Annotated in this window: 93 protein-coding genes, 1 tRNA gene and 1 riboswitch (2 of these 95 only partly in view); of the genes, 15 read left to right on the top strand and 79 right to left on the bottom strand. The window is 57.5% G+C overall.

What is annotated here, in order from left to right; translation table 11 throughout:
• The 19 genes from OL236_RS05240 to OL236_RS05330 form a co-directional block, all read right to left on the bottom strand.
• A protein-coding gene (locus OL236_RS05240; RefSeq protein WP_265071596.1) for a histidine phosphatase family protein crosses the window boundary here: on the bottom strand, window positions 1-179 show its start. Its footprint begins 451 nt before the window's first position; the window shows 179 of its 630 coding nt (coding positions 1-179); its start codon is at window positions 177-179; the stop codon falls past the left edge of the window.
• Window positions 176-1339: a threonine-phosphate decarboxylase CobD gene (gene cobD, locus OL236_RS05245; RefSeq protein ID WP_265071597.1), complete on the bottom strand. Its 1164-nt coding sequence runs from the start codon at window positions 1337-1339 to the stop codon at window positions 176-178. The genes OL236_RS05240 and cobD overlap by 4 nt, the downstream gene beginning before the upstream one ends.
• Window positions 1340-1431: 92 nt before the next feature.
• Entirely contained in the window at window positions 1432-2259 is an 828-nt protein-coding gene (locus tag OL236_RS05250) for an adenosylcobinamide-GDP ribazoletransferase (RefSeq protein ID WP_265071598.1), read from the bottom strand.
• Window positions 2260-2288: 29 nt separating this feature from the next.
• Entirely contained in the window at window positions 2289-3254 is a 966-nt protein-coding gene (gene cbiB, locus OL236_RS05255) for an adenosylcobinamide-phosphate synthase CbiB (protein ID WP_265071599.1), read from the bottom strand.
• Window positions 3248-4783 (bottom strand): cobyric acid synthase, encoded by a 1536-nt coding sequence (locus tag OL236_RS05260; protein WP_265071600.1) that lies wholly within the window; start codon window positions 4781-4783, stop codon window positions 3248-3250. The genes cbiB and OL236_RS05260 overlap by 7 nt, the downstream gene beginning before the upstream one ends.
• 260 nt (window positions 4784-5043) lie before the next feature.
• The gene (gene cobU, locus OL236_RS05265; RefSeq protein ID WP_265071601.1) at window positions 5044-5601 is read right to left on the bottom strand and encodes a bifunctional adenosylcobinamide kinase/adenosylcobinamide-phosphate guanylyltransferase; all 558 of its coding nucleotides are present in this window, start codon (window positions 5599-5601) and stop codon (window positions 5044-5046) included.
• Window positions 5594-7000 carry a cobyrinate a,c-diamide synthase gene (locus tag OL236_RS05270; protein ID WP_265071602.1) on the bottom strand — a complete coding sequence of 469 codons (1407 nt, stop codon included), beginning with the start codon at window positions 6998-7000 and terminating at the stop codon, window positions 5594-5596. The genes cobU and OL236_RS05270 overlap by 8 nt, the downstream gene beginning before the upstream one ends.
• 12 nt (window positions 7001-7012) lie before the next feature.
• Complete coding sequence (locus OL236_RS05275; RefSeq protein ID WP_265071603.1) at window positions 7013-7645, bottom strand: precorrin-8X methylmutase; 633 nt, start codon at window positions 7643-7645, stop codon at window positions 7013-7015.
• Window positions 7646-7654: 9 nt separating this feature from the next.
• The gene (cobK, locus tag OL236_RS05280) at window positions 7655-8419 is read right to left on the bottom strand and encodes a precorrin-6A reductase (RefSeq protein ID WP_265071604.1); all 765 of its coding nucleotides are present in this window, start codon (window positions 8417-8419) and stop codon (window positions 7655-7657) included.
• Window positions 8416-9156 carry a precorrin-3B C(17)-methyltransferase gene (gene cobJ, locus OL236_RS05285; protein ID WP_006193062.1) on the bottom strand — a complete coding sequence of 247 codons (741 nt, stop codon included), beginning with the start codon at window positions 9154-9156 and terminating at the stop codon, window positions 8416-8418. Before cobJ ends, cobK begins: the two co-directional genes overlap by 4 nt.
• Complete coding sequence (locus tag OL236_RS05290) at window positions 9144-10196, bottom strand: cobalt-precorrin 5A hydrolase (RefSeq protein ID WP_265071605.1); 1053 nt, start codon at window positions 10194-10196, stop codon at window positions 9144-9146. The genes cobJ and OL236_RS05290 overlap by 13 nt, the downstream gene beginning before the upstream one ends.
• Complete coding sequence (cobM, locus tag OL236_RS05295; protein WP_264919120.1) at window positions 10193-10951, bottom strand: precorrin-4 C(11)-methyltransferase; 759 nt, start codon at window positions 10949-10951, stop codon at window positions 10193-10195. The genes OL236_RS05290 and cobM overlap by 4 nt, the downstream gene beginning before the upstream one ends.
• Before the next feature lie 13 nt (window positions 10952-10964).
• Window positions 10965-11552 (bottom strand): precorrin-6Y C5,15-methyltransferase (decarboxylating) subunit CbiT, encoded by a 588-nt coding sequence (gene cbiT / locus OL236_RS05300; RefSeq protein ID WP_265071606.1) that lies wholly within the window; start codon window positions 11550-11552, stop codon window positions 10965-10967.
• Window positions 11549-12175, bottom strand: coding sequence for a precorrin-6y C5,15-methyltransferase (decarboxylating) subunit CbiE (gene cbiE / locus OL236_RS05305; RefSeq protein WP_013740726.1), 627 nt, complete (start codon window positions 12173-12175; stop codon window positions 11549-11551). Before cbiE ends, cbiT begins: the two co-directional genes overlap by 4 nt.
• Window positions 12157-13260, bottom strand: a complete 1104-nt coding sequence (cbiD, locus tag OL236_RS05310) for a cobalt-precorrin-5B (C(1))-methyltransferase CbiD (protein ID WP_265071607.1) — start codon at window positions 13258-13260, stop codon at window positions 12157-12159. The genes cbiE and cbiD overlap by 19 nt, the downstream gene beginning before the upstream one ends.
• A gap of 167 nt (window positions 13261-13427) precedes the next feature.
• Complete coding sequence (locus tag OL236_RS05315) at window positions 13428-13997, bottom strand: peptide-methionine (S)-S-oxide reductase (RefSeq protein ID WP_009646231.1); 570 nt, start codon at window positions 13995-13997, stop codon at window positions 13428-13430.
• 3 nt (window positions 13998-14000) lie between these two features.
• Entirely contained in the window at window positions 14001-15185 is a 1185-nt protein-coding gene (gene meaB, locus OL236_RS05320; RefSeq protein WP_006193052.1) for a methylmalonyl Co-A mutase-associated GTPase MeaB, read from the bottom strand.
• A gap of 5 nt (window positions 15186-15190) precedes the next feature.
• Window positions 15191-17386, bottom strand: a complete 2196-nt coding sequence (gene scpA, locus OL236_RS05325; RefSeq protein WP_265071608.1) for a methylmalonyl-CoA mutase — start codon at window positions 17384-17386, stop codon at window positions 15191-15193.
• On the bottom strand, window positions 17386-19584 hold the full coding sequence (locus OL236_RS05330; protein ID WP_265071609.1) for an acyl-CoA mutase large subunit family protein: 2199 nt from the start codon (window positions 19582-19584) through the stop codon (window positions 17386-17388). Before OL236_RS05330 ends, scpA begins: the two co-directional genes overlap by 1 nt.
• Window positions 19585-19816: 232 nt before the next feature.
• A riboswitch (cobalamin riboswitch) is annotated at window positions 19817-19991 on the bottom strand.
• Window positions 19992-20130: 139 nt separating this feature from the next.
• Here OL236_RS05330 and OL236_RS05335 point away from each other — a divergent pair.
• A complete protein-coding gene (locus OL236_RS05335; protein WP_006193048.1) occupies window positions 20131-20394 on the top strand; it encodes a hypothetical protein in 264 nt (87 codons plus the stop codon).
• A gap of 55 nt (window positions 20395-20449) precedes the next feature.
• Here the strand turns inward: OL236_RS05335 and OL236_RS05340 are convergent, their stop codons facing one another.
• Complete coding sequence (locus OL236_RS05340) at window positions 20450-22336, bottom strand: glutamine synthetase (RefSeq protein WP_265071610.1); 1887 nt, start codon at window positions 22334-22336, stop codon at window positions 20450-20452.
• 260 nt (window positions 22337-22596) lie between these two features.
• On the opposite strand from OL236_RS05340, the gene hypF reads away from it, so the two are divergent.
• From hypF to OL236_RS05360, 4 genes are all read left to right on the top strand, one after another.
• A complete protein-coding gene (hypF, locus tag OL236_RS05345) occupies window positions 22597-24960 on the top strand; it encodes a carbamoyltransferase HypF (protein WP_265071611.1) in 2364 nt (787 codons plus the stop codon).
• A 28-nt stretch (window positions 24961-24988) separates the two neighbouring features.
• On the top strand, window positions 24989-26188 hold the full coding sequence (hydF, locus tag OL236_RS05350) for a [FeFe] hydrogenase H-cluster maturation GTPase HydF (protein ID WP_265071612.1): 1200 nt from the start codon (window positions 24989-24991) through the stop codon (window positions 26186-26188).
• Between the two features lie 455 nt (window positions 26189-26643).
• Window positions 26644-27252, top strand: a complete 609-nt coding sequence (locus tag OL236_RS05355; RefSeq protein WP_265071790.1) for a methyl-accepting chemotaxis protein — start codon at window positions 26644-26646, stop codon at window positions 27250-27252.
• Window positions 27253-27355: 103 nt separating this feature from the next.
• On the top strand, window positions 27356-28210 hold the full coding sequence (locus OL236_RS05360; RefSeq protein ID WP_265071613.1) for a methyl-accepting chemotaxis protein: 855 nt from the start codon (window positions 27356-27358) through the stop codon (window positions 28208-28210).
• 57 nt (window positions 28211-28267) lie between these two features.
• On the opposite strand, the gene OL236_RS05365 is transcribed toward OL236_RS05360, so the two are convergent.
• The 4 genes from OL236_RS05365 to murI are packed head-to-tail and all read right to left on the bottom strand — an operon-like array spanning window position 28268 to window position 30533.
• Window positions 28268-28579, bottom strand: coding sequence for an AzlD domain-containing protein (locus OL236_RS05365; RefSeq protein WP_265071614.1), 312 nt, complete (start codon window positions 28577-28579; stop codon window positions 28268-28270).
• Window positions 28569-29321 carry an AzlC family ABC transporter permease gene (locus OL236_RS05370; protein WP_265071615.1) on the bottom strand — a complete coding sequence of 251 codons (753 nt, stop codon included), beginning with the start codon at window positions 29319-29321 and terminating at the stop codon, window positions 28569-28571. The genes OL236_RS05365 and OL236_RS05370 overlap by 11 nt, the downstream gene beginning before the upstream one ends.
• A complete protein-coding gene (locus OL236_RS05375) occupies window positions 29318-29710 on the bottom strand; it encodes a thioesterase family protein (RefSeq protein WP_265071616.1) in 393 nt (130 codons plus the stop codon). The genes OL236_RS05370 and OL236_RS05375 overlap by 4 nt, the downstream gene beginning before the upstream one ends.
• A 34-nt stretch (window positions 29711-29744) precedes the next feature.
• Window positions 29745-30533 carry a glutamate racemase gene (gene murI, locus OL236_RS05380; protein ID WP_265071791.1) on the bottom strand — a complete coding sequence of 263 codons (789 nt, stop codon included), beginning with the start codon at window positions 30531-30533 and terminating at the stop codon, window positions 29745-29747.
• 226 nt (window positions 30534-30759) lie between these two features.
• Here murI and OL236_RS05385 point away from each other — a divergent pair, with 226 nt between their 5' ends.
• A complete protein-coding gene (locus OL236_RS05385; protein ID WP_265071617.1) occupies window positions 30760-31890 on the top strand; it encodes an acyltransferase in 1131 nt (376 codons plus the stop codon).
• 24 nt (window positions 31891-31914) lie between these two features.
• On the opposite strand, the gene pepD is transcribed toward OL236_RS05385, so the two are convergent.
• The 13 genes from pepD to pheS all read right to left on the bottom strand — a co-directional run bounded on the left by pepD (window position 31915) and on the right by pheS (window position 49112).
• Complete coding sequence (pepD, locus tag OL236_RS05390) at window positions 31915-33363, bottom strand: beta-Ala-His dipeptidase (RefSeq protein WP_265071618.1); 1449 nt, start codon at window positions 33361-33363, stop codon at window positions 31915-31917.
• A 110-nt stretch (window positions 33364-33473) separates the two neighbouring features.
• A complete protein-coding gene (locus OL236_RS05395) occupies window positions 33474-34034 on the bottom strand; it encodes a cell division protein SepF (protein WP_265071619.1) in 561 nt (186 codons plus the stop codon).
• Window positions 34035-34234: 200 nt separating this feature from the next.
• Window positions 34235-36052, bottom strand: a complete 1818-nt coding sequence (typA, locus tag OL236_RS05400; protein ID WP_006193030.1) for a translational GTPase TypA — start codon at window positions 36050-36052, stop codon at window positions 34235-34237.
• A 123-nt stretch (window positions 36053-36175) separates the two neighbouring features.
• Window positions 36176-37099 (bottom strand): signal recognition particle-docking protein FtsY, encoded by a 924-nt coding sequence (gene ftsY, locus OL236_RS05405; protein ID WP_265071620.1) that lies wholly within the window; start codon window positions 37097-37099, stop codon window positions 36176-36178.
• 28 nt (window positions 37100-37127) lie between these two features.
• On the bottom strand, window positions 37128-40673 hold the full coding sequence (gene smc, locus OL236_RS05410) for a chromosome segregation protein SMC (protein ID WP_265071621.1): 3546 nt from the start codon (window positions 40671-40673) through the stop codon (window positions 37128-37130).
• Between the two features lie 34 nt (window positions 40674-40707).
• On the bottom strand, window positions 40708-41613 hold the full coding sequence (locus OL236_RS05415) for a LysR family transcriptional regulator (protein WP_264919106.1): 906 nt from the start codon (window positions 41611-41613) through the stop codon (window positions 40708-40710).
• A gap of 110 nt (window positions 41614-41723) precedes the next feature.
• The gene (locus tag OL236_RS05420; protein ID WP_009646216.1) at window positions 41724-42506 is read right to left on the bottom strand and encodes an ABC transporter ATP-binding protein; all 783 of its coding nucleotides are present in this window, start codon (window positions 42504-42506) and stop codon (window positions 41724-41726) included.
• Window positions 42506-43516: a FecCD family ABC transporter permease gene (locus OL236_RS05425; protein WP_265071622.1), complete on the bottom strand. Its 1011-nt coding sequence runs from the start codon at window positions 43514-43516 to the stop codon at window positions 42506-42508. The genes OL236_RS05420 and OL236_RS05425 overlap by 1 nt, the downstream gene beginning before the upstream one ends.
• Window positions 43513-44469 (bottom strand): ABC transporter substrate-binding protein, encoded by a 957-nt coding sequence (locus OL236_RS05430; protein ID WP_265071623.1) that lies wholly within the window; start codon window positions 44467-44469, stop codon window positions 43513-43515. Before OL236_RS05430 ends, OL236_RS05425 begins: the two co-directional genes overlap by 4 nt.
• A 14-nt stretch (window positions 44470-44483) precedes the next feature.
• Window positions 44484-45185, bottom strand: a complete 702-nt coding sequence (gene cobI, locus OL236_RS05435; RefSeq protein WP_264919604.1) for a precorrin-2 C(20)-methyltransferase — start codon at window positions 45183-45185, stop codon at window positions 44484-44486.
• A gap of 180 nt (window positions 45186-45365) precedes the next feature.
• Window positions 45366-45614 carry a cell division protein ZapA gene (locus tag OL236_RS05440; protein ID WP_009646223.1) on the bottom strand — a complete coding sequence of 83 codons (249 nt, stop codon included), beginning with the start codon at window positions 45612-45614 and terminating at the stop codon, window positions 45366-45368.
• Between the two features lie 19 nt (window positions 45615-45633).
• Complete coding sequence (pheT, locus tag OL236_RS05445) at window positions 45634-48066, bottom strand: phenylalanine--tRNA ligase subunit beta (protein ID WP_265071624.1); 2433 nt, start codon at window positions 48064-48066, stop codon at window positions 45634-45636.
• Between the two features lie 17 nt (window positions 48067-48083).
• Window positions 48084-49112, bottom strand: a complete 1029-nt coding sequence (gene pheS, locus OL236_RS05450) for a phenylalanine--tRNA ligase subunit alpha (RefSeq protein WP_265071625.1) — start codon at window positions 49110-49112, stop codon at window positions 48084-48086.
• Window positions 49113-49370: 258 nt separating this feature from the next.
• On the opposite strand from pheS, the gene OL236_RS05455 reads away from it, so the two are divergent.
• Window positions 49371-51320 carry a peptidase U32 family protein gene (locus OL236_RS05455; RefSeq protein ID WP_265071626.1) on the top strand — a complete coding sequence of 650 codons (1950 nt, stop codon included), beginning with the start codon at window positions 49371-49373 and terminating at the stop codon, window positions 51318-51320.
• A 113-nt stretch (window positions 51321-51433) separates the two neighbouring features.
• Window positions 51434-52672 (top strand): aspartate aminotransferase family protein, encoded by a 1239-nt coding sequence (locus OL236_RS05460; RefSeq protein ID WP_265071792.1) that lies wholly within the window; start codon window positions 51434-51436, stop codon window positions 52670-52672.
• Between the two features lie 73 nt (window positions 52673-52745).
• On the opposite strand, the gene rpoC is transcribed toward OL236_RS05460, so the two are convergent.
• The 9 genes from rpoC to OL236_RS05505 all read right to left on the bottom strand — a co-directional run bounded on the left by rpoC (window position 52746) and on the right by OL236_RS05505 (window position 66087).
• A complete protein-coding gene (rpoC, locus tag OL236_RS05465) occupies window positions 52746-56801 on the bottom strand; it encodes a DNA-directed RNA polymerase subunit beta' (RefSeq protein WP_232208240.1) in 4056 nt (1351 codons plus the stop codon).
• Window positions 56802-56845: 44 nt separating this feature from the next.
• A complete protein-coding gene (gene rpoB / locus OL236_RS05470; protein WP_265071627.1) occupies window positions 56846-60583 on the bottom strand; it encodes a DNA-directed RNA polymerase subunit beta in 3738 nt (1245 codons plus the stop codon).
• Between the two features lie 329 nt (window positions 60584-60912).
• Window positions 60913-61350 (bottom strand): UPF0158 family protein, encoded by a 438-nt coding sequence (locus tag OL236_RS05475; RefSeq protein WP_265071628.1) that lies wholly within the window; start codon window positions 61348-61350, stop codon window positions 60913-60915.
• Between the two features lie 15 nt (window positions 61351-61365).
• Window positions 61366-62253: a prephenate dehydrogenase gene (locus OL236_RS05480; RefSeq protein ID WP_009646179.1), complete on the bottom strand. Its 888-nt coding sequence runs from the start codon at window positions 62251-62253 to the stop codon at window positions 61366-61368.
• Window positions 62250-63263 carry a 3-deoxy-7-phosphoheptulonate synthase gene (aroF, locus tag OL236_RS05485; RefSeq protein ID WP_265071629.1) on the bottom strand — a complete coding sequence of 338 codons (1014 nt, stop codon included), beginning with the start codon at window positions 63261-63263 and terminating at the stop codon, window positions 62250-62252. The genes OL236_RS05480 and aroF overlap by 4 nt, the downstream gene beginning before the upstream one ends.
• Before the next feature lie 19 nt (window positions 63264-63282).
• Window positions 63283-63756 carry an N-acetyltransferase gene (locus tag OL236_RS05490; protein WP_265071630.1) on the bottom strand — a complete coding sequence of 158 codons (474 nt, stop codon included), beginning with the start codon at window positions 63754-63756 and terminating at the stop codon, window positions 63283-63285.
• A 21-nt stretch (window positions 63757-63777) separates the two neighbouring features.
• The gene (gene nth, locus OL236_RS05495; RefSeq protein ID WP_265071631.1) at window positions 63778-64407 is read right to left on the bottom strand and encodes an endonuclease III; all 630 of its coding nucleotides are present in this window, start codon (window positions 64405-64407) and stop codon (window positions 63778-63780) included.
• Window positions 64408-64414: 7 nt separating this feature from the next.
• On the bottom strand, window positions 64415-65776 hold the full coding sequence (locus OL236_RS05500; protein WP_265071632.1) for a PFL family protein: 1362 nt from the start codon (window positions 65774-65776) through the stop codon (window positions 64415-64417).
• A gap of 41 nt (window positions 65777-65817) precedes the next feature.
• The gene (locus OL236_RS05505; RefSeq protein WP_006190881.1) at window positions 65818-66087 is read right to left on the bottom strand and encodes an ACT domain-containing protein; all 270 of its coding nucleotides are present in this window, start codon (window positions 66085-66087) and stop codon (window positions 65818-65820) included.
• Between the two features lie 172 nt (window positions 66088-66259).
• Here OL236_RS05505 and dat point away from each other — a divergent pair, with 172 nt between their 5' ends.
• From dat to OL236_RS05520, 3 genes are all read left to right on the top strand, one after another.
• The gene (dat, locus tag OL236_RS05510; protein WP_265071633.1) at window positions 66260-67162 is read left to right on the top strand and encodes a D-amino-acid transaminase; all 903 of its coding nucleotides are present in this window, start codon (window positions 66260-66262) and stop codon (window positions 67160-67162) included.
• Between the two features lie 187 nt (window positions 67163-67349).
• The gene (locus OL236_RS05515) at window positions 67350-68744 is read left to right on the top strand and encodes a pyruvate carboxylase subunit B (protein WP_265071634.1); all 1395 of its coding nucleotides are present in this window, start codon (window positions 67350-67352) and stop codon (window positions 68742-68744) included.
• A 206-nt stretch (window positions 68745-68950) separates the two neighbouring features.
• Window positions 68951-69027 (top strand) — tRNA-Pro (locus OL236_RS05520).
• A 343-nt stretch (window positions 69028-69370) separates the two neighbouring features.
• Here the strand turns inward: OL236_RS05520 and ilvB are convergent.
• The 27 genes from ilvB to OL236_RS05655 form a co-directional block, all read right to left on the bottom strand.
• Window positions 69371-71032, bottom strand: coding sequence for a biosynthetic-type acetolactate synthase large subunit (gene ilvB, locus OL236_RS05525; protein ID WP_265071635.1), 1662 nt, complete (start codon window positions 71030-71032; stop codon window positions 69371-69373).
• A gap of 27 nt (window positions 71033-71059) precedes the next feature.
• Window positions 71060-72127 carry a 3-isopropylmalate dehydrogenase gene (leuB, locus tag OL236_RS05530; protein WP_009646210.1) on the bottom strand — a complete coding sequence of 356 codons (1068 nt, stop codon included), beginning with the start codon at window positions 72125-72127 and terminating at the stop codon, window positions 71060-71062.
• Window positions 72127-72621, bottom strand: coding sequence for a 3-isopropylmalate dehydratase small subunit (locus OL236_RS05535; RefSeq protein ID WP_006192243.1), 495 nt, complete (start codon window positions 72619-72621; stop codon window positions 72127-72129). The genes leuB and OL236_RS05535 overlap by 1 nt, the downstream gene beginning before the upstream one ends.
• 1 nt (window position 72622) lies before the next feature.
• Complete coding sequence (gene leuC / locus OL236_RS05540) at window positions 72623-73885, bottom strand: 3-isopropylmalate dehydratase large subunit (protein WP_265071636.1); 1263 nt, start codon at window positions 73883-73885, stop codon at window positions 72623-72625.
• Between the two features lie 101 nt (window positions 73886-73986).
• On the bottom strand, window positions 73987-75000 hold the full coding sequence (gene ilvC / locus OL236_RS05545; protein ID WP_265071637.1) for a ketol-acid reductoisomerase: 1014 nt from the start codon (window positions 74998-75000) through the stop codon (window positions 73987-73989).
• Window positions 74981-75511: an acetolactate synthase small subunit gene (gene ilvN / locus OL236_RS05550; protein ID WP_006192239.1), complete on the bottom strand. Its 531-nt coding sequence runs from the start codon at window positions 75509-75511 to the stop codon at window positions 74981-74983. The genes ilvC and ilvN overlap by 20 nt, the downstream gene beginning before the upstream one ends.
• An 85-nt stretch (window positions 75512-75596) precedes the next feature.
• Window positions 75597-77675, bottom strand: coding sequence for an elongation factor G (gene fusA, locus OL236_RS05555; protein WP_265071638.1), 2079 nt, complete (start codon window positions 77673-77675; stop codon window positions 75597-75599).
• 151 nt (window positions 77676-77826) lie between these two features.
• A complete protein-coding gene (locus OL236_RS05560) occupies window positions 77827-78327 on the bottom strand; it encodes a cob(I)yrinic acid a,c-diamide adenosyltransferase (protein WP_265071793.1) in 501 nt (166 codons plus the stop codon).
• A gap of 51 nt (window positions 78328-78378) precedes the next feature.
• Window positions 78379-78798, bottom strand: coding sequence for a nucleoside-diphosphate kinase (ndk, locus tag OL236_RS05565; protein WP_013740821.1), 420 nt, complete (start codon window positions 78796-78798; stop codon window positions 78379-78381).
• A gap of 14 nt (window positions 78799-78812) precedes the next feature.
• Entirely contained in the window at window positions 78813-79352 is a 540-nt protein-coding gene (locus OL236_RS05570) for a gamma carbonic anhydrase family protein (RefSeq protein WP_265071639.1), read from the bottom strand.
• Window positions 79353-79494: 142 nt separating this feature from the next.
• Window positions 79495-80721 carry an HD domain-containing protein gene (locus OL236_RS05575; RefSeq protein ID WP_265071640.1) on the bottom strand — a complete coding sequence of 409 codons (1227 nt, stop codon included), beginning with the start codon at window positions 80719-80721 and terminating at the stop codon, window positions 79495-79497.
• A gap of 34 nt (window positions 80722-80755) precedes the next feature.
• Window positions 80756-81679, bottom strand: a complete 924-nt coding sequence (gene thrB, locus OL236_RS05580) for a homoserine kinase (RefSeq protein WP_265071641.1) — start codon at window positions 81677-81679, stop codon at window positions 80756-80758.
• Window positions 81673-82995 (bottom strand): homoserine dehydrogenase, encoded by a 1323-nt coding sequence (locus OL236_RS05585; protein WP_265071642.1) that lies wholly within the window; start codon window positions 82993-82995, stop codon window positions 81673-81675. The genes thrB and OL236_RS05585 overlap by 7 nt, the downstream gene beginning before the upstream one ends.
• Window positions 82992-83465, bottom strand: a complete 474-nt coding sequence (locus OL236_RS05590) for an ACT domain-containing protein (protein WP_006192226.1) — start codon at window positions 83463-83465, stop codon at window positions 82992-82994. Before OL236_RS05590 ends, OL236_RS05585 begins: the two co-directional genes overlap by 4 nt.
• Before the next feature lie 111 nt (window positions 83466-83576).
• The gene (gene plsY / locus OL236_RS05595; protein ID WP_265071643.1) at window positions 83577-84167 is read right to left on the bottom strand and encodes a glycerol-3-phosphate 1-O-acyltransferase PlsY; all 591 of its coding nucleotides are present in this window, start codon (window positions 84165-84167) and stop codon (window positions 83577-83579) included.
• A complete protein-coding gene (gene der, locus OL236_RS05600) occupies window positions 84164-85492 on the bottom strand; it encodes a ribosome biogenesis GTPase Der (RefSeq protein WP_265071644.1) in 1329 nt (442 codons plus the stop codon). The genes plsY and der overlap by 4 nt, the downstream gene beginning before the upstream one ends.
• Complete coding sequence (locus OL236_RS05605) at window positions 85489-86901, bottom strand: DUF512 domain-containing protein (protein WP_265071645.1); 1413 nt, start codon at window positions 86899-86901, stop codon at window positions 85489-85491. Before OL236_RS05605 ends, der begins: the two co-directional genes overlap by 4 nt.
• A gap of 110 nt (window positions 86902-87011) precedes the next feature.
• A complete protein-coding gene (rpsA, locus tag OL236_RS05610; RefSeq protein WP_198003329.1) occupies window positions 87012-88133 on the bottom strand; it encodes a 30S ribosomal protein S1 in 1122 nt (373 codons plus the stop codon).
• Window positions 88130-88960, bottom strand: a complete 831-nt coding sequence (gene ispH, locus OL236_RS05615; RefSeq protein WP_265071646.1) for a 4-hydroxy-3-methylbut-2-enyl diphosphate reductase — start codon at window positions 88958-88960, stop codon at window positions 88130-88132. The genes rpsA and ispH overlap by 4 nt, the downstream gene beginning before the upstream one ends.
• 83 nt (window positions 88961-89043) lie before the next feature.
• The gene (locus OL236_RS05620; RefSeq protein WP_265071647.1) at window positions 89044-89649 is read right to left on the bottom strand and encodes a lysophospholipid acyltransferase family protein; all 606 of its coding nucleotides are present in this window, start codon (window positions 89647-89649) and stop codon (window positions 89044-89046) included.
• Window positions 89646-90311: a (d)CMP kinase gene (gene cmk / locus OL236_RS05625; RefSeq protein ID WP_265071648.1), complete on the bottom strand. Its 666-nt coding sequence runs from the start codon at window positions 90309-90311 to the stop codon at window positions 89646-89648. The genes OL236_RS05620 and cmk overlap by 4 nt, the downstream gene beginning before the upstream one ends.
• Window positions 90308-91624 carry a 3-phosphoshikimate 1-carboxyvinyltransferase gene (gene aroA, locus OL236_RS05630; protein WP_265071649.1) on the bottom strand — a complete coding sequence of 439 codons (1317 nt, stop codon included), beginning with the start codon at window positions 91622-91624 and terminating at the stop codon, window positions 90308-90310. The genes cmk and aroA overlap by 4 nt, the downstream gene beginning before the upstream one ends.
• A 28-nt stretch (window positions 91625-91652) precedes the next feature.
• Window positions 91653-92915 (bottom strand): NAD(P)/FAD-dependent oxidoreductase, encoded by a 1263-nt coding sequence (locus tag OL236_RS05635; protein WP_265071650.1) that lies wholly within the window; start codon window positions 92913-92915, stop codon window positions 91653-91655.
• Window positions 92912-93640, bottom strand: a complete 729-nt coding sequence (locus OL236_RS05640) for a pseudouridine synthase (protein WP_009646192.1) — start codon at window positions 93638-93640, stop codon at window positions 92912-92914. Before OL236_RS05640 ends, OL236_RS05635 begins: the two co-directional genes overlap by 4 nt.
• Window positions 93641-93692: 52 nt before the next feature.
• On the bottom strand, window positions 93693-93884 hold the full coding sequence (locus tag OL236_RS05645; RefSeq protein WP_006192211.1) for a hypothetical protein: 192 nt from the start codon (window positions 93882-93884) through the stop codon (window positions 93693-93695).
• Window positions 93885-93904: 20 nt separating this feature from the next.
• On the bottom strand, window positions 93905-97300 hold the full coding sequence (locus OL236_RS05650) for a DNA polymerase III subunit alpha (RefSeq protein ID WP_265071651.1): 3396 nt from the start codon (window positions 97298-97300) through the stop codon (window positions 93905-93907).
• A gap of 66 nt (window positions 97301-97366) precedes the next feature.
• On the bottom strand, window positions 97367-98161 hold the full coding sequence (locus tag OL236_RS05655; RefSeq protein WP_265071652.1) for a 5'-methylthioadenosine/S-adenosylhomocysteine nucleosidase: 795 nt from the start codon (window positions 98159-98161) through the stop codon (window positions 97367-97369).
• Window positions 98162-98297: 136 nt separating this feature from the next.
• On the opposite strand from OL236_RS05655, the gene speD reads away from it, so the two are divergent.
• Entirely contained in the window at window positions 98298-98765 is a 468-nt protein-coding gene (gene speD / locus OL236_RS05660) for an adenosylmethionine decarboxylase (protein WP_009646234.1), read from the top strand.
• Window positions 98766-98802: 37 nt separating this feature from the next.
• Here the strand turns inward: speD and OL236_RS05665 are convergent, their stop codons facing one another.
• From OL236_RS05665 to OL236_RS05680, 4 genes are read right to left on the bottom strand one after another with little or no spacing between them, the layout of a single operon-like run.
• Window positions 98803-100341: a tetratricopeptide repeat protein gene (locus OL236_RS05665; protein ID WP_265071653.1), complete on the bottom strand. Its 1539-nt coding sequence runs from the start codon at window positions 100339-100341 to the stop codon at window positions 98803-98805.
• 18 nt (window positions 100342-100359) lie between these two features.
• The gene (locus OL236_RS05670; protein ID WP_009646184.1) at window positions 100360-101655 is read right to left on the bottom strand and encodes a DUF445 family protein; all 1296 of its coding nucleotides are present in this window, start codon (window positions 101653-101655) and stop codon (window positions 100360-100362) included.
• A complete protein-coding gene (locus OL236_RS05675) occupies window positions 101655-102896 on the bottom strand; it encodes a DUF445 domain-containing protein (RefSeq protein ID WP_265071654.1) in 1242 nt (413 codons plus the stop codon). Before OL236_RS05675 ends, OL236_RS05670 begins: the two co-directional genes overlap by 1 nt.
• Window positions 102897-102913: 17 nt before the next feature.
• Window positions 102914-107167: an acyl-CoA dehydratase activase-related protein gene (locus OL236_RS05680; RefSeq protein ID WP_265071655.1), complete on the bottom strand. Its 4254-nt coding sequence runs from the start codon at window positions 107165-107167 to the stop codon at window positions 102914-102916.
• Between the two features lie 364 nt (window positions 107168-107531).
• Between OL236_RS05680 and OL236_RS05685 the strand changes: the two genes are divergently transcribed.
• The 3 genes from OL236_RS05685 to OL236_RS05695 are packed head-to-tail and all read left to right on the top strand — an operon-like array spanning window position 107532 to window position 110209.
• Window positions 107532-108485, top strand: coding sequence for a magnesium transporter CorA family protein (locus OL236_RS05685; protein ID WP_009646203.1), 954 nt, complete (start codon window positions 107532-107534; stop codon window positions 108483-108485).
• A gap of 21 nt (window positions 108486-108506) precedes the next feature.
• Complete coding sequence (locus OL236_RS05690; protein ID WP_006190798.1) at window positions 108507-108737, top strand: hypothetical protein; 231 nt, start codon at window positions 108507-108509, stop codon at window positions 108735-108737.
• 11 nt (window positions 108738-108748) lie between these two features.
• On the top strand, window positions 108749-110209 hold the full coding sequence (locus OL236_RS05695) for an MATE family efflux transporter (protein WP_265071656.1): 1461 nt from the start codon (window positions 108749-108751) through the stop codon (window positions 110207-110209).
• 100 nt (window positions 110210-110309) lie between these two features.
• Here OL236_RS05695 and addA read toward each other — a convergent pair whose 3' ends face one another.
• Complete coding sequence (gene addA, locus OL236_RS05700) at window positions 110310-114065, bottom strand: helicase-exonuclease AddAB subunit AddA (RefSeq protein WP_265071657.1); 3756 nt, start codon at window positions 114063-114065, stop codon at window positions 110310-110312.
• A protein-coding gene (gene addB, locus OL236_RS05705) for a helicase-exonuclease AddAB subunit AddB (protein WP_265071658.1) crosses the window boundary here: on the bottom strand, window positions 114062-115343 show its end. 2153 nt of this gene lie beyond the right edge of the window; 1282 of the gene's 3435 nt are visible here — the last part of the coding sequence; its start codon lies beyond the right edge, outside the window; the stop codon is at window positions 114062-114064. Before addB ends, addA begins: the two co-directional genes overlap by 4 nt.

Below are 115343 nucleotides of genomic sequence, written 5' to 3' on the forward strand. Positions count from 1 at the left end.
GCGGCACGCTGCAAGTCACTAGAATAGATGGCGTCGATCTTCTCTGCGGGAAAATGCCTGGCGAGGCATTCAGCCTGTTTCACACCCTTTTCTGCCAAGGCAATATCAGAATGTCCTTGAAACCGACCGCCGGAATTCCACTCGGTCAATCCATGTCGAACAAGATAAATCTTCGTCATACTGCATCCCATTCCTTCCAAACTTCATGCATGGCTTCGAGCAATCGTTCATTATCTGCGCGAGAACGTACAGCTGCACGCAAGTAGGCCCCATCCAACCCCGAATAATTGCTGCAATCGCGCAGCAAGATTCCTCTCTCTCGCAAAGCCATAATAAGATGTCGTAAAAACTCCTTTCCCTGCTGCAAATAGAAAAGAATAAAATTCACGGAGGGTGCAAAGACCTCAATCCCTGGCAATTTTGCAAGTTCTGCAGCAAGAAACTGTTTTTCTCTGCGGACAAAAGATCGTACCGCTTCATGGTAGACCGTGTCGGAAAGAGCGGCAACACCTGCTGCTTGAGCAAGGAAATTCACATTCCAAACATCTTTGCCACTTTCCAACCGTCGGCAAAGATTCGGTTCAGCAATGCCGAAGCCCAGCCGTAATCCCGGCAGGGCAAAGAACTTCGTCATGGACTGGACGACGAAGAGATGCGGATATTCGTTCGTCAGATGGCGCGAAGTATATTCCTCTCCATCTTCACGAAAATCCAAGAAGGATTCATCCATCACGACGTATGTGCCTCGCTCCTCTGCTTTTTCCAGCAGCACACACAATTCTTTTCGCTCCCAGAGACGTCCCGTCGGATTGTTTGGACTGCAAAGCAGAATGACGTCTTCCTTCGAAAACTGCTGCACCGCCGCTTCCAAATCAAGAGAAAACCCATGCTTTTTCAACAGCGGAAGATATATGACCTTCACACCTGCGGCACGCGCCGCCCTTTCATATTCGCTGAAGGACGGGACGGGCAGGAGCAGGCGCTTCGGGCGCACGATATAGAAGAAGCAGTAAAAGAGTTCCGCTGCGCCGTTGCCGAGCACGATTTTTTTCTGCGGCACATCATAAAAAGAAGCGATCGCCGTCTTCAAGGCACGCGCCTCAGGATCAGGATAATTGACGATGCCATCAACATGGGAAAAAATGGCTTCCCGCACACGAGGTGACAGGCCGAGAGGATTGATATTTGCACTGAAATCCAGCCACGCTCCGCCAGTCGGGCATTTCTCATAGACATTGCCCCCATGTTCATATTTTTGCAGAACCTCGTCCTCCCTTCTCTCATGTAAGAACCGCGTACAATATCCACAAAGTGGACGTTTGCGCGTATAGTTTTTCAAAGACAACAGAAACCCGATGTACTTTTCCTTCTACAACGGGTTCCCTTCTTCCTGCATGGAGCAGAAAGAAAGCCGAACATCTTTATATTACACTAGCAGCTAACCGAAGAAAACACCAAAAAGCTCAAAAGCACAAGCGTTTCCGTCAATGTCGTAATCGCGCCATAGACATCTCCGGTCAAGCCGCCGAGATGACGCGTCGCATAGCTTGCAAAAAAAATCGTAAAGAGAAGCGCAGCAAATATGACCGCCGTCATGGAAAGAACCCACGAGGACAGTCCCGCAGCGTCCAAAGGAATGATGCCGAAAAAACATGCTGCGACACCTGGAAAAAACACGAGGATAAGCGTATAAAAAAAAGCTCCGTAAAGGACGGACTTCGTGCCGCCATCTTTGAATGCCTTGCCCATACCCACAGGACGTGCATAGGGAAAGGCGGAAATGGCGACGACCATCATCAGACGTGAAACAATGGGCATGGCGAACAGAGCTGGAAAAAGCCATGCGCTTTGCAGCAGGTCAAGCAGGATCGACCAGTCGAAAATCATCAACAGGACGAAGGCAAAAACACCGTTCGCCCCCACGCGGCTGTCCTTCATGATTTCCAACATGCGCTCGCGAGAGCGTCCCGAAAACAGTCCGTCCATCGTGTCCATGAAGCCGTCGCAATGAAGCCCGCCCGTCAGGAGAATCGGCAGTATCAGCAAGATTGACGCAACGACATGATGCGGCAAAAGAATGCCGTTTTGCGGCAAAAAACTCAACAGCAGTGCGGCAAAGGCCGCATAAAGGATGCCGAGCACCAAGCCGATCAGCGGAAAATAACGCACGCTGTCGGCAAAATCCTTCTCACACCAATCCTTTTGCTCCACGATCGAAATGCGCGTGAGAAACTGCAGACCGATGAAAAACGCACGCAAAAAAACACCCCCAGTGCTTCACGTCTACACTAAAAAAGCATCCCCCTCTGCTGCCAAAGAAGGAACCCGCCATACGTCAAGAGCAGAAAAAGAATCGTGACCGTATACATGAGGCGCACGGTCTTCTGTATGTCATCGGCTTCAATTTCACGCCGCGCCTCTCCCATATAGGCGCGAAAATGCGGCTCGCCGAAGTAGTAGTTGTTGCCACCCAAGCGTATGCCGAGTGCACCCGCCGTAGGCGCTTCGGCGTGCCCCCCGTTCGGGCTTGGGTGCTTCGCCGCATCGCGATGCAGCATGCGCCAAGCGCCGCGCCCGTCGAAGCCCAGGAAAAAGGCCGCGAGCACGAAAAGAACACCCGCAATGCGCGCGGGAATGTAATTGAGCACATCGTCGAGACGCGCCGCCACCCTGCCAAAGTACAAATACTTCGCGTTCTTGTAGCCGAGCATCGAATCCATAGTATTCGCCGCGCGATAGAGCACAGCGAACGGCAGCCCGCCGATCAGATAGAAAAAGAGCGGTGCAAGAACGCCGTCAACCGTGTTTTCCGCCACGGTCTCGATCGCGGCGCGCGACACTTCCGGCACGCTGAGCTTTTCCGTGTCACGCCCCACGATCCAGCCGACTTTTCTGCGCGCTTCCGGCAGATCGCCCGCCTTCAGGAGGGCGCGTATCTCCATGCCTGCCGCCGCAAGGCTCTTCGGCGAGATCATGAAGGCGAGCAGCAACGCTTCCAGCACCATGCCCACATGCGGCAAGGGGATAAGCCCCAAAAGCCGCAGGATGCACCATGCAGCCTCGTAACAAACGACGAGCACGATGAGGGCGAGCATGCCGCCGCAGAGCAGTTTCTTCTCATTCGTATCTTCGGGACGATAAAAGCAATGCTCCAGCCAAGCGATAAGATTTCCCATCAATACGACGGGATGGAAGCGCGAACGCGGATCGCCGAGAATGCAGTCGATGAAGAACGCAAGGACAGCCGTCAGCATCCGACCTTCTCCCCCATGATTTCGCGCAGCTTATCCATATCGAGATGCGCACGCACGACGGCAGCAAGGCGGTCATAGCTCTCCTCCTTCTCGCGGTAGCGATTGCGCGTCACAGCGAGCGCAGGAAGCCCTTTCTTTTCGCGCAAGGCATTGAGAATCGCACGGCGCAGTCCATCGTGATCGAAAAATCCATGGATGTATGTACCAAAGATGTTTTCTTCTTCATTTACCGTACCTTCCGCAGCGTCACAAACTTCGCCGCGTCTCTCTTTCACGCAGAGCGGATGACTGTCCCTATCGCACAGGAACTCCGTCGTTCCCATATGAATTTCATAGCCCTTGATATCATCGACAGAAATCCGCTTGCCAAGAAACGGAAAATCCCTAGCCGAAGCTACGACCTGCGAAGTCAACTTGTTTTCATGAAATGTCGTCTGCAGACCAAGAAGCCCCAGCCCATCCGTACTGTCAAAAGAAGATTCCGTATGGTGCGGATCCAATATGCGCTTGCCAAGCATCTGGTAGCCGCCGCATATACCGATGACGGCCGTTCCCTTTTCGTGCGCCTCGCGAATCTTCGAGGCAAGTCCCGTTTTTTCGAGCCAACGCATGTCCTCCGACGTATTCTTGCTGCCCGGCAACAGAATCAAGTCGGGCGTACCGAGAGCCGCCGCTTCATGCACATAGCGTAGCGCCACGTCCGGCTCGCTTTCCAAACTGTCAAAATCCGTGAAGTTGGAAATCTTCGGCGTACGGATGACAGCAAGGTTGAGGTCCTTCTCTTCCGCCCTTTCTGCCTTATCCTCCAAGGATACGGAATCTTCGTCGTCAATGCCCATTTCCTCGATATGCGGGATGACGCCGAGCACAGGCTTGCCCGTCTTTTTCTCCAAAAATTCGACAGCAGGCGTAAAGAGCGAGATGTCGCCGCGAAACTTGTTGACGACAAGCCCCTTGACGAGCGCTCTTTCATCCTCTTCCAAAAGCTCCAAAGTGCCGACGAGCGAAGCGAGCGCACCGCCGCGATCGACATCGGCAATGAGCAGAACGGGCGCATTCAGATACTTCGCCACGCGCATGTTGACGATGTCGTTCGCCTTGAGATTGACCTCGGCAGGGCTTCCCGCGCCCTCGATGACGACGGTTTCGTACTCCGCATCGAGACGCGCCAATGCTTCTTTGACCACCAAAAACGCTTTGAGCGAATAGCCTTGGTGGTACTCCTTCGCTGTCATATTGCCGACAGGCTTTCCCATGAGCACGACCTGCGAGCAGGAGTTTCCTGTCGGCTTCAGCAAGACGGGATTCATGTCGACGAACGGCTCAAGTCCCGCAGCTTCCGCCTGGGCGACCTGCGCACGCCCCATCTCCAAGCCATCTTTCGTGACGTAGGAATTGAGCGCCATGTTCTGCGCTTTGAAGGGGACGACGCGCCGCCCCTCCTGCCGAAAGATGCGGCAGAGCGCCGTCGTCAGGATGCTCTTTCCAACATGCGAGCTTGTCCCCATCATCATGATGTAGTTCGCCAAAAGCCATTCCTCCTGTCAAGCGATGCAGTATGCTATTCCTGTAGTATATTTTACTAGGAAAGTCCAAGAGGCCAAGCCGAAGGCGCAGGCCGATTGAGCAACTTTCCTTAAGGGCGACGCACAATGTCCACAAAGTGGACGTTTGTGCGTGTAGTTTACTAGGAAAGTCCAAGAGGCCAAGCCGAAGGCGCAGGCTGATTGGGCAACTTTCCTTAAGGGCGGCGCACAATGTCCACAAAGTGGACGTTTGTGCGTGTAGTTTACCACGACACTGCCAATTTCTTGAAATCGACGGCAATGCCGCAGGAAACGACGTACACCTCATCTGCGGCACGCGCCGTCAGCTGGTTGGCAATGCCTGTGATGTCGCGATACTCGCGTGCAAGATGATTTTCCGGCACGATGCCCGCGCCGACCTCGTTCGTCACGAAAATCGTCGTACCGTCCTGCTCCTTTGCAGCTTCGAGCAGGAGACTGATTTTCTCACGTATAAGTTCATAATTTGCCGCAGAGTCGCGGACATTCTCCAAAGCGCACAGCAGATTGCTGATGTAGAGCGTCAGGCAGTCGAAGAGGATCATATCGTGCGCCCTTCCTGCCTCCTCAATGGCAAGATGCGCGTTCTCGGGCGCTTCCCATGTATGCCAGTCCCTAGGGCGCCGCTCACGGTGCAGTTTGACGCGAAATGCCATCTCCTCGTCATAGACGCCCGCCGTCGCAATGTAGGCAACCTTCTTTCCGAAACGCGCCGCGTACTGCTCGGCAAAACGGCTCTTGCCGCTTCGTGCACCGCCCGTGACGAGGACGATCTTACCCATGCATCTTCCTCCTCTCCCTGCTCGCTCGGCAAGCCTCAACGAAAGCCTCAGCCGCCTCAGGGCAGCCTGCAAAGTGCAGGTGCAGATAAGAGCCGAGAACCGCCCCCTTGGCATAGCCTGCCGCATAGTGCGCGCCGTTCCTCATGCGCGTAAAAATAAAGGCCCTCGCCGCATCCGCTTTTTCCCCCGGCAATTCCGTCGAGAAATGAAACTCGTGACCGTGCAGTTTCCTGCCTCGCGGTCCGAGAACCGTATCGCTGCAAAGCTCCGCCTCAACGTAGCCGACCATCTGCAGTTTGCGGTTCATCTGCACGACAGCAGGAACGATTCCCGTCATCGCATGTTCTTTTCCCTCGAAGTCCACGAGTTTTTCCATCAAGTACATATAGCCGCCGCATTCGGCATAAATGGGCACACCTGCTGCCGCCGCCTCAGCGAGAGAACGGCGCATCGACACATTCGTCGTCAGTTCCTCGGCAAACATCTCAGGAAAGCCCCCGCCTAGGAGAACGCCCGCCGCCTCAGGCAGAGCCGTATCATGCAGCGGGCTGAAAAAGACGAGTTCCGCGCCAAAGGATTCCAACACATCAAGACTCTCGGGATAATAAAAGGAAAAGGCCTCATCGTGCGCGACGGCAAGGCGCACCTTGGACGGCTGTCGCTCTGCATTTTCCCTTGCAGAAAAAAGCAACTCCTCCGTCGAGGCCAATGGCGCGGCCGCTTCTGCAATCCTTCTGAGCGCCGCAAGATCGACCGAATGCGCCGCCGCCTCGCCCATCTTCTTTACAACATCGCGCTCTTCGTTCTCCTCGGCAGGCAGAAGGCCTAAGTGACGCTCCGGCATCTTCAGCGATTCGTCGCGTCGCATAGCCCCTAAGACAGGCATGTCAATCTTCGCCATCGCCTCGCGTATCATCGCCTCATGCGTATCCGAGCCCAGACGGTTCAAGAGAACGCCCGCGAGGTTGACCTCACGATCATAACTGCGGAAACCAAGCGCGATCGCCGCTGCCGATGCGCCCATCGACTTCGCATCGAGAACGAGCAGCACGGGCGCGTCGAGCAATTTGGCGATTTCTGCCGTGGAACTCACGCCCTTCCTGCCGCCGTCATAAAGCCCCATGACGCCTTCGATAACGGCAAGATCCGCACCTTTGGCCGTGCGTGCAAAAATCTCCTTGAGACGTTCAGCCGGCATAAGCCATGTGTCGAGATTGTGCGCGGGCAGCCCACTCGCAAGCGCGTGATAGCCGGGGTCGATGTAGTCAGGGCCTACCTTGTACGACTGCACGCGCAGCCCCTGCGCACGCAGTGCGGCGAGGATGCCCGTCACGAGCGTCGTCTTGCCCGAGCCGCTCTGCGTCGCGGCGATGACAATGCGCGGTATCTTCTCTTCCATGGCAAAATCTCCTCAGCGCGTATTGTCTATGAGATACATGACAGCATTGACGACGGACGCCGCGATCGGGCTGCCGCCCTTCGTGCCTTCCACCGTGATGTACGGCACTTTTTCGTTCTTCGCCAAAAGTTCCTTGGAATCCGCCGCCCCGACGAAACCGACGGGGATGCCGACGATGGCCGCCGGACGTATGCCTTCCTCCTCGACCATGCGCAATACCTCGAAGAGCGCCGTCGGCGCGTTGCCGATGGCGATGATCGCACCATCGAGAGCCTTGCCGAAGGAACGCATGGCAGCCATTGAGCGCGTGATGCCCTGCGCCTTTGCTTCGGCGGCAATCTTCTCATCTGCTACGAGGCAATGCACCTCACCGCCGAAGGATGCCAGTTTCTTCTTATTGATGCCCGTGCGCACCATCTCGACGTCCGTATAGATGTGCGCCCCTTTCTTGAGCGCCTGCTGCATCGCCTCGATTGCCTGCGGATGAACGCGGATCACCTTCGCATAGTCGACATCGCCCGACGCATGAATCATGCGCGAATACACCTTGATTTCCGCTTCGGAAAGTTTATACTCGGCCAGATACGGTGCGATGATCTCCATGCTGCGGTTCTCGATTTCCATCGGCTGTTTGATAAAATCCATGCTGTAACCTCACTTCTCTGCTTTATGAACAAACGCCAAGACCTCTTCAAAAGTCTGCGCCATATTGTCGTAGGCGATGCGCGGCCGTTCGACGATGACGAGCGGCAGGCCGAGATTCATTGCCGCCGCAAATTTCGTATCGGCGCCGCCGACCGTGCCGCCGTTCTTCGTGACGACGACATCCGCCTCATACTTCTTGTAAAGCTCCTCGTTGAGCGCTTCGGAAAATGGTCCCTGCAAGGCGACGATATGGCTCGGGCGAAAGCCGAGCGCCGTACATTCCTCGATGACTTCGGGGGCGGGCAGGACGCGTGCCGTCAGCACACATTTTTTCAGTGCGGGCGCTTCTGTAAACGCCTTGAGGTTGTGACTGCCCGTCGTAAGAAAGATGTTCCGTCCCAAATCCGCCGCAACTTCCGCCGCTTCCTCGTAGTCTGCGACGTAATGCGCCTTTTCATAATCGAGCGGCGCACTCTGTCTCTCATAGCGGATATACGGGATGCCGCACGCGCGGCAGGCGCGCATGGCATTTTCGGAGATATTCGCCGCATAAGGATGGCTTGCATCGACGAAGACAGTGACGCCATGCGCACGGCAATACTCCGCCAGTGCTGCTTCATCGAGCGGACGATCGTTGATGACGATGCCCGGATAGCGCGACAAAAGCTCCTCACCGTAGCGGCTCACGACCGATGCCGTGACACTCTGCCCCTTTTCGAGCAAAAAACCTGCAAGCTCCCTGCCGTCCTGCGTGCCTGCTGCCACGAAAATCATACTTCGTAGCCCCGCGGCGTGATCATGTAGCCTTCCTTCACATAGGTGCGGCTGTTGCCGATGATGACGAGCGAGAACATGTCGATCGTTTCCTTCGTGAAGTTCTCAAGCGTCGAAATCGTCTTGCTCTCCGCTTCACGCGCCGCATGGTTCACAATGCCGACAGGCGTATCTGCCGCACGGCAGGCAAGGAATATCTCGCGGATCTCCTCGATGTTCTGCACGCGCTTCTTGCTCTTGGGATTGTAGAGCGCGACAACGAAATCAGCTTCTGCCGCCGCCTTGGCACGCTTCTTGATGAGTTCCCACGGCGTCAGGAGATCGCTGAGACTGATGACGGCAAAGTCATGCATGAGCGGTGCGCCCAAGATCGAAGCCGCCGCATTGACCGCCGAGATGCCGGCGATGACGCCGCCGAACTCGGGGCGATCGCTCGCTTCGCGCTGCAAGAGAAGTTCCAAGACGAGTCCCGCCATGCCGTAGACGCCGGAATCGCCGCTCGAAACGACGACGGTATCTCTTCCCTTCGCCGCCGTTTCCACCGCCATGCGGCAGCGGTCGATCTCCTGCATCATGCCTGTGCCGATGACCTCGCGCTCACCGATGAGGTCTTTGATGAGCTTGATGTACGTCGTATATCCTGCGACGACTGCCGCTTCCTCAATCGCCCGCTTCGCACGCGGCGTCATATCCTCCAAACTTCCGGGACCGATGCCCACCACTGTTATTTTTCCCATACAAGTGCCACCGTCACTTTCTCAAATCTCGTCTTGGCAAGGGCAAGCCGTCCTGCGGGGACGCTCGCGAGCGCTGCAGCTTCCGCGACGTTGCCGATGCCGATATTTTTCTTGACAAAAGGAGACTCAGAAAGCCCATAGGCGTCGATTGTCTCCTGCATCTTTTCGTTGGAATGGAAGCGAATATCACGCTTGAGTTTCGCGCTCAAAGCAAGAAGCCCAGCCTCGTCCGCCTTCGCCTCTGTACTCGCGAGAAGCGATACATCTGCGATGCTGCGCCCGATCTTCGTGAGGGTCACTTCCAATGCCACCCGTATCTCCGACATCTCCGTGCCGCGTCTGCAGCCGATGCCGGCAACGAGACGGCGCGGCACGAGGCAGATCACATCTTCTCGCCGCACACTTTCATCCGCCGTGATGAAGGCCGTCAAGCCTTCCTTCGGCGGAAGTTCCCGTCCGAACAGCGCCGTCAACCCCATATCGTCAAGCCGCTTCTTGTAAAAGCTCGCACGCGCGAGATTCTCATCAATTACATAGCGAATCGACTCATCGTCAAGCACGGCGCTGTTGAATCGCTTGATCTGCTCCTTCGGCGAGGGGCGCAGCGCAAGGCGCGCGGCGGCGACATCGACGGCAAGCTTCTTCTGCACGTCCGTTGCCGTCGTGATGACGGGATCTGCGCCGAGCGACGCCGCAAGCTCGCGCGTCAGTTCATTCGCGCCGCCAATGTGACCCGAAAGCAGACTGATGACATGCTGCGCCTCCTCATCGAGCACGAGGACGGCCGGATCTTCCAGCTTGCTCTTCAAAGAACCCGCAATCATGCGCACGGCAATTCCCGTCGCCATGATGAAAACAAGCGCATCATACTGACGAAACGCCGCCTCAACCTGCGGCGCGAGGCGCTTATAAACGCGTACTTCCGCCGGCATTTCCTGCCCTGCCTTGACGAAGATGTCGACGCTCGCATCGAGTGATGCGCGAACGCGAAGAGCCGTCTTCGTGCCGCGCGGCGTCGCCGTAAAAACCGCGCATCTCATTTGCTTGCTTCGCGGAACATGTGGCTGAACTCCGGCGCGTAGAGGCGCGAAAGCTCATAGTCCGCGCCGAGGCAGCGGCTGACGACGATCATCGCCGTGCGGTCGATGCCCTTGTCGGCAATTTCCGCCACGATGGTTTCCAATGTCGCGCGCACGATCTTCTGCTCGGGCCACGAGGCGCGCTGCACGATGGCGATCGGCGTATCAGGCGCGTAGCCGCCCTCGATAAGCTCCTTCACGACATCCGCGAGCATCGTGATGCTGAGGAAGATGCACATCGTCGCCTGATGTGCGGCAAGCGAGCGCAGCTTCTCCCGCTCGGGCACGGGCGTACGCCCCTCGTTGCGCGTGATGATGACCGTCTGCGAGATGCCGGGAAGCGTATACTCCTGCTTCAAAGCGGCAGCCGTCGCGAGGAAGGAGCTGACGCCCGGCACGACCTCGAAATCAATATCCTTCTTCTTGAGTGCGTCCATCTGTTCCTGAATTGCGCCGTAGATGCTCGGATCGCCCGTATGAAGGCGCACGACCATGAGATCTTTCGCCACGGCTTTCTCTATCGTCTCAATGACCTCGGGGAGCGTCATAGAGGCGGAATCGTGAATCTCCGCTCCCTCCTTGGCAAAGCCCAAAAGGGCGGGATTGACGAGCGAACCCGCATAGATGATGACATCGGCTTTTTGCAGCAGCTTCTGCCCTTTGACCGTGATGAGCTCGGGATCGCCTGCGCCCGCGCCGACAATGTATACCTGCATGTTCTTCCTCCTGTTACACGTTTGCCTTATGGCAGGAAATGATGTAGACGGGGTTGATCGCCTCCGCCATATCGTAAGGACCGACCTTCTTCAAGCGATTGACCTGCACCTGGACGGTATCATAGAGATAGCCGCTCTTCTTTCGCATGTAGGCGAGTGAACTCGCGAGCGTCTGTACCGTGATGCAGTTGATGACGATGAAGCCGCCGGGTTTCAATCGTTTGTCGAGAAATTCAAGGATCTCTTCCAGATGGCTTCCCGTGCCGCCGATGATTGCCGCATCAAGCCGTTCGGGCAGCTGCTCCAGTCCCGCCGGCGCCTCGCTCTCGATGATCGTGATGTTCTCGATGCCAAATTTCGCCGCATTCTGACGGATGAGTTCGATCGCTTCTTTTTTGCGCTCCACGGCGTAGACATGACCCGCCTTCGCCAGAAGCGCCGCCTCGATGGAAAGCGACCCCGTGCCGGCGCCGATATCACAAACGATATCATTTTTTCCGATCTTCGCCCCCGCCAGTGTCAGGATGCGGATCTCCTTCTTCGTCATCGGCACTTTGCCGCGGATGAATTCTTCGTCTTCGATGCCTAAAAAATGTTTCATGCCTTCACCACCAAAACACCATGAGAGATTTCCGCTGCAGACGCCGCCTCAGCAAGTGTCGTATGAATGATTTCCTCATCTTCATAAGACAGCCGTGAGCATATATGAAGCTCTGCAGAAGACGGCCAGCCAAGCTCCATAAGGCGCTGTGCAATCGTGCGCGAATTGTTCGATCGATCTGTCAAAAGCCCGAGCAGGGCGCCCTCCTTGTAAGCAATCTCTTTCGCCTGCGGCACGCGTCCGTGGAAGGACGCAAGTCTCGCCTCATGCCAAGGCAGAGCAAGGCGCGCAAATGCCATCTGCAGGGAACTTACGCCGGGGATGACAACGAGCGCCTGTGGCGGGAACTCACGCCGCAGAGCATCGAGCAGCGAATAATAGCCGGGATCGCCTGAAACCATGACGACGACGTGCGTCTTTTGAATCTTCTCCCGAATGAACGAAAGGACGGCGTCTATATCGCCGCGAATCGTCATCGTCTCCTGCCCTTGCCTGGCGAAATCCGCCAGGGCGCGGCTGCCGCCGACGAGCACCTCCGCGCCCTCGATGGCAGCGCGTGCCGCCGGCAGGACAAAATCTGGATTTCCCGGTCCGATGCCTGCCACTACGATTCTATGTTCCAATGAAAATCCCTGCCTATCTCTCTTGCTGTATCATCCATGCCCAAGAGCTCCCCCTTCAGCGTCGTCATCGCCGTACCCACGCGCAGATCTTGGAATACATACCGCTCGGCACGAGCCGAAGCACGCGCGCAAAGAATGCCATAAACCCGCTCCAAACCGTATTCGGCAAAAAGCGGCAAGGCCTCTTCCGTCGTCGTCGCCGCAAGGATGCGGCGCACCGCTTCCTGCGGCAGGCCTTCTGCCGCCGCGTAGGCAGCGAGCGCTTCCAAGCGGCCGTCCGCTATGCGGTTGTGCGTATAAAAGACACCTGCCGCAACCTTCGAGAGCTTGCCGATATGACCGAAAAGCAGCACGCGCTTGAGCTTCCTTTCCACCGCACGCTCCAACATGAAGCCGATGAAGTTGCTCGTCTGCACGACAGCCTCGCGCGGCAGGCCGAAGCGCGCCGCCGCATTCTCGCCCATCTTGCCCGGCACGAAGATCTGCGTGTCGAAGCCTGCTGCAAGAGCCACATCCATCTGCGGTACGAGGGAGTTTTTGAAGCCTTCCTCCGACATAGGACGCAGGACGCCCGTCGTGCCGATGACGGAAATGCCGCCGACGATGCCGAGGATCGGATTCAGCGTGCGTTTTGCAAGTTCCTCGCCTGCGGGAATCGAAATCGTGACGTCCGCACTGCCGTCCTTGCCGAGGATTTCCTCGATGACGTTGCGAATCAGCTGGCGAGGCCCCGGATTGATCGACGGCTCGCCCGGCGGCACGGAAAGCCCTGGCTTCGTGACCGTGCCAATGCCGCGCCCCGCATGGAAATGAACGCCGCTCCCCTCAGGGCGAACGACGACTTCCGTAAAGACGGAAACGCCATTCGTGATGTCTGGATCATCTCCTGAGAACTTCACGACCTCGGCGCGCGCTCCCGACGGCGTGCGGATGACTTCTTGAATCGGAATGTGAAGCGGCGTGCCGTCGAGCGCCATGATCGTCACTTTCTCGCAATACTCTCCGTCAAGAAACAGGAGCGCCGCCTTCGTCCCAGCCGCCGCACAGGCTCCTGTCGTGTAGCCGCTTCGCATCTCCTTCGCCATCGCACTCACTCCTCCACACTACAATGCTTTTATTGTACAAGGAAACTTCGAGAAGTCAAGCCCAAAAGGCACAGACCGTCCCCATAAAATCTAAGCCCCGGCACACAAGAAGTGCAACCGGGGCTTGAGGAAGCACAGATATTTCCCATACTTCTTTGATGCTTTTCCTATTGCAATATCCCCAGCTCGCGCAGCCGCTTGAAATCAATCGTTGTCTTGCGGTGCGGATGACGAGCGAGATACTGCTGCCGCTCAGGTTCCGCTGGATGGAAGCTTACGAGAGGCGCAGCTTTTGCATAGCAGTGACGCGTCAACTTCTTGTTGTGATTCGGGTCGTTGACCGTCACGTTCGCTTCTGTCGCGGCAGGAGGTCTGCCGCGATTCACGATGAAATTCATGTGATATTCGACGAGCGGCGCGTCCTCTGCATCGACGTAGTATACGCCGCTTTGGTACATCGGCCCTTTCGCCGCCCCCTGTCCATCCTTTTCATAGGGATTGACGACGGCGAAGAGGATGTCCAAAAGCTGCGATATATCTGTCTTCTTCGGGTTGTAGGCGATTTCCAGTCCCATGACAGCCTTGATCCAACCGCTTTTCACTGCATCATACGACGGCTCCTCACTCTGTGCATCAATATAGCCGGTACGCGTCGCGACGACGCCGGGCACATGATCGAAAACCGCCTGCAGCTCGTAGAAGCTGCCGCCAGAGACATATAGCCGTTTCGTATACAAGGATCATCCCTCCTCATGGGGATGCAGAAGATCGACATGGCGATCCGAAGCACGATGTATGTCGAAGACATGGATAAGCTCCGCCACACCCTGCGAGGGGGACACCGTCCCCTTGAGCACGGCATCGCGCACTTCCGGCATACGCCCCAGAATCACAGGATCGTCAAAGAAGAGGTTGTGCAGGTGCTCGTCGATCATGCTGTTCATCCAGTCGAGCAGCTGACTTTCACGACGCTTTCGGAAAGCACCATTCTCCTTCGTCGTGCTCTCAAAGATGCGAATGACATCCCAAAGCTCTTTCAATCCCGTCTTTTCCAAGGCAGAAACGAGGTAGGCATGCGTCTGCCAGCCCGGCGTCGCGGGACGAATGTACTCGATCATACGCTCGTACTCGCCGCGTGCGACCTGAGCTTTCGTGCGATTGTCTCCGTCTGCCTTGTTGATGACGATGGCGTCCGCCAGTTCCATGATGCCCTTCTTGATGCCTTGCAGCTCATCTCCTGCCCCCGTCAGAACGACGAGCAGGAAGAAGTCGACCATCGAGCGAACCGTCGTTTCCGACTGTCCGACGCCGACGGTTTCGATGAGGATGACATCATAGCCGGCCGCCTCGCAGAGAAGCATTGTCTCACGGCTCTTCCTCGCGACACCGCCCAAAGTGCCTCCGGCAGGTGACGGGCGAATGAATGCCTCTTCCCTGCGCGAAAGCGTGCCCATGCGCGTCTTGTCTCCAAGAATCGAGCCTTTCGTCACCGAGCTTGTCGGATCGACCGTCAGGACGGCGACGCGATGCCCCATGTCGCAGAGCATGTTGCCAAAAGCCTCGATCATCGTGCTCTTGCCCGCTCCCGGGACGCCTGTGATGCCGATGCGCAGAGCCTTCCCCGTATGGGGAAGGAGATCCTGCAGCACCCTCTGCGCCTTCGGGAAATGACGCGGGCTGTTGCTTTCAATGAGCGTGATGGCGCGCGAGAGGATCATGCGATCCCCCGCGGCCACGCCTTTCACATAGTCTTCCACATCAAGAATCATGCGATTCCTTCGGAAACCCGTCTTTCCAAGATCAGGGTTGATGTTGCCAACCGTCAGATCCTTGATGCCGTCAATGCCGCTCATGACGCTCGTGGCAAAATTCTTGTCCGCATTCTCCGGCACCCAGTCCGGCTTCGTGTTCGTGTATTTCGCCATGGTCGTTACCCCGCAGCCATTTCTTCCTTTGCACGTCCAATCAAGAGTTTCAGGAGTTTGACGCCCGCCTCGGGGATGTTCGTTCCCGGAGCGAAGATGGCGACCGCGCCGCTCTTGTAGAGGTGGTCATAGTCCTGCACGGGGATGACGCCGCCAATGCAGACCATGATGTCCTCGCGCCCAAGCTTCTTGAGTTCTTCCACAAGAGCCGGCAGGAGCGTGTTGTGACCGGCAGCCAGCGAACTGAAGCCAACCATGTGAACGTCGTTATCGACGGCATCCTGCGCCGTCTCATCCGGCGTCTGGAACAGAGGTCCGACGTCGACGTCCCAGCCCATGTCAGCGAAGGAGGAGGCGATGACCTTCTGTCCGCGATCGTGACCGTCCTGCCCCATCTTGGCGACAAAGATACGCGGCCGGCGACCCGTGAGCTTTTCAAAATCATCGGCAAGCGCACGCGCCTTGTCCAGCTCCGTCTTGTCCGTAAACTCTGAAGAGTAGACGCCCGAAATCGTATGGATGACGGCCTGATAGCGACCCGAAACCTTTTCCACGGCATCCGAAATCTCGCCGAGCGAGCAGCGCACGCGCGCCGCTTCGACCGCGCATTCCAAGAGATTGCCGTTGTCGCGCGTCTCGGCAGCCTTCGTGATGGCTTCCAAGGCGGCGCGCACGTCGTCCTCGTTGCGGTTGGCACGCAGTTTTTCGAGGCGCTCGACCTGAGCCTGACGCACAGCGGTGTTGTCGATCGCGAGGATTTCCAGCGGATCTTCTTTCTCCAAGCGGTACTTGTTCAGGCCGACAATCGTCTCGTTGCCCGAATCGATTCTCGCCTGACGACGCGCTGCAGCCTCTTCGATGCGCATCTTCGGCAGCCCCGTCGGAATCGCCTTCGCCATGCCGCCGAGGGATTCGACTTCCTGAATATGCGCCCAAGCGCGGCGAATGATCTCGTTCGTAAGGGCTTCGACGTAGTAGGAGCCGCCCCACGGGTCGATGATCTTGCATACGCTCGTCTCATCCTGAATGTAGAGCTGCGTATTGCGCGCGATGCGAGCCGAGAAATCCGTCGGCAGAGCGATGGCCTCGTCGAGAGCGTTCGTATGCAACGACTGCGTGTGCCCAAGAGCCGCGCCCATCGCTTCCATCGCCGTGCGCGCGATGTTGTTGAACGGATCCTGCGCCGTGAGCGACCAGCCCGAAGTCTGCGAATGCGTGCGAAGCGCCATGGATTTGGGATTTTCCGCGCCGAACGACTTGACGATCTTCGCCCAGAGGACGCGCGCCGCACGCATCTTGGCGATTTCCATGAAGTAGTTCTTGCCGATTGCCCAGAAGAACGACAGACGCTTTGCGAAGGCGTCGATCGGAAGTCCCGCCTTGATGCCCGTACGGATGTATTCGAGGCCGTCGGCAAGCGTGTAGCCAAGCTCAATGTCCGCCGTTGCGCCAGCCTCCTGCATGTGGTAGCCCGAAATGGAGATGCTGTTGAACTTCGGCATATACTTCGTCGTGTACTCGAAGATATCGCCAATGATGCGCATCGACATATCCGGCGGATAGATGTACGTGTTGCGCACCATGAATTCTTTGAGGATGTCGTTCTGAATCGTACCCGCCATGATCTTCTTGTCAACGCCCTGCTCGACGCCTGACTGAATGAAGAAGGCGAGAATCGGCAGAACGGCACCGTTCATCGTCATGGAAACCGACATCTGATCGAGCGGAATGCCCGAGAAGAGGATGTTCATGTCGAGCATTGAGCAAACCGAGACGCCCGCCTTGCCAACGTCACCGATGACGCGCGGATTGTCGGCGTCGTAGCCGCGATGCGTCGGCAGATCGAAGGCGATGGAAAGACCCTTCTGACCGGCCGCAAGGTTTCTGCGGTAGAAGGCGTTCGATTCCTCCGCCGTCGAGAAGCCTGCGTACTGACGCACCGTCCACGGACGGAAAACGTACATCGTCGAGTACGGTCCTCTGAGGCACGGCGGGATGCCGCTCGCAAACTCCAAGTGGTTCATATGATCGTATTCATCGTGATTGTAGAAAGGCTTGATGGGAATCTTCTCCATCGTACTCTCCATCAGCGAGTCATAGCTCATGCCCGTCGAAGCTTCCAAGCGTTTGCGCCAATCCGCCTCTTTATGAGCAGGCGCATCCTCAAGGTTGATTTTCGTGAAATCAGGGTTCTGTGCCATCACTGAATCATTCCTTTCTTCTTCTGCAGCATCTGCAGTGTCTTGTAGCAGTTGGCACGCACGGAAATGAAGTCATCCACGCCCGCTTCGCGATAAATTGGCTCCAAATCCTTCGGCGCAGCGCCCGCGAGGAAGATCGTAGCCGCAGGCAATGCCGCGCGCAGTTTCGGCGCGAGCTCGGGCACAATTTCCGGATACGTCGGATCGGTCGAGCAGATGACGACAGCGTCAGCACCCGATTCCTTCGCGGCGGCAGCCGCTTCGTCCGTCGTCTTGAAGCCGTCGTTCAACAGCACTTCAAAGGCTCCGACCTGCAGGAAGCTCGTCGAGAAATCGGCACGCGCCTTGTGCTGCGGAATGGGGCCCATATTCGCGAGGAAGATCTTCACGTTATCGCCGTCGTGGCTGTCCCTATACTCCTCGGTGATGCGGCGCAGAGCTTCATAGCGCTCGCTCCAGCGGTGCGCTCCAATTGCCGTGATCTTCTCGGCTGCCTCGCCCGTCTGCAAGGCCTCGCGAAGCTCCGCAATCGTCGCACCGGCCTTCGCCGCCTTGACAGCAGCCTCCGCCTTCTCGCCCTTGCCCGCACTCTTCAATGCCGTGAGGCACTCCTTTTTGAATGTCTCGTCCACATCGGCGAGATAGGCTTCGACATCCTTCTTGCGCTTTTCCAGAAGTTCCGCCACATCCTCTGTGCGCGGATCGAGCAGTTTCTCCGTCATATTCGGATACATATTGTTGCCGACGATGCGATCTCTGCGCAGTTCGAGCTTCTTGAAGCGATCTTCAAGCGTCTTTGCGACTTCTTCCTGCACATAGCCGACTTCGAGAGCCTTGACGATACCGCCCTTGCCCTCGATCGTCTGGAATTCTGCCCAAATCTTTTCCTGAATTTCTTTCGTCAGCGTCTCAACTGCCCAAGAGCCGCCCGCTGGATCAATCGGCTGCATAAGGCCGAATTCTTCCTGCAGCATGATCTGCACATTGCGCGCGATGCGGCGCGAGAACTCATCACCCTTGCGAATCGGCTCATCGAACGGAGCGTTCTCAAAGGAGTCAAGTCCGCCGACGACACCGGAGAAGATCTCCGTCGTGTTGCGCAGCATGTTGACGTAAGGATCGTAAACCGTCTTGAAAAACAGTGCGGGACGTGCATGTACGTGGATGCGCTGCGCCTCTTCTCCGCCGCCGAACGCCTTGACGATCTGCGCCCAAATCGGGCGAACCGCACGAAGCTTCGCAATCTGCAGGAAGAAGTTCGCGCCCATCGAGAAGCCGAACATCATCTGCTCTGCCGCCTCGTCGACCGTAAGTCCGCGCTCCATGAGGGCACGCAAGTACGCGACGCCGACGGCGAGCGTCGAGGCGACTTCCTGCACATCGTTGGCGCCGCCGCGCGAAACGGCATCGCTGCGCACCATGATCGTCTTGAGATTCGGCGCATACTGCTTTGCCCAGAGAGCAGCCTCCGCCATCTCATCATAGAGCTGTGGCAGCGAAGCGTAATTCTCGCCGCGCTGAATCAACTCGCCCAAGGGGTCTGCTCCCACGAAGCCGCCGAGCTTTGCGAGGTCACCGCCGTCAGACTTGACGGACGCAGCGACGAGAGACAGCATCGGCAGGGACGACGCGCCCGCATAGATGTAGAGCGGATGCTGGTCGAGCTTCAAGCCGTTGAGCGTCGTGTGCATATCCTCAACCGTCGTAATATTGCAGCCTTCATCGCCGATTTTTTCAGCATCCTTGGCATCCTTGTTGAGGAGCGTTGCCGAATCGAGGCGGATGTTGTAGATGGTCGAACCCTTGTCCACTTCGCGGTGCAAGAGTTCGTTGTTCTCCTCGGGCAGCGTCTCGTCGCACGACTGCGCGATGCCCCAAGGCTGTTCGATATAGCCGTTCGGACGCACACCGCGCAGGAAGTTGTCCATGCCGGGAAAGTCCGTCCTCGGCAGGATCTCGTCCGTCATCTTGTGGGTGTACATCGGCTCGAATGTGATGCCCTCGTACGTTTTCGTGAACATCTTTTTCTCGAAGGGCGCCCCCTTCAAGAGTGCGACGCATGCCTCTTTCCACTCGTCATACGTCGGCGGTTCGAATTCGTCGAGCGGCACATCGGGGAAACTCGTTTGCTGTTCGGCCTTCTTCAAGATGGCCTGCAGGTCAAGATTCTCGTCCTGACCCTTTGTCTCATTGCTCATATTTCCACAGCCTCCCTTGAAATAATACGGAATACAACAAAAAGCCACCCTGCAGTCGAGGGCGGCTTCGTCATTTTCGTGAACAGGCTTGCAGGAAATCTCTTCTGCACATCATGTCCGTGCAAAGTGCATTTTCCAATAAAAAATCCGGTGCAAATCTGCGCCGGAGAGCCTGCCGTGAAATGACAAAATCCCCTACCCATCGCTCGCAGGTACCAGCGCAAATCGCGCTGACGGTGATGTCAAAACAGGCAGTTCTCCTGGCTCAGATTCATCGTCCGATCATGCCTTCCCAGAGATTTCTCCAGTGGCCTTTTATGAAGGACTCCTCTTACAGTGGCGGGACCGCTCCGGCTTCTACCGAATTCCCTATTAAGTCTTGCGACGCCTGTCTCCAACAATATGTTGTTTTCATCTTTATATTAACTCTGTTTATTGGGGATTGTCAATACTCCCGAAGTCTTTTACAATAAAAATATGGTTTGATTCTGCATAGATTTTCTACGATTTTCTACGATTCTTCAAAATTGCACAAGGAGACACAGCATGATCAAAGTTCATGGATCCGTCATCATCGAGCAGGGCGTGACCTTCGCCATCGTCGTCGTCAAGCCCCACGTCACGCAGTACACGGCTCGCGCCGTATCGTTCCGCAATGAGATCGCCCCCTTCTTCCGCAACATGCCCATCATCCTGATGTCGCAGGACAAGGACGGCAATCCGCGCTACTATGGCAGAAAGGACATCGTCGATTTTCTAAAGACGGTCAAGGTCGAGCAGATTCCCTGGAAGACGTACCATATTTATTAAGAAACGCAATTGCCGCCAAAAAGCGCCCGCGAAGGCGCTTTTTGGCGGCAAGCTGTCAGATCATATTCTTGATATAGGCGTCATAAAGCGCCTTGAGTTCCTCGATCTTGTCATACATCTCTACCTGCAGACCCGACGCCACGGCGTAATCGCCTTCGTGCAAGGCCTTGATGAGAAGCGTGAACAGAGATTTTTCGTCGATGCTGTCCTTCGCGAGATACGAGCGAATGCCGTTGATCTTGTTCCAGTTGTAGGAGTCCTGATCTGTCACGAAGGTCGCCTGCACTTCCTTTGCCTTGCGCACGATGTCGCGGTTCTCGGGAATGATGCGGCTGATGAGTTCCGTCTTCCAGCGCAGGAGAGCGCCCGCCTTGAACGCCTCGATGATCTGCGGACGCAGAGCGCCGCCCACCGTGATGGCGGCGACCTTCTCGGGATGATTCTCAAACCCCTGCATATTTTCCCAAACCGTCGCCGGCGGTGCGCCGAAGAGGCGATTTCTTTCCTTTTCGGTGTAATCCTCGAAGACATCGACCTCGCTGCGATAAGCGCGATCCTTTTCAAGATAAAAGCCTTCCTTCCCCGCTTCCTTGGAAAGTTCTGCCAGAAGTTCCTCCGTCGTATGGTGAATCGAGGTCTTCACACCGTCAAGCACTGCAGAATAGACTGCAGCCAAAACAAGGTATATATTGGAATACGGATTGCAGGCGCGCAGTTCGAAGCGCGTCGCATAAGGATTCGCCAAATCGCGAATCAATCCTGCAAGTATCGTGCGGTTGCGCGACGGAATTTCCGGCGTATAGCCGAGCGACGTGACGATGCAGACGGGCGCTTCAAAGCCGGGCTTCAAGCGGTTGAGCGAATCGTTCGTCGCCGACACGAAGGGATTGATGACCTCATAATTCTTCAAGAGCCCCATGATCGCGCCATAACCGACGGCACTCAGGTAGTCCTTCGTCATATCCTGCGGCGTGAAGAGATTGTGCACCTTGCCGTCTTCCATGACGGCGGCGATGCAGAAATGCGTATGCTCGCCGTTGCCCGCAAGGCCGATCATCGGCTTCGCCTTGAAGTTCACCTCCAGGCCGTTCTCACGGAAGACCTCGCGCACCATCGTGCGCACGATCAGTTCATTGTCCGCCGCCTGCAGGGCGTCAGAAAAGCGCCAGTCGATCTCGATCTGCTCGCACACATGCGTCATCTTGCCCGACTCGTCAATCTGCGCCTTGAGACCGCCGACCTCCTTGTGCCCCATCTCAACCTGCAGTCCGTAGCGATCGAGCAGCATGACCGCCTGCTCCAACGCCGTGCGCACAGCGCCGTGCGTACGCTGCCAATACTGCTCCTGCATGACCTGAGAAGCCGAAAGTTCCTCCACGTTCGTCTCTTCGAGAGGCGTCTTGACCCAGAACTCCAGCTCGGTCGCCGAAGTGAACTGGAAATCGACAATCTTCGAGCCGTCGATGTGCTCAAGACCCGAAACGTGCGGATGCTCCTTGAACATCTGCAAGAGTTCCTTTTTCAAGTAGACCAGCGTATCCTTCAAGATGGCACGCGAATCGACGCGCTTGCCGTCATGGATGAGAAAGGACGGGATGCGCAGCGTGCCGATGGGCTTGCCCGTTTCCTCATCGAAATGCTCAAGATTGTAATCAATGAACCAGTTCGCTTCCGGATCGATTGGCATGTCGACCTTCGCGTTGTTCAAGATGGCAATGCCCGTCAGCACGACCGAAGAACCGTCCGTCTGCACCGCCGTGCCATTGTAGAAATCATCCATATCCTTGAGGAAGATGCGCATCGGTATCTTTTCATCGGTATCATTGCCTGCGAGATCGATGCCGACGAGAGAAACAAACTTTATCTCCGGATGCGCCTCCAAGAGACGAACAATTTCTTTCTTCGAGGAATTTGCTGGAATCACATACAACAAGTCTTCCATTTCAACCATCCTTTTCCTTTCGTGGGCAGACATTCCATTCGCTGCAACAACAGCGGCACAAAAAAACCGCACAGCAAAGCTTTCCCGTACATGCGCGGAAAACAAAGCTATACGGCAACGCTGCCAACATACTTATCCATGCGACTATCATAGCACCTCCTTCTCCTTCTGTCCAGCAAAATTCTGCCAAAAGCAGGAACTTTTTCCGCCGGCGTGGTATAATCGCTGAAAGACACCTCTCAAGGAAAGGCAGCATCCGCATGGCAAAAAAAGTTTTGCAAACCAGTCGATTCAAAATCTTCGGCATCGTGCAGGGCGTCGGATTTCGCCCCTTCGTCAGCCGCACGGCAAATGCACTCGGCATCACGGGAGACGTCTGCAACAAGGGCTCCTATGTAGAAGTTCGCGCCCAAGGCACGAAAGACGCTCTGCAAGATTTTCGCAAAAAATTGGAAAAAGAGCCGCCCGAACGCGCAGTCATACTGAAAATCCTGCAAGATTCTACGGAAAAAGCCCCTTTGTTTCACGATTTCCAGATCATCGAAAGCGCCCACGAGAGCGGCGACGTATTTGTTTCACCCGACATCGCCATCTGTCCCAAGTGTCAGACCGAACTTTTCGACAAAAACGACCGCCGCTACCTCCATCCGTTCATCAACTGCACCTCTTGCGGTCCCAGGCTCACGATCCTCGACGCCATGCCCTACGACCGCGAGCGTACGAGCATGGGAGCGTTCCCCATGTGCCCGGCGTGCCATTACGAATACACCCATGCCGAAACGCGCCGCTACGACGCGCAGCCCGTATGCTGCAACGACTGCGGGCCGCACGTCTATCTCTTGGGATGTAAAGAGCGCGACCATGCTGCAATCACACGTGCAAGGCATGTGCTGCAGGAGGGCGGCATCGTCGCCGTCAAGGGCATCGGCGGCTTTCACCTCGCTTGTGACGCAAGAAATGAGGCGGCCGTGCAGCGGCTGCGCGAGCGCAAAAGCCGCCCGCAGAAGCCCTTCGCCGTCATGCTGCGCGGCCTCGACGCCGTGCGGCGCGAGTGCCGCCTCAGCGACGCACAGAAAGCGCACCTCGACAATCACCAAAAGCCCATCGTACTGCTGGAAAAAAGCGGCAGCGGAAAAATCGCTGCGAGCGTCGCACCCGCAATGCCCTCCCTCGGCGTCATGCTGCCCTACACGCCGCTGCACCTTCTGCTCTTTTCCTTGCCCGACGAACTCGCTGATTTCACAGATTGCCTCGTCATGACGAGCGGCAACCCTTCGGGAGCGCCGATCTGTCGTACGGACGAGGACGCACTCGACGCGCTTTCTTCCATCGCCGACCTCATCCTCTCGCACGACCGCGAGATTCGTCTGCGCGCCGATGACAGCGTCATGGATTTCTACGACGGTGCGCCTTATATGATTCGACGCAGCCGCGGCTACGCACCGCTTCCCTTGATGCTCTCTGCCGATTTCCAAGGCTCGGTTCTCGGCATTGGCGGCGAACTCAAGAACACTTTCTGCCTTGCCAAGAATTCACTCTTCTACCCCTCGCCCTATCTCGGCGATATGAGCGATCTGCGCACCCTCCGAGCTCTGCGCCAAGCCCTGCCGCGCATGGAGCGTCTGCTCGCCATCACTCCCGTCGCCGTCGCCGCCGACCTTCATCCGCGCTACGAAACGAGCCGCTTCGCCGAAACCTTGGGACTTCCCATCTTCAAGGTGCAGCACCACCACGCGCATGTGCTCTCCGTCATGGCGGAGAACGATCACCTCTCCCCCGTCATCGGCGTGAGTCTCGACGGCACAGGCTACGGTACGGACGGAACGATCTGGGGCGGCGAAATCATGCTCGCTACAACGCGTGATTTTCAAAGGCTCGCCTCCCTTGCGCCCTTCTTCCATGCAGGCGGCGACCTCGCCGCGCGAGAAGGCTGGCGTCTTGCTGTTTCCTTGCTCCATCTTTACTGCGGCAGGGAGAATGCCCTCCTCCACAGCAAAAAACTCGGCCTTGCGACAGAAAAAGAAGCTGCCTCCGTCATCTTCCAACTGGAGAATGGCTTGCATACGACGATTTCGACGAGCGCGGGGCGGCTCTTCGATGCCGTCAGCGCCTTGCTCGGCATCCGCCGCATCTCCACCTATGAGGGGGAAGCCGCCATATACCTGCAATTCGCGGCTGAAGCCGCCGAAAAGGCTGGAAAATCTGCACAAGCGGACGCGCTGCTCGCACGCTGGAAAGCGGACGGCACGCTCCAAGCGCCGCCGGCAGAAAGCGCCATTACGATTACGGACGGTCGCTTCCTGCTGACCTCAAACGATTTATTCTGCCATCTGCTGCAATATCGCCTGCAAAATGTGTCAAGCGACCTCCTAGCACTCGCTTTTCATCGCGGACTTGCCGCCGCCATCCGCGACGCTTGCAAAAACGCGCGTGAAATGACAGGCTGCAGCACGGCGGCACTGACAGGCGGCGTATTTCAAAACACCCTGCTGCTGCGCCTGACACAAAACGCCTTGGAAAAAGACGGGTTTCATGTCCTGCATCACAGCATCATCCCGTCGAATGACGGCGGCATCGCCGTCGGACAGGCGCTCTTCGCCATGCAGTGCCTGAAGGACAAATAGAGCAGTCACGAATAGAAAGGAACTTTTCATGGGACTTAACGATACACCCTCGGGCGAACGCCTGCACATCGGCTTTTTCGGCCGCCGCAATGCCGGGAAATCCAGCCTCATCAATGCCATCACGGGACAGGAAGTCGCCGTCGTCTCCCCCGAAAAGGGTACGACGACCGACCCTGTAACGAAAGCGATGGAACTTCTTCCGCTCGGCCCCGTCCTCCTCATTGACACGCCGGGCTTTGACGACACGGGCGACCTGGGCGAACTCAGAGTCAAGAGGACGCGCCGCATCTTGAACAAGACGGATATCGCCGTTCTCGTCCTCGATGCCGCTGAAGGCATGACAGCGGTCGACGAAGAACTGATGCAGATTTTTCGCGAGAAGGACATCCCCCATCTCATCGTCTGCAACAAATGCGAGGACGAAAAGCATCCTTCCTCTGCCGGCAATGAAAGCATACTCCAAGTCAGCGCTATGAAAAACCTCGGCATAAACGAGCTGAAAGAACGCTTGAGCCAGATTGCGCCGCAAGAAAAACCTCGCGCTTTCGTGCGCGATCTGATTTCTCCGCACGCCCTCGTCTTGCTCATCACGCCCATGGACAAGGCGGCGCCGAAAGGCCGGCTCATCCTGCCGCAGCAGCAAGCGATTCGGGACATCTTGGAAGCAAGAGCCCTTCCGCTCGTCTGTCAGGAGACGGAGATTTCCGTTGCACTTGACAGCCTGAAGAACGCGCCCGATCTCGTTATCTGCGACAGTCAGATCTTCAAAAAAGCTGCTTCTTTCATACCCAAGTCCATCCCTCTGACCTCCTTCTCCATCCTTATGGCGCGTTACAAAGGCTTTCTTTCTGAGGCCGTAAACGGCATCGCCGCTCTCCCTCGCCTCGCGGACGGCGATACCGTACTCATTTCCGAAGGCTGCACGCATCACCGTCAATGCAACGACATCGGCACGGTCAAGATTCCGCATTGGCTCACCGAGCACACAAAGAAGAAGCTGCTTTTTGAAACCTCAAGCGGCCAGACCTTCCCCGAGGATCTGCAGAAGTATCAGCTCATCATCCATTGCGGCGGCTGTATGCTCAATCAGCGCGAGATGCTCTACCGCATGAAATGTGCCAAGGATCAGGGCGTGCCCATGACGAACTACGGCACGCTCATCGCTCATCTGCACGGTATCCTGCAGCGCAGTTTGGGACTTTTCCCGCATCTTGCAAAAAGATTATAGGCTAGGACTTTCCTATTGACTTTTGAAAAAGATAGGCTTTTCTTTATTTCCCTTATAATTTACCTAATATTTTTGCAGGGATTTCTCTTTTTATCTAGAAAGAATAGCAGAAAAGCATTTTCAGGAGAAGGCTTATCCGTCCTTTGACCTAAGTACAAGTACAAGGGACAAAACAGAGTACGAAGCCGTACCCCAACTTTGAGGAGGAATATTTCATGGCTTTGCCAGAAACCATTAAGACAAATGAAGACATTATCAACGCCTTCAAGGCTGTGCTCCCCTATCTGAATGAAGTGGTGGAAGCCGATATCGCCTCCGTTCTCTCGGACGGAACGAAATGCCTTGCCTTTGTACCCGCCAAGAGTTTTTCCATCCCGCTGAACGTAGGCGACTCCATGCTCGAACATCCGGCAATTCAGGACGCAATGCGTACCAAGCGTCCATCGATCGCCGAAATGCCCGCCTCCGTTGCCGGCGTCGCACTTCGCACTGCCGGAGCGCCGATCTTCGGCATAAACGGCGAGGCGATCGGCGTCGTCGCTGCCGGCTTCCGTCCGAGTGCCACAGAAACCGTACTTGAGAACATCGAGCGCATATCATCTGCCGTACAGACGATTCACGCTTCCGTTCAGCAGGTCGCGGAAAGTGCCAACGAACTTGCAAAATCCGGGCAGGAATCCGTTTCTCAAGCCGCTATCCTGCAGGAACGCAATGCGGAAACGATCAAGGTCATCGACTTTATCAACGGTATCGCCCAGCAGACGAACCTCCTCGGTCTCAATGCCGCCATCGAAGCGGCGCGTGCAGGCGAGCAGGGAAAAGGCTTCGCCGTCGTCGCCGAAGAGGTACGAAAGATGGCAGAGCAGTCGCGCACGGCCACAGAGAAGATTCAAGCGACTCTTTCCGAAATGAACAAGGCTGTCATGGAAATCTCCAAATCCATCGAATCGACCGGCGCCATCAGTGAGGAGCAGGCCGCCTCAACCGAAGAAATCACGGCGAGCCTTGCAGGGGCGCGCGACATCATCGAAGATCTCAAGTGCTTCGTCAAAGAACTGAAATAAACTACACGCACAAACATCCGTTTCCTGGACATTGTGCGCCGCTTTTAATGAAAGAATCCCCGTTTCATGCAAGAAACGACTGATATGGAGGAGGAACATCCCTATGGCACTGCCAGAAAATATCCAGACGAACGAACAGCTCATCGACGCCTTCAAACTCGTACTGCCCTATCTGAATCCCATCCTGCCGGACGATACGCGGCTCGTCATATCGTCGCCCGAAGCCATTCTCGACGTCGCACCTGCAAAACACTTGCAGCTTAAGAGCTCTCCCGGAGACTCGGTGCGCAGCGTCGCCGTCGTACAACAGGCGTTCAACGAGCGCCGCACGACATCTTCGGCGCTCGATTCCAGCGTCTACGGCGTGCCGATTCATGTCACGGTCGCGCCTGTTACTGGGCCGAACGGCGATGTTCCCATCGTCATTTCTTCCAGCTACGAAATCAGTGATACGTTGAACAAAATTGCCGAAAACATCGACCGCATCGCCAATGCAACGGAAACCGTATATCAGTCCATCGAGCAAGTCGCCAACAGCGCAGGCGAGCTTGCCCGCACGGGGCAGGAATCCGTTTCACAGGCAGGCACGCTGCAGGAGCGAAACGCGGAGACCATCAAGGTCATCGACTTCATCAACGAAATCGCCCAGCAAACGAATCTCTTGGGCCTCAACGCCGCCATCGAGGCCGCGCGCGCCGGCGAGCAAGGCAGAGGCTTCGCCGTCGTCGCTGAAGAGGTCAGAAAACTGGCTGAGCAGTCCCGCACAGCCACAGAGAAAATTCAAGAAACCCTTTCCGAAATGAACAAATCCGTCGCAGAAATCTCCAAATCCATCGAATCAACGGGCGCAATCAGCGAAGAACAGGCTGCTTCCACGCAGGAAATCACAGCCAACCTCTCGCGCGTGCGTGACATCATCACGGAACTGCAGAACTTTGTCAACGGGCTGCAGAAATAAGTCAACAATAAAAGAGCCGCACAATGCCAAATACAAGAAGCATTGTGCGGCTCTTTTTTATTTAAGGAGAACAAGTTCAAACAGGAAAACGACAACACAGCAGGCAGCGGAAACTTGAAAAAGGCTCGCGCCCACCCAAGCGAGCGAAATGCCGACCAAAAGAGCTGCCACGCCTGCTGCCGGCATCTGTGTAGCGTCGACAATGGCAGGAAAGGTCATGACGGCCAAGGTCACATAAGGCACATAGTAGAGAAAAGAGCGCAGGAAACGGCTCTTGATCGGGCGGCGCAGAAGCGTCAGCGGCACGAGGCGGATGGCGAGTGTCACGGCAGTCATGACGAGGATGTAAAGGAAAACGTCATGCTTCATCCATCATTTCCCCTTCCTCCGTCTCCCGCAAAGGAAAGAGACATGCCGCTGCACTTGAAAGAAGCACCGTAAGAACGATCGTCCGTGACGATGCGGAAAGCTCCGAAACAAAAGGCAGGGTCGCCGCCAAGAAGCTCATGGCGAAGCTGATGAATACAAGCGCAAGAACCACTTTATTCTCTTTCCCCGGCGGAATGATGATGGCGATGAACATGCCGTAGAGCGCCACGCTCAATGCGCTGAGCAAGGACGGCGGCAAGATGTCGCCCGCCACAATGCCGAGTGACGTCCCCAAAGCCCAAACGGGTACGGCGAGCGACATCGCTCCATAATTGTAAGCGGGCCGCAGGAAGCCTTGACGTGAAATCGATATGCCGAAGATCTCATCCGTAATGCCGAAGCCTACTCCCAAGCGGTGATAAAAAGGCGTCGCAGGTGAAAACTTCTGGCTGAGCACGCAGCTCATGAGCATGTAGCGCGCATTCGCCACGAGCGTGATCGCCGCCATCTCCCAATACGGAGCGTCCGCAGCGATGACGGTGAATGCCGCATACTCTCCAGCCGAAGCAAGGTTAAATAAGCTCACAACAAAGCCGTCAACAGCATCAAGACCCGCATTATGCGCCGTTATGCCGAGCGTAAAGCTCACGACAAGGTATCCGAGCGCAATCGGAGTGCCGTCGCGCATGCCTTCGCGGAAAAGCTGCCGATTCGTTTTCTCGCCGATGGGCGCTCCCGTCATTTCGCCGACACTTTGCTCATGAACTTCTCGCGGTTCACAAGAACGCGTTCATGAAGCCCCTCACCGATCTCCCCCGCCTCGTCAAAGGCCTTGACGGCAAATGTAACCTGACGTCCGTCGAAGCTCTTGACCTCCGCTTCGGCGTGAACACTGCGTCCCAGAGCCGTCGCCGCCTTATGACGGATATTGAGCGAAATGCCCACCGAAGTCCAATCGGACGGCACAAGTTCGTCAACGAGTTCCGCCGCCGCCTGCTCCATCAGAGCCGTCATCGCAGGTGTGGCGAATACGGGCAAAGAGCCGCTCTTCATCGCGATGGCGGTGTTCTCCTCCGTCACCTTTGCCGCGGCCTCGCGTTTCATACCCACTTCGATCTTTGTTTCCACCATGATGAATTCCCCCTATAAAAATTTCCACAACATCCTAAGAATTGTCTGAATCCCATAACGCATAGAGCATCTTTGCGCGCTCGACATAGTTCGGATCGTTGCTGCTGCTCAGCCACTCGATCGCGCCTTTTTGGCCGCGTTCCCGCAGAGCATCGGCTTCCAACAGGCGACGCTTGAGTTCGCGAGCCGTCCCCGCCGCACCGTCAAAAATCTGCACGGCCTGACCCACGACATCTTGAATCGCCTCGCGCACAAAGGGAAAATGCGTGCAGCCAAGGACGACGCAGTCGATAGGCTCTTGCGATACGCTCGAAAACCGTTCTTCCAGATAGTCGCGCAGGGCTGTCGAACGAATCTCGCCGCGCTCGACGAATTCCACGATCTCAGGGCACGGCAGCTTGACGATCTCCCCTGCATCTTTGAATCGCTCCATGAGACGCGCAAACTTCTTCTGCCTGAGCGTCGCATGCGTCGCCATGACGACGACGCGCGGCTTTTCACCGCTCAAGACTGCAGGCTTCAACGCCGGCTCCATACCGATGATCGGCATCTGTCTGTATCTTCGGCGCAAAGGCGCACAGGCGGCACTCGTCGCCGTATTACAGGCAAGCACGACGGCTTTGACCCCCTCTGCCGCCATGCGGTCGATCTGCGCCGTCGTCAAGGCGCGAATCTCCCGCTCCGTTCGCTCGCCATAAGGCGCATGGGCGGCATCGCCAAAATAAATGAAATCCTCCTTCGGCAAAAGGGAAACAAGTTCGCGCAGCACGCTGATGCCGCCGAGTCCTGAATCAAAAACACCGATGGGCTGCTCCTTTTTCACGTTGTCCAATGCACCCTTCCCATACGCAAGAATCCGCCTCTTACATATTCTAATGAGTTTGCCGCGAAAAATCAACCGCAAGCATTGTTTCCTTTACAAGACGGAAGAAAAAATATATAGTAACCTTTGAGGACAGCAGATCTGGGAGACTTCATTTATCAGCGCTCCTTATATCAGCGCTCCTTAAAAAGCACATCACACAAAAATCCCTGCAGGAGGTTTCTCTATGGCAAAACAACATCTCGCCGCCATCGAATATATCCGCGGCATTTCCATGCTCGGTGTCATCGGCATCCATGTCGGCTCACAATACTTGATGAATCCCGCATCCAACGCACATCTGACAGCGCTCTTCGAGATTGCCACACGCTTCAGCGTGCCCATCTTCTTCTTCATTTCCGCTTTCGGCATCTTTTACAATATGGATTTGGATCAGCCCTTCAGCTATCGCCGCTTCCTGCAAAAGCGCTCGCGTGCCGTCGTCCTGCCGTATCTCGTCTGGTCTCTCTTCTACCTCCTGCATGACGGCTGGCTTTATGGCGTCGGCTTTCCAGCGCCGCTCTCGCTCGCGTCCCTCATTTTCTTCGGCAATGCCAAGTACCAGCTTTACTTCCTCGTAATCCTCATTTGGTTCTATCTCCTCATGCCGCTTTGGATTTCCATAGTAAAGCATATCAACGGCAAAGGGCTTCTGCTCCTCTTCGCGCTGCAGGTCGCCTTCGACTACTTTTCGAGTTTCAATGTCCCCTTCAATACCATGGTTTACGGCATGGAAAATCCCGTGCTCAAGAGTTTCCTGCTCTATCGCCTCAATTATTGGGTGCTCCACTACGTCTTCATCTTCGTCATCGGCGGCTACCTCGCCATGCATTTCGACGCTTTCAAGGCATTCATGCACAACGAGCGAAAGAGCATCTGTCTCTTCTTCGCGGTGTCCCTCATAGGACTGCTCAGCTATTATTACTTTCTGCTCTCCTTCCGCAATTACACGCAGATGGATGCCATCAACACGGCGCATCAGCTTTGTCCGCTCGGTATCGTCTACACCCTGGCTGCGTCCCTCTTCTTCTTCACGATTTTCACCGAGCAGCGATATCCGCAGATACTCAACTCCCTCTTTTCTCTCCTAGGCAGGCACTCGTATTTCGCCTACCTCGTCCACCCTCTCTTCATCGGTTACATGATGCTTGCGCTCGAAAGGCGCGGCATCATCATGACAGCACCCAAGGCAATCGCATTTTATCTCGCAACTGTCGTCCTTTCCATCGCAGCGGCTGCAATCACTCGCTCCATCGGAGAAAGATTCCCCATGCTGAACATGCTCACCTTAGGCATTGCCGCTTCAAAGAAAAAATAAGCCTTTGACGAAACTCGCCGAGCGTTATTGCTCAGCGAGTTTTTTCAATGTCTGGGAAAGAATTTCTACCAACGGCGCTACGGTTGGCAGTTCAAGACTTTCCTTAGGATTGTGAATGTCGTGCGTCGTCACGCCGACGGAAACGAACTTCATCTGCGGATTCTTACGATAGAACCAACCGCACTCCAGCCCCGCATGAATTGTCTCGACTTTCATCGGCTTGCCCATGCGCTGCTCAAAAACCTCCGCGATGAGTTTCGCGAGCGGATTGTCCCTGTCTTCGTCCCAACTCGGCGCAATCGTGCCGATATGAAGCGCAAAGCCCGTAAGTTCTGCCAAATCCTTCGCCATGCGGCAAAATTCAAAGAGCTTGCCCTCCACACTGGAACGCGGATAAAAGTCGATGTCGATGTCCGCACCCTCCATACGCACGACGCCGAGATTCGCAGAGGTTTCCACCATGCCCGGCGTGACGGCGGACATCTGGTAGACGCCCGTATGGAAAAGGCGCAGGATGCGCAGCAAGTTTGCTGCATCCTCTGGCGCAAAAGTCTTCTCTGTATGCGGCGCTTCTGCAAGTGACAACTTAAGCGACGGCTCTGTTACGCTGTACGTCCGACGAAACTTCTCTTCTTCCTGCCCCAAGGCTTCGCGCAGGGCTTCCTCCGTCGCCTCTGTCACGACGATTGCCTCCGCCTCCGACGCGATCGCATTCTTCGCCTTACCGCCCGTAAGCGAGGCAAGTGAGAAATCCACGCCTGCCTCCTGCAGTCCTGCCAGCGCCAAGGACAATAGACGCAGTGCATTGGCGCGTCCTTCACCTATCTCCTCGCCCGAGTGCCCGCCTTTTAGTCCTTCGACGGCAATCTGCCACGCTTTTCCCTTCGCAGCAGCAACAAACTTCATCGTGCGCGAAAATGTCAGATCGACTCCGCCCGCACTGCCGACACAAAGCTCATCGAGATTCTCCGAATCGCAGTTGATCAGATACTGCGCATCCTTCAGATATTTCTCCGCCAAGTGGATGGCGCCCGTCATGCCGCGTTCTTCGTCAACGGTGAAGATCGCACGCACGGGTCCGTTCTCCTTCACGTGGCGCAAGATGTGCAGGATGATGGCGACGCCGATGCCATCATCCGCCCCAAGGCTCGTCCCTGCCGCATGCAGGACATCGCCCTCTTCCACAAGTCGGATGGCATCGTGCAGCGGATCATAAGCGACGCCCGGTGCAGCGACACAAACCATATCCATGTGCCCTTGGAGAATGACGCGCGAGGCATTCTCTCTGCCTGGCGCAGCGGCAAGATCGGCGATGATGTTGTTCCTCTCATCCTGCACGACCTCAAGCCCCATCTCGCGCAAATGTGCGAGGAGATAGTCGCTGACTGCCTTCTCGTGTCCCGATGGGCGCGGAATCGCGGCGAGGGCACGAAACTCTTTCATGACACTTTCTAAAATATCGCTCTTTTTCATAAGTCGCTCCTTCTTTCCATAGAAAAAGCAGGGCAATCAAGCCTGACTGCCCTGCCCAAGGAAGCATCCATTCCCTGCATCCGCAAGGAAAGCCTCCTGACACCTCATATTCAATCTTGCAAGGGAATCGGCTCGGCCTCATAGACGTTCACGCCATCCGGCGCATAGAGCACCATGGCCGTGGAAACGCGCTTGACTTCACCGTTCATAATGTAGCACACACCATTGATGAAATCGCAGAGACGGCACTGCTCCTCAAGCTCAACGCGCTCATAATTCACGAGCACCGCCCTGCCGGCCTTCAAATCATCGGCGATTTCCTGAACCTGATCGAAACTGCGCGGCACATAGATCTTCACGTTGAGCGAAGGAATCTGCGTCGTATGAACCGTCAGCTTCGGACGCTCCTGCTGAACCGTCACACGCGTGCGCGGCGCATGCACCGCCGTCGTATAGCGCGGGCGGCGCAGCTCTGACGCAGATGGATACATCGGCGGCTCTGCCGACGCATAGGAAATTGATGCACCGTTAGAAACCTTGCGTTCCTCATAAGAGTCAGCGCTCATCATACGTTCCTCTTCTTGCTCCTCTTTCCTTGCCGACTCTGTTTTGACGACTTCTTCTTCCTCCACGGGCATGAGGAAGTCCGTCACCCTTTTCAAAAAATCCACCGCACTCCGCCTCCAGCGTAATAATTCCATGATAGCGACAAAATAAACCGAACAAACGATTGGAAACCTCTTAATGAATCATGCTTATTATGTTCGCTCTTTCTTTCGGAAATCCTCTAAAAAAAGTTAAGCCTCTGGAAAAAGTTTTCCCGATGGGCGCATAAGATAGATATTCCCATCGAAAAGTCCTGCCATTGCTGTTACTTTCGTGCATTTTTATTCGCACGTCCGCGAGCCGTACGATCGAGTATCGCCTTGCGCAAGCGGATATTTTCCGGTGTGACCTCGACAAGTTCATCCTCGTTGATGTACTCAAGCGCCTGCTCAAGACTCAAGATGCGCGGCGGCACAAGGCGGATTGCCTCATCGGAAGAAGACGTGCGCATGTTGGAAACATTCTTCTTCTTGCACGGATTGATGTCGATGTCGAGTTCGCGCGAATTTTCGCCGACGATCATGCCTTCGTAGACCTGCTGACCCGGCGAAATGAACATCGTGCCGCGATCCTGCAGCGTGTAGATGCCATATCCCGTCGTCTCCCCCTGCTCGAAGGCGACGAGCGAGCCTCGCGTGCGCCCAGGGATGTCTCCCTTGAAAGGGACGTAGCCGCAGAACACATGGTTCATGATGCCGTTTCCCTTCGTATTCGTCAAAAGTTCCGAGCGGAAGCCGATGAGTCCGCGTGCAGGAATGACGAACTCCATGCGCATGTAGCCCGAAACCTCCGTCATATTGGAAAGCTCCGCCTTGCGCGTGCCCAGAGACTCCATGACCGCCCCCATATACTCCTGGGGAACTTCGATCGTCAAGTTTTCCATCGGCTCGCACTTCTGCCCGTTGATCGTCTTGTAGACGACCTCGGGCTTGCCGACCTGAAGTTCATAGCCTTCGCGGCGCATCGTTTCGATGAGGATGGAAAGATGCAGTTCGCCGCGTCCCGATACCTTGAAGACATCGGCGGAATCTGTCTCCTCCACGCGCAGGCTGACATTCGTCTCCACTTCCTTGAAGAGACGGTCACGCAGATGGCGCGAGGTCACAAACTGCCCTTCCCTGCCGGCAAAGGGACTCGTATTGACGCCGAAGGTCATGGAAAGCGTCGGCTCGTCGATATTGATCGTCGGCAGAGCTTCGGGATTTTCCGCATCCGCCACCGTATAGCCGATGCTGACATCACCAAGACCCGTCAGGGCAACGATATCGCCCATCTGTGCCTCAGGTACCTCGACACGCTTCAAGCCCTGATAGACAAAGATCTTGCCGACGCGCGCCTTCGACTCATGGTCGCCGCTCAGGAGAGCAACACTCTGGTTCGTTTTCACACCGCCGCGGATGATTCGGCCGACGGCAACCTTGCCGACATACTCATCGGCTTCGAGCGTCGTAACCATCATCTGCAGCGCACCATCTGCATCACCCGAAGGGGCAGGGATGTCCTTAATGATGGTTTCCAGCAAGGGGACGAGGTTGTCACTCTCGTCTTCCATGTTGTACTTCGCAATGCCTTCGCGCGCCGTTGCGTAGATGCAAGGGAAGTCCAGCTGCTCATCGTCCGCATCAAGCTCCATGAAAAGCTCAAGAACTTCATCATAAACATCATCAACACGCTGATCGGGGCGATCGATCTTGTTGATGACGACGATGGGCTTAAGTTTCTGCTCAAGCGCCTTTCTTAAGACATACTTCGTCTGAGGCATCGGACCCTCGAAGGCGTCAACAAGCAGCAGCACGCCATCCACCATGTTGAGCACACGCTGCACCTCGCCGCCGAAATCCGCATGACCCGGCGTGTCGACGATGTTGATCTTCACGTCATTGTAGAGGATCGAGGTATTCTTGGAAAGAATCGTAATACCGCGCTCGCGCTCCAAATCTCCGGAATCCATGACGCGCTCTGCCACCTGCTCATTCGAGCGGAAAACATGGCTCTGCCGCAGCATGGCGTCAACCAGCGTCGTCTTTCCATGGTCGACGTGGGCGATGATCGCGATATTCCTCAACTTTTCATTTACACTCATTTTTGTCCGATGTCCTCCTAAATATGTTTCACCTATAGCAGTACAATTTTATTATAGTTGTCCTGCAATGTCAAATCATTTTCCCTGACGAAAATACGTTTGCTTTCTGCATCCTGCAGCGATTCATTCTACATTCAGCCCGAAGAGGGCGCGCGCGAAATCCTTGGCGATGAACGGGCGCAGATCGTCGACTCCCTCGCCGACGCCAATCCATTTCACCGGCATGGAAAGCTCCGATTTCAGGCCGATGATGACACCGCCCTTCGCCGTTCCGTCGAGCTTCGTCAGAACGATGCCCGTGATTGCCGCCGCTTTTTGGAAGAGATCTGCCTGACTGATCGCATTCTGCCCCGTCGTCGCATCGAGGACGAGCAGCGTCTCATGCGGCGCCTCAGCAATCTCACGCTGGATCACGCGATTGATCTTCTTCAGCTCTTCCATGAGGTTCGATTTCGTATGCAGACGCCCCGCCGTATCAATGATCAGGACGTCGATGCTGCGCGCCCTCGCCGCCTTGACCGCATCGAAAGCGACGGCGGCAGGATCGGAGCCTTCCTCGTGGCGAATGACAGGAACCCCCGTGCGATCACCCCAGATCTGCAGCTGATCGATAGCGGCAGCGCGGAAGGTATCGGCGGCAGCGAGCATAACCGACTTGCCCTGCTCCTTGTAGTAGGCGGCGAGCTTGCCGATCGTCGTCGTCTTGCCGACGCCGTTGACACCAATGACGAGGAGCACCGTAGGCCCTGCCGAAGCGATACGCGTTTCGTCCGAACCTGTTGAAAGGATTTCGGAAATCTTCTCAGCGAGGAAGGGCTTCAAATCTTCCGGCGTATTGATGTCTTTTTTCTTGATGCCCTTTCGTACATCTGCCATGAGTCTTTCTGTCGTCTTCACGCCGACATCGGACATGATCAGAGTTTCCTCCAGCTCATCGAGCAGATCGTCATCGATATCTGCATAGCCGATGATGAGTTTTTCAATCTTGTTCGTAAAGGTCTCGCGTGTCTTGGCAAGCCCCTTTTTCAATCGGTCAAAAAATCCCATAATACCTCCAATTTATCAACGTGCTCCCTCAAATCGCTTCGTCGAGGCGCACGGAAAGAACGCGCGACACGCCTGCATCCTCGATGGTGATGCCGTACATGAAATCAGCTGCTTCCATCGTCCCTTTTCGGTGCGTGACGACGATGAACTGCGTATTCTCAGCAAATTCACCGAGGAACTTGCCGAAACGAGCGACATTCGCCTCATCGAGCGGCGCATCGATCTCATCGAGCACGGAAAATGGCGCGGGACGGTAGCGTAAAAAAGAAAAGAGCAATGCGATGACCGTCAGGGCACGCTCACCGCCCGAAAGTACGGAGAGATTCTGGCGCTTCTTCGTCGGCAGCTGCACCTCAATTTCCACACCAGCATGGAGCACATCCTTCTCATCGGTCAGAAAAAGCTCCGCCTTGCCGCCGCCGAAGAGGCGCACGAATATGTCGGCAAAATAACCGCGAATCTCTTCGAACGCCGCCTTGAACTGGCGCGTCATCGTCACGTCCATCTCATGAATCATCGCCATGAGATTTTCGCGCGCTGCTTCGAGATCCGCCGCCTGCTTGCCCATGAACTCATGGCGCTCCACAAGCTCTTCATGCTCGCGTATGGCGTTGGGATTGACGGGACCGAGTTCTGCGAGCGCACGGGAGATGTCCTGCATCTTCTTCTTAAGCTCCGTGCCCGTCAGATCGAGCGCCTCTTCCGCTGCCGTTTCCCATGTATGCCCATACTGCTCTAAAAGCTCCACCTGCACCTGCTCAAGCTTCACATGCACCTCGGCGGCAGCAATTTCCATTTGATGCAGCTTGCCCTGCATCTCTGAGAGTCGTTGCCCTGCTACCCTCGCCGCCTTGTCATTCTCTTGGTTTTCCGCATGACGTTCGAGTTTTTCCTGATACTGCTTGTCGTAGGCGGCTTTTCCCTCGGCATGCTTTTCCTGCCACGCAGCAACCCGCGCGGCGATTTCCTCGCGCTTCGTGCCGCCGTTGCTCTGTTCTTCATCCAGCGCAATTTCTTCCTCGCGCGTTTTTTCCGCCTGCTCCTTCGCTCTCGTCTCTTCCTTCTCTTTTAGGAGCGCCTGCTCACGCGCACGGATTTTCTCCTGCTCAAGGACGGCGCGCTTTAGCTCCCGCTCGTTGATATACTTGCTGAGGTCGTCAGCATCCTGCTCAAGATCGTCGAGCTCTTCCTCGCTCTCCTTTGTCTCCCGCTCCATCTTCTCGTACAGGCGGCGCGCGGCCTTCGCCTGCTGCACGGCGTCATTCTTCTTCGCCTGCGCCTTGGAAAAGGTCATTTCAGCCTCTTCTGCAAGCTTCTTGAGCATCTCTCTCGCCTTTTCCTTCTCTTTTCGCGCCTCGGCGATGCGTTCATCCTTGACGCGCAGTTCCGCTGCATACACATCCTTTTGCTGCAAAGAGCGGGCAACAAATTCCAGCGCCTCGGCCATTTCCTTCGCCGCCTTGTCAAAAAGCGTGCGCTCTTTCAAAAGCGCAGCAAGCTTTTCTTCCGCGTCCCGCACGCTCTTTTCCAAGCGCTCGATCTCACCGCCGCGATTGAGAAAGCTCGTCTCCTGCCCTTGCCTGCCGCCGCCCGAAAGCGAGCCGCCGGGATTCAGCAATTCGCCGTCAAGCGTCACGATGCGCAGCCGCCACCCCATCTTCTTCTCGATGGCAAGACCGTGATCGAGCGTATCGACAACGAGCGTGCGGGCCAGCAGAAAGTCCACGACTTTTCGGTACTTCGCATCCGCACCGACCAGCTCATTGGCAAAGCCTATGGCGCCCGCTTCCCTCTTCGCCGCCTCATCCTGTGAGCGGCGCACGACGAGCGTCGAAAGCGGCAGGAACGTCACGCGTCCCAAACGTGCGCGTTTCAGAAAGGCGATGGCGGCCTTCGCCGTATCCGTATCCTCCGTCACGATGTTCTGCAGACTGCTGCCCAAGGCGACATCGACGGCGCGGATGTACTCATGCGGCACGGAAACAAGCTCGGCGACAGCGCCCGCGACGCCCTTCTGCCAAGGTTCTTTCGCCTGCAGTACAGCCTTCGGCGCGCGCGCGAAGCCTTCGTACGACGCCTGCATGTTGCGCAGGAACTTGAGCTTGTTCTCATCTGCGTGCAGCTCTTCTTTCGTACGATTCTCCGCATGAAGCAGCGTGCGGAGCTTCTCGTCCAAATGCTCCTTCTCTTGCGTCTTCTTCGTGCGTTCTTCTTCGAGCGTCCTGCGCTCTTCTTCGAGCCTGCGTCGCTCTTCGCCGATTGCCTTCGCCTCAGTCGTCAGAGCGTCAACTGCCGCTGTCGCTCTTTCCAGCTCATCGGCACGTTCCGTGCCGCTCGTCGAATACCGTTCCAACTCATGCTCAATGAGCAGAAGCTCATTTTCCCGCGCGAGCATGTCGCGCTGCGCTGCATCCTTCTTGTCCGCGAGCGTGCGATGCTTCTCCTTGACCTCGCGCAGCTTCTCGCCCAGAGCCTTGAGCGAGCCGCGATCCTTCGCTATGGCGGCATCGATCGCCGCATGCTTTTCAAGAAGCTCCTTTTCGACAGCAAAGAGCCGCTGCTTCTCAGCAGCAGCTTCTCCGGCAGTGCTCTCAAAATCCGCACGCTGTTGGAGAAGACGCGCCTTCAAGGCGTCATGCTGATGTGCTCGCTCCTCCAAGATGGCGATTTCGCTGTTTGCCTGCTCGATCTGCGTCCTCAGCGCGTTGTTCTTCTCCGCCTGCTCCTGCAGTTTTTCTTCCAGAACGAGGATCGCCTGATCGAGTTCTTCCTTCTTCACATCCAGCAAGCGCACCTGCGTCTCGACAGCCAGAGCCTCATCGCGCATCGCCTCGATCTTGCCCGCGCTGTCTGCACGCTCCTTCTTGAGCTGACCCTCACGCTGGAAAAGTTCCGTCAAGGCGCAGCGCCTGTAGACCGTCTGCAGATCATCGTGGCGGCGCGTCTTCTCTGCGCTCTCGGCAAGAGGTTCGAGTTGCCCTTCGATCTCCTGCATGATGTCGCTGACGCGCACGAGATTCCCCTGCATGTCTTCCAGCTTTCGCATCGACTCGCGCTTGCGGTTGCGGTACTTCGTGATGCCCGCCGTTTCTTCAAAATAAAGGCGACGCTCCTCAGGCTTGCTGTTCAGGATCTCATCGATGCGGTTCTGACCAATGACGCTCATGCCATCGCGCCCGAGTCCCGTATCGGCGAAAAGGTTGCTGATATCCTTCAGGCGACAGCGCGACTTATTGATGAAGAACTCGCTCTCGCCCGAGCGGAAAAGACGGCGCGTCACGACGACTTCGCGGTAATCAACGGGCATATCCCCTTCATTTTCAAAGAAGAGGGAGACTTCTGCAACGCCCATGGCACGCCGCGTCGCACTGCCCGTAAAGATGATGTCCTCGGCCTTCGAACCGCGCAGGGCGCGCACATTCTGCTCGCCGAGCACCCAGCGCACCGCATCTGTGACGTTGCTCTTGCCGCTGCCGTTCGGCCCGACAATCGCCGTAACGCCCGCATGGAACTCGATCTCGACTTTATCGGCAAACGATTTGAAGCCGTAGGCTTCGAGGCGTTTCAACTGCAAAACTTTTTCACCAGCCCATATTTCTTACATCGCCTCACTGGCGAAAACGTTCCCTGAACTCATCCGTCGTCGTGTACTCCTCCATGAAGGAAACGACCTTGCGTCCCGTCTCGCTCAGGCGCTTCTGCGGACTCCAGAAAAGATTGACCTGGATTTCCATCTCCGGCACAAGGGGACGACGTGCAAAGATCGTCTCGCTGCGCGTCACAAAATCCGGCAAAATCGATATGCCGAGGCTGTTCGCGACGAGCTGCTTGATCGTCTTGAGCTGCGACGTACAAAGCAAAATCTCGGGCGTAAAACCGTTTTCCACGCAGCTGCGATAAACCGTATCGTATTGATACGTATTCGGCTGCTGCATGATGAACTTCTCACGACGGAGATCGGCGACGGCCACATGCTCGCGCGCCGTCAGCGGGTGATCGAGCGGCAGACACAACTCCATCTTATCCTTGAGCACAGCCATCTCATTGCGGTGCGTCTTAACTGCAGGCGCAAGAACGACGCCGAAGTCGAGCAGCCCTTCCTCCACCTTCGCCCTGACCTCGACGGAATCGACGTATTCGCAAACATCGAGATTGATGTCGGGATGCGCCGCCGTAAACTTCGTAAAAAAGTCCGGAAAAAGATACGCCTCAAGCATCGGCGGCAGACCGAAGTGAACCGTCCGCCGAGCATCGGGGCGAAAACGCAGCATATCCTGCTCCGCACGTTCGACCGCCTGCATGATCTCCTCCGCATGAAGCAGAAATGCCCTTCCCTCCATCGTCAAAGACACACGCTTCTGCCGACGATCGACGAGCATCAGGCCAATCTCGGACTCCAACGATTTGATCGCCTTCGTGACAGACGGCTGGGAAACGTGGAGAGCCTCCGCCGTGCGCGTGAAGTTTTCGAGATGGGCGAGCGTGCAAAAATATTCCAATTGTCGAATTTCCAAGCTATTCCCTCCTCCAGTTCTCACTAGGTATTATACCATAACTGTGAGGAATCTTATAGAGAAAATTCCATAGGAACCGACATATCGTCATTAAAATCCTGACACGACATTTACCGCACGAGCGAAACAGGCGACAGCACCTGCGCTCCTTGACTATTGGTAAAAATGTCGGCGCGCACGCCGAAGACCTCAGCAAGCATCGCGACGTTCAGCACATCGTGCGGCGTTCCCGTGCTGAAAATCTGTCGATCCTTGATGACGGCGATCTCGTCCGCATACTGCAAAGCATGGTTGATGTCATGCAGCACCATGATGACGGTCATCGCATGCTCTCGATTGAGCCGCTTGATGATTTCCATGACTTCAAGCTGATGCGCAATGTCGAGGTATGTCGTCGGCTCATCGAGCAGCAGGTATTCGGGCTGGCGAGCCAACGCCATGGCGATCCAGGCGCGCTGACGCTCGCCGCCCGAAAGCGACATGACCTGACGGGTGCGCATCGCTTCCAGCCGCGTCTCGGCCAGCGCCTGTGCGACAGCCTCGCGATCCTCCTTCGAGCGGCCGATCGTGCGCCAACTGCGGTACGGATAGCGGCCATAGTCGACGAGAGCCTCCACCGTGAGATCGGGCGGAGCGGCAAGTCCCTGCGGCAGGATGGCGAGGCGCTTCGCCAACGATTTTCGCGGGATGGCATGGATGTCCGTACCGTCCAGCAGCACCTCGCCCTCATACTTGGGATTCAAGGCAGCAAGCACGCGCAGAAGCGTCGACTTTCCCGCGCCGTTCGGGCCGATGATCGCCGTGCGCTTGCCGACGGGAAATTCGACGTTCAGATTGTGCAGGATTGTTTTTCCTGCGAGCGCCACCGAAAGATGGCGAACCGTCACAGACATCAAAGTTCCCTCCTCAACAGAAACAAGAAGAACGGCGCACCGAGGACAGCCATGAGGATGCCGACGGGCAGTTCGACAGGCGCAAATGCCGTGCGTGCGAACGTATCGCTCAAAGTCACGACAGCCGCGCCCAAGAGCGCGGACGCGGGCAGAAGAAAGCGATAGTCCGAGCCGACCAGAAGCCGAGCCGCATGAGGCACGATGAGTCCGACAAAGCCCAAGAGTCCGACGACGGCAACGGCGCTCGCTGCCAGAAGAGCCGCGATCGCCGTAAGCAAAAGGCGCGTGACCTCGACGCGAAGGCCGAGACTCCGCGCGATCTCATCGCCCAGGAGCAGGATATTGAGCTTGCGCGAGAAGGCGAGGGCGAGCACGAGACCAACAATCGTATACGGGAAGATCATGTCAACCTGCGGCCAGCTGCGCGCCGACAGACCGCCTACCATCCACATCAAGGCGCCGTGCACGCGGTCGCTGTAAAAGATCATCAGGGCGGAGATGCCCGCGCCGAGAAAAGCCGAGACGGCGACGCCCGCCAGGATGATGCGGATCGGCCGGATGCCGTTCTTCCAAGCGAGCAAGTAGATGGCGACAGCGGCCGCCATCGCGCCGAGAAAGGCGGCGGGCGTCACGAAGGCCTCGTGCCCGGGAAAGACGAGCATGACAAAGATGCCCGCAAGTCCCGCCCCCGACGAGATGCCGATGATGTGCGGGTCGGCGAGGGGATTCTTCATGATCGCCTGCAAAATAGCGCCTGAAAGCGATAAATGGACGCCGACGAGCGCCGCCACGATCGTGCGCGGCAGACGGATATTCATGAGGATCTGCGCGTGTATACCCTCAACGCCCTCTGTGAGCGTCTGTCCTATTTCTGCTGCGGGAATTTCGACAGATCCTTTCATGATGCTCAAGACGAAGCCGACGCATGCCAAAGCGGCGAATACCGCCACGATGGATATTCGCCGCCTGAAAGCGCTGAATTTTGTTTCCGCACCTTCCGCACCGCTCATGGAAATACCTCAGGATAGATGAGCTTCGCCATCATCTCGAAGGCTTCAGGATAGTGCAGTCCGGGACTCAGAAGGAAGAGATCCTGCGGCAGGTAATAGAGTTTTCCCTGCTGAATTGCAGGAATGCTCTGCCACGCGGGACTTTCAGCGATCGTCTTTTCCATATTTTTCTTGATCTCATCCATCTTGCCCATGCTCGTGACAAAGATGATGTCCGGATTCTGCTCGACGAGAGTTTCCATGCTGTATGGCGCAGCATCGGGATTCTTCTCCAGCGGCGTCATACCGCTCGCCACGTTCTCCCAGCCGAGCATCTTGACGATGGAGCCTGCGATGCTGCCGTCGAGCTGCACGCTCAAGCCCTGCGACGTGCTGTGCAGGATGGCGACACGCTTCTTCTCCTTTGGCACGCGTGCAAGGACGCCCTGAATCTTCTCGTCCATCTCCTTGACAAGCGTCTCGCCCTTCTCCTTTTCTCCTGTGACCTGCGCAAAAATCCTGACCTCGCGCTTCACGTCCTCGTAGCTTTTCATGTCGATGACGATGGACGGAATCCCATTTGCCTCAAGCGTCGACAGGAGCTTTTCGTTCATGCCCTTATTGACGATGACGAGATCGGGCTGACAAGCGAGCACCTTCTCCACATCGATCTGGTAGACCTCGCCAACGCTTGCCTTGTCCTTGGCATAATCGGGCATCTTCGTCTTGGAATCCGGCCGGCCAACGACATCGCCGCCCACGGCATGAAGCGGCTCAAGGAACGATGCCGACAGCACGACGATGCGCTCCGGCTTCTTTCCAAGTGCGACCTCGCGCCCCATATCGTCCTTGATTACGGCAAAATTTGCGCCCTGTTCCGTCTTCGCCGCTTCCTTCGCACCGCATCCTGCAAGAATTGCAAGCATCACGACCAAAAGGGAAAGAGCAAACGCCCTATAAAAATTTCCGCACATGTTCAAGACCTCCTTCAAGCATTGCGTCGCGTCAGAATCGTCGACAGGTAATTGACCTTCTTATCCTTCTGCGCCTCGATATCATCGATGCGTTCCTCATCGGGCAGGCCGCAGCGGCTCACCATCACGGCATCCTTCGCCAAGCCGCTTTCGCTGAGCATATCAGCGATTTCGGGGAAGTTCTTGTATACCTTCATCAGGACGGCATTGTCCGTCACGGGCAGGATCTTGGCAATCTTCTCGGGCGAAGCCGTCGCCGGAATGATGGAAAGAATATCGTTTCCCTCGACGATCGGATAGCCGAGCTTGCTGCCAATGGCGCAGAACGCCGGAATCCCCGGAATCGTCTCGATCGTCACCGCTTCATGCTCAAGCAAACGATAGACATAGATGTAAGTGCTGTAAAACATCGGATCACCCAAGGTCAGGAACGCCACATTCTTTCCCGCCTCCAAGAGTGCGAGAATCTCTGCCTTGTTCTCCTCCCATGCTTTCGTGGACTCGGCAAAATTCGCAACCATCGGAAAGACCTGATAGACGATCTCGATATCCTTCTTCAAGTAAGGACGCGCGATGGAAAGCGCGACGCTACCGTCCTTCTTCTCCGTCTTGGGCGCGATGAGCACATCTGCCTTCTCCATCGCACGAATTGCCTTGACCGTCAAAAGCTCGGGGTCACCCGGTCCCACGCCAATGCCGAAAAATGTTCCCTTCATACCATACCTCCTATTGCTTCTACAAAAGAACCGCCCGAGCGGGCACAACTGCACCAGCTTCGAGCGGTTCATATTCGCCTCTGGGGGCAATTCCCTCTCGCCATTATATACCATTCCTTCAAGGAATGGCAAGGTCATGTTTAGGAGACTGCAGAGGCATCACAAACATTCATCTCTTGCCTATTTCGGCTCTTCCAAAAGGGCGAGCAATTCGTCGTAATCCTTCTTCAGCTTGTAGTATTCATCGGCAAGCTGCAAAGCGGCGAGCACGCCGATCTTCGTGCCCGAGAAACTGCGGGTCTTTTTGGCGACGTCGCGCATGTTATCATCCACGAGCTTGGCAAGCTGGCGCACATAGTCGGCAGGTTCATCGCTCTTGAGCGGATACACTTCGCCGAATATCTCAACGACTACCTTCTTCTTTTCCATCGTTTCACCCGCTGTCTCTTCAGGCGCGAAGCTCAGCGCCGCATTCTTTTTGGAGCGCCGCCAAGATCTTCGCTACGGCTTCGTCGGCTTCTTCATCCTTCAAGGTCTTGTCCGCCGACTGGAAGTCGACGCTGAATGCCATGCTCTTCTTGCCCTCGGCGACCTGCTCGCCCGTGTAAACGTCGAAGAGGTGCAGCTCCTTGAAGAACTTGCCCGCACTCTTTTCGATGGTGCGTGCGAGTTGCGCCGCGTCCGTCCGCTCGTCGACGAGCAGTGCGAGGTCGCGCGAGATCGCGGGGAAACGCGGCAGCGGCTCATAGCGGAAGTTCTTCGCGCGATACTTGAGCAAGGTCTCGACGTCCATCTCGAAGATGTATGCCTTCTTGTGGATGCCGAGCGCTTTCAGGACAGTGGGATGCACCTCGCCGAGCACGGCGATGACCTCCCTGCCCTTCTTGAAGAATGCCGTCTTCCCCGGATGCAGCGCGAAGTGTTCGCCGCTTTCCACCGTATAATTGGCGATGGAAAGACGCGCGAGGAGTTCTTCCACGACGCCCTTGACGTCGTAGAAGTCGACGGCTTCATTGTCCTGATTCCAGCCGATCGGATGACGCCTGCCTGCAAGAAGCCCTGCGAGCTTCATGATTTCCTCGGGCTGCTCCGTCACGGGCAGCTCCTTCGGCACAAAGATCGGCGCGACCTCGAAGAGGCGCAGATCTTCGTTCTTGCGCGAGAAGTTGCGCTGTGCGTTTTCCAAGAGGCTGGAAAGGAGCGTCGTGCGCACGAGCGGATATTCGTCCGTCAGCGGATTCATGATGGGCACGGCGCGGCGCAGGGCGCTCGCCTGCGGCACCTGCATCTTGTCGAACATGCTCGGATGCGTGAAGCTGAAAGACACTGTTTCCGTCATGCCGAGTCCTGTGAGAATCTCCTTGATGCGGCCGATGAATGCGAGCCGCTCGCTCTGGCGTCCCTGCACGGCTTCGCCGCGCGGGCGCGTCGCGGCAATCTTGTCGTAGCCGTGGATGCGCGCGACTTCTTCAGAGATGTCCTCCATCAAGGTCACATCGCTGCGCCACGAGGGCACGCATGCGATGTACGAGCTGCTCTCCTCGCGCACGGCGAAGCCGAGTTTTTCGAGGATGCGCTTCATCTCCGCACCTTCGATCTCAGTGCCGAGACGCGCATTGACTGCCTGTGCCGTGAACGTGACTTCCACTGGCTCTTTCGGCGCGGGATATACGTCGACGACGCCCGAGGCAACCGTGCAGGCGCCCATCTGCTGCAGGAGCTGCGCTGCACGATCGAGCGCACGCACCGTATGCGCGACGTCGACGCCGCGCTCGAAGCGCCCCGACGCCTCGGAGCGAAGGCCGAGGGCGCGACTCGTGCGGCGGATGCTCGCACCGTTGAACGCGGCGGCCTCTAGGACGACAGTCTGCGTCGCGTCGGTGACTTCCGATTCCAGACCGCCCATGACACCGGCAAGACCCGCGGCCTTTTCCGCATCGGCAATGACGAGTTCCGTTCCCTTGGCGCGGCGTGAGGAATCGTCGAGCGTATGAAGCTCCTCGCCTTTTGCCGCAAGCCGCGCCGTGAGCTTCTTCCCCGCGATCTGCGCCCAATCGTAGGCGTGCATGGGCTGGCCGAATTCCAACATGACGAAGTTCGTGACGTCGACGACATTGTTGATGGCGCGGATGCCTGCATCTTCCAGCCGCTTCGCCATCCATGCGGGCGACGGCGCGATCTTGACGTTCTGCAGGACGCGCGCGGAAAAGCGACTGCAAAGCTCGGGCGCCGCTATGCCGATCTCGATGAGGTCAGAAGCCTTGACGGAGGCGTCTTCTTCGACGCGAATCTCAGGGAACTTCGCCTCGCCTCCCGTGAGCACGGCGGCTTCGCGCACAAGCCCCAAGACACTGAAGCAGTCGCCGCGGTTCGCCGTAAGCTCGAATTCCAGGACGACGCCGTCGAGTCCCAACACCTTGCTCGCCGGAATCCCTACGGGCGTATCGGGCGGCAGGATGTAGATGCCGTCCTTTTGCTCCTCTGTCAGATTCGATTCATCGAGCTTCAGCTCGCCGGCGGAGCAAAGCATGCCGTTCGACACGATGCCGCGCAGTTTGCCCTTCGCAATCTTCAAGCCGTTTGGCAGATGTGCGCCGACGAGCGCAACGGGAACGATATCGCCTTCATGCACGTTGTCCGCGCCCGTCTGAATCGTGACGAGTTCCTTTTGCCCGACATTCATCTGGCAGACGAGAAGATGGTCGGAGTCGGGGTTCGGTTCAAGCTTTTCGATGCGTCCCGTGACGACCTTGTCCAGTCCGCTGTCCGCACGCACGACATTCTCCACGGGCACGCCCGCCATCGTGTATTTGTCGGCGAGTTCTTCCGCCGTCTCCTTGAAGTCTATATAGTCATGAAGCCATTCGATCGATACCTGCATGAAACTTTTCCTCCCCCTCAGAACTGATGCAAGAAACGCACATCGTTGTCATAGAAGAGCCGCAGATCGTCGATGCCGTAGGAAAGCATGGCGATGCGCTCGACCCCCATGCCGAAGGCGAAGCCCGCGACCTTCTCGGGATCGTAGCCGCTCATCTTGAGGACGTTCGGATGCACCATACCCGCACCGAGGATCTCTAGCCAGCCCGTGCCCTTGCAGACGCGGCAACCCTCACCGTGACACATGACGCACGAGATGTCAACCTCCGTGCTCGGCTCGGTGAATGGGAAGAAGCTCGGACGAAAGCGCACGCGAGCCTTTTCATCGAAAATCTGACGCAGGAAGTCTTCGAGCGTTCCCTTGAGGTCGGAGAAACGAATGCCCTTGTCGACGACAAGACCCTCGACTTGCGTGAACATCGGCGAATGCGTCGCGTCGTAATCGTCGCGGCGATAGACCCGGCCGGGAGCGATCATGCGGATCGGCGAATTCGGCTCGTGCGCCTGCATCGTGCGCGCCTGCACGGGAGAAGTATGCGTGCGCATGAGAATGTCCTCCGTGATGTAGAAGGAATCCTGCATATCGCGCGCCGGATGATCCTTGGGCAAGTTCAGCGCCTCGAAATTGTAGTGGTCACGTTCGATTTCCGGCCCCTCTTCGACGCTGTAGCCCATCGCCATGAAGATGCTCTTGATGCGCTCCATCGTGACCGTCAGAGGATGCAGATGCCCCAGAGGCTCGCGCCGCCCGGGAAGCGTCACGTCGATCTTCTCACCTTCAAGCTTCACGGCAAGCGCCTCTTCGGCAAGCGCCGCACGCTTCTTCTCCAACGCGCTTTCAATCGCCGCGCGCGCCTCATTGACGATCTGCCCGAGACGCGGTCTCTCCGCAGGGTCGAGCTTTCCCATGCCGCGTTGGATCGCCGTCAGCTCGCCCTTCTTGCCGAACACCTTGACGCGGATGCCGTCAAGCTCTGCGAGCGTCACGCCCGCCGCTTCGATGGCTGCGACGGCGTCCTCGCGAATCTTCGCTATCTTGCCTTCCATAGATGAAATGACCTCCCAAGCTGCAAAACGGCAAAGCAAAAACCTCCGCCCCCGCCAAGGGGCGAAGGTTCGTGTCGCCGCCCCCAAGCACTTCGGGGCATCGCGCCCAGCCGTTCACTATTGTTGCAATACTGATAAAAGTATATTACAGAAGGGAAGAAAAGGCAAATCTTTTACGGAAATTCGCCAGAAAGGCTAGAAATATGGTATACTATACGTTAAACGGAAAAATCATGAGCAAAGGAGCATGAAAAAAATATGCTATTAACCCGTAATTGCGTGGAGCTTCTCGCACCAGCCGGCACCTGGGATGCCCTCGTCGCGGCTGTCGAGGCGGGCGCGGATGCCGTCTATCTGGGCGGCAAGCACTTCAATATGCGCATGCACCACGGCGATACGAATTTCGACAACGAGATGCTGAAAAAAGCCGTCGACTTTACGCACGAACACGGCGTCAAGCTCTATATCACCTTGAACAATCTCATCAGCGAGGAAGAGCTTCCCGCCCTGCGCGAATATCTGCTCTACCTGCAGGAGATCCGCCCCGACGCGATCCTCGTGCAGGACTTCGCCGTGCTTGAGCTGAAAAAGGAACTGGGCATCGACATCCCGCTGCACACCTCGGTCATGATGAATACGCACAACGAGGCGGCGATTGAAAAACTCAAGGAATACGGCATCACGCGCATCGTTGTCGGGCGCGAGATGACGCTCTCTGAACTGAGCCTCTTCAAGGAACGCACGGGGCTCGAAGTCGAATACTTCATGCACGGCGACATGTGCATGTCCGAGAGCGGCCAGTGCATCCATTCGGGCGTGCTCTTCGGTCAGAGCGGCAACCGCGGCCGCTGTCTGAAGCCCTGCCGCTGGGCGTATGAGCTGATCGACGAGGAGACGGGCGAGGTCTTGGATGCCGAGAGCGAAGGCCCGTACAAGCTCGCTTTGAAGGACATGTGCATGTATCGCAACATCCCCGAGCTCATTCAGGCGGGCGTTCACTCCTTCAAGATCGAGGGACGCATGCGCCCGGCGGAGTTCATCCGCCGCATCGTGCGCACCTACCGCAAGGCGATTGACAGCTACATCGCCGATCCTTTCGGCTACCAAGTCGACGAAGCGGGCTGGCGCGACCTCTTCGACAACCGTGCGCGCGACTTCACGACGACGTTCGCCTTAGGGCCGACGACAGCACGCGACATCGGCTTTGACGGCACGCGCGAACCTCGCTTCTTCAGCGAGGCCGTGAAGGAGCCGGGCTTCCAGGACGACATTCTGAAGACGGAGCGCCCCATCGCACGCGAGAATGCGCCCCATCGCCGTCTCTCGGTGCGCGTCGGCGACATCGAAGGCGCACGCGCCGCCATCGAGAGCGGCGCCGATGCCGTCTACGTCGGCGGCGAAGCATTCCGCCCGAAGAAGCCGTGGCGGCTCACGGACATCGAATCCATCATCGAAACGGCGAATGAATCGGGCGCAAAGATCTTCGTCAATACACCGCGCACGACGATGCGCCGCGAATGCGGCGAACTTGAGCAATTCTTCACAGTGCTTGAACGCCTGCAGCCCGCCGGCATTCTCGTCAGCAACCTCGGCTCCCTGCGCCTCGCCCAGACGATCACGAGCCTGCCCGTGCAAGCTGATCTCTCGTTCAACCTTTTCAACCATCTCGCCGCAAAGTTCCTCAAGGAAAACGGTCTTGCCATGGCGGCATCCTCCTTCGAGCTTTCCTTCGAGCAGCTTCGAAGCCTCGTTGAGGCCTCGGAGCTTCCCATCGAAACGGTTGTGCACGGCTCTTACGAATCCATGATCCTCGATCACAATCTGCCCGAGATGTCCTTGGGCAGCTACGACCCGCTGAAGAATCCCGAATTTCTCGATCGCCGCTATGCACTGCGCGACAGGACGGGCGAGGTTCATTCCATCCGCATCGACCAGTTCGGGCGCAACCACCTCTACTTCGCGAAGGATCTGTGTCTTTATCCGTACCTTGAGAAGTTCAACGGCATCGCCTCCTACCGCATCGAGGCGCAGGACTACGCGCCTGCGCTTGTCGCTCTCGTCACGAAAACGTACCGCGAGGCGCTCGATGCGCTCTCACGCGGGGAAAAGGCCTTCGATGAATCCGCGCTCGCCGCACTCGCCGCGAAGAGTCCGCGCGCTTTCGGTCTCGGCATCTACCGTTTCCGCGAGTCGAAGGATTCGATCTAAAAAAGCGCGGATGAATCCAACACTCATTTCATCCACGCTCCCCCTAAGGAGGTCATTATTTGAAAGAATACATCGGCGCTGAAGCCATCCTCGAAAAGAAGAAGAAGTACATCATGCCCTGTCTCGGCCACTTCTACCGTGAGCCGCGCCAAATCGTGCGCGGCTCCATGCAGTACCTCTTCGACAGCGAGGGCAGGAAGTATCTCGACTGTTTCGCGGGTGTTTCCGTCATCAACTGCGGCCACTGCAATCCCGAGATTACGGAGAAGGTCACAAAGCAGGTCGAAACATTGCAGCATGTCTGCAACATCTACTTGACGGAGAACTTCGTGAACCTCGCCGAAAAACTTGCCGAGATCACGCCCGGCGACCTGCAGAAGAGCTTCTTCTGCTCGACGGGCACGGAAGCGACGGAGGGCGCTGCGCTGCTCGCGACCATTCACACGGGAAGCAGCGAGTTCATCGCACTCCGAAACGGTCTGCACGGGCGCACAAAGCTCACGATGAGCCTTACGGGCATCGGCATGTGGCGCACCGATCCGAACCCCGTCGGCGGCATCCAGTTCGCACCGAACCCGTACTGCTACCGCTGTCCGCTCGGCAAGACCCATCCCGAATGCGGCCTTGCCTGCGCCGATGAGGTCGAGACGATCATCCGGACGGCGACGAGCGGCAAACCCGCCGCCTTCATCGCCGAAAGCATTCAAGGCAACGCAGGCATCATCGTGCCGCCGGAAGGATACTTCCAGCGCGTCAAAGAAATCATCTCGTCCTACGGCGGTCTCTTCATCGCGGACGAGGTACAGACGGGATTTGCTCGCACGGGCAGGATGTTCGCCATCGAGCACGCGGGCGTCGTGCCCGACATCATGTGCGTCGCCAAGGCGCTCGGCAACGGACAGCCCATCTCCGCCTTCATCGCGAGTGCCAAGGTCGCTGACAGCTACACGAAGCCCGGCGCCTCAACCTTGGGAGGCAACCCCGTTTCGAGTACGGCAGGACTCGCTGTCCTCAACTACATCGAGGAGCATCACCTCGCCGAAAATGCCGAAGCGCGCGGCAAACAATTGCGCAAGGGACTCGCCGAAATTCAGAAGCGCCACCCGATCATCGGCGACATCCGCGGCCTCGGCCTTATGACGGGCGCAGAATTCGTCCACAGCGACAAGCGCCCCGCCCCTGAAGAGCTGGACACAGTGCTCGAAGAGCTCAAAGATCGCGGCTTCATCGTCGGCAAGAACGGCGTCGCCAGAAACGTCATGGCGTTCCAGCCGCCGCTCATCATCACGGAAGAGAATATCAACGACGTGCTCGACGCCCTTGAGCACGTGTTGGTGAAGTTCAAGTTGTAGAAACAGCAGTCTTCCACATAAAAAATCCCGCGAGTGCCAAAACTCGCGGGATTTTTTTACAGGAAAATCGCTCTCAAGCGCTGATATTTTCTTCTGTCGCTTTGTCTTCCTTCTCTTCGACAGCTTCTTCCGCATTGAGCGTCGGCTCTTCCGTCAACGTTTCCTCGGACTCAGCCGCCATTTCCTCGCCGTCGCCTTCGGGCGGCTCAGGCGCGGGCGGGTTCGGATCGACAACCGCAATGTTGCGGTAGCGTCCCATGCCTGTTCCTGCAGGAATCAGCTTGCCAATGATGACATTCTCTTTCAGACCGATCAAAGGATCGACCTTGCCCTTGATGGCGGCGTCCGTGAGAACGCGCGTCGTTTCCTGGAAGGAGGCTGCCGACAGGAAGGAATCCGTCGCGAGCGACGCCTTCGTGATGCCGAGGAGAATCGGCTTCGCGACGGCAGGCTCGCCGTCGGCCTCGATGGCGACGGCATTCGCCGCTTCAAAGGAGTTGATGTCGACGTATTCGCCGGGCAGGAAACTCGTCGTGCCCGCCTCCTCGATCTTCACCTTGTGCAGCATCTGACGCACCATGACTTCGATGTGCTTGTCGTTGATCTCAACACCCTGCGACTTGTAGACCTTCTGCACCTCGTAGACGAGGTAGCGCTGCGTATCGCGCAAACCGCAGACGCGCAGGATATCGTGCGGATTGATCGATCCTTCCGTCAGACGGTCGCCCGGCATGAGATGGTCGCCGTCGTGCAGGGCGAGGCGTGCACCGTAGGGAATCGCGTACTCGCGCGATTCGCCCGATTCGGGAACGATCAGGAGCTTTCTCATGCCCTTGCCCGTATCCGTGATCTCAACCGTTCCTTCGATCTCAGCGATGATCGCATGGTGCTTGGGCTTTCTCGCTTCAAACAGTTCTTCAACGCGCGGCAGACCCTGCGTAATGTCTTCACCCGCGACACCGCCTGTATGGAACGTGCGCATCGTGAGCTGCGTGCCCGGCTCGCCGATCGACTGCGCGGCAATCGTGCCGACAGCCTCACCGACCTCGACCTCCGTCTGGTTCGCGAGATCGCGTCCGTAGCATTTGACGCAGACGCCGAACTGCGATTTGCATGTCAAGACACTGCGGATGGACACGCGCTCGCGCACCGCCGCAATCTTCTTGGCAAGCGCCTCGTCGATCGCATCGTTGAGCGAAGCGACCTTCTCGCCCGTCTCGGGATTGAAGATGTCCTCTGCCAGCACGCGGCCTGTGATGCGATCCTCCAACGACTCAATGATGCCGTTGCCTTCCTTGATGGCTTCGACCTCGATGCCGCGCACATTGTTGTTGCGCACCTTGAGCTCCTTGGCGTCGCTCGCAAGGATGGCCTCGATCTGCTCTTCCGTCAAATCGACGGCGGCGGGAACGATCTCCGTGCCTTCGCTGTCTGTGACGGCATAGCGCGTTTCCTTGCCGAGCATTTCGTGAATCATAGCGTGCTTGATTTCCGCACGGCGCGCCTCGTCCGGCTCGCCAAGGGCAATCTTCTCCGAGACCATCGTGCTGCTGATGATGGCTTCGGAGGTCAGGGAAGAGCCGCGCAGGACAATCTCATGCACATCTTCCTCGGCAAGAAGTTCCAAATCGCCTTCCGTCAGCACCGTGTCCTTCGGCAGCAGCAGTTCATCCGTCGCAGGACTCATGATGTCCGCTGCCGTCAGGCGGCCGACGAGCTGCTCATCGAGGATCTCGATGGCGTCCGCCGCCGACTCCGCGAGGCGTGCTCGCTCACGCAGCAAGTTGATGCTCTCCACATCGCAGTCGTCCTCGCGCACGATGACGTCCTGTGCGACATCGACGAGACGGCGCGTGAGGTAGCCCGAGTCCGCCGTACGAAGAGCCGTATCGGCAAGACCCTTTCTCGCGCCGTGCGAGGAGATGAAGTAGTCGGAAACCGTAAGACCCTCGCGGAAGTTCGCCGTGATCGGCAGGTCGATGATCTTGCCCGACGGGTCGGCCATGAGGCCGCGCATGCCGGCGAGCTGACGCATCTGCTGCTTGTTGCCGCGCGCGCCCGAATCCGCCATCATGAAGATGGGGTTGAAGGCATCCATGTTGTCCATCATGGCGTCCGTCACATCGTCCGTCGCCTGCGTCCAAAGCGCGATGACCTTGTTGTAGCGCTCTTCGTCCGTGATCAAACCACGGCTGAACTGGCGCTCGATGCCGTTGACCTGTTTCTTCGTCGCCGCGAGGATGTCCTGCTTCTTCTCGGGCACGATGATGTCGGAAATCGCGACCGTCATGCCCGCAAGGCACGCATAGTGATAGCCGAGGTTCTTGACGTCGTCAATGACGACGGCCGTACGTGCTGCTCCGAAGTGGTCGAAGCAGTTTGCCACGAGCTTGCCGAGCTGCTTCTTGTCCATACGGATGCCGAGGCACCACTGCCCCGTCTCTTCATCCTTGTGGTAATAGCGAAGCTCCTGCGGCAGGATCTCGTTGAAGATCATGCGCCCGAGCGAAGTCTTGACAAGGCCGTATCCCTCGATGCGCGCCTGGATCTCCGCCTGCAGCGCAAGCTCCTGATGCTGATACATCAAAAGCGCTTCCTCGATGCCCGTGACGATCTTGCCTTCGCCTAGGGCGCCAGGACGCAGGATCGTCAGATAGTAGGAGCCGAGCACCATGTCCTGCGTCGGCACAATGATCGGTCTGCCGTCCTTCGGCGCAAGGATGTGGTTCGCGGCGAGCATGAGGATGCGCGCCTCTGCCTGCGCCTCTGCCGACAGCGGCAGATGAATCGCCATCTGATCGCCGTCGAAGTCGGCATTGTACGCCGTGCACGCGAGCGGATGGAGCTTCAGTGCACGGCCTTCCGTCAGCACAGGCTCAAACGCTTGGATGCCGAGACGATGCAGCGTCGGGGCACGGTTCAGGAGGACAGGATGCTCCTTGATGACCTCTTCGAGCATATCCCAGACCTCTGGGCGTGCGCGCTCAACCATGTGTTTGGCGCTCTTGATGTTCTGTGCGAGAGCGGAACTCACGAGCCGCTTCATGACGAAAGGCTTGAAGAGTTCGAGCGCCATCTCCTTCGGCAAACCGCACTGGTGGAGCTTTAGCTCAGGGCCGACGACAATAACGGAGCGTCCCGAGTAGTCGACGCGCTTGCCGAGAAGGTTCTGACGGAAGCGTCCCTGCTTGCCCTTGAGCATGTCGGAAAGCGACTTCAGCGGGCGGTTGCCCGGTCCCGTGACGGGGCGGCCGCGGCGGCCGTTGTCGATCAAAGCGTCGACGGCTTCCTGCAGCATGCGCTTCTCGTTGCGCACGATGATGTCCGGCGCACCGAGATCGAGGAGACGCTTCAAGCGGTTGTTGCGGTTGATGACGCGGCGATAGAGATCGTTCAAATCACTCGTTGCAAAGCGTCCGCCGTCGAGCTGCACCATGGGGCGAAGCTCAGGTGGAATGACGGGAACGGCGTCGAGCACCATCCATGAGGGCTGATTGCCCGACTTGCGGAATGCCTCGACGACTTCCAGGCGGCGGATCGCACGAATCTTGCGCTGTCCGCTGACCTCGCGCAAGTCTTTCCTGAGCTCCTCGTTCATCTTATCGAGATCGAGCTCCACAAGAAGCTCCTTCACGGCCTCAGCACCCATGCCGACGCGGAAGGCGCTGCCATACTTGGCGCGGTTATCGCGGTATTCGCTCTCCGTCAAGAGCTGCTTCTTGATGAGCGGCGTATCGCCTGGGTCAAGGACGATGTAGGAAGCGAAGTAGAGAACCTTTTCCAACGCGCGCGGGGAAATGTCCAAGATGAGTCCCATGCGGCTCGGTATGCCCTTGAAGTACCAGATATGGGAAACAGGAGCAGCAAGCTCAATGTGGCCCATGCGCTCGCGACGCACTTTGGCGCGCGTCACCTCGACGCCGCAGCGGTCGCAGACGACGCCCTTGAAGCGAATCCTCTTGTACTTGCCGCAGTGGCATTCCCAATCGTGCGTCGGTCCGAAGATGCGCTCGCAGAAGAGCCCGTCGCGCTCGGGTTTCAGCGTGCGGTAGTTGATCGTCTCCGGCTTCTTGACCTCACCATAGGACCACTCGCGGATCTTGTCCGGCGATGCCAGACCGATGCGCATCGAGTCAAATTCGTTTACATCCAACAACGAGGGTTCACTCCCTTCTACTTATCCGAGAAATCGTCATCGCTCATCACATCGTCCGCGATGTCATCCATCTCCCCCATAGTCTCGAAACTGCTGAAATCGGCAATGATCTCATCGCCGTTCAACTCCTCGGAGGATTCTTCCTCGGTTTCTTCACCCGCTTCAGCGTCCGCAGGCGGCTGTTCCTTATCTTTCTGCGCAGCGACTCCCGCGACGTCGAGGTCGAGTTCGTGCGCCGTCGCATTGATATCGTCGTCATCGTCGTGGATGACGATCTCCTGTGCGTCTTCCGTGAGTACCTTGATGTCAAGGCCAATGCTCTGCAGTTCCTTGATGAGCACCTTGAACGATTCGGGCACGCCAGGTTCCGGGATATTCTCGCCCTTGACGATGGCCTCGTACGTCTTGACGCGTCCGACGACGTCGTCGGACTTCACCGTGAGGATTTCCTGCAGGGTGTACGCCGCGCCGTAGGCCTCAAGCGCCCAGACCTCCATCTCACCGAAGCGCTGGCCACCGAACTGCGCCTTGCCGCCCAGTGGCTGCTGCGTGACGAGCGAGTACGGCCCCGTCGAACGCGCATGAATCTTGTCGTCGACGAGATGATGGAGCTTGAGCATGTAAACGCAGCCAACCGTCACACGATTTTCAAACGGCTCTCCCGTGCGTCCGTCGTAGAGGATTGTCTTGCCATCCTCGGGCAGTCCTGCGGCGCGAATCGTGCCGAACACTTCGGCGTCACCCGCGCCGTCGAAGACGGGCGTCGCGATGTGGATGCCCGCGACGTCCGGCTTCGGCACGCCATGCGTCTCGACATCGTAGCCGATCGAGCGCAGGCGCTCGCCCACCGTCGGGTCACCCGCCTTGATCTGCATGCCGAGGGCGCGCACCGCCATGCCCAGATGCGTTTCCAGGATCTGTCCGATGTTCATGCGTGAAGGCACGCCCAACGGGTTGAGCACGATATCGACCGGCGTGCCGTCCGGCAGGAATGGCATGTCCTCCTGACGCATGATGCGCGAGACGACGCCCTTGTTGCCGTGACGGCCGGACATCTTGTCACCGACCGAGATCTTGCGCTTCTGCGCGATGTAGACGCGCACGAGATGATTGACGCCCGGCGGCAGCTCGTCGTTGTTCTCACGGCTGAACGACTTGACGTCGACGATCTTTCCCGCTTCGCCGTGCGGCACGCGAAGCGATGTGTCGCGCACCTCGCGCGCCTTTTCGCCGAATATGGCCCGCAGCAGGCGTTCTTCCGCCGTCAGCTCCGTCTCGCCCTTCGGCGTGACCTTGCCGACGAGGATGTCGCCCGGCAGCACGTCGGCGCCGATGGAAATGACGCCGTTTTCATCGAGATCCTTCAGTGCATCGCCCGAAACGTTCGGGATGTCGCGCGTGATCTCTTCCGAACCGAGCTTTGTATCGCGCGCATCGCATTCGTATTCCTCGATGTGGATGGATGTGTAGAGGTCGCGCTTTACAAGGTTCTCCGAAAGGAGTATGGCATCCTCGTAGTTGTAACCTTCCCACGGCATGTAAGCGACGATGATATTGTAACCGAGCGCAAGCTCGCCGTGATCCGTCGCAGGACCGTCGGCGATCGGCTGCTTCTCGAAGACCTCCTCGCCCTTATGGACAATCGGCACCTGGTTGATGCATGTGCCCTGGTTCGAGCGCTGGTACTTCTGAAGTTTGTAAATGTCGAGATCGCCCTCGTGCGTGCGCACCTGAATCTGATCGGCCGTGACCTTCTCGATGACGCCCGCACGCTTCGCGAGAATCATGACGCCCGAGTCGCACGCCGCCTTGTACTCCATGCCCGTGCCGACGAGAGGCGCCTGCGTGCGCAGAAGCGGCACGGCCTGACGCTGCATGTTCGCTCCCATTAGGGCGCGGTTCGCATCGTCGTTTTCGAGGAACGGAATCATCGCCGTGGCGATGGAGACGACCTGCTTCGGTGAAACGTCCATGTAGTCGACGCGATCGCGCGCCACGAGAACCGTCTCCTCATTGTAACGCGCCGTGACGCGCTCGTTGACAAACCAGCCGTTTTCGTCGAGCGGTTCGTTCGCCTGCGCGATGACGATCTTGTTCTCCTCGTCTGCCGTCAGGTAGCGCACATCGTCCGTCACGCGGTGCGCCGCCTTGTCCACCTTGCGGTACGGCGTCTCCATGAAGCCGAACTGGTTGACGCGCGCGTAGTTCGACAGCGAACCAATGAGGCCAATGTTCGGACCTTCCGGCGTCTCGATCGGGCACATGCGTCCATAGTGGGAGTTGTGGACGTCTCGCACCTCGAAGCCTGCGCGCTCGCGCGAGAGACCGCCGGGGCCGAGCGCTGAGAGGCGGCGCTTGTGCGTAAGTTCCGACAGCGGATTGTGCTGATCCATGAACTGCGAGAGCTGAGACGAGCCAAAGAACTCCTTGATTGCCGCGACGACAGGACGAATGTTGATGAGCGCCTGCGGCGTGATGACGTCGACATCCTGGATCGTCATGCGTTCCTTGACCACGCGCTCCATGCGCGAAAGGCCGATGCGGAACTGGTTCTGCAAAAGTTCGCCGACGGAGCGCACGCGGCGATTGCCCAGATGATCGATGTCGTCCGTCGTACCGACGCCGTCCATGAGGTTCAGCAGATAGTTGATGGACGCCATGACGTCGTTGCACGTGATCGTGCGATGATTGTAAGGAAGCGTGCGCGAGCACAAAACCTTCATGCTCTTGCCGTCGCCCGTCTGCGTGCGCACAAAAAAGACGGCGGGCTTATCCTCGCCGAAAAGCGCATCCTCCTGCTCCGCTGTGATGTTTTCAAGCATCGCCTCGTCGACGGCGACGTCAGCCGGCACGACGACCTCGCCCGTATCCTTGTCCACGATGGGCTGCGCGAGCACCCTGCCGAGAATGCGGCGCTTCCAGCCCAGCTTCTTCGTCAGCTTGTAGCGACCGACCATCGCGAGATCGTAGCGCTTGGGATCGAAGAAAAGGCTGTCGAGGAGCTGCTGCGCATTGTCGACCGTCGGCGGCTCGCCGGGGCGCAGACGCTTGTAGATCTCGACGAGAGCCTCCTCCTTGGAGCTTGCGCCGTCGCGCTCCAGCGTTGCCTGGATGCGCTCATCGTAGTTGAACAGCTCGGCGATCGCACTGTTGGAGCTGTAGCCGAGCGCACGCACAAGGATGGTCACGGGCAGTTTCCTCGTGCGGTCGATGCGTACGGAAATGACGTCGTTCGCATCCGTTTCCAGCTCAATCCACGCGCCGCGGTTCGGAATGATCGTCGCGTTATAGAGCTTCTTGCCCGTGGTGTCGATCGTCTCACCGTAGTAAGCGCCCGGCGAACGCACGAGCTGGCTGACGATGACACGCTCCGCGCCGTTGATGATGAAGGTTCCTGTATCAGTCATGAGCGGAAAATCACCCATGAACACTTCCTGTTCCTTGATTTCGCCCGTCTCGCGATTGATCAGGCGCACGTTGACGCGCAGCGGCGCTGCGAGCGTAACGTCCCTCTCCTTGCACTCATCAAGCTCGTACTTCGGCTCGCCGAGCGAGAAGTCTTCAAAGGACAGCACAAGATTTCCAGTAAAATCTTGAATCGGTGAAATATCCTGGAAGATCTCCCGCAGGCCCTCCTTCAAGAACCATTCGTAGGAGTTCCTCTGAATATCCAAAAGATGCGGCATATCCATGACTTCCTTGATCCTTGCATAGGTATACCTGTTTCTCTTGCCCACCGGCACAGGACTAAACATTAAATCCCTCACCCCTTAGCCAAATATCGGTCTATAACCAAAAGCACGCAAAAAAGACAACGAAGGACAGGAAAGCCAAAAAAAGACAAGGCATAAAACTGTCGCTTGATACCTTGTCCGCTCTCTCCCATCTTGCTCGCTATCATTCGGGAAGCGCTGATAAATGCAGCGATTCCTTTACGTTTATTCAGTTCTCATGCGTCCAACAATGCGTTAAACGCGCAAATGCGCATAGTTGGAATAACATACACGCTGTAATAAGTGATTCTAGCATGGGATTATCCAATATTCAATGGGTCTTTTCTCCCTTAAGAAAATTTTTCACAGATTTATTCACGATAGGCGATCGCATTCTCCTCGCACCAATCACGCGCAAGCGCGAGAAGACTCGACGAAAGATGTGCCTGCCAGGCTGCCGCCAAGGAAAGGCTCTGCACCGCACGTCGAAAGCGCAGCCGGGCAGAAGCGCCGCGCAGGGTTTCCTCAAGGGCAACACGCGCCTCCTGAGGCACCTTTTCTGCAAAAGTCTGCATGATGGAGCGAATCTCTGCATCGTAGATGTCGGGCAGCGGCACATAGCGCTGCCAATCCTCCTCAATGGAAAGCAGCCGTTCCATGCGCACTTCCTCCCGAGACGTCGCTTCGGCTCGCGCGTCGGATTCGTCTTCTCCCATCAAGATGATGCGCCCATCACGCGTATCGGCATAGCCCTGCAATACATCTGTCTTTTCCAGTGCAGCGGCCAGCTCCTGCAAAGAGATTTCCAACAATCTCCCTCCCCGTCATACGAGATCGTACATCTTTTCCGTGCGGTCGAGGATGGCGTCACGCCGCTCCTTGCTCGCGGCAAAGTAGCGATGCACGGCTTCACGATCGCCCGCTTCGATGGAAGCGATGACCGTTCCGAGGATCGCCTGCAGATCGCGCAAGTGACCCGTGATTGCCTCTCGGTTCGTCATGCAGATATCCGCCCACATATCGGCGTTCGAAGATGCAATGCGTGTCGTATCCTTGAAGCCGCCACCTGCGAGCTTCAGGCACGATTCCATGTCGCCTTCGCTCTGGTTGAGGAGCGTCACAAGTGCCGCTGCCGTCACATGCGGCACATGGCTGATGATTGAAGCGCAGCGATCATGCTTTTGTATATCGAGGCGCAGGAAGTTCGCCTCCGTATGCGAAAGCACCGACATCAATTTCTCGTGCGCCTCGGGCGGCGCTCCCGTATCCTCGACGATGACGTAAGCCTTGTGCCGGAAGAGGTCGGCGGACGCCGCCTCGACGCCGCTCTTCTCGCGCCCCGTCATCGGATGGCCCGCGATGTAGTGGACGCCCGCGGGCAGAATGCCCTGGATGTGCTGCCAAAGATATGCCTTCGTGCTTCCCGCATCCGTCAAGATCGCGCCTTTCTTGAGATACGGCACGATTCGTTCCAGCATCGGCGTCATCTGCAGCACGGGCGTCGCCAGAAACACGATGTCAGCACCCTCGACGACTTCGCGAACGTCGGGCGACGCCATGTCGACAGCGCCGCGCTTTACGGCAAGATCCATGGACTTCTGCGTGCGGCAGAGTCCCGTGATGAAGATGTCCGCTCCGAGCTTCTCCTTTAAGCAAAGTCCCAAAGAGCCGCCGATGAGTCCGACGCCGATGATAGCCAGTTTCATCTTCATGCCTCGCGCCCCATGAAGTGTGCAATGTCACGCACCTCTTCCATCGTCTTCTGGAAATTCTCGGGCGTCAGGGACTGGTCGCCGTCCGAAAGCGCGACTTCAGGATGCGGATGAACCTCGATGATGAGACCGTCCGCACCGGCCGCGATTGCCGCACGCGCCATCGCGGGCACCATCTGCCAACGCCCTGTGCCGTGGCTCGGGTCGACGATGATCGGCAGGTGCGAGATCTCCTTGATGGCAGCGACGGCGCTCAGATCGAGCGTATTGCGCGTATACGTCTCGTAAGTGCGTATGCCGCGCTCGCAGAATACGACGTTGTCGTTACCGCCGGCCATGATGTACTCCGCCGCGTTGAGCCACTCGCTGATGGTCGCGGAAAGGCCGCGCTTCAAAAGTACAGGCGTATGCACCTTGCCGACTTCTTTGAGCAGCTGGAAGTTCTGCATGTTGCGCGCACCGATCTGGATCATGTCGGCATACTTCGTGATCAGTTCGACGTCGTTGATGTTCACGATCTCCGTCACGACCTTGAGCCCCGTCTTGTCCGCCGCCTCGCGCAGCATCTTCAGCCCCTCTTCCGCCAGTCCTTGGAAATCATAGGGCGAAGTGCGCGGTTTGAAGGCACCGCCGCGCAGGAACTTGGCGCCGTACTTCTTCACGCACTCGGCCGCTTCCATGAGCTGCTCCATGCTCTCGACAGCGCACGGTCCCGCCATGACCGTCAAGTGCCCCGCGCCGATCTTCACGCCTCCGACGTCGATGACGGTGTCTTCGGGCTTGAACTCGCGGCTTACAAGTTTGTACTTCTCCGTGATGCGCACCGTCTTTTCCACCCCGTCGAGAGAATTCATCTGCAGTCCTGCAATGATCTTTTTGTCACCGATCACGCCGACGATCGTGCGTTCATCGCCTTCCGAAAGATGGTACTTGAGACCGGTTCGCGTGATTTTCTGCTCCACTTTCTCAAGGTTTTCCTTTGTCGACGTCGGACTCATTACAATGATCATGACACAACCTCCTGCAAAATCAATGACTGTTCGCGTCCGCAGCCTCCCGCACCATGGCGATCTCGTCACAGTTCGGAAACTTCGGACAGTCGATGCATTCCTTCCAGACCTTCTGCGGCAACTCCTCCTTGGCAACGATATGGAAACCGAGCGTCTTGAAGAAGCCCGGCTTGTACGTCAATGTGAAGAATCGCCGCACGCCGAGTGCACGCCCTTCCTCCATGAGCCGATGCACGATTTCCGATCCGATGCCGCAGCGTGCAAGCGCAGGGTCGACCGCCATCGTGCGAACCTCTGCGAGGCCGTCCCACATCATGTGCAGGCCGCCGACGCCGACGATCTTGCCCTCATCATCTTCGGCAACGATCATATCGCGCAGCGTCTCGTAGAGGGTGTTGCGCGAACGTGCGAGCATCGCGCCCTCCGCCGCATAGTCGTTCACGAGATGAAAGATGCTCTCCACATCAGCGAACACGGCCTTTCTGTACTTCAAAATCTTTCCCCCATTCGCTGCTCACTCACGGCTTGGGCAGACATCCGCGAGCGGACACTCGCCGCAGAGCGGGCGATTCGCCTTGCATATGCGCCTGCCGTGGTAGATGAGCCAGTGGTGCGCCGCACTCCACTTTTCGCGCGGAATCGCCTTCATCAGCCCCTTCTCCACCGCGAGCGGCGTCTCGCCCACAGCGAGCTTCAAGCGGTTCGCTATGCGAAAAACGTGCGTATCGACGGCGATGGCGGGGCGGCCGAAAGCGACGCTCGTCACGACGTTCGCCGTCTTCCTGCCGACGCCCGGCAATTTGAGGAGCGTATCGTAGTCGGACGGCACCTCGCCGCCGAATTCCTCGACGAGCATACGGCACGTCGCCATGATATTCTTCGCCTTGTTGCGGAAAAGTCCGCAGTCCTTTATTTCCTCTTCAAGCCCCGAAATCCCCAAGGCGACGATGGCCGCAGGCGTCGCCGCCTTCTTGAAGAGCCGCGCCGTCGTGATGTTCACGCGCTTGTCCGTGCACTGCGCCGACAGGATGACGGCGATCAGCAGCTCGAAAGGATTGCTGAAATGCAGCTCAGGCTTGGCGCCGCGGTACGTCTCTTCGAGGATTTCCAGCTGCTTTTCGCGTATCTTCTTCGTGACTCGCATCGCGCCCTCAGTTCGTCAGACTGCGCACGGGCGCCGGGATTCGTCCGCCGCGTGCGACGAAAGCCTCCGAGCTGAAGGCGTCCTTAACGGGCATGATCGGGCAACGCCCCAAGAGGCCTCCCCACTCCACCTCGTCGCCAACCTTCTTTCCGGGCACGGGGATGATGCGCACCGCCGTCGTCTTGTTGTTGATCATGCCGATCGCCGCCTCGTCCGCGATGATTCCCGAAATTGTTGCCGCCGACGTATCGCCCGCGACCGCGATCATGTCGAGGCCGACGGAGCAGACGCACGTCATCGCTTCAAGCTTTTCCAGCGAGAGACTGCCGCGTGCCACAGCGTCGATCATGCCCGCATCCTCGCTGACGGGAATGAACGCGCCCGACAGACCGCCTACATGCGAAGATGCCATGAGGCCGCCCTTCTTGACCGCATCGTTTAAGAGCGCGAGCGCCGCTGTCGTGCCGGGAGCACCGCAGCTTTCGAGTCCCATCTCCTCTAAGATGTGCGCGACGCTGTCGCCGACTGCCGACGTCGGTGCAAGCGAGAGGTCGATGATGCCGAAGGGCACGCCGAGCCGCTTCGACGCCTCGCGTGCCACGAGCTGTCCGACGCGCGTGATCTTGAACGCCGTGCGCTTGATCATCTCCGCCACCTCGGAGAAATCCGCGCCCTTGATGTCCTCCAAGGCGCGCTTCACGACGCCCGGCCCGCTGACGCCGACGCTCACGACCTTATCCGCCTCGGAAACGCCGTGGAAAGCGCCCGCCATGAAGGGATTGTCCCCCGGTGCATTGCAGAAAACGACGAGCTTCGCGCAGCCGATGGCCGCCTGATCGCGCGTCAGTTCCGCCGTACGCTTGATGACCTCGCCCATCTCGCGCACGCAGTCCATGTTGATGCCCGCCTTCGTCGAACCGACGTTGACCGAGGAACAGACGAGATCTGTTGAAGAAAGCGCCTGCGGGATGGACGAGATGAGGACCTGATCGCCGTGCGTATATCCCTTTTCCACGAGCGCGGAAAAACCGCCGATGAAGTTGATGCCGATCTCCTTCGCCGCACGATCGAGCGCTTCGGCTACGGGAACGTAGGAATCCGTCTTGCAGGCGTCCGCCGCGATGGCGATCGGCGTGACGGAAACGCGCTTGTTGATGATGGGGATGCCGTACTCCGCCTCGATATCCTTGCCCGTTTGCACAAGGAATTCCGCCGATTTCGTGACCTTGTCGTAGACGTTGCGGCAGAACTGCTCGATGTTCGGATGCGCGCAGTCGCGGAGCGAAATGCCCATCGTGATCGTGCGCACGTCGAGCTTGTTCTCCGTAATCATGCGGTTTGTTTCTAATATATCGTCAATGGTAATCACAGAAAGACCTCCTGCAGCATGTAAAAAAACCGTCCAAGTCCTCAAACCTTGTGCATCGCGTTGAAAATATCCTCATGCTGCGTCTTGATCTCGACGCCGAGCGCTTCGCCCTTCTCCTGCAAAAGCTGCCGCACAGCAGCGAGCTCGATCTTGCTGCCCGCCATATCAGCGATCATGACCATATTGAAAAAGCCGTCCATGATATTCTGGTTGATACTCAGAATGTTGACGCCGTTTTCAGCCAAGAGCGTGCTGACTGCCGCGATGATGCCCACACTGTCCTTGCCGACGATCGTAACCACGATTTTCATTTGCAACCCCTCATTCTTTCCGACAATGCGATATGCACTGCCGCAGTTTTCTGTTTGAAATGCTATGTTTTTTCATTATATCAGTCAAATGCTGAAAATCCAAGAGGGCGCGTCTCCCAAATTGTTTTTTGCATCCGTTTCCGTTATAATGAGAGGAGCATTTCCTGACACAATGCAAAAAATTCATCCTTACATCATCAAGGAGGCCATTCTTTTGAAGGAACTCAGCTTTTTCAACGATCATTTCTATGCACCGGGCGAGGCGCAGGTCGACATCGAGGACCGCGGCTATCAGTTTGGCGACGGCATCTACGAGGTCACGCACGTCTACAACGGCAAACTCTTCGCCTTCGACCGCCATCTCGCACGCTTCCGCCGCTCCATGCGCGAGATGCACATCCCCATCACCTATATGGACGAAGAACTTACCGCCATTCACAACGACCTCATCGAAAAGAGCGGCATCAAGAGCGGCGCGATCTACTTCCAAGTCACACGCGGCACGGCAGCGCGCGCCTTCCCCTTCCCCGGCCGTGCCACACCGAACCTCTCGATGACGATCCGTGAGAGCACGCCGAACCGCGAGCAGCAGGAACGCGGCATCTCGCTCACGCTCGCCGAAGACATCCGCTGGCTGCGCTGCGACATCAAGTCTCTGAACCTCCTCGGCGCCGTCTTTGCCAAGGAAAAGGCGAAGGCGGAAGGATGCGAAGAGGCTCTTCTCTACCGCAAGGACACGGGACTCGTCACCGAGGGTGCGAGCAGCACCTTCTTCCTCATCAAGGACGGCGTCGTCTGGACGCATCCGCTTGACCATCTCGTACTGCCGGGCGTCACGCGTGCCGTCGTCGTCGAGGAATGCGCCAAGGAACTCGGTCTGACCGTCATCGAAAAGACCTTCACGCCGGAGTTCGCTCAGAAGGCGGACGAAGCATTTGAAACGAGCACAAGCCTCGAAGTCACGCCCGTCATAAAGATCGGCGGCAAGAAGATCGGCTCGGGCGCCCCCGGCGGGATCACGAAAAAGATCATGGAATCCTTCCAAGGATTGATAAAAAAAGAGTGCTTCAACTGAAACGCACGAGACAAAAGCGGCTGTACGTCAGCCGTTTTGTCTCGTGTTGGCAGAATTTTTCGCGTATTGGAAAAAACCTGCAAAAATCGTAACTTTTCATTGACAATATCCAAAATAGTACCTATACTTGTAGTGAAGCAAATACATCATGTTTATGGTAGTATAACCCGAAGGAGTGTGTTTTTTTATGGCAAAAAAGGTAAAGATCACCGAAACAGTACTTCGCGACGGGCATCAGTCCCTGTGTGCGACGCGCATGCATTACTCCCAGATGGAACCCATGCTTGCAGCGCTCGACAAGATCGGCTACAACTCGTTGGAAGCTTGGGGCGGTGCGACCTTTGATACGTGCCTCCGCTTCCTCGACGAAGATCCGTGGGAGAGGCTCGACAAGCTCAAGGCTCGTCTCAAGACCCCGATCCAGATGCTGCTTCGCGGTCAGAACCTCCTTGGCTACAACCACTATTCGGACGATGTCGTCAAGAAGTTCGTCGAGAAGGCTTCCGAGCACGGCATGGGCGTATTCCGCATCTTCGATGCGCTGAACGACGTTCGCAACCTCAAGACGGCGATCAACGCTGCTCTCGGCTGCAAGGAAAAGCCGCATGTACAGGGCTGCCTCGTCTACACGCTCAGCCCCTATCATACGAACGAAGTCTTCGTCGACCTTTCCAAGAAGCTGCAGGAAATGGGCTGCCATTCCGTCTGCATCAAGGACATGTCCGGCCTTCTGAAGCCGTATGTCGCAGAAGACCTCGTGAAGAAGCTCAAGGCTGCGCTCGACATCCCCATCCAGCTCCACACGCACTATACGTCCGGCTTCGGCAGCATGACGTACCTCAAGGCGATCGAGGCAGGCGTCGACACCGTTGACTGCGCGCTCTCGCCGTTCGCTCTCGATACGTCCCAGCCCTGCACGGAGACGATGGTCGCCGCCTTGGAAGGCACGCCGTTTGACACGGGTCTTGACCGTCAGGCCATGACGCCGATCGCCAAGCACTTCCTGCAGGTCAAGCAGGATCTCATCAAGGAGTTCAACCTCAAGGGCTACTTCGACGTCAACCCGAACGTCATCGACTTCCAGATTCCGGGCGGCATGCTCTCGAACCTTGCGAACCAGCTCAAGGAGCAGGGCATGGAAGACAAGTTCCAGGATCTCCTCGACGAGATGCCGCGCGTGCGCGCCGATGTCGGCTATCCGCCGCTCGTTACGCCGTCCAGCCAGATCGTCGGCACGATGGCGACGTTCAATGTCATGACGGGCGAGCGCTACAAGATCGTCCCGAAAGAATTCAAAGACCTCGCACGCGGCAAGTTCGGCAAGCCGCCGGTGGAAGTCAGCCACGAGTACCTCACGAAGACGCTCGGCATCCCCGAGAGCGAGATCATCACGGACATCGTTGCCGAGGATGCGAAGGCTCCAAAGCTTGCAGATTTCGAGAAGGAAATGAAGGCAAAGGGCTTCCTCAACCCGACGGAAGAGGATATCCTCTCCTACGCTCTCTTCCCGCAGGTCGCAGAGGAGTTCTTCAAGAAGCACTATGCACCGATGAACGCTTACGATATGTCTCACAAGGCATAAGCCAAAACTGTAAGCAACCCTCCCTTCCTATGGGGAGGCAAACAAAAAGGGGCTGTGGCAGAATGCTCTTACATTCTGTCACAGCCCCTTTTTTGTTTGCCAATTTTGATTTTATTTTAGAAATTCACCTTGGAAATTTACCCCTAAAATTTTTCCTATTTCCTATTGCATTTCTTAAAGCCTCATAGTATAATAGATACTGTTGTCGGGATGTGGCTCAGCTTGGTAGAGCGCATCGTTCGGGACGATGAGGTCGCAGGTTCGAATCCTGTCATCCCGACCATTCTTCAGAAAAGGAAGGAGTCGTGACATAGTGCGAAAGCATTTTGTCACGGCTCCTTTTTCGTACCCTTTTTACCATGAAGCCCCAAGAGGTCAAGCCGAAGGTGCAGACCGATTGGCTAGGCTTCTGTAAGGGCGGCGCACAATGTCCGCGAAGTGGACGTTTGTGCGTGTAATTTACACTGCACGGCATAGGGATGCCTCGTACAATCTTCACATAGATAGACTTCTTCTCGTACATATTTCTCTCCTTTGACATTATAGATAGCAGTAGTAAAAACGAAATATTTCTCGATCAAGTCAAAAAAGCCTCATCCCGTGTAGCATAAGGGATGAGGCTTCTTCTATTTAAATTCCACAAATTCATTGAGTCTGGCGCCACCCTTAATCATCGGCTCGACGAAGCTCTTCGCAAGTTTCAGCACGATGACACGGGGCTCGTTGGCTTGCATGGCACGGCTGAACGCACGGATAAACTCCTCCTGCGTCTGCACGGCTTCGGCTTCTATGCCGAAGCTTTTGGCGTAGGCGACAAAATCCATCGGATGTGCCAACTCGCAGGCGATGTAGCGCTCCTTGTACATGACCTTCTGCAGCTGACGGATCATGCCGAGAGCGCAGTTGTCCATGACAAGTGAAATCACGGGAAGCTTGAGCCTCGCGATCGTATACAGCTCGTTTCCCGTCATGCGCATGCCACCATCGCCTGCGATGTGGATGACGCGGCGGCTCCTGCCATAGGCGGCCTGCGCCCCCATGGCGGCGGGCAGGCCGAATCCCATCGTACCGAGGCCGCCCGAGGTCAGCCACGATCTCGGCTCTTCGATCCGCAAGTGAAGCGCCGCCCACATCTGATGCTGTCCGACATCGGTCGCAAACGAGTACGGCTTGCCTGCCGTAGCGAGCGCTACATGATGCATTGCCCACGGCACGCTCAGATCTCCCGCGTCGTAGTCGTAGGCGTATTTCGTGCGCCATTGGCGGATGCTCTTGAGCCATTCCTCGGTATGGTGCAGGGATTCCGGCTTCATCAAGAGATGCAAAATCGTCTTCATGTCGCCCGCAAGGCCAATGGAACTGGGGATGTTCTTGTCGATCTCCGCCGGGTCGATGTCGACATGGATGAACGTCGTGCCCTTCATGTACTTGACGACATTGCCCGTCTGGCGGTCTCCGAAGCGACTGCCGAGCGCAATGACGACATCGGATTCGGCAATCGCATGATTTGCCGCCTTGTGCCCGTGCATGCCGGCAAAGCCGACGCACAGGGGATGCGAGTGCGGCAGAGAACCAAGCCCCATCAAGGTCTGCACGACAGGGATGCCGTAGTGCTCAGCAAGAGCGGCCAGCTCTTTCGAGGCTCCTGCATAGATGACGCCGCCGCCCGCGATGATGACGGGCTTTCGCGCCTGCCGAATCGCTTCCGCCGCCTCCGCCGCACAGATGAGGAAGTCCGCGTCGGGTTTTCCGGGCGTCTTCTCCTCATAGATGCAGCTTTCGTACTTCACATCGGCAAAGAAGAGGTCGCGCGGAATGTCGACGAGCACAGGCCCGGGCCTGCCGCTGCGCGCGATGTCAAACGCTTCGCGCAAAGTCGGTATGAGTTTTGCCGCGTCCTTGACCTTGAAATTGTGCTTCGTCACGGGCATCGTGATGCCGAGGATGTCCGTTTCCTGAAAGGCGTCGCGCCCCAGAAGCCCCGTATCGACCTGCCCCGTGATCGCTACCATGGGGATGGAATCCATGAACGCCGTGGCGATGCCCGTCACGAGATTCGTCGCGCCAGGCCCCGATGTCGCAAGACAGACACCGACCTTGCCCGTCGCACGCGCATAGCCGTCGGCGGCATGCGCTGCGCACTGCTCGTGCGAGGTGACGATCTGACGAATATTTCTTTCATCGTAAAGCGCATCGTAGAGCGGCAAGTTCATGCCGCCCGGATAGCCGAAGATCGTGTCGACGCCCTGCTCCTTCAGACATTCGACAACTGCTTTCGCGCCTCTCATGCAAAGCCTCTCCTTTCCTGCCCGCGCTTATATATGCGCGAGCACCGCTTCTGCCATCTGCTCGGTGGTTGCCTTCTTGAAACCGTCCTTCCAGAGGTCTGCCGTGCGCCAGCCATCGGCGAGCGCCGCATCGACGGCTGTTTCAATCGCCTGCGCCGCTTCTTCTTCGGCGAGCGCATAGCGCAGCAGCATCGCCGCCGAGAGAATCGTGCCGACGGGATTGGCGATGCCCTTTCCCGCAATATCGGGCGCAGAGCCGTGAATCGGCTCGAAGAGGCTCGTCTTTTCGCCGATGCTCGCCGACGGCATCATGCCGATGGAGCCGCCGACGACCGCCGCCTCGTCCGACAGAATGTCGCCGAAAAGATTGCCCGTGACGATGACGTCGAACTGCGTCGGACGCACGGCAAGCTGCATGGCACAGTTGTCGACATAGAGATTCGTAAGCTCGACATCCGCGTAGTCCTTCGCGACCTCAGCCACCGTGCGCCGCCAGAGACGCGAGGTCGCAAGCACGTTCGCCTTGTCGACGCTCGTGACATGGCTGCGGCGCAGCTTCGCCGTCTCGAACGCGAGCTTTGCGATGCGCTCGACTTCGGGCACGGAATAGTTTTCGAGATCCCATGCTCTCTCGTAGCCGTCCTTGATTTCCGACTCGCACTTCTCGCCGAAGTAGATGCCGCCGATCAGCTCGCGCACGATGACGAGGTCAGCGCCCTTGACAAGCTCGGGCTTCAGCGGTGAATACTCGACGAGTGCATCAGCGACCTTCACGGGACGCAGGTTTGCGTAAAGGCCGAGACCTTTCCGAAGACCCAAGATCGCCTTTTCAGGGCGCAGAGCAGGCTCTACCGCATCCCACTTGTCGCCGCCGACAGCGCCGAAGAGCACGCCATCCGCCGCCTGCGCGGCGGCAAGCGTCGCTTCCGGCAGCGGCGTGCCACACTTGTCGTAAGCCGTGCCGCCCGCATCATGCTCCTCATAGGAGAGCGCCAGATGGAACTTTTCCGCCGTCTTCTTGAGCACGGCGACGGCTGCATCCGTGATTTCTCTGCCAATGCCGTCGCCCGGTATCACCACGATCTTCTTTGCCATCAGAGCGCCCCCTTTTCCTTGATGTAATTGATCAGGCCGCCTGCTTCGGCAATCTCCTGCACGAATCCCGGCAGAGGATGCGCCTGAAAGACGTCGCCCGTCGTGAGATTCTCGATCTTTCCTGTTTCCGTATCGACGCGCAGCTCATCGCCCGCGCTGATCTTCTCCACATCATCGCCGATTTCCAGGAGCGGCAAGCCGATGTTGATGCCGTTGCGATAGAAGATGCGCGCGAAATCTGCCGCGATGATCACGGGGATGCCTGAAGCCTTGATGGCGACGGGCGCGTGTTCGCGCGACGAGCCGCAGCCGAAGTTCTTGCCGCCGACCATGATGTCGCCTTCCTGCACGTTTTTCGCGAAACTCTCATCAATGTCAACCATGCAGTGCTCCGCCAGCTCCTTCGGATCGAAGCTGTTCAGATAGCGCGCGGGAATGATGACGTCCGTATCGATATTGTCGCCGTAGCGCCAGACTTTTCCTTGCAAACTCATCTCACTTTACCTCCTCCGGCGCGGCGATCCTGCCCAAGATGGCGCTCGCAGCTGCCACATGCGGGCCTGCCAGATAGACTTCGCTGTCGACATGCCCCATGCGCCCGCGAAAATTGCGGTTCGTCGTAGAAACACAGCGCTCGCCCGCCGTCAAGATACCCATGTAGCCGCCGAGGCAAGGGCCGCACGTCGGCGCAGCAACGGCGCAGCCCGCATCGATGAAGACGTCAATGTAGCCGAGGTGCATCGCCTCCCGATAAACCGCCTGACTGCCCGGAATCACGATGCAGCGCACATCGGGATGCACCTCGTGCCCCTTCAACAGCCCTGCGGAAATCTCAAGGTCTTCCAAGCGCCCGTTCGTACAGGAGCCGATGACCACCTGATCGATCTTGATCGGCTCAGCGATGTCCATGACGCGCTTCGTGTTGCCCGGCAGATGCGGGAAAGCAACGACGGGACGCAGAGATGAGAGGTCAATTTCGACGGTGCGGCAATACTTCGCATCAGCGTCCGAGGTCACAGGCTCATACGCGCCTTTGACGCGGCCTTCAACGTACTCCTTCGTCTTTTCATCGAACGGGAAGATGCCGTTTTTCGCACCCGCTTCAATCGCCATGTTGGCAATCGTCAAACGATCCGTCATCGTCAGTGCAGCGACTCCTTCACCCGTGAATTCCAGTGACTTGTAGAGTGCGCCGTCGACACCAATCATGCCGATGAGCGTTAGGATCACGTCCTTGCCATTGACATCGGCAGGCTTCGCTCCCGTCAGATGCACCTCGATCGTCTCGGGCACTTTGAACCAAGCCCGCCCCGTCGCCATGCCGACGGCGAGATCGGTCGTGCCGACGCCCGTCGAAAAGCCGTTCAATGCGCCATACGTACAGGTATGCGAGTCCGCGCCGATCGTCAGCATGCCCGGTCCCACAAGACCGAACTCAGGCAGGATGACATGCTCAATGCCCACGCGACCGATCTCAAAATAATTCTTGATCTTGTGCTTTTTCGCGAAGTCACGCACGATCTTGCCGAGTCCCGCCGCCTTGATGTCCTTCGCCGGCTGGAAGTGATCGGGCACGAGCGCAATCTTCTCGTTGTCGAACACAGGGCGGCCGATGCGTTCGAACTCCTTGATCGACGGCGGCGCCGTGATGTCATTCGCGAGCACCATGTCAAGCTGACAGGTAATCAGCTGTCCTGGTTCGACATGCGAAAGTCCTGCATGACGCGCGAGAATCTTCTCCGTCATATTCATTCCCATGAAATTTCCTCCTGGATAAGTCGAAAGAAAACGGCTTACACCTCATTATACCATAAAGGAGTGTAAGCCGTTCCAAGATTCAACGTTTGTTGTTGCTCAAATCAGAACTTCAGCTCTTTCTTGTCACGAAGCCAAGGCATCATGTTGCGGAGCTCTGCGCCGACCTTCTCGATCGGATGCTCCTGATGAAGACGACGCTGTGCGAGGAAGTTCGCGCGACCGGCGGCACGGTTCTCCAACAGCCAATTGCGGGCAAACGTGCCGTCCTGAATCTCCTTCAGAACCTTCTTCATTTCCTTCTTCGTTTCTTCCGTGATGATGCGCGGTCCGACCATGTAGTCGCCGTACTCAGCCGTGTCGGAGCAGGACTGACGCATCTTCGTCATGCCGCCCTCATAGCAGAGGTCAACGATGAGCTTCATCTCGTGGAAGCACTCAAAATATGCCATCTCGGGCGGATAGCCTGCCTCAACAAGAACCTCAAAGCCCGTCTGCATGAGCTGGCATACGCCGCCCATGAGCACGCACTGCTCACCAAAAAGATCCTCTTCCGTCTCATCGCGGAACGTCGTCTGAAGGACTCCGGAACGCGTTGCACCAAGCCCGCGCGCATAAGCGAGTGCAATGTCAAAGCACTTGCCCGTCTCATCCTTCTCAACAGCAAAGACCGCCGGAACGCCCGACCCTTCCTCGAAGGTGCGGCGAACGAGATGACCGGGGCCCTTCGGTGCAACCATGAAAACGTCAATGCCAGCCGGAGGAACGATCTGCTTGAAGTGGATATTGAAACCATGCGCGAAGGCGAGAGCACTGCCTGGCTTGAGGTTGGGACCAATCTCTTCCTTGTAGACGTCCGCCTGCTTCTCATCCGGGATCAGAACCATCGTGATGTCCGCCTGCTTGACCGCCTCGGCGACCGTCAAAACCTTGAGACCATGGGACTCGGCAGCAGCCTTGGACTTCGATCCCTCGTAAAGGCCGACGACGACGTTGACGCCGCTCTCCTTGAGGTTCAGCGCATGTGCATGTCCCTGGCTGCCGTAGCCGATGATGGCAACGGTCTTGCCCTTCATGACCTCCCAGTTCGCGTCCTGATCATAATAAGTTTTTGCCATAATACTCTCTCTCCTCACAATCTTGATAAATGGTATGCTCACCGCGTTCGAGAGCGATGAGACCCGTGCGGATCGTTTCCAGGATGCCGTAGGGCGAAAGAAGCTGCAGGAATGCCGTGACCTTCGCATCATCTCCCGTGATTTCAAAAATCAAGGTTGTCGGCTGCACATCGACGACGCGTGCGCGAAAAATCTCCGCCATCTTGAGCACGTCGAGACGATTCGTGTCGTCCGCTCTGACCTTGATGAGCGTCATGCCGCGGAAAACCGAGGCAGCGGAAAGGAGCGCCTGCACCTCGACGACATCGGGCAGCTTTTCGAGCTGCTTCATCATCTGGTCGATCAGCTCCTCATCGCCATGCACGACGACGGTGATCCTGGAAAACTCCGCAGTCTCGGTCACACCGACAGACAGGCTGTCGATATTGAACTCCCGCCGCGAAAACATGCTTGCAACACGGACAAGTACGCCGGACTGATTCCTCACGAGTATGGAAAGCACATGTCGCATCTGAAATCCTCCCAACGCATAACCCTAGTGTAAACATGTATACATTATGGCAACATCGCTTCGGTTTGTCAACAAGATTTTTTCCTTACTTTTCCTTTCGCTCCCTTGCCGCTTCGATGAGCTGGCGCGCCGTCTTCTCCGGCACTTCCTCATAGTGGCAGAAGCGCAGCGTATAGGTGCCGCGCCCCTGCGTCAGGGAGCGCAGTTCCGTCGCGTACTTGTGCAGCGCGGCGAGCGGCACCTGCGCGCGCACCTCGCTCATATCCTTGCTGATCATCTCCATGCCGAGGATGCGCGCGCGCTTCGCATTGAGCTGCCCCATGACGTCACCCATATAGTATTCGGGCGCCTGGACGCACATCTCGTAAATCGGTTCAAGAAGCACGGGCGAGGCCTCCATAATGCCCTTTCTAAGGGCGATCGCCGTCGCCGTCTTGAAGGCGACTTCCGACGAATCGACCGTATGGTACGAACCGTCGTAGAGGTTTACCCGCACATCGACGACGGGGTAGCCTGCGAGGATGCCGGCAGCAAGCGTCTCCGCTGTCCCCTTCTCCACAGCGGGCACATATTGGCGCGGCACGCTGCCGCCGAAGATGTTCTCCGTGAACTCGTTGCCCGTGCCCGCATCGCGCGGCGAAATCTCCAGCATGACGTGACCGTACTGGCCGTGTCCGCCGCTCTGCTTCTTGTGCTTTCCTTCCGCCTTGACGCTCTTCCTTATCGTCTCGCGATAGGCGATGCGCGGCTCGGCAAATATCGCCTCGATGCCGAACTTGCGCTTCATCCTCTCCTGCAGGACCTCAAGGTGAACCTCACCGATGCCGCGAATCAAGGTCTCCTTCGTCTCCGCATCCTTTTCGAGCTTGAGGCTCGGATCTTCCTCACACTCCTTGGCAAGCGCCGCAAAAACCTTATCCTCCTCGCCCTTCTTCTTTACATAAACGGCCTGTGCAAGCATCGGCATGGGGAATTCGATGGCATCGTAGGAGAGCGGCGCTTCCTTCGCCACAAGCGTATCCGAGGTGCGCGTATTCTGCAGCTTCGCCGCGACGACGATGTCGCCGCCATGCGCCTTGGCAACAGCGATTTGCTTCTTGCCCTGCATCGTGTAAAGCGTGCTCACGCGCTCCATCTGCTGCGTCGAGATATTCCAATACGAGGCGTCACTCTTCATCTCGCCCGAAAAGATGCGGATGAAGCTCAAGCGTCCAACAAACGGATCGACGATCGTCTTGAAAACCTGCGCGGAAAAGGGATCGCCGGGCGTGCGCTCCGCCAATTCCTCGCCACCGGGCAGCGTTCCCACGACCGTTCGATCCGTCGGCGCCGGCAGATATTCGACCATATCGTTGAGGAGCGCGTGCATGCCGACATTCAAGGAAGCCGAGCCGCAGAGCACGGGAAAAATCTTACCCGTCTCGATGCCCTCGATCAGAGCCTCTGCCACCTCGCGCTCATCGAGTGTCTCGCCCTCGATGTATTTTTCGAGAAGATTATTGTTTATTTCAGCAACACCCTCGATGAGCGTCTGCCGCGCCTCTTCCACTTCGTCCCTCATATATTCGGGAATCTCATCGAGCGCCACGCAGTTGTTCTTGTCGCGCTCCTTGATGCGGACCGTCATGGCGAGGAGATCGACGACGCCCTGAAAAGCCGCTTCCTTGCCGACAGGCAGCTGGATCGGCACGACGCCCGTACCGAAGCGCAGGCGCAGCTCATTGACGACGCTTTGGAAGTCGGCGTGCTCGCGATCGATCTTATTGACGAAGAAGGCGCGCGGCAAATCCAGCGCTTCCGCATAGCGCCAGACTTTCTCCGTCTCCACCTCGATGCCCGAGACGGCCGAGATGACGACGAGAGCACTGTCCGCCGCCTGTAAGACGCTCTTCACCTCGCCAACGAAGTCCGGATAGCCCGGTGTATCAAGGATATTGAGCTTATGATCGAGCCATTCACAGGCGAGCAGCGAGGTCTGTATGCTAAGCTCGCGCCGCGTCTCTTCCGGCTCATAGTCCGAAGCCATCGTCCCGTCGGCGATGCTGCCGCGCCTCTTGATCGCCCCCGTATTGAAAAGGCAATCCTCCGCGATGCTCGTCTTCCCCGACTTGCCGTGCCCGACAAGGGCGATATTGCGGATATTCGTGCTTGCGTACTCTTTCATTTGATCAACTCCTCGTTATTTTATGTTTTCTTTATTCTCTGAAAATGAGATATATCCTGCTTTTTAGAGCGAGATAATTTTCCAAAAAAATACCGCCATCAAGCGGCCTTTGCCTGATGGCGGCATCTCTTCTTCCTTCACGTTCCTCTGCTCAATCTTCCGCTTCTTCCAAGCGCATCAGCATGAAGCAGTAATCGGAGAGGCGGTTGAGAAAGACGCGGTCTTCCTCATGGAGATCGGCCTCTTTCGCCAAGGCGCAGAAGCGTCTCTCAGCACGGCGCACGGACGTGCGTGCAAGATCGAGCATCGCGCCCGCCTGCGTATCGCCGGGGATGAGAAAGTGAGCGAGCTTCGGCAGCTTCGCATCGATGGCATCGATGTCCTTCTCCATCATCTCCGAATCCTCGCGCGTGATCATCGGCTTTTCACCAAGACTCGCGATATCGGCCATGAGAAGCGGCAGCTTCTTGAGCAGCACGAGAACCTTCTCCCGCACCGCTTCCTTTGTCGCAAAAGCGCGCGCCATGGCGAGCGCCGATCCCGCCTCATCAACCGAACCGTACGTCTCGACGCGCAGCGCATCCTTATCGACGCGCTCGCCCGTATATAGGCTCGTCTGCCCCTTGTCACCTGTCTTCGTATAAACGCCCATCTCTTTCACCTCAATGCTGTCAAACTTTCAGAAATCATGCGGCAGGAAATATCAGTCGAGGACTTCGATCGCGCTGAAGAAAATGGCGATCTCGCGCGCCGCGCTCTCAGGGCTGTCGGAAGCGTGGACGGCGTTCTTGCCAACGCTTTCGGCGTAGAGCTTGCGAACCGTTCCTTCGGCGGCCTCCGCCGGATTCGTCTTGCCATTGATTTCGCGCACGCGTGCGATGGCATCATCACCTGCGAGCACCATGGCAACGAGCGGTGCAGACGTCATGAATTCTTCCAGCTCCGCATAGTAGGGACGTCCGATATGCTCGGCGTAGTGTTTCTGCGCCACGCGCGGCGTCATCTGCATGAGCTTCATCGCGAGAATCTTGAGTCCCGCCTTTTCATAGATGGCGATGATGTCGCCCGTGTGCTGCTTCTCGAAAGCATCCGGCTTGATGAGTACCAAAGTCTTTTCCTGCATCTTCATATCTCCTTTTACTTCCCTTGATGTTCCCGCGCTTCGCGCTCCTCCCGATAGACTCGGGCCAGCTTGCAGTAATTCATCGCCGAGGCATGAACCGCCTCGACCTCGTCCTCGCGCAGCGCACGGATGATGCGCGATGGATTGCCATAGACCAGGGAATCGTGCGGAATCTTCTTGTGCTGCGTCAGAAGCGTCGCTGCTCCGATGATCGTATTTCCACCGATCTCCGTGTAGCCGAGCAAGGTGGATCCCATGCCGATCAGACAGTTGTTGCCAATCTTGCTGCAGTGAATCAGCGTGTTATGGCCGATCGTCACATAATCGCCGACAATCGTCGGCGCATCGCCCATGACATGGATCGTCGCATTGTCCTGAACGTTCGTGTACCTGCCGATGACGACGGGCTGCAGATCGCCGCGGATGACCACATTGAACCAGATGTTCGCCCCTTCCATGATCGTCACATCGCCGACGATCGTAGCGTTCGGTGCAATGAGCGCCGTCGGGTCGATCTTCGGCACTTTGCCTTTGTAAGGCAGGATGACTGCCATGCGAACCCCTCCCTTTTCCTTCTTCCCTTATCGGACAGAACTATTATAAGGAATTTTTTCGCGCTTGTAAAGGAGACGCCCGCATTCATGCCGACTCAGACCTCAGACAAATCCATTTCAAAAGCGCACTTCATAGCAGACCTCATATTGGAAGCAACTGCGCCAAGCGTCGCACCCTTTCTTCACGCAGCCATTTCCCCACGTCCGCGCCGCGAAGTTCGGGCGGCGCCTCCGTACCACGCACTTGAAGCATTTTCCGCAACAGCTCTTCCCCATGCACCAGATAGTACGGTAAAGTGCCATGGTCGGCGCAGATGATACGACGAAAATCGGCGAAGGAAAGCCCCGATTTTTCGACCGCAAGCAAAAGATCGGCAATCTTTCCCGTCTTTTTCAAAAGCGGTGCACGCATGTGCTCCTTGATGACGAAGTACGCCGCCATAAGCCACGATTTTGGCAAGGTCATGTGCTTGTTCCACGCATCGAGTACAAGGAGTCCGCGCTGCTCGTGCCCGTAATGATGCGGCAGCATTTCCTCGGGAGTCTTCCCTTTGCCGATGTCGTGCACGAGAGCGGCAAAGCGCGCTTCGATCGTCTGCGTCTTTCGCGCTACGACATCGACGATCTGCATCGTATGGCAGTAGGCGTCGCCTTCGGGATGATATTCCGGCGGCTGCGTCTTTCCCTTCAGGGCAAAGATTTCCGGGAACACCGATTCCAAGAGGCTCGCGTGCGCAAGAGCTTCAAAAAAAAGCGAGGGCTGCGGCGCGGCAAGCGCACGCGAAAGCTCGTGCACGATGCGCTCTGTCGGTTCTTCCCCAAGCTCTGCAGCACAATCCGCCATCAGTGTCCGCGTGCCATCGTCGATGACAAATCCCAGTTCCGCCGCTTGACGCGCTGCACGAAGAGCCCGCACGGGGTCTTCGGAAAAATGATGCGACGTCGCGCGAATCACGCAATGCGCAAGGTCACTCCGTCCACCGTAGGGATCAATAAGTTCCATCGCGGGCAGGCGATAAGCCATGCTGTTGATGCGCGTATCGCGGCGAAAGAGATCGTCTTCGATCGTGACTTCCGCCCCAAAATCTACGGCAAAGCCGCGATAGCCATGCCCCGATTTCCTCTCGCGACGCGCGAAGGAAACTTCCGAGCGTACGCCGTCGATTTCTACGAGATAGACAGGAAAGGCGTGACCTATGAGAGAAGCTGCAGGGAAAAGCTCTGCGAAAGCCTCCCTTTCCAGCCCCGTGATGACGAAGTCCTTATCCCGCGGCGTTGCGCCTCTAAGATGATCGCGCACCCAGCCGCCGACGAGGTAGACCGTACCTCCCGCCCCTTCCACGGCCTTGACGAACTCCTCCTCACGCATACACGACTCCTTCACCTTCGACACATTTCCTGCGTCAGCGATGTTTCAAAATTCTCGCACCATGCGCATCAAGAGAAAGCTGCAGTGCGTGTGCCTCGATTTCATGCTCTCTAAAGGCTTCAACCATCGCCTGTCCCACCGACTCTTCATTCTCCAGCGTATAGGCGATAAGACACGGCCCCGCGCCGCTGAGGCTTGCGCCGAGCGCACCTGCCCGGCATGCGGCACGAAAGACATCCTTCATGCCGGGGATGAGCTTTTCTCTGTACGGCTGGTGCAGGGCATCAGCGAAGGCGTTGCGCAAAAAACGCGGCTGTCCCTTCGTCAAAGCAGCGACAAGAAGCGCCGCACGGCTAACGTTGAAAACGGCATCCTTCATCTTCACCTGCTCAGGCAGAACGCTTCTGGCAAGCCGCGTCGAAAGCGGAAACTCCGGCACGGCGACGACGAGCTTCAGCGGCATGCGAGGCATCAGGGAGAAGCATTCGACCCTGCCGCGCGTGACGACGCTGATCGTGAAACCGCCAAAAATGGCGGGCGCCACATTGTCGGGATGACCTTCGATGTTCGTCGCTATCTGCAGGAGCTCGCGCCTGGAAAAGCGGTTGCCTAAGAGGGCGTTCGCCGCCTTGAGTCCTGCAACGATCGCCGCCGCACTGCTGCCAAGACCGCGCGATAAAGGGATGTGGTTCGTCATGCGGATATGGAAGCCCTTGACCTCATCTTCCCGGTGCGCGCGCTTCAAGATCGTGCGAATGGCGCGAAGGACAATGTTGCGCTCATCAGCGGGGATATTGGCCGCACCCTCTCCCTCGATTTCGATGACGAGCCCCTCTTCCCCTTTCAGCGTAAGCTCCAGATCGTTATAGATCGTACAGGCGACCCCTATGGCGTCGAAGCCAGGCCCGCAGTTCGCACTCGTACCCGGCACGCGAACGCGGATCGTTCGATTCAGCATGCGCCGTCCTCCTGCGGATTTTCCACGCGGATGATGCTGCGGATCTCACTGACGACGGCAAGTTTCTCAAGATCCGCCGCCGCCTCCTGCATCTTCCTGTGCTTGACGACATGCGTGACCGCGACGATTTCCGCACGCTCCTTATATCGTCTCGTCTGAATGACGGATTTCAGACTGACCTTGTGGTTGCCGAATGCCGTCGCGATGGCAGCGAGAACGCCTGGCTCATCATCGACGAGAAGGCGTACATAATAGGACGCTTTCGTTTCCTCCACGGGGCAAAGCGATTTGTGCGCATAGCACGTGCAGTGCAGTCGCCCGAACGTATCGAGCTGCATGTCGCGCGCGATGTCGATGACATCAGCGACGACGGCTGAAGCCGTCGGCAAAGAGCCTGCACCGCGTCCGTAGAACATCGCCTCGCCGATGGCGTTGCCGCGCACGAAGATCGCGTTGTAGACGTCGTTGACGGAGGCGAGCGGATGCGCCTTCGGCAGGAATACGGGATGCACGCGCACATCGATGCCCGCCTCTCCGCAGTCGCGCCCGATAGCCAAAAGCTTCACGACATAGCCGAGAGCCTTTGCGTACTCAATGTCCTCGGGCGTAACCTTCGTGATTCCCTCGACGGAGACATCCTCGAAGCGGATGCGCGTATTGAATGCGATGGACGCGAGGATTGCAATCTTGCGCGCTGCGTCGAGACCCTCGACGTCAGCCGCAGGATTCGCCTCGGCATAGCCCTTCGCCTGAGCCTCCTTGAGCACGCTGTCGTAGTCTGAGCCGTTCTCCGCCATCTGCGAGAGCATGTAGTTCGTCGTGCCGTTGATGATGCCCATGATTTCCGTGACGCGGTTCGCTGTCAGGCACTGTTTCAGCGGCATGACGATGGGGATGCCGCCGCCGACGCTCGCTTCAAAGTGGAAGTCCACGCCGTATTTTTCCATCGCCTCGAACATGTCCTTGCCGAACTGCGCCACGACGTCCTTATTTGCCGTCACGACGTTCTTACCCTTCTCCATCGCGACCAACATGTACTCGCGCGCCGGATGGATGCCGCCAAGAAGTTCGATGACGATGTCGATTTCCTCATCGTTTAGGATTTCATCCACATTCTCGGTCAGATGCAGCCCCTCCATATAGGGGCGCTCTTTCTTCGCATCGCGCACGAGCACGGACTTCAGCGTGAGCTTCACGCCCGCCTTCGCCGTGATCTCGCGCTCGTTCTCGCGAAGCACGCGCACGACGCCCGTGCCGACCGTACCGAAGCCCAGCATGCCGATCTTGATCTCTTTCATCTCTTCCCCTTTCATCATGCCTGTCCGAGGACTTCGAGACGCTTCACTCCGTCCACCATGCGCAGCTTGTCGAGAAGCGCTTCAAGATCCACCGAGAGGTTCGCCGTCTCAATGGAAACCGTCGCATTCGCCACACCCTGCAGGGGGATGCCCTGATTGATCGTCAGAACGCTTCCCGAATCCGCCGAAATCGTATTGAGCACGCTCGAAAGGACGCCCTTCTTATGCTCCAAGAGGAGCGTCAGCGAGATGATCTTGTTGCGGCTCGCTTCATAGAAAGGAAAGACATAATCCTTGTACTTGTAATAAGCGCTGCGGCTCAATCCCATACTGTCGACCGCCTCGTTGATCGTGCGTGCGTCGCCGCGCTTAAGCATCTCCTTCACGCGGATTGTCTTCTTGATCGCCTCGGGCAAGATCTGCTCCTGCACGAGGAAAAATCCACTCTGCGCCTTCTGTTCTGTGTTTTCTTTGCGTTCTCTTGGCATAAAAATTCCTCCTGCCGCATAAATTCCACGCTTGGAATTATACCATTGTCCAACACTATTGTACAGTCCCTATAGACATTTTGCGAGAAAAGAATTCTCAAATACTCCCTCTCAACGATGCCCCGCCTTGATCTTGCTCTCCGTGCCATTCAAGAGGCGCGTGATGTTCGTATGGTGACGCACGATGACGAGAACGGCGGCGAGGACGCCAAAGACCGTGTATTCCGTTGGGCAGTCGAAGAAGAAGGCGAGCACGGGCACGAGCGCCGCGCCGACGATGGAGCCGAGCGAAACGTAGCGCGTGACGAGCACGATGACGAGCCATGCGAGGAAGACGACACCCGTCACCGCCGGCATGAGCATCGCTATGACGCCCAGCCCCGTAGCGACGCCCTTGCCTCCCTTGAAGCGCAAAAAGACGGACGCCGAGTGTCCGAGAATGGCGGCGATACCGCCCAAGACCATGGAAAGCGGCGTGCCGACGAGAAGCATGGCGATATAGACGGCGAGGAATCCCTTGAGGAAGTCGAGCGCGAAGACGAGCGCCCCCGGCCCCTTGCCCAGCGTGCGGTAGACATTCGTCGCGCCGATGTTGCGGCTGCCGTGTTCGCGGATGTCGATGTGCCAGATGGTGCGGCAAAGAAGCAGACCGTTCGGCACAGAACCCAGAAGGTAGGCGATGATGCAGGCGAAAAGTGTCATATCTCTTCCTCCTCCCTGCCGCGCACGATGAGACGCAGCGGCGTTCCCTCGAAACCGAAGCTCTCGCGCAGCTTGTTCTCGATGTAGCGCAGGTACGAGAAGTGCATGAGCTCAGGCTCGTTCACAAAAACGATAAACTTCGGCGGACGGATGTCCGCCTGCGTCATATAGCGAATCTTGAGCTGCTTGCCCTTGTGAGCAGGCGGTGGATTCACGGCGATCATATCGCGCACGAGGTCATTCAGGATGCTCGTCTTGACGCGCATCGACGCCTGATCTGCCACATACTTGACGAGATCGGTGACGCGCGCGACGCGTTGATGCGTGAGAGCCGAAGTATAAAGGACGGGCGCGTACTGCAGGAAGCCAAGTTCTATGCGCAGTTCATCCGTGAAGCGCAGCGTAGACTTTTCATCCTTGTTTTCATAGATGTCCCACTTGTTCACGATGAGCACGACCGCCTTGCCCGATTCGTGGGCATAGCCTGCGATCTTCTTGTCCTGCTCGGTGATGCCCGCCGTGGCGTCGAGCACAACGAGCACGACGTCGGCGCGGTCGACGGCGCGAAGCGCTCGCATGACGCTGTAGCGCTCAATCGGCGCATCGATCTTTCCCTTGCGTCGCATGCCCGCCGTGTCGATGAGGATGAACTTCGTGTCCTCCGCCATAAAGTGCGTGTCGATGGCATCGCGCGTCGTGCCCGCAACGTCGCTAACGATGACGCGCTCCTCGCCCAGGAGTGCATTGACGAGCGAGGATTTGCCGACGTTCGGACGGCCGATGACGGCGATGCTAATCTCATCCGACTCTTTCTCTTCCTCTGCTCCTTCGGGAAAGAGCGCCACGAGAGCATCGAGCAGATCGCCGAGATTCATGGCGTTCGTAGCAGAAATCGGCACGGGATCGCCAAGGCCGAGGTTGTAGAACTCGTAGACGTCCGCCTCCTGCTTGGGCGAATCGATCTTGTTCACGGCCAAGAGCACGGGCTTCTTCGTCGTGCGCAGCATCTTGCCGACTTCCTCATCGGCAAGCGTCAGACCCGCACGGCCGTCGACGAGGAAGAGGATGACGTCCGCCTCCTCCATGGCGATCTGCGCCTGCTGGCGCATCGAGCGCAGGATGACATCGCTCGTATCGAGTTCGATGCCTCCCGTATCGATCATCGTAAATTCCTTGCCGAGCCATTCGGCATCAAGGTAGATGCGGTCGCGCGTGACGCCCGGCAAATCATCGACGATGGACACGCGCTTCCTGCCCAATTTATTGAAGAGCGTGGACTTGCCCACGTTCGGGCGTCCCACGATCGCTACGATCGGCTTGCTCATTCCATCCTCTCCTTTTCCTCTTTCCTCGGTTTCGTATACGCCGCGTTGCTCTGCCACATATACGAAGCCTCATCATCCGACGCCCCTCGATAATGCGCCCAATCAAGAAGGGCGCGCGCGAGATCGCCGCCGCCCTGCGCCGTCTCGACGCGAAGGTGCGGCACGGCGCTGCGAAATGCATCGAGCGTCATATCGTCGAGCAGAACGTTCTCGCCCGTGCGCAGGGCGCACTCGGGCAGGAGAACGCCGTGCGGCGCCTCGGTAATCTCTCGCAATGCGCGCAGCATGTCCTCACCCGTCAGAAGTCCCGAAACATTGACCGTCCTGCCAAAGTAATCGTTTTCCACACCGAGACAACGAACGCGAAGCCCCGGTACAGAAAGCCCAGCCACAAGCTCCTCGAAAAGCGGTGCAACAGACGTGCCCGAGAGGATCACGAGATGCAGCGGCTCTTCATATCCCTCGGGCGCAGGCAGCTTCTGCAAGGTATTTTTCCATTCCTCGATGAAGCTTCGCGCAAGCCCAATGCCGTTGTCGAGCTGTGGGAAACCATCGTATTCCTCCACGGGCGGCACGGGAAGGCCCGCGAGAAAGTAGAACTCATCGCCCAAGTAGACGAAACTATTGCCCGTCTCCTCTCGCGCACGCCGCTGCCATGATGCAATCTGGTGAATGACGGCGACCGCACCCTTGCGGTCAAACATCTTCAACGGATAGCATCCCTCGCGAAAGCGCGTGAGTCCGACGGGCACGACGGCGAGCGACAGCGCATGCGGCCGCCTGGCCATCAATTCCTCCACCGTGCGGTCAAGCTCCCTGCCATCGTTGAGTCCCGGGCAAAGCACGACCTGCGTATGATACTCGACGTCCGCCGCCTCCAAGCGGTCGAGATGGTTTGCAATCTCAGCCGCCCGCCGCGTGTTGAGCATGGCAGCGCGCAGATCGGGATTCATCGCATGGACGGAAACGAAGAGCGGCGACAGGTGATAGCGTTCGATCCGCTGGAAATCCTTTTCGCGCATATTCGTCAGCGTGACGAAGTTGCCATAGAGGAACGACATGCGATAATCGTCATCCTTGACCGACAGACTCTTTCTCATGCCAGGCGGCACCTGATCGACGAAGCAGAAGTAACAGCGGTTGCCGCACGAGCGTATACCATCGAACACGGCGGAAGCGAACTCTGCGCCAAGTTCTTCATCATAGTCCTTGTCGAAAGCAAGCAATTCCTGCTCACCGTCTGCATGTTCGACGAGAAGCTCGATCTCCTCTTCGGCGAAAGCAAAGCTCAGATCGATGATGTCGCGCAGTTCCTGCCCGTTGACGGCAAGGATCTTATCTCCCACCGCAAGTTCCAATTCTTCTGCCAGACTCCCCGGCGCTACGCGTATGATTTCCCCTGACAACATGCTGTTCCTCTGACTTTCCCCGGGGACATACCCCGCTCTGATGAATAAGGGAGTGATGAATATTCATCACTCCCCGACTTCTTACTTATTCAGCTATGAGGCTTGATCCTTCAGTCCTCGCCGCCCTCTTCGTGGGTGACAGGCTCGTCCTTGTAGTAGGAAACGTCCGAAACCTCGGCATCCCGCTGCGCCCTCGTGATGGAGAGCGAAATGCGTTTGCGCTTCATGTCGATGTGCAGGATCTTGACCTTCACGATGTCGCCGAGCTGCACAGCCTCATCGGCACGCGCAATGCGGCGGTCGGCAAGCTCGCCCATCGGAATCAGGCCATCGAAGCCCGGCTCGATCTCCATGAAGGCGCCGAAATCCGTGAGCTTGATGATCTTGCCCTTGATGTGCGTTCCCTCTGCATAACGCTCCGCCTTGTCGAGCCACGGGTCGCGCATCGTGTCCTTGACGGACAAAGAGATGCGCTTCGTCTCGGGATCGAAGTTCTTCACATAGACGTCGACCTCATCGCCGACGGAAAGAACGTCGGACGGCTGCTTCACGCGATGCCATGCGAGATCCGAAATATGCGCAAGGCCGTCGACGCCACCGATGTCGATGAAGGCGCCGTACTCGACGAGACGCTTGACCGTACCGCGGATGATCTGCCCGACTTCAAGCTTCGAGAAGACCTCTTCCTGCTTCTTCTCGCGCTCTTCCTCCAGGAGACTGCGGCGCGAAAGAACGAGACGCTGCTTGCGGATGTCGATCTCGATCGGCAGAGCTTCCACCGTCTGGCCGACATAGATGGAAAGATCCTTGACGAAGTGAAGCTCCATCTGCGACGCGGGAATGAAGCCTCGCAGACCGTTGACGGATGCAACGAGACCACCCTTGACAACCTGCGTGACCTGCGCCTGCACAGTCTTTCCTTCTTCTTTCAGCGCCTCGATCTCTTTCCATGCGACCATGCGGTCAGCACGAACCTTGGAAACCGTAGCGCCATTCTCACCGCCGAGGCTCACGACAAAGACCTCGATCTCGTCGTCGACCTTCACGACATCCTTGGCGGAATCCGGCTCAGGTGAGGCAAGCTCCCTCTTCGAGATGGGAATGTCCGCCTTGAGGCCAGCAATGTTGACATAAGCCTGACCATCGTCGACAGCGACGACCGTAGCCTTTACGACATCGTGTTCCCTTACCTCCTGCATGGACTCCTCTTCAGCCTCAAGCAAACTCTTCATGTCCTGTTCTTGCACTTTTGATATACCTCCTTGATAATCCAGTCCGGAGTTGAAGCCCCAGCTGTAATACCAATTTTTTTGATTTTATCAAACCATTCGTCCTGCAGCTCCGCCGCAGTTTCGATATGATAGGTTTGGCATTCCTTGGCGCACAACTGCGCGAGGCGCGTCGTGTTCGCACTGTTCTTGCCGCCGATGACGAGCATCAGATCCACTTGCTGCGCAAGCTTGACCGCCGCCTCCTGACGCTGATCCGTAGCCGTGCAGATCGTACGGACGATGCGCACGTCGTTCGACTTGTCCAGCAGATGGAGTACAATCTCCTTGAACTTCGCACCGGAAAACGTCGTCTGCGCGACGATGCCCAAGCGCGCACATGGTGCGACAGCTTCGGCTCCCTCGACGGAATCCACGATGACGGCATCGCCGCCTGCCCATTCGAAGATGCTCCTGACCTCCGGATGAAGCTTCTCCCCTACGATAACGACAGAATACCCTTCTTGAAAAAGCTCATGCGCCGTGGACTGTGCCTTCTTCACATGCGGACACGTCGCGTCGACGAGAGAAAGCCCTCGCTCCTTCGCTTCATCATAGACGAGGGGACCAACCCCATGCGAGCGTATGATGACTGTCCCTTTCTCCAACTCGGGCAAGGCATTGACCATGCCGACGCCCTCCTCCGCCAGACGCGAAACCATCTGAGGATTGTGGATGATGGGACCGAGCGTGCAGGAAGTTCCGTCGGGTGCGGCCTGTTCGCGCGCAAGTTTAATCGCACGCTTCACGCCATAGCAGAAGCCAAGGGATTCTGCCAGAAATACTTCCATATATCTACCACCAAATATCCAATGTATCGCAGAAAGGCAGTTTCTCCCCATTTCTGCAATCTATTTTATATTATAGCATAAAATCAATCGCTTATGCTATCATTTTTTATCATTGCGTAAATTTCATCCATTATTTTTTGCGAAAAATCCTGCAGCGCCTGCTTATCCTGCTTTTCTCCTTGAAAAATCAAGGGTTTTCCATAAATGACGCGAAGCTTCGGCAGGAAGCCGCCATTGGCAAAAACATGATCGGTGCCGATGATAGCGGCCGGCACGACGGGAGCTTTTGCCATGGCCGCGAGCAGCGCGACGCCCGGCTCCGCCTTCTTCCTCTCCCCATGGCGGCTGCGCGTTCCCTGCGGGAAAACACCGAGGCAGCGTCCTTTCTTGAGTTCGGCGAGAGCCGCCTTGATCGCGCCCCGGTCTGCTGCACCGCGCTTTACGGGAAACGAATGACAGCTCCTTAAGATATAATCCGCGATGAAATTGAAGAAAAGTTCCTGCTTCGCCATGTAGCTGACGGGGCGCGCAAGAAACGTCGCCAAGAGCGGCGGATCCCAGTTGCTCATGTGATTCGCCGCCAAGATCACAGGCCCTTCTTTCGGCATGTTTTCTCTACCCTCAATCTTGGCACGAAAAACAATGGAAAAGAGCATGGCAAAACTGATTTTCAATAAAGCGTAAATCATTTGCCGCACCTTTCTACGATAGCACGCACAACGGCGGCGATATCCATGCCCGTCGTATCGAGCAGCTCTGCATCCGGCGCCTGCACAAGCGGCGAGATCTCACGCTCGCTGTCCGTCTTGTCACGCCGTGCGATGTCCCCTTCAAGCTCTGCGAGCGTCATGTCGTAGCCCTTTTCCTTCATCTCCTTCCAGCGACGTTTCGCACGCTCTGCCAAGGAGGCCGTGAGGAAAATCTTCACGTCAGCATTCGGCAGAACGTGCGTGGCGATGTCCCTGCCGTCCATGAGCACGCCGCCCGCGTCTGCCATGCGCCTTTGCTGATCGACCATCTTCTCGCGCACGGGACCCAAGCGCGCCACTTGCGATACGACGGCGCTGACCGCAGGCGTGCGGATTTCGCTCGTAACCTCTTCACCGTCGACGAAAACCTGCGTCCGCTTCCCATCATAGCGCAGACTGACCACGATGTCGGCGACAGCTGTGAGAATCTTCTCATCCGTCAGAGGCTCTCCGGCCTTGAGTGCCTTCCACGCAACGGCACGGTACATCGCGCCCGTGTCGATGTAAGTGTAGCCCAGTTCCTTCGCCGCGAGCTGAGCTACCGTGCTCTTGCCCGCACCCGCCGGCCCGTCGATCGCCACCACGAGTTTCTTTGCCATCATCTTTCCCCCTGTTGCACAAGTCCATCCAACGTCTGATAAAAAGACGGATATGAGATATTGACGCAAGATGGCGCATCGAGCGTCACGCCCACTCCTGCGGCGCCTGCCACGGCGAGCGACATCGCCATGCGATGATCGTCGTAGGTGCGGCAGGAGGCGGGCGAAAGCGTGCGCCCGCCATGGATGACCATGCCGTCCTCCTTCGCCTCGACAGCACCCGGGGCGAGGCGATTGAGCTCCGTCGTCACCGCTGCAAGCCGGTCGGTCTCCTTGACGCGCAGTTCCGCCGCACCCGAAATCACGGTGTCGCCGTCTGCGAAAAGCGCCGCGACGGCAAGGATTGGGATCTCGTCAATGAGGCGCGGAATGATCTCGCCGCTAAACGATGTACCACGAAGCGACGCCGCCCGCACGCGGATGTCAGCGAGCGCCTCGCCGCCGCTCTCACGCTCGTTGTCAATCGTGATGTTCGCACCCATGTCGGACAATACATCGAGAATACCCGTGCGCGTCGGATTGACACCTACATCCTGCAGGATGATGTCGCTTCCCTCAATCAGAGACGCTGCAACGAGCCAGTACGCGGCAGAGCTGATGTCGCCAGGTACACGGATCTCTTCGGGCGCAAATAGTTCGTCGGCCGGCTCGATCGTCACCTTCGTCCCCTCGCGCTCAATCCTTGCACCGAAGGCGCTGAGCATGCGTTCCGTATGGTCGCGCGAAAGTGCCGGCTCCGTCAGACAAGTCTCTCTTTCCGCATAAAGACCCGCAAGAAGCACCGCCGACTTCACCTGTGCGCTCGCGACGGGACTTTCGTAGTCCATCGCGCGAAGCGATCCCTCATGCGGCAGTACGGCGAGCGGCAGGAAACGATCCGAACCGCGCCCCCGAATCGCAGCCCCCATGCGTGTGAGCGGTTCAACAACACGCCCCATGGGGCGACGCGAGAGCGATGCGTCGCCCGTAAGCACCGAGAAGAACGACTGCCCCGCGAGAATCCCCAGCAGAAGACGCAGCGTCGTGCCGGAATTTCCCGCATCGAGGATGCCCTGCGGCTCTTTCAAGCCATGCAGGCCGACACCCGTGACGAGGAGGGCGCCGTCCGCCTGTCGCTCGACGCCTGCGCCGAGTGCCCTCATGCACGCCGCTGTCGAAAGGCAGTCCGCCGCTTCGAGGAAGTTTTGGACGCGCACCTTTCCTTTCGCTATGGCAGAAAACATCACGCTGCGATGTGAAACGGACTTGTCCCCGGGCACGCGGATCTTCCCCGTCAACCCCCTCTTTGCCGGACGGATTTCTCTTCCTTCAGCCATATACATCTTTCCCCTCAAAATCATGCTTTCAAACTTCTGCCTGTCCCACACGGGCGGCGCTCCAGCGTCCCGCTGCCGCCCCCATGGAAAACGCCGCCTGCAAGTTGTATCCACCCGTGAAGCCGTCGACATCGACGACCTCGCCGGCAAAATAAAGACCCGGCACAAGCTTTGATTCCATCGTCTTGGGATCGATCTCCTTCGTCGAGACGCCGCCCGCCGTCACGATGGCCTCGGCGAGAGGCCGCGTCTTCTCGATCGTGAGCACGAGATGCTTGATCACCTCGGAGATTCTCATGCGCTCTTCACGCCGCAAGTCGTGCACGAACTTTTCGGGAGACAGGTACGCCGCATCGAGCACGGGCGCGATGAGTTTCCCGGGCAAAAGATCGCGCATACCATTCTTCAGCGCCTTGTTCCGGTATTTTTCAAAGTCGCGCTGCACGCGCGCCGCAAAGACTTCAGGCGTCAGGGCGGGCTTCAAGTCGAGTACAAGCTCCACGAATTTCCCCGCCGCAAGCGCCTCGGCCGCCGCACGGCTCAAAGACAGAACGATGGGCCCTGTCACGCCGAAGTGCGTGAACATCATCTCGCCAAATTCCTCGCCGATTCTCCTGCCGTCAGCAAGAAGCGTCACGCGCACGTTGCGCAGGGACAGTCCCTGCGCCTCTTTGACCCAGTCCTCCTCCGTGACAAGCGGCACGAGCGACGGCAAGACATTCGTGACCGTATGGCCGAGCGTACGCGCCATCGTATAGCCGTCGCCCGACGATCCTGTACCCGGATATGACGCGCCGCCCACCGCGAGCACGACGGCGTCGGCACGCATCTTCGCGCCGCTCGCGAGTCTGACTCCCGCCGCATGTCCCTCTTCCACGAGGATCTCGGCGACGCGCACCTCCGTCTCGATCTTCACTCCGAGCGCATGAAGATGCCGGACGAGCGCCTCGACCGCATCGGTGGCGCGGTCACTGACGGGAAAGACACGCCCGCCGCGCTCCACTTTCGTCTCCACACCAAGTTCTCGGAAAAATTCCCGCACATCCTCATTGTCAAAAGCGTGCAGGGCGCTGTAGAGAAACGAGCCGTTGCCCGGGATATTCTTGACGATCTCTGCGACGGGCGCGACATTCGTGATATTGCAGCGCCCCTTGCCCGTAATCATCATCTTGCGGCCGGGCTGCTTCATTTTCTCCAAAAGGAGCACGGAAGCGCCTGCTTCCGCCGCCTTGGCCGCCGCCATGAAGCCAGCCGGACCTGCGCCGACAACGAGGACGCGCCGCGCACTCATCGTTCTTCTGCGAGGCGATAGAGCGCCTCGACCTCCGCCTTCGTCAGAGGACGCGAAGCGCCGCGCTTGACGCCGTCCAGCGTGAGCTGCGCAAAACGCGTGCGCTTCAGGGCGCGCACGTCGCACCCCACGGCCTCGAACATGCGACGCACCTGCCGATTCCTGCCCTCGTGCAGCGTGACCTCGACGTCACTGAGCCCCTTTTCCGTCACGCCGTAGACGCGCACCTCCGCCGGCGCCGTCATGCCGTCTGCCAGTTCGATGCCGCCTCGGAGCTTCTTCAGGGCTTCTGGCGTAAGGTCGCCCGCCACCTTCGCACGGTACGTCTTGTGCACGAGAAAGCGCGGATGAAGAAGAGCCTGCGTCAGTGTACCGTCATTCGTAAGGAGGAGCAGCCCTTCCGTATTCTGGTCGAGCCTTCCCACCGGATAGACGCGCACGTCCTTCACGGGCAGAAGGTCGAGCACCGTGCGCCTGCCGCGCTCGTCGGAAACGGTCGAGACGCAGCCCTTGGGCTTGTTCAGCAAGAAATAGACGAGACGCTCCTCTGCGGGAAGCGGCTCGCCGTCCACCGCAATACATGCGGTCGCCGCGTCCGCCTTCGTTCCCGGCTCACGCACCACCGCGCCGTCCACTGTCACGCGCCCCGCCGCAATGAGCTCCTCCGCCTTGCGGCGTGACGCCACGCCCGCGCGGCTGATGATTTTTTGCAATCGTTCTTCCATACTTCACCCTTACCCGTAAACTCTTATTAGACGCATCCGACGCACACCGCGCTCAGAGATTCGCCATATTGCAGACGATGTCGCGCGCCTCTTCCACTTCCGAGGCGAGGACGCGTATCTCGAAGTTCGCCTTGCGCTGGCTGCCGACGGATTTCCGATCCGTCAATATGCCTTCCGCCTCCAGCCTTTCGCAGATCTTCTCCGCCTGCCCCTTTGTTGCAGCCACAAAGATCGATGTCCACATGAAAATTTCCTCCTTCGGCGCTATCTCTGCAACACCGAGTTTTTGCCGAGCAAGGCCTCGATTTCCTGCACGACGGCAGGAGATGCGTCGAGCCAATACTGCGGCTCCAACTTCTGCCAACGTCCCTTCCGATTCAAAAAGACGACATGATCGCCCCTGTGCATCGCGAAAATGCCGTAGAGCGCATCGAGCGCAGCCGCTTCCTCGTGCTCTGCGGTAAGCGTGATGTAATAATCCTGCCGATAATCGTCGAGCGCAGTAATCGTGTCGGCAAGCACCTTGACGCCGTCATCTGTGAAATTCACGCGCCCCTGCACGACGATGGCCGCATCGGGAACAAGGAGGTTCACATGCGGGTAGAATACCGCGGGGAAGACGACGACTTCGACGGAATGCGTGTAGTCCTCCAATTCCAAGAAGCACATCGTGTCGCCCTTCTTCGTTGCGATCCGCTTCGCCGAGGAGATGAGGCCGCCGATGCGCACGAGTTGGCGCTCCTTCTTCTTGCCGTCTAAGATATCCCCGATGGGCACGAGATTCTTGATCTTCTTCTCATGGCGATCGAGCGGATGTCCTGTAATGAAGAAGCCTGTGTTCTCCTTCTCCCACGCGAGTCGCTGCACCGAGTCTGCCTCAGCGATGTCGGGAAGCGCGACGTCCTCAGCCTCCTGCATCGCCGCCTCGCCGAAAAGGCCGATCTGCCCGCTCGCTGCATCCGCGTGCTTTCGTGCAGCGACATCGATGACGCGCTCCAAGACGGCAAGAAGCTGCGAGCGGTGCGCGCCGAGCGAGTCGAACGCACCGCATTTGATGAGACTTTCAAGTACGCGCTTATTTGCCGTGCGCATATCGACGCGCGTGCAGAAGTCCAGGAGCGACGTGAAAGCGCCGCCTTCCTCGCGCACGGCTGCGAGACTCTTGATCGCCGCCTCGCCGACATTTCGCACGGCGGCGAGGCCAAAACGAATGGCCGCGCCGTCGACGCTGAAATTCGCCTCGCTCGCGTTGACGTCGGGCGGCAGAATCTTGATGCCCATGCGGCGGCAAAGCTCGATGTAGACGCCGACCTTATCGTTCGTGTCCATGATGCTCGTGAGCATCGCCGCCATGAACTCCTGCGGATAATGCGCCTTCAAGTACGCCGTCTGCCACGCCACGAGCGCGTATGCCGCGCTGTGCGACTTATTGAAGCCGTAGTCGGCAAAATGTGTCAGAAGATCGAAGATCTTTTCTGCCAAAGCATCATCAATGCCGTTCTCTCGCGTTCCCTTCATGTACGTCTCGCGCTGCGACATCAGGACTTCGTGCTTCTTCTTGCCCATGGCGCGGCGCAGGATGTCCGCCTGCCCGAGCGTGAAGTTCGCGAGCACCTGCACGACCTGCATGACCTGCTCCTGATAGAGCACGACGCCGAACGTCTCCTTCAAGATCGGCTCCAAGAGAGGATGCAGGTAGGTCACCTTCTTCTTGCCATGCCTGCCCGCGATGAAATCCGTCACCATGCCGCTGCCCAAGGGGCCCGGCCGGTAGAGCGCGACCGTCGGGATGAGGTCTTGAAAGTTTTTCGGCTGCAAGTCCTTGACGAGATTCGTCATGCCCGCCGATTCCATCTGGAAAACCGCGCCCGTATCGCCGCGGCAGAGCATCTCGGCTGTCTTCTCGTCTTCAAGCGGTATCGTGTCGATGTCGATCGTGATGCCGCGGCTCTTCTTGATGTTCTTCAAGGCGTCGGCGATGACCGTGAGCGTGCGCAGGCCGAGGAAATCCATCTTCAAAAGCCCCAGCTCTTCCACGTGATCCTTGTCGTACTCCGTCACGAGCGTGCCGTCGGAGACCTGCACAGGCACATAGTCGGTCAAGGGATTTCGCGCGATCACGACGCCCGCCGCGTGCGTCGACGAGTGGCGCGGCAGCCCTTCAAGGTCGCGCGCGAAGTCGATGAGCCGCTTCGTCTCGTCGCTCTCCTCATAGATGCTGCGAAAATCCTGCGAATCGGCGAGCGCACGGTCGAGCGTGATGCCAAGCTCTGACGGCACAGCCTTCGCCACGCGGTCGACGCTCGCATACGTCATTTCGAGCGCACGCCCGACGTCACGGATCGCGCCCTTCGCCGCCATCGTGCCGAAGGTGATGATCTGCGCGACATGATCGGCGCCGTAGCGGCGCTTCACATAGTCGATGACCTCCTCGCGGCGAATGTAGCAGAAGTCGATGTCGATATCGGGCATCGTCACGCGCTCCGGATTCAAAAAACGCTCGAAGAGCAATTCGTACTTCAGGGGATCGAGGTTCGTGATGCCCAGGAGATAGGCGACGATGCTGCCCGCCGCCGAGCCGCGCCCCGGACCGACGGCGATTCCCTCGCCGCGCGCATACTTGATGAAATCCCAGACGATGAGAAAGTAGCTGTCATAGCCCATGCGATGGATGATGGAAAGCTCGTAATCGAGCCTTTCGCGCACAGCGGGCGTGATCTTTTCGTAGCGAAGGGGCAGATTCTCCTCGCAGAGCTGCTTTAGGTAGGCCTCGTCCGACATTCCCTCCGGCAACGGAAAATTCGGCAGATGAAGATGCCCGAACTCAAAGTCGACCTTGCATCGCTCGGCGATCTTCTGCGTATTGGCGAGCGCCTCCGGGTGATCGTGAAAAAGCGCCTGCATCTCCTCGGGCGAGCGCATGTAGAACTCCCCTTCGGCATAGCGCATGCGCGTCGGATCATGGACGCCCTTGCCCGTCTGAATCGCGAGCAGGACATCGTGCGCCTCCGTGTCCTCTTTATGCACATAGTGGATGTCGTTCGTCGCCACGAGTCCGACGCCGAACTTCTCCGCCAGCTCAATGACACCCGCGAATGCTGTCTTTTCATCGGGGATTCCATGGTCTTGAATCTCAAGGAAGAAATTCTCTCGTCCAAAGATGTCGATATACTCCTCGACGAGCTTTTCCGCGCGCTCGCGCTCGCCACGCAGGATCGCCTGCGGGATCTCTCCCGCGACGCAGGCGCTGAGGCAGATGAGGCCCTTATGATACTTGCGCAGGATGTCCTTATCGACGCGCGGCTTGTAGTACATGCCCTCTGTATTGGCTAGCGAGACGAGTTTCACCAGGCTTCGATAGCCTTCATCATTCTCCGCAAGAAGAATCAGATGATAGTAGCGCGTGCCGCGCACCTCGGTGCGGTCAAAGCGCGACTCAGGCGCAAGATACGCCTCACAGCCGATGATCGGACGGATTCCCTGCTTCTTCGCTTCCTTATAAAAATCAATGACGCCGTACATCGCCCCGTGATCGGTGATCGCGACGGAATCCATGCCAAGCTCCTTCGTGCGTGCGATAAGCTCGGGAATGCGACTTGCGCCGTCGAGAAGGCTGTAGCATGTATGAACGTGCAAATGTGCAAAGGGAATCTTCGTCATGGCAGCCTCCTCTATCACTCTTTTATGTTTCGCTTCTTCCTATTATAAAGGAAAACGAGCGAACCTTCAACGCTTCTTCATATACGCTTCGGCAACAGCGAGAACATATTCCTGCAGCGCGGCGCCGACAGCGAGATCCCAATCAACATCACCCGCAAAGACCGTATTGGAAACGACGCGGATCGTGAGGAACGGCACATCGTACGTCTGGCAAATTTGCGCGACGGCGTCACCCTCCATCTCCTCAACCGCAGTGCCGTAGAAATCATGCAGGAAGAGCACGCGGTCGACTTGGCAGTTCCAGCTGTCCGCCGTACCGATGACGCCCTCCGTCACGCTTCCTTTCTTGTAGGAGTTCTTGAGCGCGAGCGCCGTCCGAAAGAGACCCTCGTCTGCTCTGTGAAAGACCTCCTGCGTGAAGCGACGCGCTTCCTTGTCGTAGGCAAAGACGCCGAGCTGGTCGAGTGCCTCTTCATCGACACCCTCACCGCGTGCGCGAAAGTGCGATTTCCATGCCGATATATTGACCGTCTCTCTGCCTATGACAATATCGAAATTCTTTAGAACCGGATCATGCGCTCCCGCCGTCCCCTGATTGATGACGGCGCAGGGGTGAAAGAACTCCATGGCAAGCGCCGTCGTCGCCGCCGCATTCGCCAAGCCCCACTGCGTGCGCGAAACGGCAAGAGGCACGCCATGATAAGTGCCCGAGGCGAAGTACCACTCACCGAGCCGGTATTCCTCCAGAGCGTCGAGCTGCTCGACTATATGGCTCGTCTCCACCCTCATCGCACCTTGGATGAGCAAGGGCGGCTCCCCCTTGTATGTCTTGCCCGACCGATCTGACAATCCTCCTACCATCCTCTTCCCTCCGTAAAATTCTCGCAAATTCTGCAAATGCAAAATAGTATACGCCTCTAACTTTACATTGTCAACTAAATCCTCTATAATGGAAATGACTAACTTTTCGACTTTACCGCAAAGGAGCGATTCCCTCTTGAAGATCATCGCACGGCATCTCACGGCCGACTTATACAACTGTAAAGAAAACAAGCTGCTCGACATGGAGATGACCGTCGCCTCCTTGAGGCGTCTCACCGAGGAAGCGGGCCTTCACATTCTGCAGGTCGACACGCAGGTGATTGAAAAGGGTCATTTCGTCGTCCTCCTCGCCCTCAAGGAGGGACATCTCGCACTGCACACCTACACGGAACTCCGCTACGCGGCGGGCGATATCTTCCTCTGTGACGCGAATGCCGAGCCTGAAACGCTCTTCAAAGGGCTTAGGAGTTTCTTCAAACCTGAAAAGATTCGCACGACCTTCCTCAAGCGCGGCGACTTCGGCAAGGCCAAGGATATGAAGCCAAAGATCAAGTCGCGCGTCGCGCCGCTTCGGCGCATCCACAACACAGGCGCAAAGGTTATCCGACTTCTCGCGCGTCGCAACCGCAAGAAGAACTTTTGAAAAAAGGCTGCCATCGGCAGCCTTTTCTATTTCACCTTCACTTATAAGCGGGAAGATCCGGCTCAATCGCCGTCGCCGCTTTGTAGTCACTCTCAGACTCCGCCGTCTTACCCGACAAACGATACAGATAACCGCGGCGATAATAGAATTTGGCATTGCCCGGCTCCAACCGAAGCGCCGCCGTATAGTCGTCGATGGCCTTCGCCTTCTCGCCCATATTCTCCAATACACCTGCGCGATTACCAAAGAACGCGGCATTCTTCGGCTCGAGATCGATTGCTGCATCAAGGTCAGCGAGCGCTCCATGAACATCATTGAGCTGGATCTTTTCAATCGCACGCAAGTTGAGAAGATCCGCATTCTTTGGCTCGATCGCCAGCGCCCTCTCAATGTCGAGAAGCGCCTCTTCGTTCCGATCCATCAAACGATAAGAAATCGAGCGCTCGATGTAGATGGGAAGTACATCCGACGTATGCTCCAATGCATGCGTATAATCGGCAATGGCTTCATTGAGCTGACCGAGCGCACGATAACTTCCCGCACGATTGAAATAAATGAGCGATGCCTGATCGGCGGGCACGCCTTCCAAAAGATGCGTGAAATCTGCAATTGCCTCTTCGTGCTTGCCCAAACGCTCGAGGCAAACACCACGCCGGCTCAAGGCTGGAACATTTTCCTTTTCGAGCGTCAATGCCGCCGTATAATCGTCCACGGCAGAAGCAAGATCCTGCTTCTGTTCCTTCGCCAAGCCGCGCTCAATATAGGCGCGCAGTTTGAGAACGTCATCGGCTTTTTCGAGCACATGCGTATAGCCATCTATGGCATCATCGAAGCGCCCCAGACGATAGAGCAAGGAAGCGCGATACATCTGCGCCCCCATATCGTCCGGTTGTAAGGCAACGGCTCGATCCATGTGCGCGAACGCCGTGCCACTGTCATTTTGAGCAAGCGCAGTCAATCCCATCTCGAATTCAATAAGCGCATTCCGAGGATCGAAGGACTGCGCCGTAAGAAAATCTTTCTGCGCATCCCCATAGCGCTTCATATCGCGCAAGACGATGCCGCGATTGACGAAAGCCGTCGGATTTTCTCCATTGATTGCAATCGCCCTGCTGAATTCTCTGTAGGCAGCATCGAGATCGCGCTTTTGGTAGCTGTCAATGCCGCTCTGAATTGCGGCGAAGTCCGGCGACTGTCCGGCAACTTCCCCCTGCCTTTTCGGAAGTTCCTGCGCCATCTTGCCCGCATCCGACTTCGGCAGCGTCTGCGCCGGCTTTGCTGCATCGCGCGAAGCAGCAGCATTAGATGCAGGCTTTTGCTCACGGTGTTCCTCACGCACGGATTCTTGCTCTTGCTCATGCGTTTTCTTCGGCTGCGTTTCCTGCACCTGCTTCTGTTCTTCCGTCTGCTCCGCTTTCGGCTTCTGCGGTTCGACAGGCGCGGCCGGCGTGAACGTCCCCAGGGTACGCGCGAGCGCATCGTCCACTGCAGAAGCCGCAGCCGGCAAACAGCCGCACCAAGCGGCAGAACCCGCAAGAATAGCAGCCAAAGCTGCCGTCTTCATCCCTTTTTTCACGAAATCACCTCATTATATTCAATGGACAAGCTGCAACAAAACGAAGATGACAAGCCCCAGACCCGCGCCAACGATGGATCCATTCATGCGAATCCACAGGAGATCAGGCTCCACCTTGTCGTAGACGAGATGGTTGAGCTGCTCGTCCGTCAGACGCGCGAGCACGTCGCGCACGATGACGGCGACGAGATCCTGCGCGGCGAGCGCCGAACGCGCCGCGAGATCGTAGAGCAGCCGGTCGATCGCACGCTGCATCTTCTCATCCCTGCCGACGAGCGCAAGCGCACGCCGCAGCTCTTCGACGAGGACGGCAGAAAATTTCTCGCGTAAGAGCGGCAATACTGTGTCGAATCTATGCCTGCCCCGCGCCAAGAAGAAATGCTTCTGCACAAACGCCAAACTTCGCTCGATCGCTTCTTCAAGCGGCAGCCCTCTGAGCATGGCGTCGCGCAGCTCCAGCGAGAAGGAACGAAACTCCTCGTCGGCACAAAGCTCCTCCGCCTTCTCATAGCATACTGCAAGAAATTCCCTCTGCAGCGCTGAATCCTTTTCGGCCAATTCCGTCAGTACGGTCAAGGCCTGATGACGCACGAGGTGAGCGAGATCGGCGAAGTTCACGACGTCCGCGATCTGCCCGATGCCGAGCAGGAACTTGTCCCAAGTGCTCCTGGCATTTTCCTTCGCATAGTTGAAGAGCAGATCCTCGACCTTTCGGGAAAACTCCGGGGCAGCAGCCTTCTCAGCGAGAAACTGCGCCGCCCGCGCGACGAGCACATGGTCGCGCTCGTCGTCGCGCATCCAGCGTCCGATCAAAGAAAAAATCTCTTCGGGACGCGACCGCTTCAGTTCGCTGCGCATCTCGTCCGCAAAGGCATTCGCCTGCTTCTCGCGATCGATGTGCATGGCGAAACTGCGCACATAGTGCAGGAACTGCGCGACGAGCTTTTCCTGCACATCCTCTCGCCGAAGAAACTCAAGCAAGCGAGCGACGAGGTCGATGTGCTGCAAGGCTTGGAAAATCTTGCGGCGTGAAAAGAACTCCTTCTGCACGAGCGTGACCGACGCTTCGATGAAGGACTCGCGGCGGCGCGGCAAAAGCGCCGTATGCCATGGGAAGCCCAACGGCTTCTTGAAGAGCGCCGTCACGGCGAACCAATCGGCAATGCCGCCGACGAGCGCAGCGTCGGCACAGGCGAGAAAGCCGCGCGCCAGGAGACTCTTCGGATATGCGATGACCAACGCGAGCGCCAAGAAGAATACGACAGCGGCAAAGAGCAGCGTCTTGTCCGCCTTGTTCCAAGAACGCCAAAACATCAGCCCACCGCCTTTTCCACAAAGTATGCGATGAGGAAAAGCGCCATGCCCGCCATCGCTCCAACGACGGAACCATTGATGCGAATCATCTGCAGATCGTCATCGACGCGGCTCTCCACGAAGGCGATGAGCTCGTCATCGGAGAAATCCTCCAGCCGCGCCTTGACCATCTGCGTGATAAAGGCGTGATGATCGTTCAGCTCCGCTTCAAGAAGATTCTTGAACATGGCGTCCGCACGCCTCTGCAGACTCTTCCTCTTGATGAACTCGTCAATCTTGCCGTCTACAAGAAGAAAGAAGGGGTCGCGCCAAAAGGGCGTCTCCCCCTTGGCGTTGCGCTCCAGCCAAAGGGCGAACTGTTCCGACAGATCGATCCGTTCGAAGGACGTTTCCTTCCACTTTGCAATCGCCTGTTTCAGCGAATCGTTTTTGCCGAGGGAATGCAGCAGTGAACGGAATTCTGCTGCAAGGCGCTCATACGCCTCGCCCTCGCCCTTGAGCATGGAGCTGATATAGGCGTCCATGTGCCTCACAGCGATTTCCCGCAAGCGCTCATCACTCAAATCCATCGCCTGAATGACCGTCGCTCGAAGCGACGCCTGTCTTTCATACCGCTCGCGCAGCTCGCGAATGTTTTCCAGCAGCACCTCCTGCATCTTCGCGTCGTGCAGCGTTCGGCGCACGGCGCGAAGTGCCACATGCAGGATACGTGCGCTATTCGTCTCTTCGGCAAGCATGTCGAAGAACCGCAGCAGGAATTTTTCCAAAGGAAAACTCTTAAAGCTCTCACGAATCGCCGGCCAGATGCGCTCGGCTACATGCGCCGCATCCATCGTCTCAGCCGCACGCAAAAGCACGGCGAAGGAGATGTCTTTGATCCGCTCGCGCCCGCCGCGCTCTTCAAGATAGGCGACGAACATCTGCGCCATGTCGATCTTCCTCGCTACAGCCATGATGTTCGCCGCACTCAGAAGATCGTTGGCAGCATAGTCGACGAGCGCCTGCATGATGCGCGTGCGATTCCGGCGCAGGATGTCCGTACGGTAGGATATGCCCAAGGGCTTTCGGAAGATCGCCGTGACGGCGAACCAGTCGGCAAGTCCGCCGACTGTCGATGCGAGGAAAGCCGCCTCCAGAAGATCCCAGAAGAACCCGCTGCCGACCATAGGCAGGACGGCGAGCGTGCCGATGACGCTGACAGAAAGCGCGAGCGTCGCCTTATACTTTTTCTGCAAGACCATATCGTTCACCGAAACCGTCAGCGCCGCTCAGCGTCGTTCGCCGGAACAGAGACGCGATGCGGATTCCGCTCCTTGGCGACGGCCAGCATCAACTTGATGCGGTTGAGCTGATTGACCTCTGAAGAGCCGGGATCGCAGTCAATCGCCACGATGTTCGCCCCTTTGTAATCACTTCGGAGACTGTGGATGACGCCCTTGCCCGTGATGTGGTTCGGCAGGCAGCCGAAGGGCTGCAGGCAGACGACATTCGGCACGCCCTCATGGATGAGCTTGACCATCTCGCCCGTGAGGAACCAGCCCTCGCCCGCCATATTGCCGAGCGACACATGCTTCTTCGCGAGACGTGCCGTTTCACCAATCTTGTACGGCGGCGTGAAGCGACGGCTCTTCTTCAGCGCCTTTCTCATAGGGCGGCGGAAGAACTCGACGAGGCTGATGAACATCTGCGCAAACAGCTTGTCCTTGAGCCTGCCTGCAAAAAGCTCGCGCTCGACGATGGAATCATACGCCATGTAGAGGAAGAAGTCCGCAAAGTCCGGCATGACGACCTCGGCGCCCTCCTCAATCAAGACCTCCTCGATGTGGTTGTTCGCCACGGGGTGATACTTGACGAGAATCTCACCGACAATGCCGACTTTCGGCTTCCAGATCCCCTCGACGAGCGGCAGAGCATCAAACTCCTGCACCATGCGCCTGACCGTGTCTGCATACTTGAAATAGCTTCCATCCATAAGCTCGGCAAGGCAATTTTCATGCCACTTTTCATACAGCCGTTCCGCCGTTCCCCGCTCCTTCTCATACGGCAGGGTCGCATTTCTCAGCTTTTGCAGCAGGTCGCCGTAAAGGAATGCCTTGATCGCATCGACGAAGCAGCTTCGGTCGAGAGAGAACGCATCCGTTTCGAGTCCCCAGCACGCGAATACAGGTACCTGCGGATAGCCCGCATACTTCAGAGCCTGGCGCATCAGTGCCATATAGTTCGTCGCACGGCACGGTCCGCACGTCTGAAACAGCAGGATCGACGTGCGATCGGGATCGTACTCGCCCGATTTCAGCGCGGCGAGCAGCTGACCGATGACGACGATGGCGGGATAGCACATATCGTTGTTCACATAGCGCAGCCCGAGATCGATCGCTGCCTTGTCCGGCAGAGCCGGCACGACAACCTTATAGCCATGCTTTTCGAGCACGGGACGCACGAGGCTGAAATGAATCGGCGCAAGCTGCGGCGCGAGAATCGTATGCGTGCGGCGGCACTCCTCCGTGAAGCGCGGACGCTCCTCGGCGGCCGTTGGCTGAAACGGCGTCTTCCTGCGGCGTGCGAGAGCCGCGATCAAAGAGCGCAGGCGTATGCGAGCCGCACCGAGGTTGCTGACCTCGTCGAGCTTGATCATCGTGTAGATATGATGATGGCTTTCGAGAATCGACTTGACCTGCCCCGTCGTCACAGCATCGAGTCCGCAGCCGAAGGAACTGAGCTGGATGAGCGTCAAGTTTTCATGCTCGGCGACGAAATGCGCCGCGTGGTAAAGGCGTGCGTGATAGCTCCATTGATTGACGATGTTGAGTCCCGCACCCTTGACCGGCAGATGATAGACGGCATCCTCCGACAGGATGGCAAGACCGTAGGAAGCGATCATGTCGGATATGCCATGATGAATCTCAGGGTCGATGTGGTACGGCCTGCCGACGAGCATGACGGCGGGCTGCTTCGTGCGCTCGATCTCGCGCAGAATGCTCACGCCGTAATCGCGCACGTCCTGCTTGTAGTTCTCAAGTTCCGCGTAGGCAGCGAGTGCCGCCTCCTTGATCTCGCCCTTAGAAAGACCTTCGGAAGCGCCGAGTTCCTCAAAAAGACGCTCAACCATGCGCTTCTTGTCGTCAAGCGGCAAAAAAGGCTGCAGAAACTCGATGTTCTTTTCGCGCAGCACGTCCATATTGGCACGGATATTCTCTGCATAGGACGCAACGACCGGGCAGTTGTAGTGATTGTCGCCCGGATGCTGCTCGTCGATGACATTGAAAGGGATGCACGGATAAAAAATCTTTCGGACGCCCTTTTCCACGAGATCCATGATATGTCCATGCACGAGCTTCGCCGGATAGCAGAGGGAATCCGACGGCACCGTCGCCATGCCCTTGTAGTAGAGCGCCGCCGACGACTTGTCCGACAGCACGACCTCGTAGCCAAGCTGCGTGAAGAAGGTGAACCAGAAAGGATAGTCCTCGTACATGTTGAGTCCGCGCGGCAATCCAATTGCACCGCGCGGCGCGGCGGCGCCCGTCAGCGGCTTGTAGTAGGCGAAGAGGCGCTTGTACTTGTAATCGTAGATATTCGCCGTCTCCCGATTCTCGCGCTTCGCCTTGCCAATACCACGCTCACAGCGGTTGCCCGTGAAGTACTTGCCGCCGTCGCTGAACTTCTGCATGGTGATCAGACATTGATTGCCGCAATGCCTGCAACGGTACGAACTCGTCGATACAGAAAAGTCTTCCAGCGCATCGGCAGCGAGTATCGAAGAGTGCTCAAGCCCCTCCTCCTGTGCAAGAATAGCCGCGCCATACGCGCCCATGAGGCCCGATATATCGGGGCGCACGACATCGCGCTCGATGAGCTTTTCCATCGAGCGCAGGACAGCATCGTTGTAGAACGTGCCGCCCTGCACAACGATATGCTCACCAAGTTCCTTGACATCCTTGAGCTGCATGACCTTAAAGAGCGCATTCTTGATGACGGAAAAAGCGATGCCTGCCGATATGTCGCTGACCGCCGCGCCGTCTTTCTGCGCCTGCTTGACCTTGGAATTCATGAAGACCGTGCAGCGCGTTCCGAGATCGACGGGCGCTTTCGACTCCATCGCCATGGCAGCGAACTCCCCCGCCGTCATGTTAAGTCCCTGCGCAAAATTCTCGATGAAGGAGCCGCATCCCGCCGAACAGGCCTCGTTGAGCGTGATGTTGCCGATGCTGCCGTCCTTGACGAAGAAGCATTTCATGTCCTGCCCGCCAATGTCCATGACGAACGTGACCTCGGGGCAGAACTCCTGTGCCGCACGCAGATGGGCGAACGTCTCGACCTCGCCCGCATCCGCGTGAATCGCCGCCTTGACGATCGCTTCACCATACCCCGTCGTAAGTGCGCCCGCGATGTACGTTCTTTCGTTCATCGCGGCGTAAAGCCCCTTCAGTTCACGAATGACCGTATGAAGCGGCGACCCTTGGTTGCTACCGTACGACGTGTAGAGAAGTTCACGCTTCGTACCGATCGCCGCGAGCTTCGTCGTCGTCGATCCGGCATCGATGCCAATGTAGATCGGGCCTTCATACGCGGCGAGATCGCCGCGCCGCACCTTTGCACGATCATGGCGCTTCTTGAACGCCGCATAGTCCGCTGCATTGGAAAAGAGCGTGAAGTCCGCCTGCCGCGTCTCCTTCGCCGCCACGTCTCGCGCCTTCTCCATGCTCTCTTCCAGACGCGCCATATCGACGACCTCGGTCTCCTCCGAGAGTGCCGCACCGAGCGCGACGAAAAAATTTCCGTCGGGCGCATCGACGACGTTCTCGGGTGTAAGCTGCAGCGTCTCGATGAAACGTTGCCTGAGCGCAGGAAGGAAGTGAAGCGGCCCGCCAAGAAACGCGACCTTGCCCGCAATCGGGCGACCTTGCGCGAGATTGCTGATCGTCTGATTGACGACAGCCTGAAAAACGGAAAGGGCAATATCCGCCTTTTCCGCACCGTCATTCATCAGAGCCTGGATGTCTGTCTTGGCAAAGACGCCGCAGCGAGAAGCAATCGTATAGATCTGCTTCCCCTTCTCCGCGAGTGCATTGAGTCCTGCCGCATCCGTCGAAAGAAGCGACGCCATGTGATCGATGAAAGAACCCGTGCCGCCCGCACAGACGCCATTCATGCGCTGTTCAGGTGCATCGCCGAAGTACGTCACCTTGGCGTCCTCGCCGCCAAGCTCAACGACGGTATCCGTCTCGGGAATCAGCGACCTTACAGCTGAAGCGCACGCGATGACCTCCTGCACGAAAGGCAGCCCGATGTGCTGTGCGACGCCCATGCCCGCCGAACCGGTCAATGCAAAAGAAAACTTCTCACCGCCGACGATCTTCTTGAGGCTTGCCAGATTCTCGCAGAGGGAAGCGCCGATCTCGGAAAAATGGCGTGCGTAGTTTTTGTACACGATCTTCTTCTCATGATCGAGGACGACGAGCTTGATCGTCGTCGAGCCGATGTCAATCCCCACATCAAATATAGAATTCATGAACTCACCGCCTAAAATCTAGGATAGTATATGCTGAAAATATCTGACAGAAAAACCTGCCGTAACGTATGATTCAGTCTCAAACTTATTCTTGTATTTTAACGCTTTTTCTCTCTGGATTCAAGGATAATTGTTTCCCAAAAACGCCAAAAACGTACTTAAACAGTTGACGAAAGCTCTTCTCTGGAGTAAGCTAAAAGAATAATCGTTGTTCGTATTTGTCTTAAGGAAAGCTGGTGAGGAAATGGACGGAGATCACCCTAGTTGCACGACAAATAAAAAGAAAACGCTCGGAAGCCTCCTTTTTCTCAAAGCATCCTGCATTTGACTTTGGGGAGCTTCCGCGAAAGGAGACTCCCTGTCTATGCTCAAAATCTTCAAGTCCCTTGAAAGCGGTCCCCTGCAGACTCTGACGCTCAAGACGCTCGAAAAGGGCGCATGGATCAACATCATCGACCCCACGCCCTACGAACTCAAGGTTGTCAGTAACCTCACAGAAGTCGAGCCGGACTTTCTGCGTTCCGCGCTCGACGACGAAGAGCGTTCCCATACGGACGTCGAGGACAACTCCGTCATGGTCCTGACCAATGTCCCTGTCATGCGCGGCCAGGACAGCTACGATACGCTGCCGCTCGCCATCATTCTGACGGCGGACTACTTCATCACGGTCTGCTTGGAGGACACGCCGGTTCTTTCAGAGTTCAATGAGAACACGGCGAAGCTCTTCCGCACATTCAAGAAGACGCGCTTCCTTTTTCAAATCCTCTACAAGTCGGCGACCTTCTACTTACGCTATCTCAGGCAGATCAACAAACACTCGGACGAAATCGAGCTGAACCTGCGCCGTTCGATGGAAAACAGCGACATCCTGCGCCTTCTCGAACTACAGAAAGGCTTGACCTATTTCAGCGCGGCGCTGCGCTCCAACGGCGCCGTTCTCGATAAGCTTCTGCGTTTGCGCTCCAACCAATCTCTGACACCCATCATCAAAATCTACGAAGAGGACGAAGACCTTTTGGAAGATGTCATCATCGAGAACAAGCAGGCACGCGAGATGGTCGAACTTTATAACAAGATCCTCGCGCGCATGTCGGATACTTTCTCTTCCATCATCTCGAACAATCAGAACCTCGTGATGAAATTCCTCGCTGCCATGACGATCATCCTCGCGATTCCGACGGTCATATCGAGCTTCTTCGGCATGAACGTCCCCGTCCCGCTGGCAGACGACTCGACGGCATTCCTCTCCATCGCCATCCTCGCCGCCGTCATCGCCGGAGCGTCATCGTATGTCCTATGGCGCAAGAATATGTTTTGAAGCTACGAATCGGAGGCAAGTATGGCATCCCTCATTGAATCCGAGCTAAAGAGCGGCCTCATCTTCGGTGATGCAGAAAACGCCGAATACGTCTACATGCCCGCGAGCGAGATCGGCGTCAAAGATCCTGTCTGCGTCTACGAAATGGGTGATATGCGGGACGATGTAGACATCAAAGAAGCACTGCGGCTCATAAGAATCCGCAGCCTGCGCCCGAGCACACATCCAAGGCTCGGAAAAAGCTCGTGCTAGAATCGAATTTTATGGACAAGATTCTTGGCAAACTTCGTACTTTGCGGTATCGCGAGCGGATTTACGGCATGCACAATCCGCTCACTTATGATTTTCTTCATCACAATCTGCACCATCTCCACGTCCTGCTCTTCCATAGCGCCGATCAACAGGATTTTACACGCGGGGCAATCCCGCGTCAGCTGCTCGTCTTCATGCTGCCGATCCTGCTCTCGCAGCTCCTGCAGCAGTTCTACACAATTGCGGACACCGCCCTCGTCGGACAGGTGCTCGGCGCACAGGCGCTTGCCGCCGTGGGCACGGCGAGCCTCGTCCTATCCGTCATCGTCAATTTCTTTATCGGCTTCTCGGCGGGACTCAGCGTCCTCGTCTCCCACCTCTACGGGGAAAAGGATTATGCGCGTCTCAGCGCACTCGTACAGAGCATCTTCATCACCGTCGCGTTGTTCGCCGCTCTCTTTACGGCGGCCGGCATCATTCTGACCGAGCAGCTGCTCGCGGCACTCTCCACGCCCGCCGAACTCATCCCGGCAGCGAGCCTCTATCTGCGAACCGTGTTCTACGGTATGCTTGCACAGCTTCTCTACAATACAGCGAGCGCCATCCTGAGAGCGCTCGGCAATACGACGAGCGCTCTTCATTATCTCGCCGCCGCTGTCGTGCTCAACATCGCACTCGACGTCGTGCTGCTCATCGTCATTCCCTGCGGAATTGCAGGCGCGGCAACCGCGACCGTCCTCGCGCAATATGCAGCGGCGCTGCTCGCCCTGTGGAAACTATTCCATCTCCACGGCACATGGAAACTGCGCTTTAGCCGCCCCTTCTTCGCTTTGGGGCATCTCCTGCCCATCCTCAGCACAAGCATTCCCGCGGGACTTCAAGCCGTCTTCATGAGCCTTTCCTCCCTCGTCATCCAGACGTACATCAACTCCTTCGGCTACGCGGCGATGGCGGGCATGACTGTCTATGCACGCATCGAGGGATTCCTCTACTATCCGCTCTTTGCATTCGGCATCGCACTCACAAGTTTCATCGGACAGAATGTCGGTGCACACGACCTTGCGCGCGTGCGTACAGGGCTTCGCATAAGCCTTCGTCTCGCAGCGGGCGGGGCAATGGGCATGGCGCTCATCGCAGGTCTTGCTGCGCCCGCGCTCATCACCCTCTTCACCGACGATCCCGCCGTCGCTGCGAATGCGCTTGACGCCGTTTACTACACGTTCCCCTTCTACTGGCTCTACGGCGTCAATCAGATCTACATCGGCGCGATCCGCGGTTTAGGCAACACCCTCTATCCCATGATGACCGCACTCGCCGCCTACTGCCTCTTTCGCGTCGCATGGTGCTGGGGCTGGGACATGACCGGCATCCACTCCATGCACATCGTCTACAGCGCCTACAGCGGCAGCTTCTTCGTCATGACAGGACTGCTGTGGCTCGGCTGCCGAAGAGCGCTGTGTCGCGTCTCATGAAGAGCACCCGCTGCCTTTCTATCAAAAAGCAAACAGCCCGACGGATTTTCGTCGGGCTGTTTGCTTTTTGCCTCCCAGCTCTTGCTACATTCTCTCTTCCCTACAGCTGCACGACACTGCCGTCCTGCAGCAGGTAGAGGCAGCGCTCCGCCACCTTGCGGCCTAGAATTGCTTCCACGGCTTCCGTATAAATCTCGATCTGCAGGCGGTACTTCTCTCGCACGGCTGCGGGACGCGTGTTCTTGTCCGTCTTGTAGTCCAAGAGCACGAGTGCACCGGCTTCATCTTCAAAGAGCACGTCGATGACGCCCTGGACGAAGATCCGCGCCTCGGGTTCGGCCTCGGGGTAAAAGCGGTGCGCTTCGAGGCGGCGGCTGAAGGGAAGCTCGCGCCAGAGGCGCCGCGCCTTCTTCATGCGCGTGCCGAGCGGCGACTGCAGAAAGGATGCTACGGCGTCGAGACGGACGGCTTTCGCCTGTTCGGGCAGAAGCAGCTCCTTTTCCACCATCTTCGCCAGCTGCTTTTCCAGACCCTCGCGGCCAGTGTCTCCCGCGAGGTCGATATGCTGCAATACTGCGTGCATAAGAGTGCCGTATTCCGCCGCAGAAAGTCCCGCCTTTTCCTGCATGAAATCGGGGCGTTTGAATACATTCTTGGAACTGCCGTGCACTTCTTTCAACGGTATATATGCCTTCTCCTCCGCCGCATCTTCGACGGAGAAGCGACGCTTGAGTTCCGTGACGGAAAGCTTCGCCGGCACGTTATCGACGCCGTGCGGCGCGTACTGCCAAACGAGCATCTGCTCGACATCGTCCTTTTCCTCGCTCGCTTCCAAAGGCTCTCTCCTGCGCAGTTTCTCGAATAATTCGTCGTCTTCGGCGACGGCGGCGCTGACGCTCGCGACAGCAGAGGCCGGCACGATTTCCACCTGCCAGCGCGATTCGTCCTCTCCTTCGGGCGCGACGCGCGTTTCGAGGAGCGCGGCCTTCTCCCGAAGAGGTGCGCCGTCCGCATGGCGTGCGACGGTCATGCCGAGCCAGTCGAGGAAGGAGTTTGCCGCAAGCGCCGCATGGGCGGGAAGCGCACGCTCCGTCTGCGTGACGAAAGTGCACCAGCCCTCTGCGCATGCAGCAAGCTTCTTCGTCGAGCCGACGAGGATGAGCTTTTCCCTCGCACGCGTCATCGCCACATAGAGGACGCGCAGTTCCTCCGCTTTGCTCTCGCGCTTGATGCGCTCGGCGACCGCCTCCCGCGCAAACGTCGAGTAGCGAAGCGACTTCTCGCGTTCCGTGCGGTAGAGTCCAAGCCCCAGTTCACGGTGCATGAGGAGGTCCTGCGACGCATCTTGCATGTTGAATTTCGAGCCGAGTCCCGCGACGATGACGACGGGAAATTCCAGTCCCTTGCTCTTATGAATCGTCATGATGCGCACGACGTCCTCTCCTTCGCCGAGCGTGCGTGCGGCGGAGAGGTCGGTTTCCATCTGCTGCATCTTCTCAATGAAGCGCAGGAAGCGGAAGAGTCCGCGAAAGTTCGTCTCTTCATAGTCGCGTGCGCGGTCTGCGAGCATGCGCAGGTTCGCTTGGCGAAGAAGCCCGCCCGCCATGCCGCCGACGTAGTCGTAGTAGCCCGTGTCACGGTAGATCTGCCAGATGAGTTCGGGCACGCTGACGCGCCGCACAAGGTCGCGCCAACCTTTGAGAAGCCGCAGGAAGGCATCGACCTTTTCACGCAAAGATGCAGAGAATTTCGCTGCAGGGTCATTGACGACGAGGAGCGCGCCGAAGATGTCCTCTTCGGGCGCGGCGAGTCGAAGCTCCGCCAACTCGCTGACCGACAGTCCGACGATCGGCGAGCAGAGCGCCGCCGCGAGCGGCACGTCCTGACGCGCATTGTCGATGACGGCGAGCACGGCGAGCACGACGCGCACCTCTGTCGCCTGGAAATAGCCGGCATCGAGCGTCGCATACGCGGGAATGTCGGCATCGCGCAGCGTTTCGAGGAGAATGTCCGCCTTGGTGCGCACAGCACGCAGAAGGATCACGATGTCACGCCAGCGCAGCGGACGATAGCCGTCCTTGTCGGCGACGAGAGCACCACTCGCCATCAGTTCCCGCACGCGCCGTGCGATGAACGCCGCCTCCAGAGCGAAGCCCTTGAGTTCTTCTTCCTCCTCACCATCCGGCGTCTCTGAACCGCCATCTGCCACAGCCGAAGTTTCCGCCTTTTCCTCGTCCTCTTCCTCAGGCTCAACAGACGATTCGGCGTCACTCTCGATGATATGCAGCTCAACCGCACCCGCAAGGCTCTTTGGCGAATCTTCAGGATAGAGCGCCGCAAAGTGCAGCGCCGCGGCATCGTCGTATGTAAGCTCCATCGCCTCGGGCGTCATGAGCTGCGAGAAGATCCAGTTCACAGCCGCAAGCACGCCCGCGCGGCTGCGGTAGTTCTCCGAGAGGTCGATGCGTGCATACTTCTCTCCCAAGGTCGGATACTCGCGCTGCTTCTTGAGGAAGAGCTGCGGGTCGGCAAGACGAAAGCGATAGATGCTCTGCTTGACGTCGCCGACAGCAAAGAGGTTGTCATCACGCGCGACGAGGGAGAGAATCGCCTCCTGCACGCCGTTCGTGTCCTGATACTCGTCAACCATGACTTCCTCATACTTCTCGCGCAGGGCGAGCGCCTGCGCCGAGGGGCGAAGCTCTCCCTCCGATACATCCTTGTCGCAGAGGACGGCGAGCGCGAAATGCTCCAAGTCGTTGAAATCGACGACGCCGCGCTCCTTCTTCGCCGCCTGAAAAGAGACGGTGAAATCCTTGACGACGTCGACGATGGCATGAGCCATGCCTGAAAGAGCGCGAAGATCGTCGAGAAGCTCCTCTTCCGTCGCATGAAAATACGTGTTCCTGAGCTTTTTGATACGCTGTTTCACGCGATCACGCGGCTGCGTAAAGAGACGCTTCGCCTCCTCCTTTTCCTCCTCGTCCATGCCTTTGGGGAAGCTCATCCTCGCATGAGCATACGAAGAGAACGCCTGGCGCAGTCTTTCCCAATCCCTTGCCGCCAAGGCGTCGAGCAGGTCTTTAAGGATTTTCTCGTCCCCCTCCAATGCAGCATGGCACGTCTCATAGCCGAGCGCCGCCGCCTTCTCGACGAGCCGCTCAATAGCGGCGAGACCGGCAGCAAGCTCAAAGGAAATCTGCGCGAGCACGGACTGCGCCCACGGCGTATCGAGAAGACGCTGCTGCTCTGCGAGGTCGAAGCTCTCGGCGAGCGAATCGAGCCAGCGCGAGGGAAAGGGCTGACTGCACGAAAAGGCATAGAGGCGCAATACCATGGCATAGAGAGCTTCATCGCCGTGCTCCGTACCGTAAGCGGCGGCAAAGGAAAGGAAATCCTCCTGTGCTTCGTCATACTTTTTTTCAAAGACTTCTTCGAGCGCATCCTGCTGCAACAGACGCCTCTCCTGCTCGTTTGCAAGACGAAACTTCGGATCGAGGTCGATGACGGAAAAGTTGCGCCGAATGACGTTCTGGCAGAAGGCGTGAAGCGTCGAAATCGAGGCGTTGGAAAGGAGCGCCAGCTGGCGCTCAAGTTTCGGCGACGCCGTGCCCTTGGCGATTTCCTGCGCGAGAGCCGCTTCGATGCGCTCGCGCATCTCGGCGGCAGCGGCGTTCGTGAAGGTGACGACGAGAAGGCGATCGACGTCCGTCTCCCCTTGCAGGATGCGGCGGATGATGCGCTCGACGAGCACCGAGGTCTTGCCCGATCCGGCGGCCGCCGCGACGAGCAGATTCTTGCCCCTTTCCTCGATCGCCCGTAGCTGTGCCGCAGACCATTTGCGTGCGTCGCTCATTCGGCATCCTCCTGTCCTTTCAATTCCATGCTGTCCATCAATTCTGCATCCTCGTGGCTTTGCAGCCGCCGATAGGAAAAGCCCGGCACGAGCGGGTCGAAGCCGCAGACGGCGATGTACGGGCAGAAGCGGCATGCCGTCCTGTCCTTGAGGCGGTACGGCAGGGCGCGCACCTCGCCCGAGAGGATCTGCCTTCCCGTATCCTTGAGAATGTAGGCGATGTAGTCGAGCAGGATGGCGAACTCCTCTTCCGTCTTGACGTAATCGAGCTTCCGTTTGTCGATCTCGCCTTTCTTCGTCAAGGCGACCTTCGTGAAGCTGAAGGTGCTGTCGAGTGCGCGTATGACGTCGGCGTCCGCGAGCACCCAGCCGGGCATCTTGAGCTGCCCCTGCAGAAGCTTCTTCGCCTCTGCCTCATCGATGCGATGGGGCGCTGTGACGAGCGGATTCTTCAAGAAGCAGTAGAGCATCGCTGCGGGCAGAAGTTCCTTTTCCTCGGTGTGCGCGAGGAGGTTTCTGGCGACGAGCAGATAGGTCAGAAGCTGCAGCCTCAGACCGTAGTACACCTCGACGAGGTTGATGTATGCCGCGCCCGTCTTGTAGTCGAGAATGAGGAAGTAGCGCCCCGCCTCGTCCATGTCGATGCGGTCGATCTGTCCGGTGATTTCGAGCGAAGAGCCGTCAGCGAGCGCATACGTCAGCGGCGGCAGGCTGCCCGCACCGCGTCCGAAGGAACGCTCGAAGGCGACGGGGCGGAACTCGCTGGCCGCATCGAGTTCGATGAGGCGCACGAGCGCCTTTTTCGCCGTCTCCTCGATGCGCACGAGGAGATTCTCGTACTGCTTCGAGCTCAGGAGGATTTCATTCTGCAGCCGTGGCGCAAGCAGGCCAAGGATCTCATGCAGGATCTCGCCGCACTCCTCTTCACCTACGTCGCGCCAGCGTCTGCCGTCCTTTTTCAGCCGCTCGCCAAATTCGCGCAGAGCCGCATGAAGCAGCACACCGAGGTCGAGCGTGCGAAAGCCATGCGCGGGGCGCTCCGCCAGATGCAGGCCATAGCGTGCAAAGTGCTGGAAAGGACAGGCGCGAAATGACTCAAAGCGCGTGACGCTGCCGCGCAGCCGGCGATTCTTCGTGTAGAGCGCCGCCGCCAGCTCCTTGGGCAGAAGCTCCGCCGCAGCATGCGAAAATATGCCCTGCAGCACTTTCTGCAGGACAATGCTCATCTTTTTCTCCCCCAACGCCCAGTTGTAGACGTCGCACCAAAAAGGCTCAAGC

Source organism: Selenomonas sputigena, from assembly GCF_026015965.1.
Taxonomy (GTDB): Bacteria; Bacillota; Negativicutes; order Selenomonadales; family Selenomonadaceae; genus Selenomonas.

Coding starts and splice junctions, on each gene's coding strand:
- cbiB (WP_265071599.1), bottom strand. CDS start 3,254: ATGCTGACGGCTGTCCTTGCGTTCTTCATCGACTGCATTCTCGGCGAT.
- cobU (WP_265071601.1), bottom strand. CDS start 5,601: ATGGGTAAGATCGTCCTCGTCACGGGCGGTGCACGAAGCGGCAAGAGC.
- OL236_RS05270 (WP_265071602.1), bottom strand. CDS start 7,000: ATGGAAGAGAAGATACCGCGCATTGTCATCGCCGCGACGCAGAGCGGC.
- OL236_RS05275 (WP_265071603.1), bottom strand. CDS start 7,645: ATGGATTTTATCAAACAGCCGATGGAAATCGAGAACCGCAGCATGGAG.
- cobK (WP_265071604.1), bottom strand. CDS start 8,419: ATGATTTTCGTGGCAGCAGGCACGCAGGACGGCAGGGAGCTTGCAGGT.
- cobJ (WP_006193062.1), bottom strand. CDS start 9,156: ATGGGAAAAATAACAGTGGTGGGCATCGGTCCCGGAAGTTTGGAGGAT.
- OL236_RS05290 (WP_265071605.1), bottom strand. CDS start 10,196: ATGAGATGCGCGGTTTTTACGGCGACGCCGCGCGGCACGAAGACGGCT.
- cobM (WP_264919120.1), bottom strand. CDS start 10,951: ATGCAGGTATACATTGTCGGCGCGGGCGCAGGCGATCCCGAGCTCATC.
- cbiT (WP_265071606.1), bottom strand. CDS start 11,552: ATGAAACATTTTTTAGGCATCGAAGACGAAGAATTCATCCGCGGCAAA.
- cbiD (WP_265071607.1), bottom strand. CDS start 13,260: ATGGCGAAGGAGATGCGAAGCGGCTACACGACAGGAGCCTGTGCGGCG.
- meaB (WP_006193052.1), bottom strand. CDS start 15,185: ATGGCGAAATACACGAACACGAAGCCGGACTGGGTGCCGGAGAATGCG.
- scpA (WP_265071608.1), bottom strand. CDS start 17,386: ATGGCACAGAACCCTGATTTCACGAAAATCAACCTTGAGGATGCGCCT.
- OL236_RS05330 (WP_265071609.1), bottom strand. CDS start 19,584: ATGAGCAATGAGACAAAGGGTCAGGACGAGAATCTTGACCTGCAGGCC.
- OL236_RS05335 (WP_006193048.1), top strand. CDS start 20,131: ATGATCAAAGTTCATGGATCCGTCATCATCGAGCAGGGCGTGACCTTC.
- OL236_RS05340 (WP_265071610.1), bottom strand. CDS start 22,336: ATGGAAGACTTGTTGTATGTGATTCCAGCAAATTCCTCGAAGAAAGAA.
- hypF (WP_265071611.1), top strand. CDS start 22,597: ATGGCAAAAAAAGTTTTGCAAACCAGTCGATTCAAAATCTTCGGCATC.
- hydF (WP_265071612.1), top strand. CDS start 24,989: ATGGGACTTAACGATACACCCTCGGGCGAACGCCTGCACATCGGCTTT.
- OL236_RS05355 (WP_265071790.1), top strand. CDS start 26,644: ATGCCCGCCTCCGTTGCCGGCGTCGCACTTCGCACTGCCGGAGCGCCG.
- OL236_RS05360 (WP_265071613.1), top strand. CDS start 27,356: ATGGCACTGCCAGAAAATATCCAGACGAACGAACAGCTCATCGACGCC.
- OL236_RS05365 (WP_265071614.1), bottom strand. CDS start 28,579: ATGAAGCATGACGTTTTCCTTTACATCCTCGTCATGACTGCCGTGACA.
- OL236_RS05370 (WP_265071615.1), bottom strand. CDS start 29,321: ATGACGGGAGCGCCCATCGGCGAGAAAACGAATCGGCAGCTTTTCCGC.
- OL236_RS05375 (WP_265071616.1), bottom strand. CDS start 29,710: ATGGTGGAAACAAAGATCGAAGTGGGTATGAAACGCGAGGCCGCGGCA.
- OL236_RS05385 (WP_265071617.1), top strand. CDS start 30,760: ATGGCAAAACAACATCTCGCCGCCATCGAATATATCCGCGGCATTTCC.
- pepD (WP_265071618.1), bottom strand. CDS start 33,363: ATGAAAAAGAGCGATATTTTAGAAAGTGTCATGAAAGAGTTTCGTGCC.
- typA (WP_006193030.1), bottom strand. CDS start 36,052: ATGAGTGTAAATGAAAAGTTGAGGAATATCGCGATCATCGCCCACGTC.
- ftsY (WP_265071620.1), bottom strand. CDS start 37,099: ATGGGATTTTTTGACCGATTGAAAAAGGGGCTTGCCAAGACACGCGAG.
- OL236_RS05420 (WP_009646216.1), bottom strand. CDS start 42,506: ATGTCTGTGACGGTTCGCCATCTTTCGGTGGCGCTCGCAGGAAAAACA.
- OL236_RS05425 (WP_265071622.1), bottom strand. CDS start 43,516: ATGAGCGGTGCGGAAGGTGCGGAAACAAAATTCAGCGCTTTCAGGCGG.
- OL236_RS05430 (WP_265071623.1), bottom strand. CDS start 44,469: ATGTGCGGAAATTTTTATAGGGCGTTTGCTCTTTCCCTTTTGGTCGTG.
- cobI (WP_264919604.1), bottom strand. CDS start 45,185: ATGAAGGGAACATTTTTCGGCATTGGCGTGGGACCGGGTGACCCCGAG.
- OL236_RS05440 (WP_009646223.1), bottom strand. CDS start 45,614: ATGGAAAAGAAGAAGGTAGTCGTTGAGATATTCGGCGAAGTGTATCCG.
- pheT (WP_265071624.1), bottom strand. CDS start 48,066: ATGCAGGTATCGATCGAATGGCTTCATGACTATATAGACTTCAAGGAG.
- pheS (WP_265071625.1), bottom strand. CDS start 49,112: ATGGAAGGCAAGATAGCGAAGATTCGCGAGGACGCCGTCGCAGCCATC.
- OL236_RS05455 (WP_265071626.1), top strand. CDS start 49,371: ATGCTATTAACCCGTAATTGCGTGGAGCTTCTCGCACCAGCCGGCACC.
- OL236_RS05460 (WP_265071792.1), top strand. CDS start 51,434: ATGCCCTGTCTCGGCCACTTCTACCGTGAGCCGCGCCAAATCGTGCGC.
- rpoC (WP_232208240.1), bottom strand. CDS start 56,801: ATGCGCATCGGTCTGGCATCGCCGGACAAGATCCGCGAGTGGTCCTAT.
- rpoB (WP_265071627.1), bottom strand. CDS start 60,583: ATGTTTAGTCCTGTGCCGGTGGGCAAGAGAAACAGGTATACCTATGCA.
- OL236_RS05480 (WP_009646179.1), bottom strand. CDS start 62,253: ATGAAGATGAAACTGGCTATCATCGGCGTCGGACTCATCGGCGGCTCT.
- aroF (WP_265071629.1), bottom strand. CDS start 63,263: ATGATCATTGTAATGAGTCCGACGTCGACAAAGGAAAACCTTGAGAAA.
- nth (WP_265071631.1), bottom strand. CDS start 64,407: ATGCGAGTCACGAAGAAGATACGCGAAAAGCAGCTGGAAATCCTCGAA.
- OL236_RS05505 (WP_006190881.1), bottom strand. CDS start 66,087: ATGAAAATCGTGGTTACGATCGTCGGCAAGGACAGTGTGGGCATCATC.
- dat (WP_265071633.1), top strand. CDS start 66,260: ATGCAAAAAATTCATCCTTACATCATCAAGGAGGCCATTCTTTTGAAG.
- OL236_RS05515 (WP_265071634.1), top strand. CDS start 67,350: ATGGCAAAAAAGGTAAAGATCACCGAAACAGTACTTCGCGACGGGCAT.
- ilvB (WP_265071635.1), bottom strand. CDS start 71,032: ATGAGAGGCGCGAAAGCAGTTGTCGAATGTCTGAAGGAGCAGGGCGTC.
- leuB (WP_009646210.1), bottom strand. CDS start 72,127: ATGGCAAAGAAGATCGTGGTGATACCGGGCGACGGCATTGGCAGAGAA.
- OL236_RS05535 (WP_006192243.1), bottom strand. CDS start 72,621: ATGAGTTTGCAAGGAAAAGTCTGGCGCTACGGCGACAATATCGATACG.
- leuC (WP_265071636.1), bottom strand. CDS start 73,885: ATGGGAATGAATATGACGGAGAAGATTCTCGCGCGTCATGCAGGACTT.
- ilvC (WP_265071637.1), bottom strand. CDS start 75,000: ATGGCAAAAACTTATTATGATCAGGACGCGAACTGGGAGGTCATGAAG.
- ilvN (WP_006192239.1), bottom strand. CDS start 75,511: ATGCGACATGTGCTTTCCATACTCGTGAGGAATCAGTCCGGCGTACTT.
- fusA (WP_265071638.1), bottom strand. CDS start 77,675: ATGAAAGAGTACGCAAGCACGAATATCCGCAATATCGCCCTTGTCGGG.
- OL236_RS05560 (WP_265071793.1), bottom strand. CDS start 78,327: ATGGGCGTTTATACGAAGACAGGTGACAAGGGGCAGACGAGCCTATAT.
- ndk (WP_013740821.1), bottom strand. CDS start 78,798: ATGCAGGAAAAGACTTTGGTACTCATCAAGCCGGATGCTTTCGAGAAG.
- OL236_RS05570 (WP_265071639.1), bottom strand. CDS start 79,352: ATGGCAGTCATCCTGCCTTACAAAGGCAAAGTGCCGAAGATCGACCCG.
- OL236_RS05575 (WP_265071640.1), bottom strand. CDS start 80,721: ATGCGTGAGGAGGAGTTCGTCAAGGCCGTGGAAGGGGCGGGAGGTACG.
- thrB (WP_265071641.1), bottom strand. CDS start 81,679: ATGCTGAATCGAACGATCCGCGTTCGCGTGCCGGGTACGAGTGCGAAC.
- OL236_RS05585 (WP_265071642.1), bottom strand. CDS start 82,995: ATGATGAAAGGGGAAGAGATGAAAGAGATCAAGATCGGCATGCTGGGC.
- OL236_RS05590 (WP_006192226.1), bottom strand. CDS start 83,465: ATGCCAAGAGAACGCAAAGAAAACACAGAACAGAAGGCGCAGAGTGGA.
- plsY (WP_265071643.1), bottom strand. CDS start 84,167: ATGACACTTTTCGCCTGCATCATCGCCTACCTTCTGGGTTCTGTGCCG.
- der (WP_265071644.1), bottom strand. CDS start 85,492: ATGAGCAAGCCGATCGTAGCGATCGTGGGACGCCCGAACGTGGGCAAG.
- OL236_RS05605 (WP_265071645.1), bottom strand. CDS start 86,901: ATGTTGTCAGGGGAAATCATACGCGTAGCGCCGGGGAGTCTGGCAGAA.
- rpsA (WP_198003329.1), bottom strand. CDS start 88,133: ATGAAGAGTTTGCTTGAGGCTGAAGAGGAGTCCATGCAGGAGGTAAGG.
- ispH (WP_265071646.1), bottom strand. CDS start 88,960: ATGGAAGTATTTCTGGCAGAATCCCTTGGCTTCTGCTATGGCGTGAAG.
- OL236_RS05620 (WP_265071647.1), bottom strand. CDS start 89,649: ATGATTTACGCTTTATTGAAAATCAGTTTTGCCATGCTCTTTTCCATT.
- cmk (WP_265071648.1), bottom strand. CDS start 90,311: ATGATGGCAAAGAAACTCGTGGTGGCGATCGACGGGCCGGCGGGTGCG.
- aroA (WP_265071649.1), bottom strand. CDS start 91,624: ATGGCTGAAGGAAGAGAAATCCGTCCGGCAAAGAGGGGGTTGACGGGG.
- OL236_RS05635 (WP_265071650.1), bottom strand. CDS start 92,915: ATGAGTGCGCGGCGCGTCCTCGTTGTCGGCGCAGGTCCGGCTGGCTTC.
- OL236_RS05640 (WP_009646192.1), bottom strand. CDS start 93,640: ATGGAAGAACGATTGCAAAAAATCATCAGCCGCGCGGGCGTGGCGTCA.
- OL236_RS05645 (WP_006192211.1), bottom strand. CDS start 93,884: ATGTGGACATCGATCTTTGTGGCTGCAACAAAGGGGCAGGCGGAGAAG.
- OL236_RS05650 (WP_265071651.1), bottom strand. CDS start 97,300: ATGACGAAGATTCCCTTTGCACATTTGCACGTTCATACATGCTACAGC.
- OL236_RS05655 (WP_265071652.1), bottom strand. CDS start 98,161: ATGGTAGGAGGATTGTCAGATCGGTCGGGCAAGACATACAAGGGGGAG.
- OL236_RS05670 (WP_009646184.1), bottom strand. CDS start 101,655: ATGTTTTGGCGTTCTTGGAACAAGGCGGACAAGACGCTGCTCTTTGCC.
- OL236_RS05675 (WP_265071654.1), bottom strand. CDS start 102,896: ATGGTCTTGCAGAAAAAGTATAAGGCGACGCTCGCGCTTTCTGTCAGC.
- OL236_RS05680 (WP_265071655.1), bottom strand. CDS start 107,167: ATGAATTCTATATTTGATGTGGGGATTGACATCGGCTCGACGACGATC.
- OL236_RS05685 (WP_009646203.1), top strand. CDS start 107,532: ATGCTCAAAATCTTCAAGTCCCTTGAAAGCGGTCCCCTGCAGACTCTG.
- OL236_RS05690 (WP_006190798.1), top strand. CDS start 108,507: ATGGCATCCCTCATTGAATCCGAGCTAAAGAGCGGCCTCATCTTCGGT.
- OL236_RS05695 (WP_265071656.1), top strand. CDS start 108,749: ATGGACAAGATTCTTGGCAAACTTCGTACTTTGCGGTATCGCGAGCGG.
- addA (WP_265071657.1), bottom strand. CDS start 114,065: ATGAGCGACGCACGCAAATGGTCTGCGGCACAGCTACGGGCGATCGAG.